Here is a 112624-nt window from a genome sequence, read left to right as displayed (position 1 = left end):
CTCGCGCGTCAACCCCGTCATGGATGCGCTCTACGCCCTGGGCGCGCGCGCGATCCTGGTGACGGCCATCCACAACGCGAGGCTGTGATGACTCTCGCCAGTCGTGTCATCCCGTGCCTCGACGTCGCCGCCGGTCGCGTCGTCAAGGGCGTCAACTTCGAGAACCTGCGGGACATGGGTGACCCTGTCGAGCTGGCACGGCACTATGCGGCACAGGGTGCTGACGAGGTCACCTTCCTCGATGTGACCGCGACGGTCGACGCCCGGGCGACCACTTACGACGTGGTGCAGCGCACCGCCGAGCAGGTCTTCGTGCCGTTGACCGTGGGCGGGGGAGTGCGCACCGTGGAAGACGTGGCCCGACTGCTCTCGGTCGGTGCCGACAAGGTGGGCGTGAACTCCGCCGCGATCTCGCGCCCAGACCTCATCGGAGAGATCGCGGACCGCTTCGGCGCCCAGGTGCTCGTCCTGTCCCTCGACGTGAAGCGCGCCCCCACCACGTCCTCCGGGTTCGTCGTCACGACGCACGGCGGTCGCACGGAGACGACGCTCGATGCACTCGACTGGGCTCGTGAAGCCGTCGATCGAGGAGCCGGGGAGCTCCTCGTGAACTCCATCGACGCCGACGGCACGCGAGACGGTTTCGATCTCGAGCTGGTGCGCCTGATGCGTGAGGTCGCGTCGGTGCCCGTGATCGCCTCGGGCGGTGCGGGGAAGGCCGCCGACTTCGCTCCGGCCATTAAAGCGGGAGCCGACGCGGTCCTGGCGGCGAGCGTGTTCCACACCGGCGCGCTCACGGTCGGCGACGTCAAGGATGCGCTCCGCGCAGAGGGAGTGGTGATCAGATGACCACCGTGGACGAGCGCATCGCGCAGGTCGACTTCAATCCGGACGGTCTCGCCCCGGTGATCGTGCAGCAGTGGGACACGCGAGAGGTCCTCATGCTCGCGTGGGTCGACGCGGAGGCCCTGCGACGCACCCTGACCTCCGGCCGCGCCACGTACTGGTCGCGTTCACGTCAGGAGTACTGGCGGAAGGGCGACACCTCGGGTCACATCCAGGTCGTGCGCGAAGCGCGGCTCGACTGCGACGGGGACGCCATCCTGCTCCTCGTGGCGCAGCACGGTCCGGCCTGCCACACGGGTACCCGTACCTGTTTCGACACGACCGATCTCGGCGCCGTGGTGGGGGAGGAGCAGTCGTGACACTCGCGAAGCGCGGTCGCTCGATCTCGGTGTCCGGCTTCCTGCTCGCCGGCGCGATCGGCATCATCTCCTCGACCCAGACCTGGTTCACGGTCGAGCGCGCGGATGCGGGAGAAGCGATCCTCGTGCCCGGCGCGTCCGCCCTCGTTCTCCTCGCCCCGCTCAGCCTTGCGGTTCTCGCCCTCGGTGCGGCGCTCTCGATCGCCGGCAAGGCGGTCCGCTTCGTCTTCGGAGTGCTGGCGGCCGTGACAGCACTGTTCCTCGGCTGGTCGACGCTCCAGCTCCTGCTCACCGAGCCGTTCGGCGCCGTCGCCGCCACCGTGACCGAGGTGACGGGTCTGGCCGGTGGCGCGGCGGTCCACGAGACGGTCTCGAGCATCGTGCCTTCCGCGTGGCCGTACATCGCGCTGGTCGGCTGGGCGATCCTGCTGGTCGCGTCCGTCGTCGTCCTCGTGACCTGGCGCGGATGGAAGACGGGCGGACGGCGGTACCGCACCGATCGCGTCGACGTCGCCCACGATGGGCCTGTGGATGCCGTCGATTCGTGGGACGAGCTGTCCCGCGGGACCGATCCGACTCGTTGACCCCGATAGACTGATTCCGAACTGCACGTCGTCCCCCGGAGGAGAACATGACCAACCCGATCGCCGATCCCGGCCACGGACATTCGCCTGCCGCCTGGACCGCCGTCGTCATCATGCTGGTCGGCGTCGCCGCCGCCACTGTCGCGTTCTGCTTCGAGCAGCCGGTCCTCGTGATGATCTCGATCGCTCTCGTTCCCATCGGCGCGATCATGGGCTGGGTGCTGGCCAAGGCCGGCTATGGCGTGAAGGGTCCGAAGTACGCTCCGAAGGCGCACTAATGGTCCTCGCCGACCTGACGGCCGGCGCTGTCGCAGACGCTGAGCGTCGCGCCTCATCGCGCCCGTTGGCCGCCGTGGAGCGCGATGCGCTCGCGCGTCCCGCCGCGAAGGACGCGCTGGCGTTCCTCGCGCCGGCCGATCGTGTGAAGATCATCGCCGAGGTCAAGCGCGCGAGCCCCTCGCGCGGCGCTCTCGCGGAGATCCCCGACCCGGCGCTCCAGGCATCTCTCTACGAAGAGGGAGGCGCCTCGGCGATCAGCGTGCTGACCGAGGAACGTCGATTCGGGGGGAGCCTCGCCGACCTCGAGGCGGTCACCGCCAGGGTCTCGCTGCCGGTGCTGCGCAAGGACTTCATCGCCACCCGCTACCAGGTCCTCGAGGCCCGTGCCGCGGGCGCCGATCTCGTCCTCCTCATCGTCGCCGGTCTCGACGCCGAAGTGCTTCGCGACCTCTTCGGGTTCATCACCGAACTCGGCATGACCCCCCTCGTCGAGACGCATTCGGCCGAGGAGCTCGAAGCCGCCATCGACCTCGGTTCTCCGCTGATCGGTGTGAACGCGCGTGATCTGAAGACACTCGAACTCGACCGCGACCTGTTCGGTCGCCTGGTGGATCGGATCCCGGACACCGCGGTGAAGATCGCGGAGTCCGCAGTGCTCACCCCCGAAGACGTCGCGCACTACCGCTCCGCCGGCGCCGACGTCGTCCTGATCGGCGAGGCTCTCGTCACCGGCGACCCCGTCGCCACTCTCACGCGTTTCCTGGAGGCATGATGAGCCTGCGCGACCAGCACGGTCCCTTCTTCGGCGAATTCGGCGGGCGCTACATGCCCGAGTCGCTCATCGCCGCGATCGACGAGTTGACCGTGGCGTACGAGGCGGCGATCATCGACCCGGATTTCCGGGCTGAGCTCGCGCACCTGCTGAGCTCGTACGCCGGGAGGCCGTCCGCGATCACCGAGGTGCCGCGGTTCGCCGAGCACGCCGGTGGGGCACGCGTCTTCCTCAAGCGGGAAGACCTCAACCACACGGGTTCGCACAAGATCAACAACGTCCTCGGACAGGCGCTGCTGACCAAGCGGCTCGGCAAGACCCGTGTGATCGCCGAGACGGGCGCTGGACAGCACGGCGTCGCGACCGCCACCGCTGCGGCGCTGTTCGGCTTGGACTGCACGATCTACATGGGTGAGGTCGACACCGAGCGTCAAGCGCTCAACGTGGCCCGCATGCGCCTGCTCGGTGCGGAGGTCGTTCCGGTGACGTCCGGTTCCCGCACGCTCAAGGACGCGATCAACGATGCCTACCGCGACTGGGTGGCGTCGGTCGAGACCACCAACTACATCTTCGGCACCGCCGCAGGACCGCACCCCTTCCCGGCGATGGTCCGCGACTTCCAGAAGATCATCGGCGAGGAGGCGCGTGCGCAACTCCTCGACGAGGTCGGACGGCTCCCCGATGCGGTCCTCGCGTGCGTGGGCGGCGGGTCGAATGCGATCGGCATGTTCGATGCGTTCCTCGACGATGAGGGCGTCGCCCTCTACGGCGTGGAGGCGGCGGGTGACGGCGTCGACACCGAGAAGCACGCGGCATCGATCGAGCGTGGGCGGCCCGGTGTGCTGCACGGCGCCAAGACCTACGTGCTCCAGGATGAGGACGGCCAGACGATCGAGTCGCACTCGATCTCCGCAGGGCTCGACTATCCCGGTGTCGGCCCGGAGCACGCCTGGCTCGCGGACATCGGCCGCGCGGAGTACATCCCGGCGACCGACGACGAAGCCATGCAGGCTCTGCGTCTGCTGAGTCGGACGGAGGGGATCATCCCCGCCATCGAATCGGCCCATGCCCTCGCCGGTGCGCTGCGCGTCGGGCGCGAGCTCGGTCCCGACGGACTCATCGCCGTGTGTCTCTCGGGTCGTGGCGACAAGGACATGGACACCGCAGCCCGCTACTTCGAGCTCTACGACCAGGCCGCTCTGGCCCACGAAGTCGCGGAGGAGAGCGCCGAGGAAGAGCTCGCATCGAAGGGGGAGCCCCAGCTATGAGCCGAGTCGAACAGGCGATCCAGCGCGCCCACGACGCCGGCCGCAGCGCGTTCGTCGGCTACCTGCCCGTCGGATTCCCCGACCTCGAGACGAGCATCCAGGCGGCCATCGCCCTCGCCGAGAACGGTGTCGACATCATCGAGCTGGGGCCGCCGTACAGCGACCCGGTGATGGACGGCGCGATCATCCAGGAGGCGACCACCACGGCTCTGGCCGCGGGCTTCCGGATGGCCGACCTCTTCACGGCGATCCGCGCCATCACGGCTGCGACCGATGTGCCGGTCCTCGTCATGACGTACTGGAACCCGGTCATGCAGTACGGCGTCGACCGCTATGCGGATGACCTGCTCGCCGCGGGCGGCGCCGGACTCATCACGCCCGACATCACGCCCGATGCCGCGGGGGAGTGGATCGCCGCGAGCGAGCGGACGGGCCTCGACCGCGTGTTCCTGGCTGCGCCCACCTCCTCCGACGAGCGGCTCGACCTCGTCGTGAAGTCGTCCACCGGGTTCGTGTACACCGTCTCGACGATGGGTATCACGGGCGAACGCGCCGAACTCGACCGCGCCGCACGCACCCTCGTCGGACGTCTGCGCGCGCACGGCGCCCGACGCGCGTGCGTGGGCATCGGCATCTCCACGGCCGAGCAGATCGCCGGGGTGTCGGAGTACGCCGACGGTGCCATCGTCGGCACAGCCCTCGTCCGTGCCCTGCGCGACGGCGGCGTCCCCGCCCTCGCCGAGGTCACCCGCAACCTGGCCGCCGGCACCTCGTCGGCGCGCCCCGATCACGAGAACTAGAATCGCACTCATGTCACTCGCGCTCCACAGCACCTTCACCGGTGTGCTCGCCAGCATCCCGAGCCCCCCGGTGTCCTACTTCGACCTCGGGCCCATACGGATCCACTTCTATGCGCTGTGCATCATCGCGGGCATCATCGCCGCGACGCTGCTGACCAACCACCGTCTCACCAAGCGCGGTGCGGAGCCGTGGGTCGTGATCGACATCTCGATCCTCGCGGTGCCCCTGGCGATCATCGGCGCCCGGATCTTCCACGTCCTCACCCACCCGAACGACTACTTCGGCGAGGGCATCAACACCTGGAACCCCTTCCAACCGGGCTCGGTGTGGGCCATCTGGGAGGGCGGTATCGCGATCTTCGGTGCGCTCATCGGTGGCGCGATCGGTGCGTATCTCGGCTGCCGCTGGACCGGCATCCGCTTCTGGACGTTCGCCGACGCTCTGGCGCCGGGGCTGCTGCTGGCGCAGGCCATGGGACGCTTCGGCAACTGGTTCAACCACGAACTCTTCGGCCTCCCCACCGACCTGCCGTGGGGGCTGGAGATCGAGTCCACGAACTCCGCGTTCCCTCCCGGTCTTCCCGAGGGCACGCTGTTCCACCCGACCTTCCTCTACGAGGTGCTGTGGAACGGGCTGGGCGTCATCGTCCTGCTCTGGCTCGGTCGCAAGCTCTTCTTCCAGTGGGGTCGCCTGTTCGCGATGTACCTCATCTGGTACAGCGCGGGACGCATCGTCTGGGAGTCGATCCGCATCGACCCGAGCGAGATCATCCTGGGGCTGCGCAGCAACGTCCTCGCGGCCATCATCGGCGTCCTCGTGGGTCTCGCGATCCTCATCGTGCAGACGCGTCGCCACCCCGGTCTCGAGCCCTCGCCGTATCAGCCGGGCCGCGAACGGACCGACGCGGACGCTGATGTACAATCGCAGAACAATCCCTCTGACTTCGTAGACGTGAGCGAGCCTCCGACCGAAGAAGTCACCGCAGGAGCCACCGCCACAAGCACTGCTCCCACGAGCGAGGACGGCTCTCGATAACGCCGCCTCGTGGCGGGAGAACCATTGCACTGAACGAGCGGGCCGACGTCGTCCCCGGGTTTCACTCGACGATCTGAGGACGGTAACTGGTGTACTTCCAGCCCCCTTACGGCGCCTCCGGCGCATACCCCCCGAAGCAGGGCATGTACAACCCGGCGTTCGAGAAGGACGCCTGCGGCCTGGCCATGGTCGCGACGCTGCGCGGCGAAGCCGGGCACGACATCATCGCGTTGGCCCTTCAGGCTCTTCGCAATCTGGAGCACCGTGGTGCCATCGGTTCCGACGCCGGAACCGGAGACGGTGCGGGCATCCTGACGCAGATGCCCGATGCGTTCCTCCGCGCTGTGGTCGGCTTCGAGCTGCCGCCGGTGGGCGAGTACGCCGCGGGGCTGGCGTTCCTGCCTCGCGATTCGAGCGAGCGTCGTCAGCAGAAGGCCGGGATCGAGAAGATCGCCCGCTCCGAAGGACTCCGCGTCCTCGGATGGCGCGATGTCCCTACCGCCAACGAGAACCTCGGCAAGCTCGCCGATGAGGCGCGTCCCGCCTTCGAGCAGCTCTTCGTGAGCGCCGGGGGAGCGACCCACGCCGATGCGCCGCTCACGGGCATCGCCCTCGACCGTGTCGCCTACCGCCTGCGCAAGCGTGCAGGTCACGAACTCGGCGCGTACTTCGTCTCGCTCTCGGCCCGCACGCTCTGCTACAAGGGCATGGTCACGACGCTGCAGCTCGAACCGTTCTACCCCGACCTGCAGGACGAGCGTTTCGCGTCCGAGCTCGCGGTGGTGCATTCCCGGTACTCCACGAACACCTTCCCGTCATGGCCGCTCGCGCAGCCGCTGCGGATGCTCGCGCACAACGGTGAGATCAACACCGTCGGCGGGAACCGCAACTGGATGCGTGCGCGCCAGTCGCAGCTGGAATCGGAGTTGCTCGGCGACATCGATCCGCTGCTGCCGATCTGCACCGACGGCGCGAGCGACTCCGCCTCTTTCGACGAGGTGCTCGAGCTGCTCACACTCACCGGACGGAGCCTGCCGCACGCCATCATGATGATGGTTCCCGAGGCTTATGAGAAGCAGACCGACATCTCGCCGGAGCTGCGTTCGTTCTACGAGTACCACTCGAACCAGATGGAGCCGTGGGACGGTCCCGCTGCCCTCATCTTCACCGACGGCACGCTCGTCGGCGCCACACTCGACCGCAACGGTCTCCGCCCGGGACGGTGGACGGAGACGACCGACGGTCTGGTCGTGATCGGCTCCGAGACCGGTGTGCTGCAGTTCGAGCCGGAGCGCATCAAGCGTCGCGGCCGACTGCAGCCCGGAAAGATGTTCCTCGTCGACACGGCACAGCGTCGCATCGTCGAGGACAGCGAGATCAAGCGCGACCTCGCCACCATGCACCCGTGGCAGGAGTGGCTGGATGCCGGCGCCGTGCGTCTCGCCGAGCTGCCGGAGCGCGAGCACATCGTGCACCCTCCGGCCTCGATCACCCGCCGTCAGCGGACCTTCGGATACACCGAGGAAGAAGTCCGCATCCTGCTCACCCCGATGGGTCAGACCGGCGTCGAGCCCCTCGGTGCCATGGGCTCCGACACGCCTATCGCGGTGCTCAGCAAGCGTCCGCGACTGCTCTTCGACTACTTCACGCAGCAGTTCGCACAGGTGACGAACCCGCCGCTCGACTCGATCCGTGAAGAGGTCGTCACGAGTCTCAAGCTGGGTCTCGGGCCCGAGAGCAATCTGCTCTCCTGGGGGCCGGAGCACACCCGCACCGTGTCGCTCGATTTCCCCGTGATCGACAACGACGAGCTCGCGAAGATCCGTCACATCGACAAGGCGATGCCCGGCCGGTCGAGTGTGACCATCCGCGGCCTCTACCACTTCGATGCGGGTCCCCAGACCCTGCAGGACCGTCTCACGGAGATGTGCGCGGAGGTTGACGAGGCGATCGAGAACGGCGCCGAGTTCATCATCCTGTCGGACCGCGACTCGAACAAGGACCTCACCCCGATCCCGTCCCTGCTGATGGTGTCGGCGATCCACCACCACCTCATCCGGCGTGAGAACCGCATGAAGGTCGGGCTCATCGTCGAGGCCGGTGACGTGCGTGAAGTGCACCACGTCGCCACGCTGATCGGTTACGGCGCATCTGCGGTGAACCCGTATCTCGCGATGGAGACGGTCGAGCACCTCGTACGCACCGGCTACATCAACGGCATCACGCCCGAGAAGGCGGTCAAGAACCTGATCTACGCCCTCGGCAAGGGCGTGCTCAAGATCATGTCGAAGATGGGCATCTCCACCGTGTCGTCCTACGCGGGCGCTCAGGTGTTCGAGGCCGTCGGCCTCAGCCAGGAGTTCATCGACGCCTACTTCACGCGCACCGAGTCCAAGCTCGGCGGCGTCGGCATCGAGGAGATCTTCGCCGAGAACCAGGCGCGTCACGACTACGCCTATCCGGAGGACGCGGCGGCGCGTGCGCACGAGCGTCTGTGGACCGGTGGCGAGTACCAGTGGCGCCGTGACGGCTCTCCGCACCTGTTCAACCCGGAGACAGTGTTCAAGCTTCAGCACTCGACCCGCACGCGTCGCTACGACATCTTCCGGGAATACACGAAGCTCGTCGATGAGCAGGCGGCAGAGCTGAAGACGCTGCGCGGGCTGTTCACGCTGCGCACCGGCACCCGCAAGCCCGTCCCGCTGGACGAGGTCGAGCCGGTGTCCGCGATCGTCAAGAGGTTCTCGACGGGGGCGATGAGCTATGGCTCGATCTCCCGGGAGGCGCACGAGACGCTCGCGATCGCCATGAACAGGATCGGCGGGAAGTCGAACACCGGTGAAGGCGGTGAGGATCCGGATCGCCTGGTCGACCCGGAACGCCGCAGCGCGATCAAGCAGGTCGCCTCCGGACGTTTCGGTGTGACCAGCCTCTATCTCACCGAGGCGGACGACATCCAGATCAAGCTCGCTCAGGGGGCCAAGCCCGGCGAGGGAGGACAGCTGCCGCCGACCAAGGTCTACCCCTGGGTCGCCCGCACCCGTCACGCAACGGCCGGTGTCGGTCTCATCTCGCCACCGCCGCACCATGACATCTACTCGATCGAAGACCTCAAGCAGCTGATCTTCGACCTGAAGCGGGCGAACCCCGAGGCGCGTATCCACACCAAGCTGGTGAGCCAGTCGGGCATCGGTGCGGTGTCGGCGGGTGTCGCCAAGGCTCTGAGCGACGTGATTCTCGTCTCCGGCCACGACGGTGGAACTGGAGCGAGCCCGTTGAACTCGCTCAAGCACGCCGGCACGCCGTGGGAGCTCGGTCTCGCCGAGACCCAGCAGACGCTCATGCTCAACGGCATGCGGGACCGTGTCGTCGTGCAGGTCGACGGTCAGCTCAAGACCGGTCGTGACGTGATCATCGGTGCGCTGCTGGGCGCGGAGGAGTTCGGTTTCGCGACGGCGCCCCTCGTGGTCAGCGGCTGCATCATGATGCGGGTCTGCCACCTCGACACCTGCCCGGTCGGCGTCGCGACCCAGAACCCGGTGCTGCGCGAGCGCTTCACAGGAAAGCCGGAGTTCGTCGTGAACTTCATGGAGTTCATCGCCGAAGAGGTGCGCGAACTCCTCGCCGAGCTGGGATACCGCTCTCTCGACGAGGTGATCGGGCGCGCCGATCTCATCGAGGTGAACGCCGCCGTGGAGCACTGGAAGGCAGAGGGTCTCGACCTGACACCCGTGCTCGAAGGCCCAGCCTTCCCGGCGGGCGAGCCGCGTCGCAGCGGCCGCGCGCAGGATCACGAACTCGAGAAGCACTTCGACGTGCAGCTCATCGACATCGCGAAGGGGGCGCTGCTCAACGGCGAACCCGTCGTGGCGGAGCTGCCCATCGCGAACACCGAGCGTGCCGTGGGGACGATGCTGGGGCATCAGGTCACGTCACGCCACGGCGCCGCAGGCCTCCCCGAGGGAACCATCGACGTCACGCTGCACGGCACCGCGGGGCAGTCGCTCGGCGCGTTCCTGCCGCCGGGCATCGTGCTCCGGCTCGAAGGCGACGCGAACGACTACGTCGGCAAGGGGCTGTCCGGTGGGGACATCACGATCCGCCCGCCTCGCGGGTCCTCCATCGCTCCGGAGGACAACGTGATCGCCGGAAACGTGATCGGCTATGGCGCGACGTCGGGGACGATGTTCATCTCCGGTGTCGTCGGCGAACGCTTCCTCGTCCGCAACTCGGGCGCGACCGCCGTCGTCGAGGGAGTGGGCGACCACGCGCTCGAGTACATGACGGGTGGTCTGGCCGTGATCCTCGGCTCGACCGGCCGCAACTTCGGCGCCGGTATGTCCGGGGGAGTGGCCTACGTGCACGCCCTCGACACCAGCAAGGTGAACGCGCAGTCGCTCGGGAGTGGAGAACTGCGGCTCGAACCACTCGATCGCGCAGATCTCGAGGTGCTGCGAAGCCTGTTGGTCGCGCACGCCGAGCGCACGGCCTCACCGCGGGCCTCCGCGCTCCTCGAGAACTTCGATGATGTCGCCGCGGAGTTCGTGAAGGTACTTCCTCGCGACTTCGCCGCGGTGCGGAGCATGCGCGAAGAAGCACTGGCCGAGGGGATCGACCCCGACGGCGACATCGTTTGGAACCGCATCCTGGAGGTGACCGGTGGCTGACCCCAAAGGCTTTCTGAAGGTGACCGAGCGGGAACTTCCCGCACGACGTCCGGTGCCTGTGCGCATCATGGACTGGAAAGAGGTCTACGAGCCGGGCGACAAGCAGGTCCTGCGTCGTCAAGCCGGACGCTGCATGGACTGCGGCGTGCCGTTCTGTCATCAGGGATGCCCGCTCGGCAACCTGATCCCCGAGTGGAACGACCTCACCTGGCGCGGTGAGGGCCGCGCGGCGATCGAGCGCCTGCACGCCACGAACAACTTCCCGGAGTTCACGGGGCGGCTGTGCCCCGCGCCCTGCGAGAGCTCGTGCGTGCTCGGCATCAACCAGCCGGCGGTCACGATCAAGCAGATCGAGGTCTCGATCATCGATGAGGCCTTCGCGAAGGGGTGGGTCGAGCCGGAGCCGCCCGAGCGCCTCACGGGAAAGACGGTCGCCGTGGTCGGATCGGGCCCCGCGGGTCTCGCTGCCGCCCAGCAGCTCACCCGCGCCGGGCACACGGTCGCGGTATTTGAGCGGGACGACCGCATCGGCGGCCTGCTGCGCTACGGCATCCCGGACTTCAAGATGGAGAAGACGCAGCTCGAATCGCGCCTTCGCCAGATGCAGGAGGAGGGCACGCGCTTCCGTGCCGGTGTGGAGATCGGCAAGGACATCTCCTGGCCCGACCTGCGTGCCCGCTACGACGCCGTCGTCATCGCGACGGGGTCCACGGTTCCGCGTGACCTCGCCATCCCCGGCCGTGACCTCGACGGCGTGCACTTCGCCATGGAGTACCTCGTCGAGTCCAATCACGCGGTCGCGGGCGACAAGGTCACCGACCAGATCAGCGCGGAGGGCAAGCACGTCATCGTCATCGGCGGTGGAGACACTGGCGCGGACTGCATCGGAACCGCGCACCGTCAGGGCGCTCTCAGCGTCACCAACCTGGCGATCGGCATGCAGCCGGGCGACGTCCGTCCGGACCACCAGCCGTGGCCGATGATGCCGACGATCTTCGAGGTGTCGTCCGCCCACGAGGAGGGCGGAGAGCGGGTGTACCTCGCGTCCACCGTCGAGTTCCTCGGAAACGACGTCGGTGAGGTGCGTGCGCTGCGCGTGGCCGAGACCGAGTACGTCGACGGCCACCGCGTCCCCAAGAGCGGCACCGAGCGAGAGATCCCCGCGGATCTGGTCCTGATCGCGATGGGCTTCACCGGACCCGAGCAGGAGGGGTACACCGAAGACACGCTTCCGCAGGTCACCGACCGTGGCGCCTTCCGCCGCGACTCGTCGTACGAGTCGACGGTTCCCGGAGTGTTCGTCGCCGGAGACGCCGGTCGCGGTCAGTCGCTCATCGTGTGGGCTATCGCCGAGGGTCGCGCCGCTGCCGCGAACGTCGATCGCTTCCTGATGGGCACCACCGTGCTTCCCGAGCCGGTGCGACCGAGTGATGTCGCGATCGGTCTCCAGCCCGCGTAGGCTGAGGCCGGCACCGTCGCCTGATTTACATCCCCCATTTCTACCCTGGAGTATCTGTTGAGACGCGCGAAAATCGTCGCCACCTTGGGCCCCGCAACTTCCACGTATGAGACGGTGCGCGCACTGATCGATGCGGGGGTGGACGTCGCGCGACTGAACCTCAGCCACGGCGACTACTCGGTCCACGAGAACAACTACGCGAACGTGCGTCGTGCCGCAGAGGATGCCGGCCGGGCCGTCGCGATCCTCGTCGACCTGCAGGGGCCGAAAATCCGCCTCGGCAAGTTCGAGGACGGGCCGTACGAGCTCGCCAAGGGCGACATCTTCAAGATCACAACCGAAGACATCATCGGCAACAAGGAGATCTGCGGAACGACCTTCAAGGGTCTCCCGCAGGACGTCAAGCCGGGCGACTTCCTGCTGATCGACGACGGCAAGGTCCGCGTCGAGGTCGTCGAGACCGACGGCGTCACGGTGACCACCAAGGTCATCGTGGCCGGCGCCGTCTCCAACAACAAGGGCATCAACCTCCCCGGTGTCGCCGTCAACGTCCCCGCTCTCAGCGAGAAGGACGAAGACGACCTGCGTTGGGGACTGCGCATCGGCGCCGATCTGATCGCGCTGTCGTTCGTGCGCAATGCCGCCGATGTGACCCGCGTTCACGAGATCATGGCGGAAGAGGGCGTCAAGGTTCCCGTCATCGCCAAGGTCGAGAAGCCGCAGGCCGTCGATGCGCTGGAAGAGATCGTCGACGCGTTCGATGCGATCATGGTCGCCCGTGGTGACCTGGGCGTCGAGCTTCCGCTCGAGGCCGTGCCGATCGTGCAGAAGCGCGCCGTCGAGATCGCTCGCCGGATGGCCAAGCCGGTGATCGTCGCGACGCAGATGCTCGAGTCGATGATCAGCAGCCCGGTTCCCACGCGTGCCGAGACCTCGGACGTCGCGAACGCCGTCCTCGACGGTGCGGATGCCGTCATGCTCTCCGGTGAGACCAGTGTCGGCGACTACCCGGTCGTGGTCGTCGAGACCATGGCACGGATCATCGCCTCCACGGAAGAGCACGGCTTGGAGCGCATCCTGCCGCTGACGACCAAGCCCCGCACGCAGGGAGGCGCGATCACGCTCGCTGCTCTCGAGGTGGCGGAGTTCGTCGAGGCGAAGTTCCTCTGCGTGTTCACGCAGTCCGGAGATTCCGCGCGTCGTCTGTCGCGTCTGCGTTCGCGCATCCCGATGATCGCGTTCACCCCGGAGCCGGGAATCCGTCGCCGCATGGCTCTGACCTGGGGCATCCGCTCCACCCTGGTCGACATGGTCCAGCACACCGACCTGATGTATCACCAGGTGGACGAGTATCTGCTCGGCAACGGTCTCGCACAAGAGGGGGACAAGGTCGTCGTGATCTCCGGTTCCCCTCCCGGAATCGTCGGATCGACAAACGACCTGCGCGTGCACAAGGTCGGCGACGCGATCCGCGGCGCGGCACCGATCTACAAGGCCGGCGTCTGACATCGCGCATTGAGGGGGCGGAGCTTCGGCTCCGCCCCCTCGATGCGCGATCCGGTAGTTTTCCCTCATGGGTCCGCATCGTCTTCTGAGGAGCACGTCATCGGCGCGCTGAGGAAGGCGGGGTGGTGGTGCGCGGACTACGCGTACGCGGGGTTCTGGCAGCTGCGCGCGATGTTCGACCGCACGGATCCTGCGTCGTTCACCTCCGGGAGCGGTGCACGGATCGTCGTCCTTCCCGGCGTCTACGAGACGTGGAAGTTCATGCAGCCGCTCGTCGCGGCGATGCATGAGCGAGGCCATCCGGTCCAGGTCGTCGACACCCTCCATCGCAATCGACGTCCGGTGGTGGAGATGGCGCAGAGCGTCGGGGACTTCCTGGAGCGCCATGACCTCACGGATGTGATCCTGGTCGCCCACAGCAAGGGCGGGCTCGCGGGCAAGCTGGTCATGACGGGACCGGCGGCCGGCCGTGTGCGCTCGATGCTGGCGATCGCGACACCGTTCGGCGGTTCGAGCTATGCCCGTTTGATGCTCTCGCGGACGCTGCGGGAGTTTGCCCCCGATGACCCGGGAATCGTGAGCCTCACACAGAGACGGTCGGTGAACGATCGGATCGTCTCGATCTACGCGGAATTCGACCCGCACATCCCGGAGGGCAGCGAACTCGTCGGTGCCAAGAACGTCCGCCTCGACACCGGGGGGCATTTCCGGATCCTCGCGCATCCCCGGGTGCTCGCCGAGCTGGCTGTCCTCGCCGAGGAGCCCTGAGGGCTCTCTTCATCAAACGGTGCCGGCGGTGGGACTCGAACCCACACGCCCTTTCGGACAAAGCATTTTGAGTGCTCCGCGTCTGCCATTCCGCCACGCCGGCTCGTGTGTCGCGTCTACGACTTTAGCGCAGCACGAGAGCCGGATTCTCCGCGCCGACCGCCTGGGGCCTGCGAACAGGGGCTCTCCACTAGGATGGTTGTGTGACAGAGCAAGAAGAGCAGGCTGAGCAGCCCACGTCATCCGCACCCCGACGCGTCGTCGTCGCTGAAGACGAGTCGCTGATCCGTCTCGACATCGTCGAGATCCTTCGCGACAACGGCTTCGATGTCGTGGGCGAGGCGGGGGATGGAGAGACCGCGGTCGCTCTGGCGACCGAGCTCCGACCGGACCTCGTCATCATGGACGTCAAGATGCCACAGCTCGACGGCATCAGCGCTGCGGAGAAGCTGCACAAGGGCAATATCGCGCCGGTCGTCCTGCTCACGGCGTTCAGCCAGAAGGAGCTCGTCGAGCGCGCGAGCGAGGCCGGTGCTCTCGCGTACGTCGTGAAGCCGTTCACCCCGAACGACCTCCTGCCCGCGATCGAGATCGCGCTGGCTCGTCACGAGCAGATCATCACGCTCGAGGCCGAGGTCGCCGACATGGTCGAGCGCTTCGAGACCCGCAAGCTCGTCGACCGGGCCAAGGGTCTGCTCAACGAGAAGATGGGCCTGAGCGAACCTGAGGCGTTCCGCTGGATCCAGAAGGCGTCGATGGACCGCCGTCTGACGATGCAGGACGTCGCCAAGGCGATCATCGAGCAGCTCGCCCCCAAGAAGTAGCGGTGAGCGCCGGCGCGATCCGGCTCGATACCGAGCACATCCTGCGGCCGGTGAGGCGGGGGGATGGGGTTGCGCTCGCCCGCGCGTATGTCGCGAATCGCGAACATCTCGCGCCGTGGGAGCCGACGCGCTCGGAGGCGTTCTTCACCGTCGCCGCGCAGGAGCAGCACGCCCAGCTCTGCGTGCAAGACGCGGACGCCGGGCGGAGTCTCCGCTTCGTCATCGAATCCGATGACGGGGAGATCCGCGGTCGGATGAACATCAACAACATCGTCCGGGGGGCGTTCTGGAGCGCTGACCTCGGCTATTGGGTCGATGCGACGCGGCTGCGTCGCGGCCTCGCGAGTCGCGCCGTCGCTCAGCTCATCGAGTATTCACGAACGCAGCTCCGCCTTCACCGGCTCCAGGCCGCCACCCTGCTGCACAACCTCGGTTCCCAACGCGTGCTGGTCGGCAACGGCTTCGAGCGCATCGGCATGGCGCCGAAGTACCTCCGCATCGCGGGGGAGTGGCAGGACCACCTGCTGTTCCAGCGACTGCTCGAGGAACCGCTCAGTTCGCGGCGGGAAGGTCCTTGATCATGTTGGTGATGCGGATCGTGGAGCAGCGGCGTCCCTGATCGTCGGTCACCACGATCTCGTGCACGGTGATGCTCCGTCCCAGGTGCACCGGTGTGCATACGCCGGTGACGACGCCCGACGTGGCCGATCGGGTGTGCGTCGCGTTGATGTCGACGCCGACGGCGAGACGACCGGTACCGGCGTGCAGGTTCGCCGCCATCGAACCGAGCGATTCGCCGAGCACCACGTACGCGCCACCGTGCATGAGGCCGACCGGCTGGGTGTTGCCTTCGACAGGCATCGTCGCGACACAGCGGTCGATGCCGAACTCGACGAACTCCATGCCCATCTTCTCGGCCAGGGCACCCATTCCGCGGGCCGTGGCCCAGTCGAGTCCCTCGCTCGTCGCGACGTCGCTCATGCATCCTCCTCAGCGGGTGTCTGTCGTCCTCGTTAGGCTGACAGGGTGACGGACTCCGCAAAGCCTACCCTCATGGTCGTCGACGGCCACTCGCTCGCCTACCGCGCTTTCTTCGCGCTCCCGGTCGACAATTTCACGACCAAGGACAATCAGCACACCAACGGCATCTACGGCTTCCTCTCGATGCTGGTGAACCTCATCAAAGCCGAGCAGCCGACGCACTTGGCGATCGCCTTCGACACCTCGCGTCACTCGTTCCGCACGGAGGAGTACTCCGAGTACAAGGCCACGCGTTCCGAGTCGCCACAGGAGTTCAAGGGTCAGATCCCGCTTCTGCAGGATTGCCTCGCCGCCATGTCGATCCCTGTCCTGACGAAGGAGGGGATCGAGGCCGACGACATCCTCGCGACGCTCGCTTCACAGGGCGCCGAGCAGGGCTTCGACGTGCTCGTCGTCTCCGGAGACCGTGACACCATCCAGCTCGTGAACGACGACGTCACGCTGCTCTACCCGTCGGTGCAGGGCGTCTCGCAACTCAAGCGCTACGACCCGACAACGGTGCAGGAGCGCTACGGTGTGCGTCCCGAGCAGTACCCCGACATCGCGGCCCTGGTCGGCGAGACCAGCGACAACCTGCCCGGTGTTCCGAAGGTCGGGGAGAAGACGGCGGTCAAGTGGCTCACGCAGTTCGGATCGCTCGATGAGCTGATCGCCCGTGCCGACGAGATCAAGGGAGTGGTCGGCGGCAACCTCCGCGACCACATCGACGATGTCCGACGCAACCGCAAGCTCAACCGTCTCCTCACCGATGTCGAGCTCCCGGTCGGGCCCTCCGACCTGGCCGTGGCACCAATCGATGCGCAGGCCGTGCGCGACATCTTCGCCCGGCTCGAGTTCCGCACCCTGCTACCGCGGGTGTTCGAGGCCGTCGGAGCCGGGGAGGTCGCCGACGACCCGGCGTCGGTCGTCGTGGTGCCCGCACCGGTCGAGACGTCACCCGCGGAGCTGGCGGCCTGGGCTGTCGCGCAGGACGGCGATGTCTCTCTGCGGATCATGACGCAGGGAGGTTCGCCCACACGGATCGGCGCCGCGACTCTCACCGACCTCCGCGAGTCGGATTGGACGGAGAGCGCCGCAGAGGCTCTGCGCGAATGGATCGAGTCCGACGCGCCGAAGGTGCTGCACGATGCGAAGCCGCAGGTGAAGGCCCTGATCCGTCAGGGAATCCGCCTCCGCGGTCTCGCCTATGACACGAGCCTGGCCGGGTGGCTCCTGCGGCCGAGCTTCCCCGACAAGACCCTGTCCGACCTGGTCGAGCGCTACCTCGGCGAGAAGCTGCCCGAGGCCGACCCGTCCCAGCTGGTGCCCGAGACCGAGGGAGCCACACCGTCGCAGGAGGCATGGTTCGCGTTGCGCGTCGCCGATGCGCTGCGTGAAGACATCCCCGAGTCGGTCGCCGCTGTCCTGGTCGACATCGAACTGCCGACCCTGCTCACACTCGCCGACATGGAGGTCGCGGGCGTCGCGGTCTCGCACGAGGTGCTCTCCACGTTCTCCGGCGAGCTCGCCGCTCGCGCCGAGGGACTCGCGCAGGAGGCGTTCTCGGTCGTCGGTCGTGAATTCAATCTCGGTTCGCCCAAGCAGCTGCAGGAGGTCTTGTTCGAAGACCTGCAGTTGCCGAAGACCCGCAAGACCAAAACCGGCTACTCCACCGACGCCGCGGTACTCGCCGACCTGCAGGAGAGCAACCCGCACCCGTTCCTCAGCCTGTTGCTGCAGCACCGTGAGGCCACCAAGCTCCGGCAGATCATCGAGTCCCTCGACACGGCGATCGGCGACGACCACCGCGTGCACACGACGTACGTGCAGACGGGGAGCCAGACCGGGCGACTGTCCAGTACCGATCCCAATCTGCAGAACATCCCGGTGCGTACGGAGGAATCGCGCCGTATCCGGAGCGCATTCGAGGTCGGCGAGGGGTACGACGCTCTCTTGACGGCCGACTATTCGCAGATCGAGATGCGCATCATGGCCCATCTGTCCGGCGACGAGGGGCTGATCGAGGCCTTCAACAGTGGCGAGGACCTGCACCGGTTCGTCGGCGCCCGCGTGTTCGGGGTCGAGCCCAGCGAGGTGTCTCCGGCGATGCGCACGAAGGTGAAGGCGATGTCCTACGGCCTCGTCTACGGACTCTCGGCGTTCGGGCTCTCGAAGCAGCTGCGCATCGAGCAGTCCGAGGCCAAGCAGCTGATGGTGGAGTACTTCGCACGATTCGGCGCGGTGCGCGACTATCTGCGTGCCTCGGTCATGAAGGCGAAAGAGGTCGGCTACACCGAGACGATCTTCGGGCGCCGTCGGCCGTTCCCTGATCTCGCGAGCCCGAACCGGGTACTGCGTGAGAACGCTGAGCGCGCTGCCCTCAACGCGCCGATCCAGGGGAGCGCCGCCGACATCATGAAGATCGCGCTGCTTCACATCCACGACGACCTTCGCTCCCAGCAGCTGTCCTCGCGCGTGCTGCTCCAGATCCATGACGAACTCGTCGTCGAGGTCGCCCCGGGGGAGTGGGACGCCACGGAGCAGATCGTGCGCGCTCGAATGGGTGATGCCGCACAGTTGTCGGTGCCGCTCGATGTTCAGGTCGGCCGCGGCCGTGACTGGAACGAAGCCGCGCACTGACCTCCGCCGCGGGAGGGGCCGGGGCTAGGCTGGCAGTTATGACTTCAGCTCCCCGCACCCCTTCCGCCATCGACGCCGTCGCCGATGAATGGGTCGACACGATCGCGGTTCTGGCACCCACTCTCGGCACCTACATCGGGCGCGACGAGGTGAACGACCGCTTCGGCGACCTGAGCCCCGCCGGTCATGAGGAGATCGCTGCGGCGACGCGTGCGACGTTGGACAAGCTCTCCGCGCTCGAGCCCGTGGACGCGATCGACGAGGTGACGAAGACCGACCTCGGTGCCGAGCTCCGGCTCGACCTCGAGCTGCACGACGCGAAGTGGCACCTGCGCGATCTCAACGTGATCGCTTCTGCCGCACAGGATGTGCGCGCGGCGTTCGACCTGATGCCCACGGCGACGGTGCAGGACTGGGACGTGATCGCGACCCGCTTCGCCGCGGTGCCCGATGCCCTTCGCGGCTACGTCGAGACCCTCAGGACGGGTATCGCGGAGGGCATCGTGCCGGCGCGCAGGCAGGTGACCGAGGTGGCGACGCAGATCGATCGCTACACCGCCGATGACGGCTTCTTCGCTGCGTTCGTCGCGAACGCAGACCCCGAGGAGGGGCAGCTGCCCGCGTCTCTCGCCCGCACTCTCGCCGACAACTCGGCCTCGGCCCGTGTCGCCTACGACGAACTGCGCCGTTTCCTCGCGGAGGAGCTCGCTCCTGCCGCAGGCGACGACGACGCAGTGGGGCGTGACCTCTATGCGCTCAACTCGCGTCGCTTCCTCGGGGCGACCATCGATCTCGACGAGACCTACGAGTGGGGGCGCGAGGAGCTCGCGCGCATGGTCGAGGAGCAGACCGCGATCGCGAACGAGATCCTCCCCGGTGCGTCCGTCGAGGAAGCGGTCGCCCACCTGGAAGCCGACCCCGCGCGCAAGCTCGTCGGCACCGACGCTCTCCAGAAGTGGATGCAGGAGACGAGCGACCGCGCGGTCGCGGAACTCGGCGTCTCGCATTTCGACATCCCCGAAGCCATTCGCACGCTCGAGTGCATGATCGCCCCCACGCAGGAGGGCGGCATCTACTACACCGGCCCGACCGACGACTTCTCACGCCCCGGTCGCATGTGGTGGTCCGTCCCCGAGGGCGTCACGGAGTTCGACACGTGGCGGGAGCTCACCACAGTCTTCCATGAGGGCGTCCCGGGTCACCATCTGCAGATCGCTCAGGCGGTGTACAACCGGGCCGAGCTCAATTCCTGGCGTCGGCTGCTCGCGGGAACCTCGGGTCATGCCGAGGGCTGGGCTCTGTACGCGGAGCGTCTGATGGAGCAGCTCGGGTACCTGGACGACCCCGCCGACCGGCTCGGCATGCTCGACGGACAGCGGATGCGGGCCGCCCGCGTCGTCCTCGACATCGGTGTGCACCTGGGCAAGCCGCGTCTCGACGGCACCGGAGTGTGGGACGCGGAGTACGCACTCGACTTCATGCGCCAGAACGTGAACATGTCGGATCAGTTCGTGCAGTTCGAGGTGAACCGCTACCTCGGCTGGCCGGGCCAGGCGCCGTCGTACAAGGTCGGTCAGCGCATCTGGGAGCAGGTGCGCGACGGAGTCCGTGCCGCCGAGGGAGATGCCTTCTCGTTCAAAGACTTCCACAAGAAGGCGCTCGACCTGGGCGGCGTCGGCCTCGACACGCTGCGCAGCGCTCTGCTCCCACGCTGACGGGAATGGGATCCGGCCCACGAGTGTTCATTCACCTGAATAGAGAGGGATGACATGGGCATCGAATTCGGACTGGACACCTTCGGCGACATCACGAGGGACGCGGGCGGGAAGCTCCTGACCGGGGCGCAGACGATCCGCAACGTCGTGGAGCAGGCTGAGCTCGCAGACACGGTCGGGGTGGACTTCTTCGGGGTGGGGGAGCACCACCGCGAAGAGTTCGCGGTGTCCGCGCCGGAGATGGTGCTCGCCGCGATCGCTGCCCGCACCGAACACATCAGCCTCGGCACGGCGGTGACGGTGCTGTCTTCGGATGATCCGGTCCGCGTGTTCGAGCGCTTCTCGACCTTGGACGCCCTCTCGAACGGCCGAGCCGAGGTCGTCCTCGGCCGCGGCTCCTTCATCGAGTCCTTTCCACTCTTCGGCTACGACCTGCGGGACTACGACGCGCTGTTCGAGCAGAAGCTCGAGCTGTTCGTCGAACTCCTCAAGGAGGAGCCCGTGACATGGTCGGGCACCATGCGCGCCTCGCTGGAGAATGCGAACGTGTTCCCCAAGACCGATAAGGGTCTTCGTACCTGGGTGGGGGTGGGTGGCAGCCCGGAGTCCGTCGTACGGGTCGCGCGCCATGGCCTGGGGCTGATGCTCGCGATCATCGGCGGGCCGGCGGCGCGGTTCAAGCCCTTCGTCGATCTGTACCACCGCTCTGTCGCGTCTTTCGGAAACACCTCGCACCCTGTCTCGGTGCATTCGCCCGGCCACATCGCCGAGACGGATGCGGAAGCCTGGGACGCCGCCTACTCCGGGTTCGAAGCGATGAACAACACCATCGGCCGGGAACGCGGATGGCCGGCGTACAGTCGCGCGCGCTTCCAGAACGACGTCGGGCCGGAGGGCGCGATCTACGCGGGCTCACCGGACCGCGTCGCCGCGAAGATCGCAGGCACGATCACGACCCTCGGTCTCGGCCGGTTCGACCTGAAGTACGCCACCGGCACCCTGTCGCATGAGTCGATGATGCGCAGCATCGAGCTGTACGGGACCGAAGTGATCCCGCGCGTGAAGCGGATCCTCGACGCGCAGGACTGACGACATCACGCGCAGGACGTCAGGCGCTCGGCTCTACGATGAAGAACATGGCCAACTCCGCCCTGCCGGGCCGCTCATCGCTGGCTGAGCGCCTGGACGTCCTGCCGTTTACACGTCGACACCTCCGCCTGCTGACAGGGTCCGGGGTCGGTTGGGCGCTGGACGCGATGGATGTCGGCCTGATCTCGTTCATCCTCGCCGCGCTCACGCAGCAGTGGGGGCTGACGAAAGGCGAGGCCGGCTGGATCGCCTCGGTCGGATTCATCGGCATGGCCGTCGGGGCCACACTCGGCGGGCTCCTCGCCGATCGTTTCGGCCGGCGGCAGGTCTTCGCCCTCACGCTGCTCGTGTACGGCATCGCGACCGGTGCCAGCGCCCTGGTCGGAGGACTGGTGGCGCTTCTGGTCCTGCGGTTCCTGGTGGGACTCGGCCTCGGCGCAGAGCTCCCGGTGGCGTCGACCTATGTGAGCGAGTTCGCACCCGCGCGGATCCGCGGCCGCCTGATCGTGGTGCTGGAGGCTTTCTGGGCGCTCGGATGGACCGCCGCCGCGGTGATCGGCTTCCTGGTCATCCCGGCTTCGGACGACGGCTGGCGCTGGGCGTTCGCGCTGGGCGCGATCCCCGCGGCGTACGCACTCTTCGTACGTTGGCGCATGCCGGAGTCACCTCGCTGGCTCGCCTCACGAGGACGCATCGCGGAGGCAGACCGCATCGTGTCGGCGTTCGAGACCGATGCCGGTGTGGACGTCGCACCCGCGATCCGGAAGGAACCCGCCTCCCGCGCGATCGCGGTCACGGCGAGGGCGCGGCTGGCGACACTCTGGAACCCGGAGTTCCGGCTGCGCACTCTGTGCCTGTGGGTGGTGTGGCTGGGGGTGAACTTCGCCTACTACGGAGCGTTCATCTGGATCCCGAGCATCCTCGTCGATGCCGGGTTCGATCTGGTGCGTTCATTCGGTTTCACGTTGATCATCACGTTGGCGCAGCTTCCGGGCTATGCGGTCGCCGCGTGGTTGATCGAGGTGTGGGGGCGCCGTGTGACGCTGTCGGTGTTCCTTCTCGGCTCGGCGGTCGCCGCCGTGGTCTTCGGCACCGCGACGACAGAGGGTGCGATCATCGCGGCGGGCATGGCGCTGTCGTTCTTCAACCTCGGTGCGTGGGGTGCGCTCTACGCCGTGACGCCGGAGATCTATCCGACGTCGCTGCGGGGGACAGGAGCGGGCTGGGCTGCCGGAGTGGGCCGTATCGCGTCGATCGTGGCTCCTCTGTCCGTTCCCGTGCTGCTGGTCGCCGGGGGAGCGCCGCTGCTGTTCGCGGTCTTCGGGGCATGCTTCCTCGGAGCTGCCGCCGCCGCCTGGGGGCTCGTCGATCGGCGCGGGCGAGCGCTCGACGATCGCTGATCCCCGTTGTCGCCGACCCGCAATAGGCTGGGGCGATGGCAGATGTGCGGTTCGTGGCGATCGGCGACTCCTTCACGGAGGGGGTCGGTGACGTCCTTCCGGATGGGCGGGAACGCGGTTGGGCGGACCTCGCAGCTCAAGGATGGGCCGATGCAGCCGGATACCCGATCCAGTATGCGAACCTCGCGATCCGGGGCAAGCTGGCCTGGCCGATCGTCGAGCAGCAGTTGGAACCGGCGCTCGCGCTGCGCCCGACCCACCTCTCCTTCAACGGCGGTGGCAACGACATGCTGCGACCGCGTACCGACGTCGAGCACATCGCCGACGCCTTCAGCCGGGTGCTGCGTCGCTGCGACGAGGAGGGCGTGACCATGATCCTGCTTTCCGGTGCGGACCCGAGCGGTCAGCTGCCGATGGGTTCCCTCGTCCAGCGCAGGGGAGACCTGCTCTCCGAGGCGGTGCTCCGACGCATCGAAGGACGCCCCGACGTCATCCGGGCGCTCAACTGGCCCGATCGCGAACTCTCTCGCGGCGCGTACTGGGCCGACGATCGTCTGCACATGAACGCGGCCGGTCATCACCGTGTCGCTGCCAGGGTGCTCCACGCGCTCGGGTTCGAGCCTCCGGAGACCTGGTGGGCGCCGAGCGATCGCATGGGTGCAGGACCATCGGGCCTCGCCTACTACCGCGAGTTCGTCGGGCCTTGGGTGCGCCGACGAGTGACGCGTACCTCGTCGGGCGACGGCCGTGCGGCGAAATACCCGGCCTGGGTCGAACGGGTCCCGTCGTGATGCCGCGGAGTGACGCGAAGTGACCGACATCGAGCTCGCGCGAATCCCCGCCGGGGTCGTGACCCTCCGCGATGCGCGACGGGGCGAGCAGCGTGAGGTGACGCTCGAGCCGTACGAGATCGGCGTGTACCCCGTGACCGAGGCGCAGCTCACCGAGGTACTGGGCATTCCGATGCGCCACCCGCGTCGCCCCGCAGCCGACCTGAGCTGGTTGCGCGCCGTCCACTTCTGCAACGCCGCCTCCGAGTGGGAAGGGTTGGACCAGGTCTATCTGTTCGACGGCGAGGAGGTCGCCTGGGACACGACGGCCGACGGCTACCGACTGCCCACCGAGGCGGAATGGGAGTTCGCGTGTCGGGCGGGGTCGACCGGGCCGCACTATGCGCCTCTGGCCGATGCGGCGTGGACGAGCGCGGACGGCGTCTCGTCTCCGCAAGATGTCGGGGGGAAGCTCCCGAACCTCCACGGTCTCTTCGACACCCTCGGCAACGTATGGGAGTGGTGCTGGGACCTCCTGGATCCTGCCCGCTACGACGACTACCGGGTGTTCCGCGGGGGCGGATTCGCTGACGATGCGTGGAGTGTCCGCGCCTCGGTCCGCCGAGGGGGAGCGCCGCGGATGCATCACGAAGACGTCGGCCTCCGGCTTGCTCGAGGGGCGTTCGACACGCTCGAACAGGCGCAGGGGTGGTCGGCTCGAGCCGACCGCGAGCGTGCTGTGCAGGACGGGCCGCTTCCGTCGGGTTGGACGCCGCGTCGACGGTGACGTCTCTCTCGCAGTCTCCGAAGTCCGCAGAGGGAAGGCTCGCTGTCCGACGGTTTTGGCGGGGAGCAGCACGGGTGGAAAGCTGGTTCCATGGCATCGGAATATTCGCTCATCGTCTCCCAGGGCCGCGTCGCCGACCGCACCGATGGGGCGCTCGCGGGTGCACGACGCGTCGGCGAGGCGGTCTCGTCACTTCTCGCTGTCGACCCGCTGATCATCGGCACGCCGACACCGAGCGAGATCGATGATTGGTCCGTCGCACTTCCCGAAGCGGAGACGACGTTGAGAGGGCTGCGCACCGCGGTGAGCGAAGCCATCGCGGATGGCACGACGCCTCTTCTGATCACCAACACCTGCGCGGCGAGCCTCGGCACGTTGCCGACGGCGGCCGCGCATCATCCCGAGGCCGTCGTGCTCTGGATCGACGCGCATGGCGACTTCAACACACCCGATACGACCGATTCCGGGTATCTGGGAGGTATGGTCCTGGCCGCTGCGTGTGGGCTCTGGAACAGCGGGCACGGGGCGGGCCTCGATCCGAGAAAGGTGGTGGTGGTCGGTGGCCGGGACATCGACACCGCTGAGGAGCAGCTGCTCGCCGATGCCGGCGTCACCGTCATCCCCCCGTCGGAGAGCACGCCCGAGCGCGTCCTCGAGTCGGTCGCGGGTCGCCCGGTGTGGATCCACGTCGATTGGGACGTCCTCGAGCCTGGCTACATCCCTGCCGCGTACCGCGTCGGGGGAGGACTGCTGCCTCACCAGATCGCCGCGATCTTCGCTGCGCTACCGCCGGACTCCGTGCGGGGGATCGAACTCGCGGAGTTCGAAGCAGGCGATGCGGAGGTGCCGGAGCGCGTCAGCGTCGAGTTGATCGTGGAGACACTCCAGCACCTGCTCCGCTGAGCGTCCCTCAGCGCCGACGTTCCGGATCGAGGCCGATGCGGATCCGAGTGCGTTTGCGTTCGATCAGGATGAAGGTCACCCCGAGGATCCACAGCGGGATGGGCATGAGGAAGGCGATCCTGAAGGCCTCCAGCGAATAGGTCTCGGGGTCCCCGCGCCCTGCAGGTCGAGCGCGAGTCCGATCAGGAAGATCGCGATCAATGCGGCGATGAAGCCACCCGCGTTCGTGACACCGGTCGCGGTGCTCAGACGATGACTCGGGTTGTGCGTCCGAGCGTGGTCGAAGGCGATCATCGAAGCGGGGCCACCGGTGGCGAGAGCGATCGCCAGCACGTAGAGGAGCCAGATCGGCGCCGCTCCGGGGAGAGCGATGACAGCGATCCACGCTGCCATCTGCACGCCGACGGCGGGGAGCACGAGCGCGAGTGAGCGGTGATTCGGGTGTCGGCGGGAGAGGTCGCCGATGATCGGCCCGAGAAACATTCCCGCAACGACATATACAGAGATGATGCCGGCGGCGTGCGCGGTGTCGAGACCCTCGCCGGCGGTGAGGAACGGCATTCCCCACAGCAGCACGAAAGCAGTACCCGCAAAGGGAGTGGTGAAGTGCGACCAGAAGGCGAGCCTGGTGCCGGGGTGAGCCCACGCCGCGCGTATGCCGACACCGGTGTCTATCGCAGACGTGACGACGCGGACCACACCCGTATCCGTGTTGACGGTGACGTCCGCGCCCTGCTCCGGGGGATGGTTGCGGATGACCAGCGCCACGAGGATCGCGAACAGCAGACCGAGTCCCGCGATGCTTCCGAACGTGATGCTCCAGGTCGTCGCGTGGAGCAGCGCCGCGAGCGGGACCAGCGCGATCAGCTGGCCGGCCTGGCCGATGATTCCGGTGAACTGCACCATCAGCGGTCCGCGCTGCGCGGGGAACCAGGTCGCGACGAGTCGAAGCACGGCGGGGAAGATCGCGGCGTCGCCGGCGCCGAGCAGCACACGCGCGAAGATCGCGATCCCGATGTTCGGAGACAGCGCCATCGTCAGCTGACCAGCCGCCATGAGCAGCATGCCGACCGTCATGATCGGTCGTGATCCGAAGCGATCGAGGAGCACCCCGACAGGAATCTGCATTCCGCCGTAGACGGCGAGCTGCACCACGGCGAACAGGGCGAGCGTCGACGCATCCGCCTGGAACCGGTCCGCCGCTTCGACGCCGACCGCGCCGAGGGACGTGCGATTCGTGATGGCGAGGACGTAGGCCGCGACACCGACCGACCAGATGATCCATGCGCGCAACCCCGGGGTCGACACGGGGGGGGGAGACCGGCGGCACGCCTCAACGCTACTCCTCTGCCACCGGGCTTCAGTGCCCTCGGAGCGTTGTCGGTGACGGTGGCTACGGTGGCGTCATGACAGGTTCACCTCTGCACCACTCACTGGACTACATCGAGCTCGTCGTCACCGATCTGGAGAAGTCGAAGGATTTCTTCCGTGAGGCCTTCGGTTGGGGCTTCCACGACTACGGCCCCGGATACGCAGGGATCGTTTCACCGCGCGACGACGGCAATGAATCCGGTGGGCTGATGCTCGCGGATGAGCCGCGGCCGGTCGGCGGTCCTCTCGTGCTCCTCTACTCCGAAGACCTCGACGCCACGCAGGCTGCGATCGAGAAGGCCGGCGGCACGATCCTCCAGGCGCCGTACGAGTTCCCCGGTGGACGACGCCTCCACTTTGCAGACCCGACGGGCAACGAGCTCGGCGTCTGGTCCACACAGTAGGAGTCCCGCCGGGGCTCTCATCTCACCGCGGCCCAGGCGCTACGAAGCGTGACGGGGACGTGCTATCCGGGGAGTTCGATCTCCCGCGCCTTTTGGAGCAACAAGCGGAACTCCGCGAGGTCAAGGTCGTCGACGGACCGGAAGGTGATCGCCGCAGCGCCGACCTTGACCTTCCCGAGCTGATGAGCGCGCGCACGCACGAGGTACTCGCCGTTCTCGGCCGCGTTCACGTAGACCGACAAGTGGCTCTTCTGCTCCGCGAGCCCCACGAGGAACCAGTCGACGCTTCCGCCCCGAGGGCGGGGCTGAGCGATCGTGCCGTAGCCCACGATCGCCTGTTCCGTGCCGCCCCACATCTTGCCTCGCCACAGCACACGGTCCACCCCAGGCAGCGCTTCACGGATGATCTCGTCCAAGCGCACGAGTTCATCGGCGCGTGACGCCGCCACCAGGAACCCATACACGTCATCTTTCACTCTGTCCACGATCGGAGCCTATCGCCGAGGTTCATTCGTCGATGCCGACTTCGGACTACGCGCTTTCGCTCGTCGGGTTGTGTAGCCCCGGACGCCCGAGGTTCTGCAGGATCGATGACACCAGTTCGTCGGTCGACACCTCGCGGCCCACTCGCGTCTCTTCGAACCAGGGGAGGGGCTGCCATCCGTCGTACCATTCGCGGAGCTCGTCCTGTCCGAAGGCGATCGCGAGCGGTCTTCCCGCATGACGCCGATCGGGGTCGTGCAGCACCTCGCGGCGAAAGTGATCCTGAGAGATGAGAGCCACCCGCCGCCCGAGGAGATTCTGCCGCAGCGAGAGGAGGAGAGACCTGATCGAGACTGCTGGCGATCCTGTGTCGCCGCTTTCCAACAGCTCGTAGTCACTTGGTGGCGTTTCGATGACGTCGTGCAACGCGGAGGCGGCTCGGTGGGCGCCCCGGTTCGGGAGGATCGGGAGCGTCCGCAGCCCCCAGCAGCAACGCGGTGCAATGGGGAGCGCGAAGGTGATGGGCGGCTTCTCCGCCTCCGCGGGGCGAACTCGTAAGATCGAGACGTGAGCACAAACGGGGCCGCGAACGTGTCAACCGCTGGCGATGAGGGCACTTCGCGGCCAGAGATCGACCTTCGGACATTGACGATCGCTCAGTTCTTTGTGGGTGGGTTCGTCTTGTTCGTCGCGGCGGTGATCGTGGGGACCGGCATGATCGCCTCAGGGGCCGGCGGCAACGAGTATGACGGAGCCATGTCGCTCATCGGAATCGTCTTCAGTGGCGTGTTGGTCGCCGCACCATCGATGGTCCTCGCAATGGTCATCGGACTGCCGATTCGACTCGTTCCGGCGCTTCGGTCTCGGTGGCTCGCGAACGGCGCGATCACGGTGGCCGGTGCGGTCGTTGGATTCATCGCTCTAATCGGAATCACCGCGGCGCTGGCCGTGAGCCCGGGGGAGGGCGGCGCGTCCGCAGCCGCGGTACTTTGGGGACTCTTGGCCATTGCTTGGGGCGTGTTTGCCCTCTCCGTTGCGCATTTCGTGTGGCCGGTCCAATGGCTACGAGGCAGGGTGAAGGCCAGCCCCTACGAGACTTAGAGGCGGTTCACGCCGAGCGGCTTCCGCTGGCTGTCGTGTGTCTCCCCTTTCAATCGCGTCGCCGCGCAGGATGACGAGACACGTGGAGTCACGGCCGGTGGGAGTCATCGAACCTATCCTCGCAGTTCCTGCCGCAGGGAGAGGAGGAGCGACCTGATCGACACAAGCTGACATAATGTGCATTATCGGATATAACTCGGACTGGAGCGTGGTGCTCGATAGGCTCACTGCGTGAACGGGAACAACGTCAACATCGACTGGGAATCTGCGCGGCTGGCGAACCAGGCGAACTGGGAAGATCGCGTGCCTGTGCACGAAGAAGCGTACGGACTCGACACGTTCGACGACCCGGCTCATCTCAGCGACGTCGTGCGCGACGATCTGGTCGCGATGAAGTCGTTCCTTCCGTCCGGTTCGCTCTCCGGGCTCGACCTGTGCCATCTGCAGTGCCACATCGGCACCGACACGGTCTCGCTGGCTCGAGCGGGCGCCACAGTCACCGGCGTCGACTTCTCGCCGTCCGCGCTCCGTGCTGCCGCCCAGCTTGCTGCACGCCTGGGTATCGACGCCACCTGGGTGGAGACCGACGTTCTCGATGCGCGTGCCGCAGTCGACGGCGTCTTCGATGTCGTCTACACGAGCATCGGGACGATCACCTGGCTCAGCGACCTGGACCGGTGGGCCGCCCAGATCGTGGCCCTGCTGCGCCCAGGCGGCATGTTCTTCATCCGAGACGGCCATCCCGCGCTCTACGCACTCGATGAGAACGCTGCTGAGCTCACCACACGCTATTCCTACTTCGCGACCGGGCATGCGCAGCAGTGGGATGACGACAGCACCTACGCCGGCGACGGACGCCTCGCTCACACGCGTACGTACGAGTGGCCGCACCCCCTGTCCGAGATCCTCGGCGCTCTGTTGCGCGCTGGTCTCCGACTCATCCACTTCGACGAAGGCCGAACGCTGCCGTGGCGCTTCAGCGACCGCATGGTGGAGGTTCCCGGCGGCTATGCCTGGCCCGATGCAGAGCGCGACAAGCTGCCGTGCACGTACACGATCATCGCCCGCCGGGACTGAGACCGCGACGAAGCGGGGCGCAACGCCGGGCGGACTATCCCCCTGCCCGACTCACGCTCCGACGTACTCCGCGAGGTGCTCCCCCGTGAGCGTCGCCTTTTGGGATACCAAATCTCTCGGGGTTCCCTCGAAGACGATCTTCCCGCCGTCGTGACCGGCGCCGGGGCCGATGTCGATGATCCAGTCCGCGTGCGCCATGACTGCTTGATGGTGTTCGATGACGATCACGGTCTTCCCCGCGTCGACGAGTCGATCCAGCAGGCCCAGGATCTTGTCGACATCCGCGAGGTGCAAACCTGTCGTGGGCTCATCGAGCACGTAGACGTCGCCCTTCTCCCCCATCTGGATCGCGAGCTTGAGACGCTGGCGTTCGCCGCCCGACAGCGTCGACAGCGGTTGCCCGAGCGACAGATATCCGAGTCCCACGTCTTCCATGCGACCGAGGATCGCCGCCGCGGCGGGCAGCTTCGCCTCGCCGTCGCCGAAGAAGAGCCGGGCCTCGGCGACCGGCAGATCGAGGACATCGGTGATGTCCTTGCCCGCGAGCTTGTACTCCAGCACGCCTGCCTGGAAGCGCTTACCTCCGCAGTCCTCGCACGGCGTCTCGATCGTGTCCATGAAACCGAGTTCGGTGATGATGACGCCCGCCCCCTTGCATGACGGACACGCGCCTTCCGAGTTCGCGCTGAACAGCGCCGGCTTCACGCCGTTCGCCTTCGCGAACGCCTTCCGGATCGGTTCGAGGAGTCCTGTGTAGGTGGCAGGATTGCTGCGGCGGGACCCCTTGATCGCGGCCTGGTCGATCGCGACGACGCCATCCTGATGGGACACCGATCCATGGATGAGTGAGCTCTTGCCCGACCCGGCGACGCCGGTCACGACGGTGAGGACTCCGGTGGGGATATCGACATCGACGTCCTGCAGATTGTTCGCCGACGCGCCGCGCACTTCGATCTTTCCCGACCCCGTTCGCACCTCGTCCTTCAACGTCGCGCGGTCTTCGAGATGATCTCCGGTCTTCGTTCCGCTCGCTTTCAGCCCCTCGACCGAGCCCTCGTAGCAGATCTCTCCGCCCGCGCTGCCGGCTCCTGGCCCCAGATCCACGACGTGATCGCCGATCGCGATGGTCTCAGGCTTGTGCTCGACGACGAGGACGGTGTTGCCCTTGTCGCGCAGTTGCAGCAGCAGGCCGTTCATCCGCTGGATGTCGTGCGGATGCAGGCCGATCGTCGGCTCGTCGAACACGTAGGTGATGTCCGTGAGCGAGGAGCCGAGGTGCCGCAGCATCTTGATGCGTTGCGCCTCTCCCCCGGACAGCGTGCCCGACGGCCGCTCGAGGCTGAGGTATCCCAGTCCCAGCGTCACGAATGCGTCCAGGTTGGCGCTGAGCGCCTGCAAGAGCGGTCCGGCGCCGGGAAGATCGAGGCCGCGCACCCACTCAGCCACGTCGGTCACCTGCATTCGGCACGCATCCGCGATGCTGACGCCCTCGATCTTCGAAGAGCGCGCACCTTCAGTGAGCCGCGTGCCGTCGCACTCCGGGCAGACCGCGAAAGTGGCGACGCGTTCGACGAAGGCTCGGATGTGCGGCTGGAGTGCGTCGAGATCCTTCGAGAGCATCGCCTTCGTGATCTTGGGGATCAGACCTTCGTAGGTCATGTTGATCCCCGAGATCTTCACCTTCGTGACCTCGCCGTAGAGGAACAGATGCCGCTGCTTGTCCGTGAACTCCGCGATCGGTTTGTCGGACGGATAGAACCCCGACTGGGAGAAGCCCTTCACCATCCAGCCGTCGGCGGTGTAGCCGGGGACCATGATGGCGCCCTCATTGAGCGACTTGGACTCGTCGACGATCTGCGTGAGATCGAGGTCCGACACCGCTCCCCTCCCCTCGCAACGCGGACACATGCCGCCCAGATAGATCGCATCCTTCACGATCTTCTTTTCGCCGCCGGGACCGGTCATGACGCCGCTGGCCTTCTGCGTCGGGATGTTGAACGAGAACGCGGTCGGTCCGCCGATGTAGGGCTGCCCGAGCTTGCTGAACAGGATGCGCAGCATCGCGTTGGCATCGGTGACCGTTCCGACGGTCGAGCGCGGATTCGCGCCGAGTCGCTCCTGATCGACGATGATCGCCGTGGTCAGCCCCTCCAGGACGTCGACGTCGGGACGCGGCACCGACGGCATGAATCCCTGCACGAAAGCGCTGTACGTCTCATCGATCATCCGGCGGGATTCCGCGGCGATCGTGTCGAAGACGAGGGAGCTCTTGCCTGAACCCGATACGCCGGTGAACACGGTGAGACGTCGCTTCGGGATCTCTACGCTGACATCCTTCAGATTGTTCTCGCGCGCGCCCTGAACGCGGATCAGGTCGTGGGTGTCGGCGGGGTGCTCGGTGGTCATCAGCGTCCTTCGTCGATTCGGTGGAGGGTTCAGGCGGCCTGGTTGATACGGAGCAGGTTGCCTGCCGGATCCCGGAAAGCACAGTCGCGGACGCCGTAAGGCTGGTCCATGGGTTCCTGCACGACGTCTGCCCCGCCTTCGACGAGCCGTTCGAAGAGCCCGTCGAGGTCGTCGCTCGCGAGGGTGAGCGCGGCATAGCTGCCCTTGGCGATCAGCTCGAGGATCGTCTGCCGCTCGGCGTCGGTGATGCCGGGGTCGGTTGCCGGTGGGTGAAGCACGATCGATGTCTCGGGCTGTCCCTCCGGTCCGACCGTGAGCCAGCGGAGACCGTCGTACCCGACGTCGTTGCGCACCTCGAAGCCGAGCGCATCTCGGTAGAACCCGAGCGCAGCTTCGGCGTCGGTGTGAGGCAGGAAGGCGTAGTGGATGCTGATGTTCATGGTTTTCACGTTAGATGGGCATCGATGCGGGGTGCTTCTTGATTCCTGATCGGTCGTGTGACCTGCTTGGCCTGGAACGAGGGAATCCCTTCGACGTGCGCTGCTCGTTCACGGTACACGCGGGGTGAGACACCGACCAGCTCGGTGAACCGGGTGCTGAACGTGCCGAGCGATGAGCAGCCGACTTCGAAGCAGACCTCGGTGACCGTGAGGTCGCCACGGCGCAGGAGTGCCATCGCCCGCTCGATCCGTCTCGTCATCAGGTACGAGTACGGCGATTCGCCGTATGCGTCCCGGAAGCACCGACTCAGGTGCCCCGCCGACATGTGCACACCCCGGGCCAGCGCCTCGACATCCAGCGGCCGGGCATACTCGCGATCGATGCGATCCCGCACTCTTCGCATCACTGTGAGCTCGCGCAAGCGCGCATCATCCGGACCCGTCACGAAGTCGATAGTGCCATGACGCCGGGTGTCCTGGTGTGACGGAATGAAACGCGAACGGCGACTCCTCCCCATTCGGGGCTGTGAGGGCGCTACCCTGAGGAAGCATCCTCACAGGATTTTCTCAGAAAGGGGTCCCCAACCATGTCTGAACCACTCGCCGAGGCGAAGTCACTGTTCAAATCGATTCGCATCTCGCTCGCCGTCGCCGGTGTTCTCGCGCTCGTCGCCGGAATCGTCCTCCTCGTCTGGCCGGTGAAGTCCGCGGTCATCGTGACGGCGATCTTCGCCTCCTACCTGGTCGTCGCCGGACTCGTCTACATCGGGCTGGGCATCTTCTCGAGCGCCAAGGGCGGATGGGCCCGCGTGGGGCACATCGTCCTCGGACTGCTCTACGTCGCGGCCGGCATCATCGCGTTCTTCAACTTGAATGCAGCTGCGGCCACGCTCGCGTTCGTGGTCGTGATCTTCATCGGCATCAGCTGGATCGTCGATGGCGTCGTGGCCCTGACGCTTCTGGGCAGCGATGGCTCGCGCGTCTGGACCGTTCTCTATGCACTCCTGAGCATCGTCGCCGGAATCATCGTCCTGTTCTCGCCGCTGATCGCCGGCTTCGCATTCTGGCTGCTGCTCGGCATCTCGCTGATCGTTCTCGGCATCATCCAGATCGTGCGTGCTTTCACGCTCGGCAAGGACGAGAAGGAGTATGTGGCCGCCGTTCAGGGAGACACGGCCAGCTGATCTCCCCCGCGAACAGAACGGCCCCGTCCTGCATCCAGCAGGACGGGGCCGTTCCGTAGGTCGGAGGTCACTCCGCGGCGAACGCGCTCACATCGCCGACCAGGCGTGTGTTGTCAGCCGGAACAGGATCGACCGTGGCCTTGGCCACCTCGGCAGCGAACTCGGAGACGTTGTAGAGCTTGCCTGCCGACTCCCGCCGCTCGGCGATCGCGCCGGGGTTCGCCCGCTCCAACAGGGTCGCAGTGATCGTTCCCTCGATCATGTCTCCGGAGACGACCGTGAAGCCGATCCCCTTCTCGGCAAGGCTCGGGATGAGCTCACGAAGCGCGTCTTCCCCGGCTCGCTTCGACAGCGCGACCGGCTCGTACTCCGGCATCGTGGGCGTGGTGCGGATGAAGTGGGCCTGGTGGCTGGTGACGAAGACCACCCGTGCACCGTCTCCGAGCAGCGGCGTCGCAGCCTCGAGCACGTTCAGCTGCGCGTCACGGTTCAACGTGAGCGCGTAGTCCTCCGCCATCCCCGACTCCATGCCACCGGACGCGTTGAGCACCAGCACGTCGAGGCGTCCGTACTCAGCGCGGACCGCCTCGAACATCTCGGCGACCGAGGCCGGATCGGTGAGATCCGCGCCGACGACGAGCGCGCGGCGACCGAGCTCGCGCAGCTGCGTGGCGAGCTTCTCCGCACGCGGCGCCTTGTTGCGGTAGTTGATGACCACATCGGCGCCGGCCTCGGCGAGGTAGCGCACGGTGTCGGCGCCGATCCCGCGTGATGAACCGGTGACAAGCGCGACCTTGCCTTCGAGGGATCCTGCGGGAAGAACGTCGGTCACGGTGACTCCTCATGATGCGTGAAAAAGCCGTGATCGCACGGCCCTCTCACACTATCAAGCGCGCGCCGGGGCACCCCGATGGGCGGGCCTCCGCGTGGTACGTTGACCAGAAAGGAGGCCGCATGGACAACTTCACGACATTCGTCACGTTCATCGACCAATGGGCCTGGATCGGCTGGCTGGTCCTGATCGCCGTCTTCCTCGTCATCGAGATGCTCTCGCTGGACTTCACGTTCCTCATGCTCGCCTTCGGCAGCGTCGTCGGTCTCGTGACCGATCTGCTGGGTGTGCCGGTGTGGGTGCAGGTGATCATCGCAGCGGCCGCTGCGGCGGTCTTCATCCTCTTCCTCCGGCCCCCGTTGCTCAAGCGTCTGCACCGCGGGGAGGATCCGACGAAATCGAACGTCGACGCCCTTCTCGACCTGCGCGGTGTGGCCCTGAGTGAGATCACCCAGATCTCCGGGCAAGTGAAGCTCGCGAACGGCGACACCTGGACCGCGCGGACTTCGACCCCCGTTCCGATTCCCTCGGGGGCGCCGATCGCCGTGAGCGTGATCAACGGCGCCACCGCCATCGTCCGACCCGTCAACGACTAGGAGTTCCCGTGGACGACGCATCGTTCATCCCCGCAGCGATCGGATGGATCCTCGCCATCGCCGTGATCATCTTCGTGGTGGTCACCGTCGCACGGGCCATCCGCATCATTCCGCAGGCGACTGCCGGCGTCGTCGAGCGCCTCGGGCGCTACCACAAGACGCTCACGCCAGGTCTGAACATCCTGGTCCCCTTCATCGACCGTCTTCGTCCGCTCATCGACATGCGCGAGCAGGTCGTCTCGTTCCCGCCGCAACCGGTGATCACCGAGGACAACCTCGTCGTCTCGATCGACACCGTCGTGTACTTCCAGGTCACCGATGCCCGCGCCGCCACCTACGAGATCGCGAACTACCTCGGTGCCGTCGAGCAGCTGACCACCACCACCCTGCGTAACGTCGTGGGTGGGCTCAACCTCGAAGAGGCACTCACCAGTCGCGACAACATCAACGGCCAGCTGCGCGTCGTGCTGGACGAGGCGACGGGCAAGTGGGGCATCCGTGTCGGACGCGTCGAGCTGAAAGCGATCGACCCGCCCATCTCGATCCAGGACTCCATGGAAAAGCAGATGCGCGCCGAGCGTGACCGTCGCGCGGCGATCCTCACCGCCGAGGGCACCAAGCAGTCGGCGATCCTCGAAGCGGAGGGCTCCCGTCAAGCCGAGATCCTCCGGGCAGAGGGCGACAAGCAGGCTGCGGTGCTCCGTGCCCAGGGTGAAGCCGAAGCGATCCAGAACGTCTTCAGCGCCATTCATCAGGGTGCGCCGGACGACAAACTGCTCGCCTACCAGTACCTGCAGATGCTCCCGAAGATCAGCGAAGGCCAGTCCAACAAGCTGTGGATCATCCCGAGCGAACTCACCGAGGCGCTCAAGGGCATCGGCAGCGCATTCACCCCGAAGCCGGGCCAGGGCCCGACCAACACACTGCCGGGCGCGTGACGCACCCGTACTTCTCGAAGGCACGGCATCCCCGAGTCCTCGCCCACCGCGGTCTGATCACCGCGGCCGGCGAGGACTCGGGCGTCTGGGAGAACTCGGCCGCAGCCATCGCCGCCGCCCATGCCGCCGGCGCCGAGTACGTCGAGACCGACTGCCAGGTGACCGCCGACGGTGACGTCGTGCTGTTCCACGATTCGACACTCGATCGCCTCCTGGGCGACAAGCGAGCCGTCCGCGACGTGCGCACGCGCGAACTGCGCGAGATGTTCGCCGACCATGGCGGGTTGCTCACCGTCTCGGAGGCACTCGATTCGTTTCCCGAGGTCCGTTTCAATGTCGACGTGAAGACGTCCGCCGCTGTCGAGCCACTCGGGCCGATCCTCGCCAACCACACTCACCGCGTGCTGGTGACGAGCTTCTCTGACTCCAATCGCCGTGGAACGGTCGCGTCCGTGCTGAAGGCGGGCGCCGCGCTCCGACCGGCCACCTCCGGGGGGAGCCGCACCATCGCCGCTCTCCGAGCACTCTCCGCACTGCACCTCTCCCCCGGTCGTGTGCTCGAAGACATCGATGCGCTTCAGATCCCGGAGCGCCACGGGAAGCTGACCGTACTCACCCCGGCCCTGCTCCGCGCCGCCCGCCGCCGCGGCGTCGAGATCCACGTCTGGACCGTGAACGACCCCATCGACATGCTCCGACTCGTTGCGGCCGGAGTGGACGGCATCGTGTCCGACCGTGCCGACATCGCACTGGCCACGCTCTCTGCGAAGTAGTCGCCGACGCGCCCCATAACCTCCGGCGCTGGGATTCGGCTGTGAATTCCGCCGCGAAGTCGCCCGCGTGGATGAAGCGCACAGGCTGGAGCGTTATACCTGACAGCGACGAGAGGACCACAAAATGGCAGATCGCAGCCTGCGCGGCATCCGGCTCGGCGCCCAGAGCCTACAGAGCGAAGAGGGCGTCGTTTTCATGGAGCGCCGCGAAACGACCTACACCTGTGACACGTGCGGACACGTCACGAACCTGATGTTCGCAGCGGACGCCGAGCCGCCCCAGACGTGGGAGTGCCGTGCGTGCGGCGCGGAAGCCCGTCTGAACGTCGACGGCGAGGCCGTGACGCTCGAAGCAAGCGATGAGAAGGCCGCACGCACCCACTGGGACATGCTGATGGAGCGCCGCACGCGAGCGGAGCTCGAGGAGCTCCTGGAAGAGCGCCTCGCCTTCATCCGCGCCCGTCGCGGTGCAGGAGAAGACCCGACGCGGGAGAAGATCGGGGCTTAACGCCCCCTGGCGCGCCACCACCCGAAGAGGAGCGCGCCGACACCGCCCCAGAGCAGCAGCTGCTGGATGACGGGGCCCAGGAGCACACCCGCTGTGAAGCCGGTACGAAGTTCGACATCGTCGAGCATCGCACCGGCCTCTCCTGCATCGAGGCTCGTGACGGTCGAACCGTCCGCGCGGATGACCTGGCTGGTGCCGACCGTCGACACGTTCACGACACTGCGACCGGTCTCGATCGCCCGCATCCGTGCGAACGCGAGCTGCTGGAGGTTCTCGTCGGTGCCGCGGAAGTCCGCGTTGTTGGTCTGGAACACCAGGACCTCTGCGCCGTCGTTCAGGCCTTCCCAGATGACGTCGTCATAGATGACGTCGAAGCAGATGGCCAGGCCGATCGTGACGCCGTCCACGTCGACGACCGGCGGGTTGGATCCGGGCGTGTACTCCCGTTGGATCAGACCGATCAGATCGGGCGCCAGCGCGTTGAAGAAGGGACGATCCGGAACGTACTCGCCGAACGGGACCGGATGTCTCTTGTCGTGCAGCTGCGTAGCCGTGCCGTCGGCCGTCCAGAGCATCGACGTGTTGAAGTAGACGTCATCGCGCCCCGTCGCCGCGTTGGCGAGCAGAGGCGCATCGATGCGGTTCGAGACGAGCGTCATCCGCCGGGCGATCGCGTCGTTCTGGAACGGATCGGCGTCCAAGGACCCTTCCGGCCACACGAGCAGGTCGACGTCTTCTCCGTACAGAGGTGCGGTGGCGTCCGTCTGCGCCTGGATCACGGCGAACGCTTCGCGCTCATCGAAGTATCCCGTCGGGCCGTTCCCCTGCACTGCCGCGATCCGCATCGAGCCCGACGGCGAGGTCGGGAAGAGCGGGGTGAACAGCAGCACGAGGATGGCCACGGTCGGTGCCGACAATCGCAGCGGCCGCCGCCACAGGCGCAGCCGCACCACCTCGACCAGCATCGCGACCAGCAGCACCATCAGGAAGCTGAGTCCGCTGACCCCGAGCCAGGAGGACACGGGGGCGAGCGGGCTCTCGGCCTGGCTCATGCCGAGCCGGGCCCATGGGAAGCCGCCGTAGGGCCAGGAGCCGACGAAGAGCTCCCTGCCGACCCAGAGAGCGGCCACGACAGCCGGAAGCCCCAGGAGGCGCCCTGCGGTACCGGGGAAGGCACGAGGCAGCCACCGGTAGGCCAGAGCGATCGGAATGAGGGCGAACGCGGTGAGTCCGCCTTCGACGACACTGAGCGCGCCCCAGGGGATGGGACCGAGATAGCGCGACGTCCACGACACCAAGAGCGCGAAGAAGAGAACCCCGTACACGAGTCCGACGAGCAGGGCGCCACCGAAGCGACGGCCGATCAGCGCGACGAGCAGAAGCCCCACGGCGGGGAAAGCGAGAACCCAGACGGCCCCCTCCGGATACGCCAGGTCCATGAGGACGGCGGCGACCCCCGCGGTGAGGACGGCCGCCCAGAGCGGGAGAAGGGCGCGCTGCGGAGCGGGGCGTTCGGGCATCGTGTCCACCCTCACATCGACGAGTAGGCCACGATGCCGCGGCGGACTCCGTCGAGAGCGCTCCGCGCGGTACGCGCCAGCGCGGCATCCTCCGCGACGATCGAGAGTTGATCCAGCAGATCGATGGTCTGCTTGGCCCAGCGCACGAAGTCTCCCGCTGCCATGTCGGCGTCGATCAGGACGCGGTCCAGCGCTCCCCCGCGCGCCCAGGCATGCATGGCACCCGCCAGACCGGCGGCGAGAGGCTCACTGCCGGGAAGATGGTGGTCCTGTTCCAGGTCGTCCAGCTCCGCCCAGAGTGTGGTGGTCTTTTCGTAGGCGGTGCGGAATGCGCCACGCGGCAGGCCGCGCTCCCCCGAATTGGCTTCATCGCGTCGCGGTTCGTACACGAGGCAGCAGGCCATGGCTGCCAGCGAAGGAGCATCCAAGCCCGCCCAGAGACCCTGTCTCAGGGACTCGGCCACCAGCAGATCCCGCTCGCCGTAGATGCGGCGCATCGTGCGTCCGGCATCCGTCAGCGTCGTGTCCGCACCATCATGCGTCACGTAGTCGAGTGTCTCCAAGACCTCGACGACGCGGTCGAACACCCGCGCGACCGTTCCGGTGCGTGTCTCGATCTGGCGCCGGATCCGGTCTGTCTGGCGCTTGAGCTTCCAATAGCGCTCCGCCCAGCGGGCATGAGCCTCGCGGTCGGGACAACGGTGGCACGGGTGGCGCTGCATCTGCGTACGCAGGGTCTGGATGCGCTTCATCCGCTTGTCCCGTGACGCCCGTGGCGCCTGGGAGTCCTGGCGGTTCTTCTTCTCGAGATCGCTCAGTTCGCGGCGGATCGCGGCGTACTCCGGGAAGCTCCCGTGCTCACAGGCCATCGCACTCTGATAACCGGCGAGCGACTCCTCGGCTTCGCGCACCTGCCGAGCGAGGCCGACGACCGCACGATCCGCCTGGAACTGCGCGAAGGACGACTCGAGGATCTGCCGCGCTCGGGGTTTGCCGAACATGTCGATCAGATTCACGGCCATGTTGTACGTCGGACGGAAGCTCGAGTTCAGGGGGTATGTGCGTCGGGACGCGAGGGCAGCGACAGCCTGGGGATCCATCCCCTCGGTCCACTGCACGACGGCGTGGCCCTCGACGTCGATGCCACGGCGTCCGGCGCGACCGGTGAGCTGTGTGTACTCCCCCGACGTGATCGCGACGCGTGCCTCGCCGTTGAATTTCTCCATCTTCTCGAGCACGACCGTACGCGCCGGCATGTTGATGCCGAGAGCCAGGGTCTCGGTCGCGAACACCACCTTGACGAGCTTGCGCTGATACAGCTCTTCCACGACCTCCTTGAAGGCGGGCAGAAGACCGGCGTGATGAGAGGCGACACCGCGTTCGAGGTTGTCCAGCCACTCCCAGTAGCCCAGGACGTCGAGGTCTTCGTCCTGGAGGGTGCGGGTGCGGTCCTCGACGATGGCCCGGATCTCAGCTCTCTCCTCCGTCGACGTCAGACGGACGCCGGAGCGACGCACCTGCTGCACGGCCGCGTCGCACCCCACGCGACTGAAGATGAAGAAGATCGCCGGGAGGAGGTTCGAGCGCTCCAGAAGGCGCACGACATCCGGACGATCCATCCGTTCGATCCGGCGCGCATTCGCGGCACGGACGGGACGGCGGCCTCCTCGGGAAGGGCGCTGCGCCTGTCGGCCCGCATGCCGGTTGCTCCGATACGCCTGCGCCTGTCGGTTGTTGTCATACGTCGACGCGGTCGATGAGCGGATGCGCATCAACTCCTGGTTCACCTGGGCCGTGGCGAGGCCGGCGCGGTCATCGAACAGGGGAAGCAGGTCGTCCCGCACGAGCACGTGCTGCTCCAACGGCACCGGCCTGATCTCGGAGACGATCACTTCGGTGTCGCCGCGCACCGTGTCGAGCCAGTCCCCGAACTCCTCGGCGTTCGAGACCGTGGCGCTCAGGGAGACCAGCCGCACCTGCGCAGGCAGGTGGATGATGACCTCTTCCCAGACAGCGCCGCGGAAACGGTCAGCGAGGTAGTGGACCTCGTCCATGATCACGTAACGGAGATCCCGGAGCGCCGTGGAGTCGGCGTAGATCATGTTGCGCAGGACTTCGGTCGTCATCACCACGATGCGCGCATTGCCGTTGATGTTGGTGTCGCCGGTGAGCAGTCCCACCTGATCGGCGCCGTAGACGTCGACCAGCTCCCGGAACTTCTGATTCGACAAGGCCTTCATGGGTGTCGTGTAGAACGCCTTGTCGGTCGGCGTCTGCATCGCGAGGTGAATCGCGAACTCGCCGACGATCGTCTTTCCTGCTCCGGTCGGTGCGGCGACGAGCACGCTGCGTCCGTTCTCGAGCGCGTGGCACCCCGCCACCTGGAAGGGATCCAGCTGGAACTTCTGCAACGCCGCGAACGCGGACGACTCCGGGTGCTCGGCCGCCTGGCGCGCCCGGGCGTACTTCTCGGAAGGTGAACTCATACCGCGTCCGGCAGGAGCCCTGACGCATCGTCGCGCTTCCGCTTTCGCCGATCGAAGATGAGGGACAGTCCGGCGGCGGCGAAGAACAGGACGATCAGGATTCCGGCGAGCATCAGCATGCTGACCACGTCGGCTGCCGGCGTCGCCAGGGCCGCGAACACGGTCGCGATGAGGATGGCCACACGCCATCCCTTCAGGATCGCCCGGCCCGACATGACCCCGGACAGATTCAGCGCCACCAGGAACACGGGGAGCACGAAGGAGACGCCGATCACGATCATCAGCTTGAAGACGAAGTCGTAGTACTCCTGCGCGTAGTAGAAGTTGGTTGCGCCGTCCGGGGTGAAGCTCCACATGAGCTCGATCACGTGCGGCATGATCATCACGCCGAGATAGCAGCCGGCGAAGAACAGCGGAACCGCCGCGACGACGAACCCGACGGTGTACTTGATCTCCTTGCGGGTCAGTCCGGGCATGATGAACGCCCAGATCTGCCAGAGCCACACAGGCGCCGAGATGAACAGACCGATGGAGAAGGCGATACGCATGCGCATGTCGAACGCCGACGTGACCGTACCGAAGTTCAACGCGCTGAAATTATCGCCGCGCTTCTCCGTGATGATACGGATCGGTTCCGTAATGAAGTGGATCACGGGGTCCGCCACGATGAACGCGATGACCATCCCGACCACGAGTGCCAGCGCCGCGTACATCAGACGCTTGCGCAGTTCGACGAGATGCGCGCCGAGCGACATCCGTCGATCCCGATCCGCCTTCCGCATCACGGACGGTTCGATGGCTGCCACGGCCGGTCAGGCGCGAGGCGGAGTCTCAGGGTCAGCGCCCGAGTCCTTGGCCGAGGTGGGGTCGGCGACGGTCGAATCTGCGCGGGTCGCGTCTTCTTCCTTCATCGCCTTCATCTCGCCCTTGAACACGCGAGCGGACTGGCCCATGCTCTTCGCGAGCGCCGGCAGCTTGGCGGCACCGAACAGAAGGAGGATCACGGCGAGCACGATAAGCAGGTGCCAGCCTTGCATTCCAGCGAACATGTCAGGATTCCCGTCGTCGGTGAGCGTTCGATTCAGTCTACAGATCAATTCTTCGCATCGGGCTGGTGATACAGCGCGAGTCCCGAGGCGGCCCACTCCCTGGTGGCCGTGCGTGCGACACCGGGATCGATGACCTCCATCGCCCCGCCGAAGCGCGCCGCGAGCCGCTTGATCCCGCGCGGGTCGGCGAGGTGCAGTTGCGTGGCCACGAAACCGTCTACCACCTCGAGCTCCCCCGTGGGGACGAATCCGGCCAGCAGCGGGGCGAGGCGTTCCGGCACGCGCACCGTGACCTCGCGCTCGTCGTCGAGACCGGCGAACGCCTCAGGTACGTGATCCCCGCCGTGGGTGATCGGGATCTGCGTCAGCTGGGGCGCGCTCACACGATCGAGATGGAACGTGCGCATCGCCTGACGCAGGTGGCACCACCCCTGCAGGTACCACTGCCCGTTGGTGATCAGGATCTGCATCGGGTCGACCGTGCGTGTGGTCGGGGCGGCGTCAGGGGCCTGGTAGGTGAAGGAGATCGCGACACCGTCGTGAAGACCACGCGCGACCGCTTCGCGGACCTCGTCGACCGCGCTCGGCGCGACGACGACATCTGCGGGCGCATCGGCGGCGCCACGGGACAACTTCGAGATGAGACCCGCGACGAGTCCGGAATCCGACACCGCGGGCACGGCCGCGACCATCTGGAGGCCTGCGAGCAGGGCCGCGGCTTCACGAGCGGTGAACCGAGGCACTCGCCGCAGCGCGACGTCGTTCGTGATCTCGATCACGTCCTCGAGATCGAGCAGGTCCCAGTTGATGTCGAACATCTCCTGCGGCTGCTGCCAGTACCCGGACTCCCCGGGAAGCCCGATGACGGTGAGCTTCTCTACCATCCCGCGCATCTCCTGCGGCGTGACGCCGAACTCCTCCGCTGCTTCCGCGAGCGAGACCTGGCCGTGTTCGAGGAGATAGGGGACGAGCGTCAGATAGAGCCGCACCCGTTCGGCGGCGAGAAGCGGCTTGGGCTTCGGATTCATCCTGCGTCCTCCGCATCAGCATGCGCATCGACGACTGCTTCGAGCCGGGAGATCACCGCATCGCGGAGCGGGGCGGGCTCGACCACGCGGACCTCTGGGCCGTAGGACGCCAGCTCATCCGCGAGGATGTGCAGATCGACGAAGGGAACATGGATCCCCTGCGTCGCCGGAACCGCGCGTCGTCCGAGGCGGAGCGCGGCTTCGGTGCCGGGCGTGACCTCGAGCAATGCCGAGTTCTCCGACGCGACGCGTTCGAGCCCGGCGAGAGCCCTCTCCCCCGCGCCGTCGCGCAGATTCGCCTCGAAGCCCGTCGAACTCACCTTGACGTCTCCGACGATCCGGCCCAGCAGGAACGTCCGGTCTTCATCGACATCGACATCGATCCCGAACACATGCCACCGAGCCTCGTAGTCGACGAGGGCGAGCGGACGAATGCGTCGTCGCCGCGGCGCCTCCTCGCCGGGCTTCAGGTAGTCGAATGTGACGACACGACAGCGCTCGATCGCATCCTGGAGAGGAGCGAACGCCGCGTCACGCGCCGTGATGCGTGGGGCGAAGCCGATGATCGGCTCGTCACCGTCGATCCCGAGAGCGCGGATCTTGCGCACGCCGGACTGTGCATCCCCGGAAACGGACTCCGCGCTCCAGACGCTGCCGGCGAGACGCAGCACTGCCAGTTCCGCCGGAGAGAACACGATGTCACTCGGAAGGTCGTATTCTGCCTGCGGAATACGGTAGCGGGCCTCACGGAGATCGTTCGGATCAGCGGCGTCACCGATCGTCTCGATCGGCACGCCGAGCGTCCGCAACTCGTCCTTGTCGCGTTCGAACATCTTCTCGAGCGCATCGGAACGCGTGCCCGCTTCCGCTCGTTGGCGGTAGCCGGAGACGTTGTCGAGGATCTGCTGCTTCGTCAGCCCGATCTCCGTGGCCATCAGCGCCACGACGAGATTCGTCAGGCGCTCCTCCGCGGGGATACGGGCGGCCATCACTGCGTCGGCGCCGCCACTGCGCCCAGGATGTCGACGACGATCGCGGTGGCGGGAGCGCTCTCTGTTGCGGGGAACACGACGAGGAGCTGCGAACCGACGGTGGCGCCCACCATCTGCTCGGCGGCGACGCTCACGCTCGCGTCCTTGCCCCACGAGGACGTGGTCACGGTCTTCTCATCCCAGTCGACGCCCATGACGTTGGAGACCACGATGTCGCCCTCCTCGACCTTCGGACCATCGCCCTTGATCAGCGTCTGCGTGACGATCTCGGTCGGCGCCGGAACGTCGGGGACGATGATGCCGGGTGTGCCGTCGGGAGCCCGCACGACGCTGGGAAGGCCGCGCGCGTCATTGAACTGCAACGCACCGGACGCCTTCGACGGCATGACATCGAGCACATCGATGACCGCGACGATGTTCTCCCCTTCGTCGAGTCCGAACGCCTGGACGTTCTGGGCCCCGAAGTCCTCCGGAGTCAGGACGGCGAGGACACGGCTACCACCGGTGGCGCACTCCAGCACGTCTGCAAGACCCGCGGAACGCTGAGCCCAGTAGTCGATGCTGTGCACGCGGCTCGGGTCGCCGTTGAACTCGGACTTGTACAGAGCCTTGCCGCTGTCTCCGCCGAAGAAGGCGATATCGAGCACCACGGGCTGGAAGTCCGATCCGAGTGCCAGACCGTCCCCGACGGTGACGTCGGCGAACGAGGTCTCGTCCGTCTTGACCGGGCCGAAGACGTCGACGTCGGGAACCGAGCCGAGGTCACCGCTCACGTCGGCGATGTTCAAGACCTTGTCGTCGGTGCCACGATCACAGGCGGCAGCACTGTCGGGCGACGCGACGGTGCAGCCGGTCAGGGCGAGGACGGCAAGGCTGAGGGAGGCCAGAACGGCGGACGTTTTACGCACGCGCTCCAGTCTATTCCGTCGGGTGCGAGGAATCGCGCGAAGCGGCCGCCAGGCGCGCCCCCTCTGCCGCCTTCTCGGCCTCCCGCGCGCGCTTGCGCAGATTCTTGTCGCTGATCTCGCGGTCGCCGACGGCTCCCGGTGTCCAGGCCTCCACGTCCTCGTCGCCGTAGCTGCTCTTGGACGCACGGCGCTTGACCGAAGGAGCGATCGCTCCCGGGGCGAGTCGGCGCGCGGTGAGGAGGAAGCCGGTGTGGGCGACCATCCGGTGGTCGGGGCGCACCGCGAGTCCCTCGACGTGCCATCCGCGGACCATCGTCTCCGACGCGTCCGGGTCGGTGAAGAGCCCGGTGCCCCTGATGTACTCCGCGACTCGCGAGAGCTGCGTCGCCGTCGCCACGTAGCAGAGGACCACTCCACCCGGGGTGAGCGCGTCGGCGACGGCGTCCATGCACTCCCACGGCGCGAGCATGTCGAGCACGACGCGGTCGACGGATGCCGCCGGCACCTCGGTCGGCAGGGCTTCGACGAGGTCTCCCACGACGACACGCCAGGTGTCCGGGTTCTCACCGAAGAAGGTCTCGACGTTCGCGCGCGCGACATCGGCGAAGTCCTCGCGGCGCTCGAACGAGATCAGTTTCCCTGCCGGACCCACCGCGCGCAGCAGCGACAACGACAGCGCACCGGAACCGACACCTGCTTCGACCACGGTCGCCCCAGGGAAGATGTCCGCTTGCATGACGATCTGGGCGGCGTCCTTCGGGTACACGATCGCCGCGCCGCGCGGCATCGACATCGCGAAGTCACGCAGCAGAGGCCGGAGCGCCAGATAGTCGTGCCCGGAGCTGTTCGCCACGACGGAACCGTCCGGAAGCCCGATCAGGTCACGGTGGCGCAGAACACCCTGATGCGTGTGGAGCTCTCCGTCCTCGCGGAGCGTCACGGTGTGCAGGCGTCCCTTGGGTCCCGTGAGCTGGACACGATCGCCCGCGCGGAACGGGCCGCTCGGCCGCGGCGCGGCGGTATCGGTCATCGGATCGCTCCCGTCGCGGCGCTGTGGCTGTCGAACAGGTCGGTGAGATCGTCGGCGCCACGTCCGGCGAGTGTCGCCCACAGATCGTGCGCACCGAGTCCGTCCAGCGGCACGATGTGCGGCACCGCCAGCGTCACTGCGCCCGAGGCAAGCCCCGCTCGCACCCCGGTGGGCGAGTCTTCGATGACGATGGCCTCGGCGATGTCGACGTCCAGGAGTGCCGCCCCCTGCAGATACGGCTCCGGATGCGGTTTCGGGTTCTCCACGTCATCACCGGCGACGACGATGTCGAACGCCTCGAAGTCGATCAATTCCACGACGTCCAGTGCCATCCGGCGCAGTGACATGGTCACCAGACCGGTGGGGATTCCCGCGTCCCGGAGATCACGGAGCAGTTCGCGCGCGCCAGGCCGGAACGGGACACCCTGAGTGCGAAGCGACTGCTGCACGACGTCGGTCAGGTGCGAGACGATCGCCTCGGCTTCCATCGCCACACCCGCGTTCTGCAGGATCACGGCGCTGTCGATCAGACCGCTGCCGACGAGTCGCAATGCGTCTTCGTGGCTCCATGATCCGCCGAAGGACTCGACCAGCGCCGTCTCGGCGGCCATCCAATACGGTTCGGTGTCGACGAGTGTTCCGTCCATGTCCCACAGGACTGCGCTGGGCTTTCTGCTCACCGAACCCATGCTAGCCGGGGTGCCACCCGCATCCCGCCGTCGCGGACTAGCCTGGAAGGATCACATCTGCGAACTCGAAGGGAGCCCTCGATGGATGTTCTCGGTCCGCGCATCGTCATCGCCGCCTTCGACGGCTGGAACGATGCGGGTGAAGCCGCCAGCGCTGCGATAGAGGCACTGCGCACATCGACGGAGTACGACCTCGTGCACTCGGTCGACCCCGAGCTCTACTTCGACTACCAGTACACGCGACCGTCGACTCGCATGGATGCCGAGGGCCGCCGCCAGCTCACCTGGCCGGAAGCCGGACTCTGGCGCCCACGGAACCCCGCGCCCGGCCCGGAATTCTGGCTGCTCACGGGAGCCGAACCGGCACGTACCTGGCAGGCGTTCGCCTCGGAGTTCATCGACGTCGCTCTGCGCGACGACATCACGGGATTCGTCACCCTCGGTGCGATGCTCTCGGATGTTCCGCATACCCGGCCGATCTCGATCTTCGCGTCCAGTCAGAACGAGCAGGTCCGTGAGGCGCACGGACTCGATCGCTCGCTCTATGAGGGACCGGTCGGGATCCTCACCGTGTTCGAGCACTTCGCCGAGAACGCGGGAATCCCCACGGCAAGCCTCTGGGCCAGCGTCCCCCACTACGTTGCCTCGGCGACGCCTTCACCGAAGGTGACGCTCGCTCTCCTGGATCGGCTGGAGGAGCTCACGGGCGTCGACGTCGACCGCCAGGCGCTCCGCACCGAGGCCGCCGCCTGGGAAGCCTCGATCGATGCGGCAGCGGCCGATGACGAGGACATGGCCGAGTACATCCGCCAGCTCGAGCGCACCCGAGACACCTGGGACTCCCCCGAAGCCTCCGGCGACGCGATCGCGCAGGCTTTCGAGCGCTACCTCCGTCGCCGCGACGACGGACCGGGCGACCGCAAGCGCTGACGCCGGATCAGGCCGCGATCACCCCGGTCCCGAGCAGCACGAGCAATACCGTGCCCAGCAGGATCCGGTAGATCACGAACGGCAGGAAGCTGCGCTTCGAGATCCAGCTCATGAAGAACGCGATCACCCCGAGCGCGACCACGAAGGCGATGCCGGTGGCCGCGAGAGTGTCCCCGAACGAGAAGAACGACGGCTCGTCCCAGCTCTTGAAGACCTGGTAGAAACCGCTGCCGAAGACGGCGGGAATCGCCAGGAGGAAGGCATAGCGCGCGGCAGCAGCGCGCTCGTAGCCCAGGAACAGCCCCATGGTGATGGTGCCACCCGAGCGAGAGACCCCGGGGATCAGCGCCAATGCCTGAGCGAATCCGAAGGCGACGCCGTGGGGGTAGGTCAGATCGTTGAGCTTGCGACGCTTCGCACCGATGTGGTCGGCGACGCCGAGCAGGATTCCGAAAACGATGAGCATGATCGCGACGATCCACATCGACCGCAGGACGGTTTCGATCTGGTCCTGGAAGAGCAGACCCAGGACGACGATCGGGATGCTGCCGATGATGATCATCCACCCCATGCGGGCATCCGGATCGTTGCGCGGGGCCTTGCCGACGAGGGATCGGAACCACTGCGTGATGATGCGGACGATATCGCGCCAGAAGAACACGACGACAGCCGCCTCGGTGCCGATCTGGGTGATGGCGGTGAAGGCCGCGCCCGGGTCCTCCCCTGACGGAAGGAAGGTTCCGAGGATACGGAGGTGGGCGCTGGAGGAGATCGGGAGGAACTCGGTGAGTCCCTGGACGATGCCCAGGATCAGTGCTTCGAACAGGTGCATGGAGGGGCTTTCGGTGTCATCGCGGCACGGAGCGGCCGGCGCTCAGTACGTGCGCAGCAGATCGGCCAGCACACGCTGGCCGAAGACAAGCGATTCTACGGGCACTCGTTCATCGACTCCGTGGAACATCCCTGTGAAGTCGAGATCGGTGGGGAGCTTCAGCGGTGCGAATCCGTACCCCGTGATCCCGAGGTAGGCCAGTGCCTTGTTGTCGGTGCCCGCACCCAGGAGGTACGGGATCACCGGGATGCCCGGGTCGTGACGCCCGATGCTCGCGACCATCGCCTCGACCAGTTCGCCTTCGAACGGGGTCTCCATGCCGATGTCTCGCACGACCGTCTCGATCTCGATGTCGTCCCCCACGATGCTCTGAAGCTCGGCGAGCACGTCGTCCTCGGTCCCGGGGATCACGCGGACATCGATGAGCGCCTCCGCGCGCTCGGGAATCACGTTGTGCTTGTATCCCGCGCTGAGGACCGTGGGGTTCGTGGTGGTCCGGAACGAGGAACGCAGGAACGCCTCGGCAGGTCCCGCGGCTTCCGCGAGGGCGTCGGGGTCGTCCACGCTGCGTCCGCTCAGCGCGCTGAGCCCTTCGAGCAGCGCCGTCGTGGTCGGCGTCAGGCGGATCGGCCACCGGGTGCGACCGATCGCCGCCACCGCCTCGGCGAGCTTCGTGACCGCGTTGTCGTCGTGCAGGCGACTCCCGTGTCCCGCGCGACCCTTCGCGACCAGACGGATCCAGATCAGGGCCTTCTCGCCGACTTGCAGCAGGTACGCCCGACGGTCGTCCACCGTGATCGAGTAGCCACCGACTTCGCTGATCGCCGCCGTCGCCCCGGCGAACCACTCGGGTCGGTTCTGCACGACGAGCGCCGACCCTTCGACACCGCCGTTCTCTTCGTCAGCGAAGAAAGCCAGCACCAGATCGCGCTCCGGGCGCTCTCCGGCGCGGAGGATGTCGGCGACTGCGGTGAGGATCATCGCGTTCATGTTCTTCATGTCGACGGCGCCGCGCCCCCACAGCATGCCGTCCTGCACGATGCCGGCGAAGGGGTCGACACTCCAGTCCTCGGCCATTGCCGGCACGACGTCGAGGTGCCCATGGACGACCAGTGCAGGCTTGTCGCGGTCGCGCCCGGGCACCCGCGCCATCACGTTGGTGCGCCGCGCAACGGGTTCGTAGTACTCGACCTCGAGCCCCAACGCTTCCAGGTAGGACCCGACGTACTCCGCGGCCTCGCGTTCGCCCTTCGCGTTCCCTCCGCCGAAGTTGGATGTGTCGAAGCGGATCAGGTCGCTCGCGACGCGCGCGACCTCCGGAAGAGACGGATCGGTCATGGCTCCAGGCTATCGAAACCACGCGCCACGCCCGGGCGTATGGTTCGGTTCGAGTGCCCGCTGAGGACGTGGTAATGTCATTCTTCGGTCGGCAACGATCATCCAACACCTGCGCGGGTGGCGGAATGGTAGACGCGCTACGTTGAGGTCGTAGTGCCCGTAAGGGCGTGGGGGTTCAAGTCCCCCTCCGCGCACAGACAGCCCCGGAGCATGACTGGTTCGCCAGGAATGCTCCGGGGCTTCTTCGTTCCCGTTCCGGTTCGATCGTGGTCGCTACCTGGTCGGCGATCCGATCGCGGGATACTCGATCGGAGACCGCACCCCGGGCATCATCCGTGACGAGGACGGCGCTCTGACGATCACGATCTCCTCGCCTGGATCGGTCAGACTGCCCCGACGCCGAAGAGCACGCCGAGCACATAGGTGATCGCTGCCGCTCCGAAGCCGATCGCGAGCTGACGGAGTGCGCGCCGCAAGGGCGGTCCGCCCGAGAGCACCCCGACCATGGCGCCGGTGCTCAGCAGCGCGATGCCGACCAGCACCAGTGCGACGACGATCGCGTTCGTCCCCTCCAGCCCGAAGATCCACGGCAGCACGGGGATGATCGCGCCGGAGGCGAACAGCAGGAAGCTCGAGACCGCCGCAGTCCAATCGCTGCCGACGATCTCATGGTCGTCCGCGCGCTGGGCGTTGATCGGGCCGGTCGCGGCTCCGCGTACCCCGGCCTGCGCGGCGGTGACGATACGCCGAGCGCGAGCCAGCGACTCCTCCTGTTCCATGCCGCGCGCGCGATAGACGAGCGCCAGTTCGTTCTCGTCGATGTCGAGGTCTCCCGCGGACGCCGTGGCATCGTCGTTGGCGGCGGTGGCTGCGAGCAACTCGCGCTGCGACCGCACGGACACGAACTCTCCCGCGCCCATCGACAGGGCACCGGCGAGGAGGCCGGCGATGCCGCTGAACAGGACGAATCCCGAGCTGACCCCGGTCGCGCCGATACCGAGCACGAGAGCGAGATTGCTCACGAGGCCGTCGTTGGCACCGAAGACGGCAGCGCGGAACGAGCCGGAGAGGCGCCGTCGACCTCGAGCCGCGAGTCCACGGACGACCTCATAGTGGACCTTCTCGTCGGCACGCATCGCCGGGGTCGCATACTGCTCGGAGTCATACGGCGAACGCGCTTCGGCGTTCTGCGCGAGGGCCAGCACGAAGATCGATCCGAACCGACCGGCCATCCAGCCGAGCATCCTCGACCGGACACCCGCCCGGGGGAGCTTCTCGGGCTCCGCTCCGAGCAGATCGAGCCAGTGCTGCTCGTGTCGACGTTCCGCATCAGCGAGGCTGAGCAGGATCTCCCGCTCCTCCCCCGTGCGTCGGGCTGCGAGCTTCTGGTAGACGGAGCCCTCAGCGCGCTCCTCGACGAGATAGCGGGCCCAGCGCCGACGGTCGGCGGGGGTCGGGGTGTCGGCAGCGGGCGCTGTCATGGATCCTCCAGAACGGGCAATGCCCGGGCGCGGGCAACCGTTCCACGCTATCCGGACCGCCCCGCCGACACCTCGCTCAGACGCGGATTGACAGCATTTCGGGGATCCGAATCGGGCGGCACGAGGTCGCGTCCGACACGCACCGATCGCTCAGCTCAGGAGCGCACGCGCTTGCGCAGGACCTCGATGCGCGACTGCAGTTGCGTCACCGTGGCTTGTGCGACCGCGGGGCCGCCGCAGATCCGCCGAAGTTCGGCATGGACCGCGCCGTGCGGTTCGCCCTTCTGCCGGGCGTACAGGCCGACGAGGCTGTTCAACAGCTGTCGCTGCTCCTTCAGCGTGCGGTGAAGCGGCGGGGGCAGCGTCGTCGTCTCGGCGGGGCCCGCGGAGGCCTCCCGAGCCTCCCGCAACCGGGATTGCCGCGATTGTCGCTGCATGAGCAGCTCATGCACGTGCTCGGGTTCGAGGAGCCCGGGGAATCCGATGAACTCCTCTTCCTCCGGCGTACCCGGCTCGGCCAGCTGACCGAACTCCTGGCCCTCGAACACGACCCGATCGAAGTGGGCGACCGAGGAGAGCGCCTGATAGCTGAACTCCTGTGTCAGCGCGTCAGACGTCTCCTCTTCCCGGTTCGCACTCTCGAGCAACGAATCATCGAGACCGTCTTCCTCTTTCGACTGACGGTCGAGCGCGTGATCGCGCTGTTTGTCCATCTCGTTCGCCAGGCCCATGAGCACAGGCACCTGCGGCAGGAACACACTGGCGGCCTCACCGCGACGGCGGGCTCGCACGAACCGACCGATGGCCTGCGCGAAGAACAGAGGCGTCGAGGAGGAGGTGGCGTACACGCCGACAGCGAGCCGCGGCACATCGACGCCTTCCGAGACCATGCGCACGGCGACCATCCACCGGTCCGTGCTCGCGCTGAACTTCTCGATGCGTTCGGAGGCCGTGGCGTCGTCGGAGAGCACGATCGTCGGCTGTTGACGTGTGATGCTGTGGAGGATCTTCGCGTAGGCGCGCGCGACCGTCTGATCCGTGGCGAGGACGAGCCCGCCGGCATCGGGAACGTGGTGGCGGATCTCGGTGAGGCGTCGGTCCGCTGCGGACAGCACCGCGGGCATCCAGTCGCCCTCGGGATCGAGTGCCGTGCGCCAGGCCTGCGACGTCACGTCCTTCGTGTTGTCCTGACCGAGGTGCGTCTCGAGCTCGTCGCCCGTGGTCGTGCGCCAGCGCATCTTTCCGGCATACATGTGGAACAGCACCGGCCGCACGACGCCGTCCGCCAACGCCCGCCCGTAGCCGTAGTTGTAGTCGGTGCGTGAGACGCGCGCACCGGACTCGTCGGGGTGGTACTCGACGAACGGGATCGGTGCCGTATCGCTTCGGAACGGGGTCCCCGACAACAGCAGACGCCGCTTCGCGGGGCCGTACGCATCGCGGATGGCGTCTCCCCAGCTCAACGCATCCCCGCCGTGATGCACCTCGTCGAGGATCACGAGGGTCTTCGCGTCTTCCGTCAGATGCCGATGCACGGAGGACTTCGCCGCGACCTGCGCGTAGGTCACGACGGCACCGTGATAGTGCCGCGCCGGTGCCCAGTCGCTGTTGCGGAACCGAGGATCGAGGCGGATGTGCACCCGCGACGCGGCATCCGCCCACTGCGTCTTGAGGTGTTCCGTCGGCGCGACGACGATGATCCGATTGACCTCGCCCATGCGCATCAGCTCGACCGCGAGAGTCAAGGCGAAGGTGGTCTTGCCGGCACCGGGTGTGGCCGCGACGAGGAAGTCCCGTTGGTCGTCGCGGAAGTACTGGTCCAGCGCTTCCTGCTGCCAGGCACGCAGCTTGCTCGCGGTTCCCCATGGGGCACGCTGAGGAAAGGACGGAGAGAGCATCGACTCCACGATAATCGTTGCCGACGACACTGCGTCACCCGCCGCACTCCCCCGCGCGCGCCCCGCCCATCGGTCGGTCCCTCGGGGTAGGATCTGTCACTGCGCTGCGGCCACCGCCGCTCCGCGGAACGTTCGCGAAGGAGAGCTGGATGACCGACCAGGATTCGACTCGGACCCCCTATGTACCCAACGAGACGGCGCATCCGTGGCGCCGGTTCGTGGCACTCGGCGACTCGTTCACCGAGGGGATCGGCGACCCCGATCCGGCACATCCGGGAAGCCACCGCGGCTGGGCTGACCGCGTCGCCGAAGTCCTCGCCGCGCAGGTGGACGACTTCGCCTATGCGAACCTCGCGGTGCGCGGCAAGCTGATCGCGCAGATCGTCGCCGACCAGGTCGAGCCCGCGGTGGCGCTGCGCCCGGACCTCGTGTCCATCTGCGCCGGCGGCAACGACGTGATCCGCCCGGGCACCGATCCGGATGCGATCGCCAGCCAACTCGACGACGCCGTCGCCCGCCTCGCTTCGACGGGGGCGGCAGTGCTGCTCTTCACCGGAATCGACACCGGCTTCACGCCGGTCTTCCGCGCCTTCCGAGGGAAGGTCGCGATCTACAACGAGAACGTCCGTGCGATCGCCGAGCGCCACGACTGCATCGTCGCCGACCAGTGGGCGCTCAAGGTCGTGCAGGACATGCGCTTCTTCGACGACGACCGCCTCCACTACAACGCACTCGGCCACCACGAAGTCGCCCGGATGGTGCTGCGCGCCCTCAACGTCCCGAACGATCTCGAGTCCATGCAGCCCGAGCCCTTCCCGCTGCGGACCTGGCGGGAGGCGCGGTCGGAAGACCTCGGCTGGGCACGGGAGCATCTGGTCCCGTGGGTGCTCCGTCGGCTGCGGCACCAGTCATCCGGCGACAACATCGCCGCCAAGCGGCCCGAGCCCTCGCCGGTCGTGCTGCCCGAAAGGGACTGAGCTTCAGCGCTGCATCGCCCAGAGCGCGACCGCGGCCGCCGATGCCACGTTCAGCGAGTCCACTCCCCCGCTCATCGGGATCGTGACGATGTGATCGGCCGCGTCGAGCGCCGTCCGGGAGAGACCGTCCCCCTCGGAGCCCATCACGAGTGCGACGCGCTCCGGCCGTGCGGCTGCGTACGCATCGAGCGACACGGCATCATCGCGCAAGGCGAGCGCGGCGATGTCGAACCCGGCGGCGTGGAGGTCCTCGACCGCGGAGCCCCAGTCGACGATGCGTGTCCACGGCACCTGGAACACCGTTCCCATGCTGACTCGGACGCTCCGCCGGTACAGCGGATCCGCGCCACCCGGCGACACCAGGACGGCATCGGCGCCCAGTCCGGCCGCCGCCCGGAAGGCCGCCCCCACGTTCGTGTGATCGCCGATGTTCTCCAGGATGAGGACGAGCGTCGCCCCTTCCAGCACCGTGCGAACGGACGGCAGCTCCGGGCGGTGCATCGACGCGATCGTCCCGCGATGCACGGCGAAGCCGGTGACGGCCTCGGCGACCTCGTCGGGGACGACGTACACCGGCACGTCGAAGGCACCGACGATCGCACGGATGTCCTCCACCCGGCGCTCCTGCACCAGGACGGAGCGCGGAAGGTGTCCGGCGGCGATCGCCCGGGCGATGACCTTCGTCGATTCCGCGATGTACAGCCCGCCCGCCGGTTCATTCAGTGCTCTGAGAGCCGTGTCCGTGAGCCCGCGGTAGTCGTCGAGGCGTGGATCGTGGACGTCGGTCACCGGGAACAGTTGCACGACTCCCACTCTGCCACCGCCGCGCTCGACGCGCGCAAGGGGCGTCTCGCGCGATCCCCCGTCGACGCCACACCGTAGACTCGCTCGAGGAGGTCCCCGTGAGCGTGTCGAACACCGCCGAGCTGTCGGCCACCGTCGCCTACGCCGCAGAGCTGCTGCACGGCAAGCGCATCGCCCTCTTGACCGGAGCAGGCATCTCCACCGACTCGGGCATCCCCGCCTACCGCGGCGAGGGAGCCCGAACGCGTAGCGACCCGATGACGATCCAGACCTATCTCGGCGACGAAGCGGCGCGGCGACGCTACTGGGTGGGCGGGCATCTGGGCTGGCGTGCCTTCGCCAGTGCCGCCCCCAACCCCGGGCACACAGCTCTTGCTCGACTCGAAGCCGCCGGCAAAGTGTCCGGGGTCATCACCCAGAACGTCGACGGACTGCATCTGCGTGCCGGAAGCTCCCACGTGATCGAGGTGCACGGCACGATGCGCCGGGTGCTCTGCCTGCACTGCGGCCAGGTCTTCGATCGCCGCGACATCGCCGTGCAGATCGAGGAACGCAATCCCTGGATCACCGTCCCCGAGAACATCGCTCTCGCGCCCGACGGCGACGTGCTCCCCGAGAGCACGGACGGCTTCATCGTCCCGGTGTGCACGGTGTGCGACGGGATGCTGAAGCCGGATGTGGTCTTCTTCGGCGAGTACGTGCCGCAGGACCGCTTCCGCGCGGCCGAGTCGCTGCTCCGCTCCAGCTCCGCCCTGATCGTCGCCGGCTCGTCGCTCGTGGTCAACTCAGGGGTGCGCCTCGTCGAACGCGCCCGCCGCCGCAGCATCCCCCTCATCATCGTCAACCGGGAGCCGACGCGTGCGGACACCTGGGCCGATCTCACCATCGCCGCAGGTACCAGCGACGTGCTCCCCGCACTCCAGGAGCTCCTCACGTGACCTACCTCACGCTCGTCCGCCATGGCCAGACCGACTGGAACCTCGCACGGCGCATCCAGGGATCGACCGACATCCCGCTGAACGAGACCGGTCGGGAAGACGCACGTTGGGCTGCGGAGAAGCTCGCGGGGACGACCCATCACGCCGTGTACTCGAGTCCGCTGCTTCGGGCCAGGGAGACGGCGGAGATCATCGCGGACAGGCTCGGACTGGAGCTCGCCGCCGTCGTCCCGGACATCCGTGAGCGTGAATTCGGCGACGGCGAAGGGCTGCTCGTCGAGGACTACATCCGCACCTACGGAGACTGGCACGCCGAGGTGCCGGGTGCGGAGACGCTGCACGAGGTGGGTGTGCGCGCCATCGCCGCGCTCCACGCGATCGACCGCGAAGCGCGGCGCCGTTCGGCTCCGCAGGCGGAGTCCGTTCTGGTCGTCGCGCACGGCGGCGTGATCCGCGCGGTGATCGACCACGTCTCCGGTGGCACGCTCCCCCGTGAGGGCGATGTCCTGCGCAACGGCTCCGTACACCGCTTCGTCGCGGCCCCCGGGTACCTGCGCCTGCTGGAGGAGTCACCGGTCCTCTGAGCTGATCCTCGCGCGCGCTGTCAGCGTGCGCGGGAGACGACGGAGCGCGCGTGGCGAAGCACGGGTTCGTCGATCATGCGTCCTTCGAATCGGAACACACCGCGTTCGCTCTCGGCGGCTGCGAGCACCGCACGCGCCCAGTCGATGCTCGTGTCATCGGGCCGGTAGGCGGCACGGATGAGCTCGACCTGACTCGGGTGGATGCAGGCGGTCGCGCGGAAACCGGAGGCGGCGGCATCCCGCGCCTCCCGCTGAAGGCCGTCCGAATCGTCGAGATCGATGTGCACGGCGTCGATGGCCGCCTTGCCGTGTGCGCCCGCCTCGAGGAGAACACGCGCGCGAGCGTACCGGGCGATGTCGCGATAGCCTCCGTCGGCGTTCCGTGACGAGGTCCCTCCGAGCGAGGCGACGAGGTCCTCGGCGCCCCACATCATCGCGGACACCGTCGGGTGCGCGGCGATGCGGTCCGCCGCGTGGACGCCACGGGCGGTCTCGCAGAGGGCGATCAGCGAGTAGCGCTCATCGAATGCCGCCAGGCTCTCCGCGCTCTCCGTCTTCGCGACCATCACGGTGCGGAAGTCGGTCTGCGCCAGCGCCGAGAGGTCGGCCATGAAGGCATCAGTGTCCGGGGCGTTGACCCGCACGATCACGCGGTGAGGATCGATGTCGGCGGCGATCACGTTCCGGCGCGCGGCATCCTTCGCATCCGGGAGCACGGCATCCTCGAGGTCGAGGATGACGGCATCGGCTCGCTCAGAGGCCTTCTGGAAGCGCTCAGGGCGATCGGCGGGGCAGAACAGCAAAGCGGGCCCGAGGTCGAAATTCACGCCGTGGCTCCTTCCGGAAGGCAGTGCACGAGCACAGAGCGCACGGCGGTGGCGACGACCGTCCCATCCTGGTTGCGTCCGGTGTGCGCGATCTTCACGATGCCCTGCCCCGGTCGCGATGAGGACAGCCGCTTCTCCACGATGACGCTCTCGGTATAGAGCGTGTCGCCGGCGAACAGCGGATGCGGGAATGCCACGTCACCGAAGCCGAGTTGTGCCACGAGGGTCCCCTGCGTCAACTGGGCGACCGACGAGCCCACCATCGTCGACAGGGTCCACATCGAGTTCATCAGCCGCGCGTGGAACGGATCCTGCGCATCGGCGAACGCCGCGTCGAGATGGAGCGCCTGCGTGTTCATGGTCAGTGTCGTGAAGAGAACGTTGTCGGCCTCGGTCGCCGTGCGCCCCGGACGGTGCAGGTAACGGGCGTCGATCTCGAACTCCTCGTAGTACAGCCCCCGCTGGAGGATGTCGTGCGTGGTCATACCGGCCACGCTACCCGGCGAGCCCGAGACCCCGTGCGATCACGAGGAGCTGTACTTCGGTGGTGCCCTCACCGATCTCGAGGATCTTCGAGTCGCGGTAGTGACGCGCCACGGGGAACTCGTTCATGAACCCGTTCCCTCCGAAGATCTGGGTCGCATCCCTGGCATTGTCCATCGCAGCTTCGCCGCCGACGAGCTTGGCGATCGCCGCCGCTTCGGCAAAGGGTTTGCCCGCATCCCGCAGCCTGGCGGCGTGGTGCCAGGCGAGTCGGGCGGTATGCACCCGCGCACGCATCCGTGCCAGTGTGAACTGCGCGTTCTGCCGAGTACTCAGCGCGGCGCCGAAGATGGTGCGGCTCTGGGCGTACTCGACAGCGGCCTCCAGACACCCCTCGGCTGCACCGGTCGACAGCGCAGCGATCGCGATGCGCCCTTCGTCGAGGATGCTGAGGAAGCTGCGGAAGCCCGTTCCCCGCTCACCCAGCAGGTTCGATGCGGGCACCCGGACACCGTCGAAGGTCAGTGGATGCGTATCGGACGCGTTCCAGCCCACCTTGTCGTACGGTGCCTCGACCGTGAACCCCGGCGTGCCGTTGGGGACGATGATCGTGGAGATCTCCTTGCGACCGCTCTCGTTCCCCGTGACGGCGGTGACGGTCACGAAGCGCGTGATGGGCGTGCCCGAGTTGGTGATGAACTGCTTCGAGCCGTCGATGACCCATTCGTCACCGTCGAGTCGGGCCGTGGTCCTGGTGGCACCGGCATCGCTTCCCGCTTCCGGCTCGGTGAGACCGAAACCCGCCAACGCTCGTCCTGCGAGAAGATCCGGCAGCAGCTCGCGGCGCTGCTCCTCGGTGCCGAAGCGGAAGATCGGCATCGCGCCCAGGCTGACACCTGCCTCGAGCGTGATCGCGATCGACTGATCCACGCGACCGAGTGCCTCGATCGCGATGCCGAGCGCCATGTAGTCGCCGCCCTGGCCGCCGTACTCCTCCGGGAACGGCAGTCCGAACAATCCGAGATCGCCCATCTGCGCCACGACATCCATCGACAGCGTGTGCGAGCGGTCGGCCTCGTAGGCCTGCGGCGCGACGACGGTGTCGGCGAACTCCCGCACCATGGCAGCGAGCTCGCGCTCCTCCTCGGACAGATCTTCCATGTTCAGCTCTCCTCCGTCGTCACACGGGCGACCGGTTGGTCGCGCCGTACCTGGTCGCCGACCGCGACCAGCAGATGCACCACCCCGTCGTGGGGTGCGAGCACAGAATGTTCCATCTTCATCGCCTCGATCGAGACGAGTGCATCACCGGCGGACACCGGATCCCCGTCCGCGACGTGCACCGCGACGACGCTGCCCGGCATCGGGGCGCGTCCTTCCGGTTCCGTCGCCGCAACCCCCGCGTCACGCGCGGACAGTCGTCGCAGCATCCGCTGCTTCCGGTCGAGGGGCCGGAGGCGCACGGTGCGGCCGCCCGCGGCGACCCACACGGCTCCATCGCCATCCACGGCGGCACGGATCGCTTCGCGCGACCCGGTGGGAGACGTCTCCGTGAGCGCGATCTCGTCGTCGGCGTCCGTGAGTGCGACGAACGGTGCGCCTGCCACCTCTGCGGCCCCCAAGCGCCACCCCGGAAGCTCACGCCACAGGGGGCTCGTCCGCACCGGCTCGGAGTGCCCGGCTACCGCCTCCTGCGCCGCGGCGAGCTGCGCCGACGAAGGCCTCTCCGCGTCGAACGGAAGCAGGGTGTCGATGAGACCCGTGTCGAGGTCGCCGGCGAGGACACGCTCGTCCTGACAGAGGGCCCGGAGGAACGCGATGTTCGTCTCGACGCCCAGCACGACCGTGCGTGCGAGCGCCTCGTCGAGACGAGCAAGTGCAGTGGCACGGTCATCTGCGAACGCGATCACCTTCGCGATCATCGGGTCGTAGAAGCCCGTCACCGCGCTTCCTGTCTCGATCGCCGCGTCGACGCGGACGCCGATGGGGGGCTCGAAGAGCAGAACCGTCCCGGTCGAGGGGAGGAATCCGCGCTCCGGCGACTCCGCGTACACGCGGGCCTCCACGGCGTGACCACGCAGGCGCGGTGCGATCGCGAGCGGAAGCCCATCCGCGGCACGGAGTTGAAGAGCGACGAGATCGAGCCCGGTGACCTCCTCGGTCACCGGGTGCTCCACCTGCAGCCGGGTGTTCATCTCGATGAAGAACACCTCATCGGGAGCATCGGCGTCGATGAGGAACTCGACGGTGCCCGCGCCGACGTACTCGACACTCTCAGCCGCGAGGACGGCCGCCGCGAGCAGCTGTTCCCGGGTATGTGCGGGGAGCCCGGCGGACGGTGCCTCCTCGATGACCTTCTGGTGCCGTCGCTGCAGCGTGCATTCCCGTTCGCCTAGCGCGACGACCGTCCCGTGCGCATCTCCGAAGACCTGAACCTCGATGTGCCGAGGGCGCCTGATCAGGCGTTCGAGGATCAGAGCATCGTCCCCGAACGCCGCGGCCGCCACACGTCGTGCGGAGGCGAGCGCGCCTGGAAGCCCCTTCGCGTCGGCGACGACCTCCATACCTTTGCCGCCGCCGCCGGCGCTGGGCTTCACCAGCAGCGGGTACCCGACGCGCTCCGCCTCCTCGGCGATCTCGAGATCGGACAGGCCCTTGGCATCGAAGCCGGGGACCACGGGAACGCCGTGGCGCAGGACATGGTCACGAGCGCGCGCTTTGTCCCCCATGATCTGCAGAGCCTTCACCGAGGGGCCGATGAAGACGATGCCGCTCTCCGCGCAGGCCTCCGCGAGTCCGACGCTCTCGGAGAGGAACCCGTAGCCGGGGTGGATGGCCTGGGCGCCGGTGCTGCGGGCGGCTGCGATCACGGCATCGATGTCGAGGTACGACTCCGCCGCCGGTGCAGGACCGATCCGCACGGCAACGTCCGCCTCGCGCACGTGCGGTGCCGAGGCATCGGCGTCGCTGTACACCGCGACGCTGCGGATGCCGAGGGCGCGGAGGGTGCGGATCACGCGCCTGGCGATCTCGCCGCGGTTGGCGACGAGGACGGTGTGGAAGGAGATCTCGGGTGACGACGACATGGCACTCACATCCGGAAGACGCCGAAGCGCGGTTCGGGCAGCGGACTACGGGCGACGACATCGAGGGCGAGGCCCAGAAGGTCGCGGGTCTGAGCGGGATCGACGATGCCGTCGTCCCACAGTCGAGCAGTCGCGTAGTACGGCTCTCCCTGATGCTCATACTGTTCGCGGATCGGCGACTCGAAGGCGGCGCGCTCGGCACTGCTCCAGCTCTCGCCGCGCGCAGAGAGCTGGTCTTCCTTGACGGTGGCGAGAACCGAAGCCGCTTGCGTCCCGCCCATCACGGAGATGCGGCTGGCCGGCCAGGTCCAGAGGAAGCGGGGTGAGTACGCCCGTCCGCACATCGAGTAGTTGCCTGCCCCGAAGGATCCGCCGATGATGACCGTGAGCTTCGGCACCCTCGTGCTCGCGACAGCTGTCACCATCTTCGCGCCGTCCTTGGCGATACCACCGGCCTCGGCATCGGAACCGACCATGAATCCCGTGATGTTCTGCAGGAAGAGCAGAGGGATGCCGCGCTGGTCGCACAGCTCGATGAAGTGCGCTCCCTTGAGCGCGGACTCGCTGAACAGCACCCCGTTGTTCGCGACGACACCGACGGGATGTCCGTGGAGTCGGGCGAAGCCGGTGATCAGAGTCGTGCCGTACTCGGGCTTGAACTCGAGGAAGGTGTCGCCGTCGACCAGCCGCGCGATGACCTCGTGCACGTCGTAGGCGGCATTCACATCGACCGGAACCGCGTCGTAGAGACTGGATGGATCCGACGGCGGGCGGCTGGTGGCGACTTCCCACGCGGGTGCTGCGGGCGGGGGAAGCGTGGCGACGATGTCACGAAGGATCTCGAGTGCGTGCTCATCGTCTTCGGCGAGATGGTCGACCACGCCGCTGCGTCGTGCGTGCAACTCACCGCCGCCGAGCTCCTCCGCGGTCACGACCTCGCCGATCGCGGCCTTCACGAGCGGTGGCCCGCCGAGGAAGATGGTGCCCTGCCCCTTCACGATCACCGTCTCGTCACTCATCGCGGGCACGTACGCGCCACCCGCCGTGCAGGAGCCGAGCACGGCGGCGAGCTGCGGGATACCTTCCGCGGACATGCGCGCCTGGTTGAAGAAGATCCGGCCGAAATGCTCCCGGTCCGGGAACACCTCGTCCTGCTTCGGCAGGAATGCCCCTCCCGAGTCGACCAGGTAGAGGCACGGCAGACGGTTCTCGAGCGCGATCTCCTGCGCCCGCAGGTGCTTCTTGACGGTGAGGGGGAAGTAGGTGCCTCCCTTCACCGTCGCGTCGTTGCAGACGACCATCACGTGACGGCCGTGGACGAGACCGATGCCGGCGATCACACCTGCTCCCGGGGCCTCTCCCCCGTACAGACCGTCGGCCGCGAGCGGGGCCACCTCCAGGAACGGGCTGCCTTCGTCGAGGACCCGTGCGACACGGTCGCGCGGGAGGAGCTTCCCCCGGGAGACATGGCGTTCTCGGGACGCCTCCGGTCCCCCGAGCGCGGCCGTCGCGAGGCGTTCTCGCAGCTCCCGCGCGAGTGACTCCTGAGTTGCGGGCATCGTGATGTCCTCCTCGACCCACGTCCGCGCGGGCGAGAGCCCTGGCGCGGTGCATGCACTTTCGGTTAGTGTTCACTAACCCGTTGCTTCAGGTTAGCGAGGATTAACTGAGATGACAAGCCCGGTCACCGCCCGAGACCGCGCCAAGGCCGAACGGTCCGATGCGATCCTGCACGCCGCCGCACGACTCTTCGCCGCGCGCGGGTACAGCGGCGTGAGCCTGGAGGACATCGGCGCAGCCGTCGGCGTCTCCGGTCCCGCCGTCTACCGCCACTTCGCGGGGAAGCAAGCCCTGCTGGGCGCTGTGCTCGTCAAGGTCAGCGAAGACCTCATCCGAGGGGGTCAGCGCGTCGCCGAGGAAGCTCCGACCGCCGATGAGCGGATGCGCGCGTTGATCCGCTTCCACGTCGACTTCGCTCTGGGCAACGCCGAGGTCATCCAGGTGCAGGATCGTGACCTGGCCTATCTGAGCGACTCCGACCGCGCCGATGTCCGCCGATTGCAGCGCTCCTACATCGAGCTCTGGATGTCGGCGCTGTCGCCGTTGCACGCGGCTGCCGAGGGCGGGGTCGACCAAGACGAACTGCGCCTCCGTGTCCAGGCGTGTTTCGGACTCATCAACTCCACCCCTCACAGCACGCGCGCCGCTGCCAGGCAGCGCTCCGCCACCGCGACCGTGCTGGTCGCGATGGCGGAGGCCGCTCTGCGCGCGACTACCTGAGGAGCATCGCTCTTCCCGGTTCCTCGAGGATGTCGGCGACGTCCTTGAGGAACCGCGCTCCTTCCGCGCCGTCCACCAAGCGGTGGTCGAACGAGAGGCTGAGCGTCATGAGGTCACGAAGCGCGATCTCGCCGCGGTGCTCCCATGGCTGTCGCCGAACAGCACCGATCGCCAGGATCCCGGACTGCCCCGGCGGAAGGATGGGAGTGCCTGCATCGACTCCGAAGACGCCGATGTTCGAGATCGAGAACGTGCCGCCCGCGAGCTCGGCGGGCGATGTCTTTCCCGCGCGCGCGACCTCGGCCAGCGACTTCACCGCATCCGCCAGGCCGAGCAGCGTGAGCTGTTCCGCGTCCCTGATCATCGGGACGATGAGGCCTCGATCCGTCGCGGCGGCGATCCCGAGGTCCACGTAGTTGTGCTGGACGATCTCGCCGGCAGCCTCATCCCACCGGGAGTTCAGACCAGGAGTGCGCCCCAGCGCGAGGCAGACCGCCTTCGCCACGACGGTCAGCGGGCCGATGCGGTGCTCGGCGAGCGAACGGTCTTCGCGGAGACGGGCGAGGAGTTCCATCGTCCCGGTCACGTCGACCGTGTGGAAGACGGTGACGTGCGGCGCCGTGAACGCGCTCTGCACCATCGCCGCAGCCGTGTGTCTGCGCACACCGCGGATCGGGATGCGCGTCTCGCGCTGTTCGTCGCCGAGAGCTGCGGCACTGGACGGCACGGTCGATCCGCTCACCGCGTCTTCCTCGCCCCCTGTCCCCACGGCGCCGACCCGCTCCGCATAGGCGTCGACGTCCGCGCGGGTGACGACGCGGTCGCCCACCTCGGCGGCGACGAGCACCAGATCGATCCCGAGACGTTTCGCATGGGCGCGCACCGGTGGTGTCGATCGCGGCCGCTCGATCGGGGCCTCGACGGCGGCGGACGAGGTGGCATCATGCGGCGCCGCCTCGAGGACCGCCGTGTCGACCGCAGTCGCGGTGACGCCGACTCGCCGAGCACGTCGCGCTGGACGTCCCGCAGACGTGGGTGCCGCTCCATAACCGACGAGGTTGGGCTGGGCCTTCTCCCCCGATGCGGCGGCCGGAGTCGGCCCGCTCTCGTCGCCGACCACGTCGAAGTCGATCAGGGGTGCTCCGACGGCGACGGTCTCGCCGGCCTCGGCGTGGAGCGTCGCCACCGTTCCGGCATAGGGAGAGGGAAGTTCCACGATCGCTTTCGCGGTCTCGACCTCGGCAAGCGTCTGGTTGAGCGTGACCGTGTCGCCGGGAGAGACCAGCCAGGACACCACTTCGGCCTCGGTGAGCCCTTCCCCGAGATCGGGAAGGCGGAACTCGGCGTTCATGCGTCTGCTCCCGTCAAGCTGTTCGGCCGATCCAGCACGCGATCGACCGCGTCGAGCAGGCGATCGAGGTCGGGCAGGTGGTATTTCTCGAGCTTCGCCGGCGGATACGGGATGTCGTGTCCGGTGACGCGCAGCGGCGCCGACTCGAGGTATTCGAAGCAGCGCTCGGTGATGCTGGCGATCACCTCGGCCGCGACGCCGGCCTCGCGGGAGGCCTCGTGTGCAACGACGACTCGTCCGGTCTTCCGTACGGAGGCGGCGACCGAGTCGTAATCGACCGGCGAGAGCGAGCGCAGGTCGATGACTTCCAGGGAGATGCCCTCGTCTTCCGCAGCCTCGGCAGCCTGGAGCGCGGTCGACACCATGGCTCCGTACGTGATGAGCGTTGCGTCCGTGCCGGCGCGGACGACACGCGCCAATCCCATCGGAGGTGCGTCGGCGAGGGGTGCGTCGAGGTCGACCTCTCCCTTGTGGTGGTAGAGCCGCTTCGGCTCGAAGAAGATCACGGGATCATCCGAGGCGATCGCCTGCCGCAGGCTGCGGTACGCGTCCTCGGGATTCGAGACCGCGATCACGCGCAATCCGGCGGTGTGGACGAAGTACGCTTCCGGAGACTCGGAGTGATGCTCCGCCGCACCGATGCCTCCAGCCCACGGGATCCGGATGGTGATGGGCATCTTGACGCGCCCTTGCGTGCGGTAGTGCAGCTTCGCGACCTGCGCCACGATCTGATCGAAGGCCGGATAGACGAAGCCGTCGAACTGGATCTCGACCACCGGTCGGTAGCCGCGGAATGCGAGCCCGACCGCTGTACCGACGATGCCGGACTCCGCCAGCGGGGTGTCGATCACGCGCGCGGCGCCGAACTCGTCCAGGAGCCCATCGGTGATGCGGAACACCCCACCGAGCTTGCCGATGTCCTCGCCGAGGAGAACGACCTTGTCGTCGTCGCGCATCGCCTGGCGGAGTCCTGCGCCGAGGGCCTTTCCGAGCGTGAGTTCGGTCATGCTCAGACCTCGCCTTCGAAGGTCGCGAGGTACGCCGCGTACTCGTCGCGCTGGCGCTCGAGCCCGGTGTGCGGATCGGCGTAGACCCCATCGAACACGGCCAGCGGCGGGCGCGTCACCATGTTCAGGCACGCCGCCCGCATCTCCGACGCGATGACGTCGGCGGCCGCCTGAGTCTCGGCGAGATCCTCGTCCGTCAGGTCTCCGGTGGCGCGCAGGTGTGCCTCCAGCCGCGCGATCGGATCGCGGCGGCGCCACGACTCGAGTTCGTCCTGGTCGCGGTAACGCGTCGGATCGTCGGCCGTCGTGTGCGGACCCATGCGGTACGTGACCGCCTCGATGTAGGCCGGCCCCTTGCCGGAGCGCGCGTGATCGAGCGCCCAGCGCATGGCCGCCATGCAGGCGAGGACATCGTTTCCGTCGACGCGGACGCTGGGGATGCCGAACCCCGGCGCCCGCCCGGCGATCGGATATTGGGACTGCACCGCAACCGGCTCCGAGATGGCCCAGTGGTTGTTCTGGCAGACGAAGACGACCGGTGCCTGGTAGGACGCGGCGAAGATCATCGCCTCGTTCACATCGCCCTGGCTGGTCGCGCCGTCTCCGAAGTACGTCACCGCGACTTCGTCGGCACCGTCGTGCTGAATGCCCAGGGCGTAACCGACCGCGTGAAGCGTCTGCGCGCCGATGATGATCTGCAACGGAGCAACGCCGAGTGCAGCGGGGTCGTAGGCTGCCCCCTCTTCACCGCGCCACATGCGCACGTAGTCGCCGGGCTCTGCGCCGCGCGCGTAGATGACGCCGGTCTCCCGGTAGCTGGGGAACACGAAGTCGTCCTTCGCGATCGCCCGGGCAGTACCGATCTGCGTGGCCTCCTGGCCTTGGCAGGGAGCCCAGAGACCGAGCTGCCCCTGCCGCTGGAGCGCCACGCCTTCGGCATCGATCCGGCGGAGGATGACCATGTCGCGGAGCAGGGAGCGCAGCTGTTCGGCATCGACGTCCGAGACGAACGGGTCCAACCGAGGGTTCGAGACACGGCTTCCGTCCGGGGCCAAGATGCGCTCGGAGAGCTCCAGGTCCTGGGCGGTGTCTGCGATGGGGGTGATCTGCGGTGACATCATCGTCCTCCTCGTCCTCGGCGGCCCTCGTGAGGCTCCGCGCGGTGATGCCGGCGTCATCACCGGCATGGTCCGAGAGTACGTCTGCTGAACACCTCGCTCAAGCATTCGAACCCCGCTTGAGCATGTTGCTCAATTTGCGTCGGGGCTGTGCTGCTAAGGTTTGGCACTATGCCAGGACTGGACCGTATCGATCTCGAACTCCTCGCTGCTCTCGCCGACGACCCGAGGACGACGATCGTGGCGTTGGCGGAGAATCTGGGGCTGTCACGCAACACGATCCAGGCGCGGATGGCGCGGTTGGAGCAGAGCGGGATCTTCCTCTCCTACGAGCGGTCCTTCTCCCCCGACGTCCTGGGCTTCCCGCTTCAGGCGTTCGTCAGCATCGGCGTGCGACAAACGGAACTCCCCCGCATCATCAACGAACTGGCCCGGATCCCCGAGGTCGTCCAGGCGCACGGACTGAGCGGGTCGATCGATCTGCTCGCGCGGGTCGCATGCCGCGATGCACGCCATCTCTTCGACACCGACGCCCGCATCCTGTCGATCGAGGGGGTGGAACGCACCGAGACGTCGCTCGCGATGGGCGAGGTCATCCCGTTCCGCGTCGCGGGCCTCATCGGCCTCGCACGACGGGAATCCTGAGGAAGCGACGCACCGCACCCGCCGCTTCGGCAGGCGTCTCGTAGTGGATGAGATGGCCGACGTGAGCGATCTCGACCAATTCGGCATCCCGGAAGGTCTTCGCCAGCTTCCGCTCGGCCTCGATCGGGGTGATGTCGTCGCGCTCCGCAGCCACGAGCAGGGTCGGGACATCGATCTCGGGCGCGAACTCCCGGACGTCGTGCGAGACGCTCGCGACGAAGGCGTCGCGCAGCACGTCGCGGTCTGAGAAGCGCGAGAAGTAGGTGTCGTGCTGGTCGTGGATGAACCGGCGCAGCGCGGGATCCTTCGTCTTCGCCATCGTGATGCTCATCACCCGGACGATGACGCGGTTGCGCAGCAGCGCGGTTCCGAGCCGCTCCGGAAGACGGGCACCGAGCGCGTAGTAGAGCACGGCAAGGCGCGTCATCAGACCTTTGGGGCCTTCCAGCGCCGGAGCACCGATCGGGTTCAGCAGGATCAGCCGTGGGGTGCCCAGACCTCGCGCGACGGCCGCTGCCGTCACGATCGAACCGAACGAGTGCCCGAGGATCACGGCACCCGGCGCCACCGCGGACGCGAAGTCCGTGAGCCAACCGGCGTACTCGTCCAGGTCGTGCCGCCGCCCGGGCAACGGTGCCGACTCGCCGAAACCGGGGAGGTCAGGGGCGATCACACGCACTTCGGGAAGGTAGGCCAACACCGGTTCGAGGCCGTGGTGCTCGCCGCGGAAGCCGTGCACGGCGATGACGGTGGTCTCAGCATCCTCGGGCCCGTACACCCAGTACGCGGTCATCGCACCCCGCACCTCGACCTCGTGTCGCTGCACGGGGAGGCGACGCAGGCGGTCTGCATACGGGGAAGGCACGGTCATGATCCGAGTCTACGAGCCGACATGCGTCTGCCCGACCCGGAAACGATCAGACACGGTGCTATACGCTCCTGGTGATGTGCTGCCGAGTGGGATCGCAGCGCGAGGAACAAGGAGCACGGCCATGCAGTTCACATCCACCGACATCGCACAGGTGGAGTCCACGTGGCACCAGTTCGTCCCCTCGTCGTCGCTGCAGAACGCCGACCCTCGCCACTTCCGCTTCGACTGGCATTCCGAAACCCTCGACAGCGTCGCCGTCGTGAACTACCGACTCGCCGCACAGATCCACTCCCTCGCCGAACCGCAGGACCAGTTGCTGGTGTGCCGTGTCGACGCACCCGACGCCAGAGTCTGGTCCGCTCGCCACTCGCTCGACCCGGGGCGACCGTGGATCTCGGACGGCACCCGCGTCGAGGCGAGATGGGATCGCGCTGCACGAGTCCGCGCGTTCGTCGTCGATCGCGCCGCCGCGGAGACCCGCGCTGCGCAGATCACGGGGGTCGACGGACGAAAGCTGCGCACCACGGGATTCGCTCCCCCCTCCGCCGTCGCCGCGCAGCGCTGGGAGAGGGCTTTCTCCTATGTCGAGGGAGTCCTCGACGACGACGCCGCAGAGCCGCTCCTGATCGCCGAGCTCGAACGACACGTCCTGATGATGACCCTCGCCACCTTCCCGACGACGTTCTCCGAGTATCTCGATCGCCCGGCCCAGCGCGCCGCGGCACCGGCAGCCGTCCGGAGGGCGCTCGCGTACATCGACGAGAACGCGCATCGTGCGATCACCATCGACGATGTCGCCGCGGCGTCGTTCATCTCGACGAGGGGCCTGCAGTACGCATTCCGTCGGGCTCTCGACATCACTCCTGCGGAAGCGCTGCGTCGCGCACGCCTCGACGGCGCCCGGCGTGATCTCCACGCGGGCAACGGTCGCTCCGTCACGGAGATCTCCCGTCGCTGGGGCTTCAGCAACTCCTCGCGGTTCAGTGCCGCCTACCGAGAGGTGTACGGCAACACACCGTCGCTCACGGGACCGTGACACGGGGCGAACAATCTTTTCGTATCCGACGGCGAGTCGATCTCCCGCCCCCGTCGCTTCGCCGCCGTGTGGTTAGAGTTCAAGTACCCGGAGCACCCTCCCGGTCTGTCGCGCACACCGTCGAGGAGTCCCCATGATCCAGATCCGCTCTGACGTCGTAGCCTCCGCCCGCTGATGGGCAGTCTCTACTACGGCGACGCCCAGACTCCGATCCAGATCGACGACCGCGCGCTCGCGCACCTGAAGGTCGTCATCGCGACCAAACTCCGCCGCAACGAGAGCTTCACCCTCTCGTGGCGACACCCGGAAGGGGATGCACCCGGACGCTCGACCCTGTGGCTGCACCCCTCGATCCCGCTCCGGTTCGTGTTCCAGGAGCCCGAGTCCCCGGAACTGAGCCGGAAGTGGATCGAAGACCTCGCTCACTCCGCCAGCTCCAGTGGAGGGATCCTCCTCGTGGAGGAGCACCTCGAGAGCGGCTCTGCCGACTGACGGTCCCGGATGGCTCGACCACCCGGAACCGCCAGTCCACCCTCAGACCGCCTCGTCGCCACTCGAACTGACGGAGCGGCGAGTGGTCGGTTCCCCGGTCGCAGGGTCGACGAACGTGCGTGAGACGGTCTCGGTCCGACGACGACGGGCGAGGAGGATGATTCCGATCAGGAATATGACGACTCCGGCGCCCATGAGGATGTATCCGACCATGTCGAGGTCGACCCATTGGATGTCGACGTTCACCGCGAAGACGAGGATTGCTCCGATCACGAAGAGCGCGATTCCGCTGCCGATGCTCATGGTTTCTCCCGTTCTGCGACGCGATGCCGCTCCGTCGAAGAATGGCGTGGCAGAGTCACGCGCGGGAGGGGCTTGACAGCGGCGGATCGGCCCGGGCGCGCCCGTGTTCGTCTCACGAACGCAGGTAGCTCGCCTCGGGAGCGAAGAGTAGGGCGGGCGGGACTTGAACCCGCGATCGTTGGGTTATGAGCCCACTGCCTTAACCAGCTTGGCCACCGCCCCTTACGCACCTCAGCCTATCGTTCGGCGAGGTCACGCAGAGGTCACACAGAGGTCGCTGCGGAGTGCGTCTGCGAGTGCCCCAGATAGACGTCGGCATTGCTGATCAGGCCTGCACGCTCCTCCTCGCTGAGCGCACGGCGGACCTTCGCAGGCACACCGGCCACCAGTGAGCCCGCGGGGACCTCCGTCCCACCCAGGACGACCGCGCCGCCGGCGATCAAGCACCCCTCACCGATCACCGCACCACTGAGGATCACCGCCCCCATGCCGACGAGCGATCCATCGCCGATCGTGCAGCCGTGCACCACGGCATTGTGTCCGATCGACACCTTCGTACCGACGATGACCGGGTGTCCTCCGTCCACATGGACGGAGACGTTGTCCTGCACGTTCGACCCCGGGCCGATGACGATCTCCGCCGAATCGCCACGGAGCACGGCGTTGTACCAGACGCTGGATCCTGCAGCGAGCGAGACGTCTCCGATGATGCGCGCCCCCGCGGCGACGAATGCCGTGGAATCGACCGACGGCGCGCTGTTCGGCAGGGCGAGGAGGGAGGCTTCCACGGCGATGGTCATGAGGCGAGACTACCCTCAGATCCGCGGAATGACAGGGAAGTGAGCCGAGCCTCAGCTTGCTTGCGGAATGTCTGAGCCTGAGTAGCGTTGTCTTCATCAGGTAAGAGAACCGTTCCAGGAGGAGCACAGGATGAGCAAGGCACAGACCGTTTCCACCACCGCCATCGACCCGACCGTGGCTGCGGGGGCGGCCCAGTTCCTCTCCCCCGTCGTCCTCGGCCTCCAGGCCCTGACCGTCAACGGCAAGCAGGCCCACTGGCACGTCCGCGGCGCGAACTTCGTCGGCGTCCACGAGCTGCTGGACACCATCGTCGCCCACGCCGGTGACTTCGCCGACACCGCCGCCGAGCGGATCGTGGCCCTGGGTCTTCCGATCGACGCCCGTGTGAGCGCCGTCGCCGACAAGGCGGGAGCCACCTCGGTTCCGGCGGGCTTCACGCAGTCCGACGAGCTGATCCGTGCGGTCATCTCCGACATCGATGCGATCCTCGTCGATGTCAAGGCCGCCGTCGAAGGCCTCGACGAGGTCGACCTCACGAGCCAGGACGTCGCGATCGAGATCCAGCGCGGCCTCGAGAAGGACCGCTGGTTCCTTCTCTCGCACATCGCCGCCTGACCCGTCATCCCGAAGGGCCGGTCCTCCGTCATCGGAGGGCCGGCCCTTTCGGCGTTCGACTTCGGACTATCCGAAATGGGTGACGTTTCCCGCCAGCAGGGTCGCGCTGATCGGCATCCGCCGCAGCATGTCGCCGCTCGCCGTGAGCGGATCCGCACCGCACACGACGATGTCCGCCGGCTCGCCGGGGCGCAGCGCGGTCCGAACACTCGCATCGATGGCCTGCTCGACACCGAGCCGCTCCTCGGGGTGCCAGGGCGCGCGGTCATCGTCCGTGCGGGAGACGGCCGCGGAGATCGCATGCCAGGGATCGAGAGCCGCTACCGGCGCGTCCGAGCCGAACCGCAGCTCCGCCCCGGCCGCGTGCAGCGAGGCGAGCGGATATCCGATCGCCGTCTGCTCAGCCCAATGCCGCTCCACCAGATCCCGGTCATCGACCGCATGCTGCGGCTGGAGGCTGGCGATCACGCCGAGGCGCGCGAACCGCGCCAGGTCCGCGTGACGGACCAACTGCACGTGTTCGATGGAACCGACAGCCCCGGTCGTCGTGAAGGCATCCAGGGCGTTGGTGATGGCACGATCGCCGATGGCGTGCACGGCGACAGCCAATCCCGCCCCCGTCGCACGTGTCAGCAGGGAGACCAGCTGCTCGGCCGGCACGGTCAGCATCCCGAAGTTGTCGGGATCACCGGGATAGGGGTGCGAGCACGCAGCTGTGCGCGTACCCAGCGAGCCGTCGGTGATCATCTTCAAAGATCCGACATGCACGAGCCCACGCCCGCGTTCGGGGACGTTGACATCCTCACGGACGTCACCGGTACGGAGGCCGGCCTCGATGGCCCGATCGAGGTCGAAGGGATAGACGGCGAACTCGACGCGATGGGAGGCGAATCCGTTCCGAACTCGGCGAGGCCACGCCTCCGCGCCCCACGCCATGTCGAAGTCGACGAGTCCGGTGACGCCCCGAGAGGCCGCCTGCCGTCCCGCACGCTCCATCGCCTGATCGCCGTGCTCGGCCTCAACGGCGTTGAGGCGTCGGGAGATCTCGAACGCCTCCGTCTCCCGGAGCATCCCATCGGCACTCCGGAAGCCCTCCCGGGCCAAGGCCGCGCTGTTCAGCCACACGCTGTGGACGTCGGCATTGATGAGATATGTCGGCACCGCGCCGGTCTCGGCATCGAGGACTTCCTGCGTCGGCCGATCGGGCCACAGGGCATCACGGAAGCCGGTCCCCACACGGCGGCCGTCCGCCAGCGGTACGACATCGCGCATCGCCCGCGCCGCCTCGACAGCCGACCGGGCGTGTCCGAGCGGTTCCCGCTCCGACGTCAACGCCCATTGAACGGTGTGGACGTGGTTGTCCCACAGACCCGGCAACGTCCATGCGCCTTCGACATCGATGACCGTTCCCCCCGCACGCAAGGCTCCGGTCGGCGCGATGTCGACGATGCGCCCGTCGGCGATGTGGATGTCGACCGGTTCATCGTCGATCAGGAACTCGCGCCCCGGACCCGCGATCCGCGCGGCTCGGACGGTGCTGATCGCGGTTCCACGTTCGGTCACTGCGCTCCTCCGCGGCGTGCGTCCTGCGCGCGCCGCATCTCCGCGGCCAGAGCCGGGTTCGAGTAGGGCCCCTCCGCGTCGAGCGCGGCGATCACCGTCTCGATGGTCTCCGGAGGCTTGTTCTGGCTGAGCTTCCGCTTCGCGACGACGCGTGTCGGCACGAGCCGGAAGCCCACCGTTCCCGCGGCGAGACGTTCCACGAAAGCGGCGTCGTTCGGCCGCTCCCACATCAGCCTCGGGTCCGGCATGCGTGACTCGAATCGAGCGACCAGGCGATCGAGCACCCTGAGATTCTCCTCGGCATCGAGGATCTCGGGAACGCCTTCGAGGTGGACGGCCGTGTAGTTCCACGTGGGAACCGCCGGCACATCGCCGTACCACCCCGGTGACACGTATCCGTGCGGCCCTTGGAAGACGACGAGCAGCTCACGCTCCCCCATGCCGTGGATGAGATCGTCCGGCCGTCCGACATGCCCGACGATCGTCAAGTCATCGCGCCCCTCGTCGAGGAGCACCGCATAGTGGGAAGCGACGAGTCCGCCCTCACCCGCGCTCATGATCGTGGCCCACGGATGGGCGTCGATCACACGGCGGATCTCGTCGACATCCGCCAGGGTGAAGCTGGGGTTCTGTCGCATGCCAATAGCCTAGAGCCGCGACATCGAGCCACTCGCCGCGTCAGCGTCGACGGCGCCCGACCACAGGGATCGCCTGCGTCTTCCACTCCTCCCACCCCGGAGTACCGGCCATGAAGGCATCGATCTGCGCGCGATCCGCGCGCAGCTTCGGATCGTTGTCGAGGTACTTCTTGGTCTCCCTCGCCACCAGGCCGGAGAGGAGCAGGAGACCGATCAGGTTGGGCAGCGCCATCAGGCCGTTCATCGCGTCCGAGAAGGCCCACACGACGCCGAGCTGCACGGTGCACCCGATGAACACGACGAGCGAGAAGATGATCCGGAAGGGCATGACGGCACGTCGGCCGATGAGTCGCTCGACGTTGCGCTCTCCGTAATAGGACCATCCCAGGATGGTCGAGCCGGCGAACATCACCAGCCCCAGCGTCACGATGATGTGTCCCCAGTCCCCGGGGAGTCCGTGGGAGAACGCCGCCCCGGTCATGAGAGCGGGACTCAGCTGCTCGCCCGTCTCAGGGTCGATCTCCTTCCACGTGCCGGTCGAGATGATGACCAGACCGGTGCACGTGACGACGATGATCGTGTCGATGAACGTCTGCGTCATCGACACGAGACCCTGCCGCACCGGGTGGCTGGTCTTCGCGGCCGCCGCGGCGATCGCCGCGGATCCCATTCCGGACTCGTTCGAGAAGATGCCGCGTGCGACACCGAACTGTACGGCGATGATGATCGCGGACCCCGCGAAGCCGCCCACAGCGCTGGTGCCGGTGAACGCCTCGGAGAAGATCTGGGCGAACGCGGCAGGGATCGCCCCCACGTTCGCGATGAGGATGTAGAGGGCGCCGAGCACGTAGAAGATGATCATGATCGGCACCAGGCCTGCCGTCACACGCCCGATGGACTTGATACCGCCCACCAGGACCACCAGGGCGAACGCGGTGAGGACGATGCCCGTCACCCAGGTCGGCACGTCGAAACTCGCCTGGAGGTTCTGCGCGATCGAGTTGCCCTGCGTCATGTTGCCGATGCCGAAGCAGGCGATCACCGCGAACACGGCGAAGGAGAGCGCCAGGACCTTGCCGAAGGGACCCCGGATGCCGCGCTCGAGGTAGTACTGGGGCCCACCGGACTTCTCCCCCGCGTCGTCGGTCTTGCGGAAGCGCACGCCGAGGAACGCCTCGGAGTACTTCGACGCCATGCCGAGCAGCCCGGTGATCCACATCCAGAAGAGAGCGCCAGGACCGCCGATGCCGATCGCCGTCGCGACGCCGACGATGTTCCCCGTGCCGACCGTGGCGGCGAGGGCGGTCGTGAGGGCCTGGAACTGGGAGATGTCCCCATCGGCGCCGGGGTCGTTGCGCGTGAAGAGTCCGAGTCGCAGCGCCGAGCCGAGCCGGACGAACTGCAGGCCTCCCAATCGGATGGTGAGATACAGACCCGTGCCCAGCAGCAACGGGATGAGGAAGAACGGTCCCCAGATGAATCCGCTCACGGTCTCGAGAACTGTCTGGAGGTTGGTGAGATCCATGTCGGCTCCTGTCGGTGTCGGCGTATTCGACGCTGTCACCATATTCACAGGAAGCAGACCGGAGCGGACCCCCACCCGCGTGTCCGGGGAACCGACCTCACGCCTGGCAGCGCGGGCACCAGAAGAGCTTGCGCGCGCCGATCTCCTCGAGAGCGATCTCGGTACCGCAGATCCGGCAGGGAAGCCCCGCCCGGTGGTACACCCAGTGCCGATCGTCGCGGTTGGCCATCGCCGCCCGGTAGTCCTCGCCGGTGAGACCGTCCATGGTCATCATCTGCCCGGTCTCGACGCCGATGGCGAGCAGACGCACCCAGTCGTGCCAGAGCGCCCGGACGATCTCCTCCGGAACGTCTCGCCCCGGCGTGTGCGGATTCAACCGCTGACGATAGAGCATCTCGGCACGGTAGACGTTGCCGATACCGCTCACGACCGACTGGTCCATCAGCAGCAGCGCGATGACCGTCGACTTCTTCCGCACGGCACGAACGAAACGCTCCTCGTTCTCCACCGGATCGCCGACCAGCGGGTCGGGACCGAGCTTCGCGATCGTGGCGAGCATCTCTTCGGGCGACTGCAGCACGCAGGCGGTCGGTCCGCGCAGGTCCGCGGCGGTGATGTCCGTCATGAGGCGCAGACGCACCTGCCCGACGACCGGAGGCGGCCATTCCAGCCCCTCGTCCGCGAGCCCCTTGGTCTGCTCCGACATGCGCACGTGGACCCGCGTGCGACGAGGTGCTCCGATCGACGCCAGCGAGTTCTCCCCCGCGTCGTCCAGGATCGGTTCATCCAGGACGGTTCCCCGCTGGTTCGTCTGCCCCATCCGACCGTTCGCCGACGCGATGGTCGGGTCGACGAGGATCTCGCCCGCGAAGTCCCAGGCCCCGTAGAGACCGAGGTGCACCCGTAGCCAGATGTCCCCCTCCGCCTCCAGGAACATCTGCTTCCCGACGGCCTGCACGCTCACCGCCGCCCGCCCGTCGAGGACCGCGGCTCCTTCGGCGAATCGTCCCTGCGGGCTCGATGCACTCAGCGTCTTGCCGACGAAATTCCGATCGAACTGCCGCGCGATCCGGTGGACGGAATGCCCCTCGGGCATGTCAGGCCCGGGGGTCCGGGAGAAGCGAGCCGTCGCGCTCGAAGTCCGCGATCTGACCGATGCGACGGACATGGCGCTCGTCACCGGAGAACGGCGTCTCGATGAACCGGTCGATGAACGACGTGACCTCCTCGTAGGAGTGCTGCCGCGCACCGATCGAGATCACGTTGGCGTCGTTGTGCTCCCGGGCGAGCTCCGCGGTCGACAGATTCCACACGAGGGCCGCGCGGATTCCACCGACCTTGTTCGCAGCGATCTGCTCCCCGTTCCCGGAGCCGCCGAACACCACGCCGAGCGCCTCGACACCCGCACGCTGATCGGCGACGACCGCCTGCGCGGCGCGGATGCAGAATGCCGGGTAGTCGTCGACGGCGTCGTACTCGATCGGCCCGTGATCGACGACCTCATGGCCCGCAGCGCGCAGATGATCCTGGAGCTGGGTGGAGAAGTCGAGGCCCGCGTGGTCGGTGGCGATGTGGATGCGCATGGCTCCCATCCTAGAAGTGCCGGATCGCGATCGGGATGTCAGGGAACGAGGCCTGCGGCTGCCGGCTTGAAGCCCGCGCGCACGTTCTCGCAGCAGCCGGGACGGCACACGTCGAACGCTCCGGGAAGCGACGTCACGTGGGGTCGGTCCTCGTTGGGACGGCCCTGAAGACGCTCCTCGATCAGGTCGACGATGCCCGCGACGAAGGCAGGTGACACACCCGGGGTGGGAGTGCGGGTGAACGACAGACCCGCTTCCTCCGCGGCTTCGGCCGCCTCGGTGTCGAGGTCCCAGAGGACCTCCATGTGATCGCTCATGAAGCCGACGGGGACCACCGCGACGGCTTTGCGCCCGCGGCTCGGCAGCTCGGCGATGACGTCGCACACATCGGGCTCGAGCCACGGCTGCGAGGCGGGCCCGGACCGCGACTGGTACACGAGCTCCCACGACACGTCCTCCGCACCGGGTACGGTCCGGCGGACGCGGTCCATCACCCAGGCGGCCACGGCGAGGTGCTGCGCGGCGTAGGCGCCGCCCTCACCCCACTCGATGTCGCGGGCTCCGGAGCGTTCCGCGTCGGCCGTCGGGATGCTGTGGGTCGAGAACAGGATCTGGATGTCGGTGGCCGCGACGCCCTCGGCGAGGAAACCCTCGACCGCATCGCGCACTCCGGTCTCGAAGGCCTCGACGAAGCCCGGGTGATCGTAGAACGGACGGATCTTGTCGATCGTGACCGTCTCTCCCAGACCCGTCTCCTCCAGCACGCGGGCGAAGTCCTCGCGGTACTGGCGGCAGCTGGAGAAGGAGCTGTAGGCGCTCGTCGCGAAGGCGAGCAGGGAGTTGTGTCCGTTGACGGAGGCTTCGCTCACAACCTCCTCGAGATACGGAGCCCAGTTCCGGTTGCCCCAGTAGACCGGGAGATCGATGCCGCGCTCGACGAGGGCCTTCTGGAGAGCCTCCTTGAGCACGCGGTTCTGCCCGTTGATCGGGCTCACTCCACCGAAATGACGGTAGTGGTGCGCGACCTCTTCGAGCCGCTCGTCGGGGATGCCCCTTCCCCGGGTCACATTCCGCAGGAACGGGATCACGTCCTCCTGCCCTTCGGGCCCCCCGAACCCCGCGAGGAGGATCGCGTCATAGGCCACGGGCGTGGTCACGTACGGTGCACCACCGGCGGCACCGGGCGAGGCAAAGGGAACAGCATTCGGCTCGATCGCAGTCACGACTCCATCCTTTCACCTCCGCCGCGTAGGAGCGTCCACCTCGATGCGGGTGGACATTCGCCGCTCTGGCGTAGGCTGTCATGGTTGCCGTCGGCGCCAACTGCGCCAAGCCCCGGTGACATCCCCTCACCCCTGGGAGTACAGCTGTGCCTGGAGAGAACCTCACCCGTATCGAAGCGCAGGAGCGCCGCGACGTCATCGACACGCAGTCCTATGAAGTCGCCCTCGATCTGACAAAGGGCGCCGAGGTCTTCGGCTCTCGCAGTGTCGTGCGCTTCACCGCGACGCCCGAGAGCTTCACCTTCATCGATCTCATCGCCCGGGATGTGCGCGAGATCTCCCTCAACGGCGAGCAGCTCGACCCGAGCGAGGTCTTCGCCGACTCCCGCATCACGCTCACGGGGCTCCAGGCGGAGAACGTCCTCGTGGTCGATGCCGATTGCCTCTACACGAACACCGGGGAGGGTCTGCACCGCTTCGTCGATCCCGTCGACGGCGAGGTCTACCTCTACTCGCAGTTCGAGGTCCCCGATTCACGTCGTGTGTTCGCGGTCTTCGAGCAGCCCGACCTCAAGGCGACCTTCCAGTTCACCGTCACCGCTCCGGCGGCGTGGAAGGTCATCTCCAACTCCCCCACGCCGGAAGCCATCGTGCACGACGACGACGTCACCGCGACCTGGGGCTTCGAGCCGACCCCCCGGATCTCGTCCTACATCACCGCCCTCGTCGCCGGGCCGTACGAGTCGACCTTCTCGGAGCTCACGAGTGCGTCCGGCCGCGTCATCCCGCTGGGCGTGTACGGCCGCAAGAGCCTGTGGCAGCATCTCGACGCCGACTACATCTTCGACAAGACCCGCGAGGGCTTCGCCTACTTCGAATCGAAGTTCGGCGTCCCGTACCCGTTCGCCAAGTACGACCAGCTGTTCGTGCCGGAGTTCAACGCCGGCGCGATGGAGAACGCGGGAGCGGTCACGTTCACCGAGACCTACGTGTTCCGCAGCAAGGTGACCGACGCCGTCAAGGAGCGCCGGGTCGTCACGATCCTCCACGAACTCGCGCACATGTGGTTCGGGGACCTCGTCACCATGAAGTGGTGGAACGACCTCTGGCTCAACGAGTCCTTCGCCGAATGGGCCTCGACCATCGCGACGGCCGAGGCCACCGAGTGGACCGAGGCATGGACGACATTCAACGCCATGGAGAAGACCTGGGCGTACCGCCAGGACCAGCTTCCTTCGACGCACCCGATCGTCGCCGAGATCAACGACCTGGAAGACGTGCAGGTCAACTTCGACGGCATCACCTACGCCAAGGGCGGCTCCGTCCTCAAGCAGCTCGCCGCCTGGGTGGGCATCGAGGCCTTCTTTGCCGGGGTATCCCAGTACTTCCAGAAGCACTCCTGGGGCAACACCGAGCTGAGCGACCTGCTATCGGAGCTCGAAGCCACGAGCGGCCGCGACCTGAGCACGTGGTCGAAGAAGTGGCTCGAGACCGCCGGCGTCAACACGCTCGAGCCGGTCATCGCCGAGGGTGACGACGGCACGATCTCGCGCTTCGCCATCACCCAGACCGCGCCCGCGGACTACCCGACGATCCGTCCTCACCGCCTCGGTATCGGCTTCTACACGCTGACCGACGGCTCGCTCACCCGCACGCATCACCTCGAGGTCGATGTCGACGGGGACCGCACCGAAGTGCCCGAGTTGCACGGCCTCGCCCGACCGGACCTCGTCCTCCTGAACGACAACGACCTCGCTTACGCGAAGATCCGTCTCGACGAGAAGTCGCTCGCGACGGCGATCGCGCACCTGGCGGACATCCACGACCCCCTCGCACGTTCGCTCGTGTGGGGTGCCGCCTGGGACCAGACCCGCGACGCCGAGACCGGTGCATCGGAGTACATCGACCTCGTGCTCGGCAACATCGGCCGCGAGACCGAGTCGACCACCGTGCGCACCACGCTCGCTCAGCTCCGCTCCGCCGCGACGCTGTACGTCGCGCCCGCTGATCGCGAGGCTGCCCGCCTCAAGGTCGCCGACGGCCTGTGGAGCCTCGCAGAGGCAGCGGAGCCCGGCAGCGACAGTCAGCTGCAGTTCGTCACCGCGTTCGCGAACGCCCTGGTCACCCCGGAGCACGCAGGCATCGTCGGACGACTGCGATCCGGAGAGGACACCCTGCCCGGATTGGAGGTCGACGCCGACCTGAACTGGCAGCTCCTCGTCGGCCTCGCCACGATCGGTGCCACGGATGCCGCGACGATCGATGCCGCCCTCGCTTCGGACAACACGGCCAAGGGCGGAGAGTTCGCCGCGCAGGCACGCGCTTCCCTTCCCGACTCGGCGTCCAAGAAGGCGGCGTGGGCATCGCTGATCGAGCGTGACGACGCTCCGAACACGATCGTCCGCTCTGCGGCGCTCGGGTTCACGCATCCGGCAGGTACGGCGGTGCTCGCCGAGTTCGTCCCCGCGTACTTCGACATGCTGCTTCCGGTGTGGGAGTCGCGCAGCTATCAGATCGCGCAGTACCTGATCGTCGGACTCTTCCCGACGGCGCTGGCCGATATCGCGCTACGCGACGCGACCCGCGCCTGGCTGTCCGCCCACCAGGACGCGGCGCCGGCGCTCCGCCGACTCGTGCTCGAGAACCTGGCGGATGTGGAGCGCGCGCTGGCCGCGCAGGCGCGCGACGCCGAGGACTGATCCCCGACGCATCTGAAACGGAGACCATCCGTCCTGCACTCGGCGTGTCCCTCACCGACACGGCGACAGGGGGACGGATGGTCTCCGTTTTCGTCTGGCGCCCGCACCCAGCCCGCGCAGAGACCCGATCGCTAGGATCGTGACTGATGATCCTCCCCTTCGCCGACACCGACTCACCCGCGGAGACGCCCCTCCCCGATGGAGTGGAAGCGTTGCTCGCCTGGCTGACGCAGGTCGGCAAGAACGCGCTCACCGTCGCACTCATCATCGGCAGCTGCATCGTGATCGGCCTGGTGCTCCGTCTCATCATCCGACGGGTCGTGCGTCGCATCGTCGACAGCGCCAAGAACAAGGCCTCGGTCGACGACACGCAAGCACTCGAGCGCTCGCCGCTCGCAGACATGCGGCTGGTGCAGCGCACCAGGACACTCGGCACGATCCTGCAGAACATCGTCAACGTGATGCTGGTCGTCATCGCGATCGTGCTCATCGTCAATGCACTGAACTCGTCGCTCCTCGGCTCCCTGACGCTCCTCACGGCCGCCGTCGGTGCCGGATTGGGCTTCGGCGCCCAGAACATCGTGAAAGACGTGCTCAACGGCATGTTCATCGTGGCCGAAGACCAGATCGGCATCGGTGACGTGGTCGACCTCGGCCTGGCGAGCGGGGTCGTGGAGTACGTCAGCGTGCGCATCACCCAAGTGCGCGACGTCAACGGCACCCTCTGGTACGTGCGAAACGGAGAGGTCACCCGCATCGGGAACATGTCTCAGGGCTGGGCGCGATCGATCATCGACATCGGTGTTCCTGCAGACTCCGACCTCGACCTGGTCGAACACACCATGTTGGAGACGGCACAGGGGCTCGCGAAAGACCCGAAGTGGCGCACCCGCATCATCGAGAAGCCGGAGCTCTGGGGCCTCGAATCCATCGACGGCGACGCGCTCGTCGTCCGCATCGTGATCAAGGCCCGAGCCAATGCGAAGGACGATGTGGCGCAAGAACTGCGCCGCCGCCTGCGCGCGGCCCTCCTCGAGAAGGAGATCAGCGTCCCGCGGATGGCCGACGTCGTCCCCACCGGCCTCGACGGCGCACGCCGGGTGCGAGGCGCGAATCCGCCCAAGACGCGCCCGAACGCCGTCACCGGCGTTCCCGTCATCCCCGATCGCGGGATCTGGCGGCGCAAGAAGCCCACCGACGACGGGAGTACCCCGAAGTGACGTTCTACGACGAGGTCGGCGGTCACGAGACCTTCCGCAGGATCGTCTCCGTGTTCTACCGCGAGGTCGCACTCGATCCCGTGCTGAAGCCGATGTACCCCGAGGAGGATCTGGGGCCCGCAGAGGATCGGCTCCGCCTCTTCCTCGAGCAGTACTGGGGCGGACCGACGACCTATGGGGAGACCCGCGGGCATCCCCGGCTCCGGATGCGCCACATGCCGTTCCACATCGACCCGGACGCCCGGGATCGTTGGCTTCGTCATATGAGGACCGCCGTCGACGAGGCGCAGTTGTCCCCCCTGCACGAATCGACGCTGTGGGACTACCTGGAGCGCGCCGCCTATGCCATGGTGAACACATTCGAGCCGTCGGGCATCGGCGCCGCAGCTGGCGACCGTCCCACGCTCGAGACCCGCTCACGTCAGGAATCAACGGAGAACTCATGACGACAACGCCCCTGTCCACGGATGTCCTGGTGATCGGATGGGGGTTGTCCGGCCTCGTCGCCGCCGCAGAGGCGCTGGATGCGGGGCGGCGTGTCATCCTGATCGATCAGGAGCCGCGCACCAATCTGGGCGGTCAGGCCTGGTGGTCTTTCGGCGGCCTGTTCTTCATCGACTCCCCCGAGCAGAGGCGTCTCGGTATCAAGGACTCGCTCGAGCTCGCGACGCAGGACTGGTTCGGCAATGCGGCCTTCGACCGCCCGGAGGATGAATGGCCACGGCGCTGGGCCGAGGCATACCTGCAGTTCGCGGCCGGTGAGAAGCGCTCCTGGCTGCGTGAACGCGGCGTCGGCTTCTTCCCGGTCGTGGGGTGGGCGGAACGGGGCGGATACGGCGCGATCGGCCCGGGCAACTCCGTGCCACGGTTCCACATCACGTGGGGAACCGGACCCGGAATCGTGGCACCGTTCGCCGCTGCCGTGGAGCAGGGCGAACGTGAGGGGCGCCTGACCGTGCTTCCTCGACACCGCGTGTCGGAACTGATCGTGACGGACGGCACGGTGACGGGTGCGCGCGGCAGCATCCTCGCATCGAGCGGTGCGGAGCGGGGTGAGCCGACCACCCGCGAGGTCATCAGGGAGTTCGAGATCTCAGCGGGTGCCACGATCGTCTCCTCGGGCGGCATCGGTGGCAACCACGACCTCGTCCGCGCCGCGTGGCCGTCGAGGCTCGGCGCGCCGCCCGCGCACATGCTCTCCGGCGTGCCGGCCTACGTCGATGGATCGATGCACGGCGTGAGCGAAGCGGCGGGCGCGCGGCTGATCAACGGTGACCGGATGTGGCACTACGTCGAAGGCATCACGAACTGGGACCCGGTGTGGCCCTCTCACGGCATCCGCATCCTCCCGGGGCCCTCGTCGCTCTGGTTGGATGCCACCGGACGACGTCTGCCGGTTCCGCTGTACCCGGGTTTCGACACCTTGGGCACCCTCGAGCATCTGCGCTCGACAGGGCACGACCACTCCTGGTTCGTCACGTCGCGGCAGATCGTCGAGAAGGAGTTCGCGCTGTCCGGGAGCGAGCAGAACCCCGACCTGACAGGCAAGGATGTCGGGCTGCTGCTCCGTTCACGGCTCGCGAAGGGTCCGTCAGGTCCCGTGCAGTCGTTCCTCGACGAGGGCGAGGACTTCATCGTCGAGAACGATCTCGAATCACTCCTGGAGCAGATGCAGCGCCATCCCGGCGGAGAGCTGCTCGACATCGACGCCGTGCGCACGGAGGTGGTCGCCCGGGATCGTGAGGTGGAGAACGACTTCACCAAGGACGCGCAGATCGCGATGCTGCGGTCCATGCGGAACTATCGCGGCGACAAGCTCATCCGCACCGCCGCACCTCATCGACTGCAAGAGCGCAGCGCCGGCCCGCTCATCGCGGTGAAGCTGCACGTCCTCACGCGGAAGTCGCTCGGCGGCATCAACACCGATCTCGACGGTCGCGCATTGAACGCTCAGGGCGCACCGATCCCCGGGTTGTTCGCCGCAGGCGAGGCGAGTGGCTTCGGCGGAGGCGGGGTCCATGGCTATCGTGCACTCGAAGGCACGTTCCTGGGCGGCTGTCTCTTCAGCGGTCGTGCAGCCGGACGTGCGGCCGCAGCCGGGAGCTGATCCTCGGGTCTGCCGCGCGTGTCGCCGTCGACGTCTCAGCCTGCGGAGCCCGTGTCGCGGACGCCCGTGAGTCCGGAGGCGATCGGCCCTCGCACCAGGACATGACCGCGGCGGAAGGACAGCCGGGTCCACCGACCGGACCGGGTGACGGGCACCTGTTCGTCCCCGGAGATGAAACCCATGGCGTCGGCGGCGAAGGCGATGCCACGCGGCAGTCCGCCCAGCTCCTCATCCGGTTCCCCCCAGATCGCTGCGCGAAGCGCCCGGACGGCTTCCTCGCCCGATCCTGCACCCGCGCCCCGAGCCACCGCGGAGATCCCCCACTGCGCGCGCTGCGCAATCGTCGAGGCCGGGAGCGCGGAGGCCTGCTCCCATCCGGAGCGGGGCGGTGCGACGCCGGCCCACGCGGGCGATAGTCCCGTGTCCGGGAACGCGAGCTGGGCCTGCTCGTCCGTCGTGGTGAGCTGATCCACGACGACATCGCAGCGGAGTTCAGGGTCAGCATGCACGATACGCATGGCGAGGATCGTCGGAGTCTGGTCGAAGAGACCGTGCGGCGCCAGCGCCGCGGTGGTCAGAGCGAGGACGCCGTTCGCTGCCTGCAGCCGCACCCCGTCGTCCGTGATCCGGGTCGCTCGACCGACGAAAGTGAGGACATCCTTCGCGGTGTCCGGGTCGGCGAGGAGGAGGTGATGCGGCACGCGTTCTAAACTACCAACGGAGCGGCGTGTGCGGTCGCGGGGAAGGAACATATGAGCGCGGAGGACCATGCCGTCCGGACCGTCGAGCGGCTGCGTGAGATCCTCGATCTCGATGCGACGCAGGCACGGACCACGGAGGACATCTTCACGGGTTCGTCGCATCCCATGCCGAGCGGACGCATCTACGGCGGTCAAGTCCTCGCGCAAGCGCTCCTCGCCGCCGAACGCACACTTCCCGAAGACCGGGCTGTGCACTCGATGCACGGCTATTTCCTGCGCCCCGGCGACGCGAGTCAGGGAATCACGATCGCCGTCGATCGGATCCACGACGGCCGTTCCTTCTCGACCCGGAGGGCGCAGGCCTATCAGAACGGTGTGCCGATCTTCTCGATGATCGCGTCGTTCCAAGACGGTGATCCCGGTGTGGAGCACGCCCAGCCGATGCCGGAGGGCATCCCTTCCCCGGAGGAGCTCACGCCGGACGAGGAGCGCGTTCACGGCCTTCCCGAGGGCACCACGCGCATGTTGAGCGAACGCGCTGCCGACATCCGGCACGTCGACTCTCCCCTGTATCTGCCGAGTGATGACCAGCGTGTCGCGCGCCAGGAGGTGTGGATGCGTCTGCGTGCACCACTCCCCGACGATCAGCGCCTGCACCGTGCCGCGCTCGCCTACCTCAGCGACATGACGATCCAGGAGTCGATCCTCCGCGCACACGGCGTGTACTGGGCGTTGCCCGGGTTGAAGGTCGCGAGCCTGGACCACGCGATGTGGTGGCACCGTCCCGCCCGTGTGGATGAGTGGCTGCTGTATGTCCAGGAGTCCCCGAACGCCCGCGGTGGCCGCGGGCTCGCCACCGGACGGATCTACACACGCGATGGTTCTCTTGCGGCGAGCGTCGCGCAGGAGATCATGATTCGCGTCCCTGAAGACGCCTCCTGACGCCGCGCCGGTCTCGCGCCGTTCCGCAGCCTCAGCGGTGGGAGTACTCGATAGGTGCACCCACGTAGGGCTCCCAGGCGTCACGCATCTCCGGGGTGAGCCGGGTCGGGCGCCCGGTCTGCGCATCGACGAGCACGATGATCGCGGTCGACCGCGCGTAGATCTGTCGGGGCGCGGCGGTGGGGTCGTTGTGCACTTCGTAGCAGACTTCGACGCTGGAGCCGCCGAGCTTGCCGAACCACATCTGGACTTCGAGAGGTCGGCGCTGATACGGCACCGGTGCGAGATACTCGATCTCCTGGCGGGCGATGAGGGTCAGGATGCCCTCTTCAATGCCGGAATCGAGCACCGCGGTGGACGGCGCCTCTTCGCCGGGACCCGCCCGCCAGAATGCCCGCACGCGAGCCTCCTCGAGCAGCTTCAGCATCGAGGTGTTGTTCACGTGGTTGAAGGCGTCCAGATCCCCCCAGCGAAGGTGGATCGGAATGTGCAGGCGGGTCCCCGGCGACGTAGACATCGCGGTCTCAGTCGCGCGTCAGCTTGCGGTGCGTCGACCGGTGCGGCTTCGCGGCGTCCGGTCCGAGGCGCTCGATCTTGTTCTCCTCGTAGGCCTCGAAGTTGCCCTCGAACCAGTACCACTGGTCGGGCTTCTCGTCGGTGCCCTCGTACGCCAGGATGTGCGTCGCGATGCGGTCGAGGAACCACCGGTCGTGAGTGATCACCACGGCGCATCCGGGGAACTCGAGCAGAGCGTTCTCGAGCGAGCTCAGCGTCTCGACGTCGAGGTCGTTGGTCGGCTCGTCGAGCAGCAGCAGGTTGCCACCCTCCTTGAGCGTCAGAGCGAGGTTCAGACGGTTGCGCTCACCGCCGGAGAGAACGCCGGCCTTCTTCTGCTGATCGGGCCCCTTGAAGCCGAACTTCGAGACGTAGGCACGCGAAGGGATCTCCGTCTTGCCGACGGTGATGAAGTCCAGGCCGTCGGAAACGACCTCCCACAGCGTCTTGTTCGGATCGATGTTGGCGCGAGACTGGTCGACGTAGCTGATCTTGACCGTCTCACCGATCTTCAGGTCACCACCGTCGAGCGGCTCGAGTCCCACGATCGTCTTGAAGAGCGTGGTCTTTCCCACACCGTTCGGTCCGATCACGCCGACGATGCCGTTCGGCGGAAGGCTGAAGCTCAGCCCGTCGATGAGTGAACGCCCGTCGAATCCCTTCTTGAGGTTCTTCGCCTCGATGACGACCGTGCCGAGACGCGGACCCGCCGGGATCTGGATCTCCTCGAAGTCGAGCTTTCTGGTGCGCTCCGCCTCCGAGGCCATCTCCTCGTAGCGAGCCAGGCGAGCCTTCGACTTGGTCTGACGGCCCTTGGCGCTGGACCGCACCCACTCCAGCTCCTCCTTGAGGCGCTTGGCGAGCTTCGCGTCCTTCTTGCCCTGGATCTCGAGGCGCTCGCCCTTCTTCTCCAGGTAAGTCGAGTAGTTTCCCTCGTAGCCGATGAGACGACCGCGGTCGACCTCGGCGATCCACTCGGCGACGTGGTCCAGGAAGTACCGGTCGTGGGTGATCGCGATCACCGCGCCCTTGTACGCCTGCAGGTGCTGCTCGAGCCAGAGCACGCTCTCGGCATCGAGGTGGTTCGTGGGCTCGTCGAGGAGCAGGAGGTCGGGCTTCTGCAGGAGCAGCTTCGCCAGCGCGACACGGCGCTTCTCACCACCGGAGAGCGGGGCGATCGCGGCGTCGGCGGGAGGAGTGCGCAGCGCATCCATAGCCTGATCGAGCTGGGAGTCGAGGTCCCACCCGTCGGCGGCATCGATCTCTTCCTGCAAGGTGCCCATCTCGGCGAGGAGGGCATCGAAGTCGGCGTCGGGCTCGGCCATCAGCGCGGAGATCTCGTTGAACCGGTCGAGCTTCGCCTTGATGGCGATCCCGTCCTGGATGTTCTCGATCACCGTCTTCGACTCGTCGAGTTCCGGCTCCTGCATCAGAATGCCCACCGAATAACCCGGGGAGAGCTTCGCCTCACCGTTCGAGGGGGTGTCGAGACCGGCCATGATCTTGAGGATCGTGGACTTTCCGGCGCCGTTCGGACCCACCATGCCGATCTTTGCTCCGGGCAGGAACGCCATGGTCACGTCGTCGAGGATGAGCTTCTCGCCCACCGCCTTGCGCGCACGCACCATCGAGTAGATGTACTCAGCCACCGAAAACCGCTCCTTCTGTTGGCGTCGAAGATCGACACCCCAGCCTACCGGCCCCTCGGCCCGTCACCAGTCGATCGGGCGCGTGGTGCCTACGAGACACCGCCCCTCGGCGAGTTGCGGCATCACGGTCGCGACGACCTGACCCGTGGACGGTCCGACCTGTCCGACCAGGCAGGCTTCATCACCCCACCGCACGGAGAACTGAAGGCTCTCCGCCGGATTGCCTACCGTCGTCTGGTCCTGAGTCACCTGCATGGCGTCGCGATCGAAGCCGGCCTCGACCAGGGCATCCACGTATGCGCGGCCGGAACCACGCTGATCGGTCGCCCATACGCGCTCAGCGACCGCCGTGAAGACAGGAAGGTTCTCTTCTGCCGTGCCATCGGGAACCAGTGCCGGTTCGGGAACGGGCGTGGGGCCCGCCGACACCTGAGCCGTCGGAGAGGCGGAAGGCTCAGGTGTCGGCGCGCAACCGGCGAACAGGAGGACGGCAGCGACCGAAGCCACCACGCCGGCCGTGCGCGCCGGGGAGAAGACCGTTCGACGAATCACGTGCCGAGTCTACGGCTCCTGTCGAAGCGCCTCGGTACGTCACGGAGATCCCGCGTCGCCGTGGGAATCGCGTGCGAGCTCACCGCACCGCTTCCATCGTGGCGCTCGACTCCGTCCAGGAGAGACCGAGCGGAGTCGTCTCCTCGCCGCGGACGGACTCGTCGTCTCGAAGGTCTTCGGCCGGCGACATGGACCGGTCGCTGTGGACAGCGTGCAGGCCCGGCTCCGCAGTCGGGCGGGCGCGCGGTCGATACGCCGTCGTCCCCCAACGCAGATCGTGTCCGATCGCATCGGCCTCGATATCGACACTCGTGCCATGCTTGCCGTTGCTCTCCCACTCGCGGATCTTCAATCGTCCGGTGACGATCACGCTGTCACCGGTGCGCAGTGAGGCCCTCACGTTCTCACCGAGCTGCCGGAACGCCGCGACGGAGAACCAGTTCGTCCCGGAATCCGTCCACTCCTGCGTCGCCGGGTCGAACCGCCGGTGGGTGCTCGCGAGACGGAAGTTCGTCACGGGTATACCGCCGCCCGTCTGCCCCTGCGTCGGATCTGTGGCGACTCTTCCCACGATGGTCAGCGTGTCGATCATGTCCTGTCCTTCCGGTGACCGGACGCGTGTCGTCCGGGTCTCCAGCCTGCATCCGCGACCACGACTCGATAGCTCGGAATCACGCGAAACGTGCACCGATCGCGTCCCGGGCCTGTCAGTGCAGAAAGGGCCGATCAGGCCGCGTGTCGGAGCGGAGACCGAATGTCGGAGGTCGGTCATATCTTCGAAGGAGCGAAAGGAGTTCCGATGTCCGACAACCTGATCACTGCCCTCCCCGACGTTCCGTACGCAACGCCTCGGCTCTCTTCCAGCCGTGAGCACCTCGTGCGTGCCGCAGATCACCTCTGGCGCGTGCAGGATCGGAGGGAGCACGTCCTCGGGCATCTCAGGCTCACGGCCGATCCGCTCGGGCTCCGGTATCGCGCCGAGCGCCTGCACCTGGCCACGGGCTCTTTTCGCGTCGTCGGCGAGTTCTGGAACGTGGACGACGCCGTTGCTGCGCTGCGCCACTCGTGAGACACGGACCACACCTGCCGACAGCTCAGGCTGACGCAGTCGAAGTGCCCCCGGCAGGATTCGAACCTGCGACCAAGAGATTAGAAGGCTCCTGCTCTATCCCCTGAGCTACGGAGGCGCACGCGTATAGAGTACCGCGGTCGTGCGGCCTTGCACGAAGCCCGCCACGTCAGCGATGTCGGGCCCGTCGATAGGATGGCCGCATGGTAACTGCGTCCGAGAACGACCGTCTCGTATGGATCGACTGCGAGATGACGGGACTCGATCTGGCGGTCGATGAGCTCGTCGAGATAGCCGTCGTCATCACCGACTTCGAGCTCAACCCTGTCGATCCCGGCTTCCAGGTGGTGATTCGCCCCAGCGCGGACGCTCTCGCGCACATGAACGACTTCGTCACGAAGATGCACGAGACCTCGGGCCTGATCAATGAGATCGCCGGCGGTGTCTCCGTGGAGGAGGCCGAATCGCAGACCCTCGCCTACATCAAGCGCTTCGTGCCGCTGGAGCGCAAAGCGCCGCTCGCCGGCAACACGATCGGGACAGACCGGATGTTCCTCGCCAAGTACATGCCACAGGTCGACCAGTGGTTGCACTACCGGAACGTCGACGTGTCCAGCGTCAAAGAGCTCTCGCGACGCTGGTACCCGCGTGTGTTCTTCCAAGCGCCGACGAAAGACGGCGGGCACCGTGCGCTCGCTGACATCCTGGAGTCGATCCGAGAGCTCCGTTACTACCGCGAAGCGGTCTTCGTCGATGAGCCGGGGCCGTCCAGCGACGAAGCACGAGAGATCTCGACCCGCACGGTGTCAGAGTTCACTCCGAACATGTAATAGACTCGTATGGTTGCCCGCTCCGGTGGGCGCATGGTGGGTATAGCTCAGCTGGTAGAGCGCTGGCTTGTGGTGCCGGATGTCGCGGGTTCGAGTCCCGTTACTCACCCTGATGTGGTGAGGTTCAAACCCTCGACGAGAGTCTCCACTCTCGCGAAGGTCTGAACCTCACCACTTTTCTTTTTCCCAGAGCACGCCGCGGCTGCCCAGTTCAGCGCGTTCGCCTGCTCCTCTGCGTTGCACAGCGACCCGAACGGCCGCTCGTACTCAACCCGAGTCTCACGATCCTCATCGATGAAGATCCTCGTGAAGAACGCCTGGTTGCAGAGCCTGCGGTTCGCGTCATCGCAACGCTGGTAGATGCCAGCCACGTTCGCGAGCAGCCCCAGCGAGTCGTCGACGTTCGCGCGCGCCGACGCATACTCCTCGTGGTGCGCGGCGATCCGGTTCTCGATGTTCTCCAGGCTCGCGCTGATGCGATCCTGCTCGATCTTCAACAGATCGAGCGGCACCGCCCCCGCATAGTGCGCCTGCAACACCTTCACTCGTTCGTCTTCCAAGCGATCCCTCTCGGTCGCAAGCCGATTGAGTTCCTTCGATTCGGACGCCATGAGCTGGTCGAACTCGGCATGCAGCATGCCCGCAAGGCTCTGCCGCATCTCGCCAGTGACTTGGATCGTCTCGTAGTAACGCTCAATGAGATGCTCGACATCCTCGATCAGCATGGCCTGCCTCGTGCAGGCATTCTTGCCGGAGTGTCTGCCCGAGCAGACGAAGTACGGATAGACCTTGCCGTGCCGGTTGCGCGCGTTCGTGATGATGAGCCGCTCACCGCACTGCCCGCAATACACCGTCCCCTTCAAATAGTGGTCGTGCACCTGGGTCGCGTCGGCTGCGGACTTGTGCGCATCCAGCACCGTCTGCACCTGATACCAGACCTCTTTCGCCACAATCGGGGTGTGCGTTCCCTGGTACGTGGCACCTCCGTAGCGCACGTCGCCCTTGTAGTACGGGTTCGTCAGAATGCGATGCATCGTCGACAACGCGATCGGTTTCGACGGCCGCTTCGGCGTCGGCGGACTCGTCAGTCCCCGCGCGACGAGTTCGCGATGCAACTGCGTCGTCGTCCACTGCCCCGACGCGTACACCTGGAACGCCCACGTCACGAGGTCAGCCCGTTCCGTATCGACGACAACCGTGCGGATCTCTCGCCCCCGCTCGTCACGGATGCCCACGTTCGTGTACCCGATCGGGGCACGGTTCGGGGTGCCGCCCTGCGCAGCCTTCTGCGAGAGGCCCTTCACGGTTTCGGTGGCGAGGTTGCGAGAGTAGAACTCCGCGATCGACGACATGATGCCGTGCAGCAGCATCCCCGACGGGGTCTCATCAATGTTCTCACTCGCCGACACCAGCATCACCCCGGCATCACGGAGCGCGAGGTGGATGGTGACGTCGTCGGCTCGGTTGCGTGCGAGGCGGTCGACCTTGTGCACGATGCAGTAGTTCACCTGATGCTCGGCGACGTACTTGATCATCCGCATCAGCTCCGGCCGGTCGGCTTTACGCGCCGACTCACCGGCGTCGACGAACTCTTCGATCACGGTTGCACCGAGTTGCTCAGCCTTGCGACGATTGGCTTGCCGCTGCGCGGGGATCGAGTACCCCTCGTCAGTGCCGCCCTTCTCGGCCTGTTCCTTGGTCGAGACGCGCAGGTAGGTGACGGCAACCGCGCCGCCAGAAGGCATCGAGGGATGCACGAGATCATCGACCGCTTGCCGATCGATCGTAGAGGTCGTCATGGCTCTTCTCCGCGTTAGTGGTCCAGAACGTCCACCGCGGAGTTGTCAACTGCGAATGTTGATCGTGAGAAGAGCCCGAAGGCTGTAGGACTAGGCCAGACGGCAACGTTATAAGTGCTCCGCACCGAGGTACAGAGGTTTGGGACCACAACATCCACCTCAACGGCGGACACCCATATTCTACGACGAGGTACTGGCACTCGCCAGGGAAGTTCGTCTGCCGGTGCTCGCCGCGCGGGCCTCCCCCGCGTCTTGGAGGGCGAAGCGAATGAGCAACTGCGTGAGCATCTGAGCGTCGGGCTGCGGCCGATGCTCACCGCGCACCGACAGACTCCGCTCCACGCGGCTACGACGTTCGGTCTTCTTCTCGTACGAGCGAGCCATCATTCCCTCACCTCGCCCGTATCGGGGTCGATGCTCGCGAAGAACGCGTCCTCGGCGGCCTGGCGTGCTGCAACCTGGTCGAGCACGAACTGCACGAAGTCGGCGTCACGCTCGGTGATGACCTGCTCGACGATCTCTTGCTCGCGCTTCTCGCCCGGCCACGGGACACGTCGTGTCGGTCGATCCCGATCTCGACGTGTTCCACAGGCTGCGACCCAGTCGCGGAGCCTGCCGCGTGCGTCGGCGAAGTCGCGGTGCCATCCGAGTGGGGCGGAGCCGTCTTGGTCGGGGTCGTAGGCGCAGAGCCAGTGCAGGTGGAGCGCCGACAGTTCCCACAGGAGTTCGGGGTGGCGGTGCCACAGTGGCGGAACCTCTGAGGCGGGAAGCCCGTACTCCAGGCGCAGCCAGTTCACCCAGCGGTTGAGTTCGAGGAGTTCCTGCTCAAGGTCATGGGCGGTGAGAAGGTTCCAGTTCACTGGGTGCGGTGGCACGGCCGCGGGTTCTGGCTCGAAGGTGGTCTCGGGGACGTCGTCGAAGGCGTCGCCCGGTACGTCGCGGTCATTCATGATCTCGCTCCTGCGGTGTCTCAGCGGCCGAGGGTCGGAGCTTCAGTGCTCGGCCGCTGTCGAGGGGCGTCGAACGCTCGGCTCTGCTCCCTGGACGGCGCTTCGTGTGCCGCGGCGCGGGAGCTGCGGTCGACGCTGTACTGCGTGCGGGCCGTATCGTGGCCGATCTTCTTGGCGACGAACTCTTCGCCTTCGACGTTCTGGCCGTCGCGCTCGTAGGCGTACTCGTGGGAGTAGCCCTCAGCGACGAAGCTGTCGCCCTTCGCGAAACGCTCGTACGCTCGTTCGGCGGTGGCGCGATACATGACGAGGTTGTGGAAGCTCGGTTCGAGCTTGGTGAACGTGCCGTCGTCTTCTCGGCGGAAGTTCTCTTGACCGAAGCGGGCGTAGAAGCGTGCTTCGCCTCGATCGGTTTCGGTGAGCTGCGGGTCGCTGGCGATGAAGCCGGAGATCGACTGCTGCGTTCGGATAGTCATGGGACCGTTCTCCTGTCTGATGAGGAGCAGCCGACTCAGCTACTCGTACCAAACAGGTGCACTGGAGCACCCGCGTTGACGGCGCTCTACTCTGCGGTCGGCCGTCGTTGCAGCAACGCCTCGATCTCGGCGCGATCGCGCAGCAGCCCTGCGGCGTCCGGCCTCTTCGGCCACGGGTGCAGATCGGTCACGATCGGCGGTGCGGAACGCAGCAGCACGACGCCGGTACCGAAGGGCAGGGTGCGAATGCGGTCGGGCGGCATGATCGCTACGCGCCGCACCGATCGCTGGTTCGTGCGTGACCCGTAGTCGCCGAGGGTCACGGAGTCGGTGAACTCGTCTCGCTCGCCGATGAGGGTGGAGAGGTCTTGGAGATCGCGGGAGTTGGAAGCTCCGCCGAGGACGATCTTGGCGATGCTCGCGTCCCAGATCGCGGCAGCTTGATCCTCGCTCCACTTGTCCCGCGCCTGCGCGAGAGACTGCAACACGGACATCGTCGTAATCCCAGTACCGCCGCCCTCGGCCATGAGCGTCGGCAGGGACGGGAGCGGTGCGAGGTTGCCGATCTCGTCGAGCGCGAGCAGCAACGGCGGGTCGAGCCGTGCGCCCGGTGACCGTGCCGCCATGCGTCGGGCGGTCTCGACGAGATCCTCCACGAACGCCGCCACCAAGGCGGCGCTGTTGCCTGCCCCGGCGCCTGTGGCGAGCAGGTACAGGGTGCCCTTGTCGCGGATGAACGCTTCGGGGTCGAACGACTCGTCGTCACCAGGGCTCACGGCGTCGAGCACGCGCGGATCAGCCAGTGCCGCAAGCGCCAGCGAAACGCCCTGCCAGATGGAGTCGCGGGTGCGCGGGTCGGCGTCGATCATCGCTTCCAGCGACTCCGCCCACCCCGTTGCGGCGCACTCTGACGCGTTCAGGATTGCGACGGCATCAGCCGCGGCAGAGGGATCGAGGGTCCACCGGAACAGCTCTGCAGGTGTGCGGTGGTCGAGGGCTGCGGCGTGCAGCATTGCCTGGAGCGCGACTCTGGTCTTGCCTTCCCAGAATCCGCCACCATCGACGCCTCCGTCGGCGAGCCCCGTGGCTGCGGCAAGCCCCGCCGCACGGATCATGGCGGTGAGCGGATCATCGCAACCGCGGATCGGAGACCACCGGAGGCCGACCGGGACGCCCTCGGCGAGGCGCTGCGGGTCGAACACCATCACTGGGCCGAGGCGCATTCGAGCGCGCAGAGTTGCAGTGAGGTTGTCAGGACGGGTTGAGGTGGTGACGACCGCGCCTGGCGCGTCGAGGATTGCCGGGATCACCACGTGCAAGCCCTTACCCGAGCGCGGCGGGCCAACGAGCAGGATCGAGTCTTCGACGCTTGCCCACACGTCTTTGCCGTGCGACTGCCCGACCCGGTAACCGACGTCGGCTGGTGCTGGACGTTCGAGCGACGGGCGGAGCGTGCCAGCCCGGCGGAGCAGCGCACGGGCCGATGCCGTGGTCTGAACTTCGTGCGAGGTTGCCGTGCCAGCAAGCTTGCGTGGATCGGTATCGACCTTGCGTGAGTGATGCCTCCACAGCACCCAGGCCCACATTGTGACGGCGACAAGTGCGCTGAGCATGAGGCCCGCGACCACCCAGTAGGCGATCGAGTTGAGCCCGTTGATGCCGAGCGTCGCACCAGGATCACCCAGGTTGAAGAGCACGCCGACGCCACCGGTGATCCCTGCACCTGGCTGGTCGAGGCCGCTGAAGAACGCGGTGACAGACCCCGCAGCGCGGAGCACAAGTGCGACGCCGAAGACTCCAATGAGCGCGATCATCATGATGTTGGTCAGCTCGTCGCCCAACGACCCGGTCTGTCGCCTTTGTGCGTTCATGGCAGTCGCTCGGTCACGATGCGACCCGAGATGTGCCCGATGAGCATCACCTCCGTGGCATGATCCAGTAACTGGCTGAGGTCAATCACAGCTCGTGCCTCCCCGGTCGCGTTCCCTTCTGCTGAAGTCACCGGGATCGCGACCGTGATGTCTTCGCCAGGAATGAAGCCGTTGCCGCTGATCTCCAGCAGCAGCGGTGGCGTACGGCGTCGCGCACGCCGGGACTGCGTACCTGCGGGCGGCACCAGCTCGGCTTCCTGCTCGCCGTGCTTCAGGCGCTTGGCTTGGATGATGTCGGTGAAGACGGTCCCGTCGCTCTCATGCACTTCGATGCGAACGGTGCGCTTGCGCCCGAGAGTGAGCGCATCGAGCAGCGCACCGAACTGCGCCCGCGACCAGCTCTCGGCCGGGGCGGGCGGCGCGAACTCAATCCCGTCGAGCGTTGCGATCACCGCGCCAATCTCACCGACGGCGATGATCGCGAGGGGAATCGAGACGGGAGAAGCCTCGGGCTTGTCGGAGGGATCGTGATGGGAACTCATGCCAGAGAGGTGCGCACCTTTCGCCCGCCCTCCGGAGTTCAACCCGTCATCCGACCCGTCGTGTCGAACAGCTCCAGCTCCGCTGGGTGCAGCTGGTGTTGGCAAACGAATGAGCGGTCCTTGATTCGCCAGAGTCCCTGGCCAACCCCGAGACCTGGGAGGAGCTTCTGCTCTGTGCCGGTGAGGCCGAGGGCGTGTGCGGTGACGCCGAGTTGGTCGGATTCTTGCCGGTAGATGATCCTGGTCTCCGCGTTCGCGAGCAGACTGTTCGCGAGGGACCGCATCGCAGATCCTTGATCGCCGACGTTTTCGAGGTCGGTGAGTTTGTGGAAGATCAGCATGTTCGCGATGCCGTAGTGGCGAGCGAGTCGCCAGTGCGCGTCCATCCGCTTGAGAAGCGCGGGATGCGACATGAGACGCCACGCTTCGTCGTAGATGCACCAGCGTTGCCCGCCGTTCGGATCGAGCAGTGCTGATTCCATCCACGCCGACGAGCAGGTCATCAACACGGAGATCAGCGTCGAGTTCTCTGCGACCCGCGACAGGTCGAGCGAGATCATCGGCAGCGTCGGGTCGAACTCCACCGTTGATGGTCCATCGAAGAGCCCGGCGAGGTCTCCCGCGACCAGTCGTCGGAGGGCGTGCCCCACCAGTCGACCGTCTTCGGCGAGACGGCCGTCGGCATCGGCTGGGCTGCTCGGGTTCAGGATGTGGTCGACAATCATGGGCAGGATCGGCACCGCGTTCGTACGCACGGTCTCTGTGAGCGCGTTGTCGATCGCCGTGTGCTCCAGCGGCGACAGCGACCTTTCGAGCACCGTCTCGGCAAGAGCACCGATGAGGTCCCGGCGGCGGGATGCAATGGTGATGGCCCATGTTGCGTCGCTCATTCCCGATGGCCGGTAACCCTCGTCGAGCGGATTCAGGCGGGTCGACAGCCCGTGACCGAGCACGATCGCGCGCCCGCCGACGGCTTCTGCGACGGCAGTGTGCTCGCCCTTCGGATCGCCGGGCACATATACGCGGCGTCCGAACGGGAGCGAGCGCGTGTAGAGGCTCTTCGCGAGGGATGATTTGCCGGAGCCGACGATGCCCGCGAGCACGAGGTTGGGCGCGGTGATGAGACCTCGTGAGTACAGCACCCACGGGTCGTAAACGAAGGATCCACCGGAGTAAAGGTCTTGACCGACGAAGACCCCGTCAGCGCCAAGCCCACCTTCGGCAAGGAACGGGTAGGCGCCCGCGAGCTCCGCCGAAGTGTCTTGATGTCGCGGCAGCTTGAACCGTCCCGGGGACCGCAGCTGCGCGGAGCCAGGCTCACCGGCAGTCGGAAGGTAGCGCGTGGCCCGGCGCTCAGCCTGACCCGCCGCATACTTCTCGTGCGCCGCCAGCCGTTCGGACCGGTGCTGTTCGAGCTGAATCTGCTTCGCTGCGACCCTGCGTTGCTTGCTCAGCCGACGCTTCTCGTGAGCAGGCGTAACCAGCACCGAGGTGTGGAGCCGTTCTGCATCGTCGCGTTTCACAGCCCGATACCTCTCGCTCGCTTCACCGCGGCAACGCCCGGATGCTCGAACCACGATGATCGCGACGCTGGCTGCAACTTGCGCACAGACGCGCTGCCCAGATCCTCGTCTACGAGGGCATCAACAGGGTTGACCTCGCGAAGTCGGTACAGACCGACGTGACCGAAGGAGTGGCTGTAGGTCATGTCGTAGTTGCCGTTTCGAACTTCCTGCTCCAGCGGACCCGTGGGAGGCGCGTCGTAGACGTGCCCGTTCTCCATCGCGGCCTGGGTGGTCTCGTCTCCGAAATCCCAGTTCTTCAGGTATCCCAACGCAGCATCGACGCCTTCGTCGTCGATCAGCTTCAGCACTTCGTCGGCATCTTCGCCTTGCAGGAAGCAGACGCTGACCCAGCGCTGTTCGGCTGCCGTTCGTTGGACCGGCAGGGCTCGCCAGGCGATGCGCCCAGCTGCAGACATCGCAGCATCCATCCGGTCTTCTGCCTGGTCGATCAGGTTCGCCGTTTGTCGCAGTTCGTTGGCCGCAACAAGCGCCGCTTCCGATCCGATCGCATGGTCGCCGCCGTCGTCAAACGCGCGTGGCCGATTCACCTCGTGGGCGGTGGCGAGCTGGTCAACGACTTGGTGCAGCGACCGCATCACGGATAGGAGATCTCCGAGCACGCCGTACATGTCCTGCGGATTCTCGAACCCCCGGGTCGCGTGCGCGAGGCCGCGCAGCGCTTCGGAGGCTTCACCGGCGTCGGCGCCGGGATCGTAGAACGTAGGCATGAGGCCCTCCCTTGTTGAGACAGCGGTTCTGACATCCTTCAGGTGCGCACGGCCCTCCCCTGTCGGGTGGCCGCTCGATACGATGTAGCGCATGGGAAGTATTCCTGGTCACTACGAGTGGGACGATGACGATCTGACGCCTGGCCGGAAGAAGGAGGGAGGCCTCCACCAAAACCTCTTCGATGACGAGGGGAAACTCAAAGGCAGTGCGCGCTTCGTCCCGTCTGACATAGACCCTTCTGAGCCCCTGGTGGTTACGGAGAAGGTCTATGTGCCCGTCGAAGAACGTCGGAAGAGCAAAGAGCAGGAAGAGCTTGAAAAAGCAATCGCGGATCTACTCACAGTGCTCCTCCTTGTAGGGATCGAGAAGGCCAAGCCACACGTTGAGCAATGGTGGCAAGAGTCGTTTCGCCCCTTTGTTGGCAGACAATGGAGAAAAGTTCGTCGTGCCAAGCCGCCAGCGAGCGCGATCGACACCGTCGCGCCAGACGTGATCGAAGAGCCCGAGGCGGCTGCCACATCAGATTTGGTTCACGACGATCTCGTGCGACAGAAGATGTCGAGCGCAGAAGCTCAAGCGCGAATGCTGGCAGCGATCGCCGCTCAAGCCTTCAGCGACGAGCAGATGCGGCTGGTCAATAACGCCGAAATCGTCGACGAAGGCAACATAGAGTCCGTGCGCGAAGCCATCGCTCAGATGCCACCAGAAATCGTTGCTGAACTTGTCAAGAGGATGGTCACGAGTCCGTCGATGTTTGAGGAAGACTCGCTTGCGGAACTCGCAAGTGTTCTCGCCCGCAATACGGCTCATATGAAGCATGAGTTGAAGTCAAAGCCAGCAGGTGACCAGGCCGCGTAGTATCTCGGCCGTCTTCGTATGGCCTCTCAAATCGTTCGGCACAGCGGCAGCGCGGCGGCGGTGAACGCCTGAGCCTGCTGGCCGACGAGCAGGCGCGTCTCACAGGAGGCTTGGATCGCAGCCTGTTCGATCGCAGCGACCGCGGCGTCGAGTTCGTCGGCGCTCGCCGCGGAGACACTGATCAGTCCGGTGTAGCGAAGCACTCCGTGGCCAGCGGTGAGGTCAGCTTCTTGCTGGAGCACGTCATTGAACTCGGCGGTCTGTGAGGCGTCCTCGATCTGCCCGATCCGCTGACGCTGCGCGGCATCCGAGATGTACTCGGTCTTCTTCTTGCGGATGTCGCGGGCGGCCTGGTCCGAGCGCATCGGTGTGCACAGCATCGAGAATGAGCGCTGGATCCCTGTCGAGAGCAACACCGGTGCGAGGAATCCTGGGTAGACCATCGAGCGCGGCCACTCGCTGATCCACAGCACCGCGTGATGTGCCGAGTCAGTGCGCAGCCCCGACCACGACTCGTTCACTGCGACAGGTCCCGCGGTCGCAAGCGACTGACCCAGCTCGCCGTGCCGCTCCAGACTGGCGGCGACAGCTGGTGACTCTGTCACTCTGATTTGGCCCAGGGGTGACGGTCTGATCTGGCCCATGTTGCGACGCGCCGGGGTGTTCATGTCGGTTTGATTTGGCCCACCCCCGTCAGCGTGGTCCTCAGTCGTAGTCATTGCGAGTGAGGAGGGCCAGTTGGGGTCCAGGGTGGAGTTGTTTGCGGAGATCCGGCGCGCGGCGCGAGTCGAGGGCCTGTCGGTAAACGCGTTGGCGAAACGGTTCCGGGTACATCGTCGAACGATCCGTCAGGCGTTGGCGTCACCGGTTCCACCGGAGCGGAAGGTCCCGGAGCGGCGGGCGCCGAAGCTCGAGTTGTTCAAGCCGCTGCTGGATGGGTGGTTGCGGGAGAACCTGACCGCGCCGAAGAAGCAGCGGATGACGGCGACCAGGATGCACGCCCGCCTGCTCGACGAGCACGACGCGGATGTCTCGTATGCCGCGGTCCGTGACTATGTTGCGAAACGTCGGCGGGAGATCCTGGTCGAGGCGGGCCGGGTTCCGGAGGTGTTCGTCCCGCAGCTGCACGCGCCCGGGGCGGAGGCCGAGGTCGATTTCGGCGAGGTCTGGGTGATCCTGGCCGGGGTGAAGACGAAGTGCCACATGTTCACGTTCCGTCTCTCTCATTCCGGGAAGGCAATCCACCGGGTCTATTCGACGCAGTCGCAGGAAGCGTTCCTGGAGGGGCATATCGACGCGTTCGATGAGATCGGCGGCGTCCCGGCCCTGCACATCAAATACGACAACTTGACCTCGGCGGTCACCGCCGTCCTGCACGGTCGTGACCGGGCGCGGGTGGAGAACGACCGGTGGGTGCTGTTCCGCTCGCACTACGGGTTCGACGCGTTCTACTGCCAGCCCGGCATCGATGGTGCGCACGAGAAGGGCGGTGTCGAGGGTGAGGTCGGCCGGTTCCGCCGCACCTGGCTGTCCCCGATGCCCGAGGTCGACACGCTCGCCGAGCTGAACGACATGATCCGCCGCTGGGATGCCCGCGACGAGGATCGTCGCATCAACCAGCGACGCACGACCGTCGGCGACGATTTCGCCGCCGAGAGGCCCCTGCTGCGACCGTTGCCGGTCGAACGGTTCGATCCCGGACTGGTGCTGCACCCGCGGGTCGACCGGTCGAGCCTGGTCACTGTTCGGATGGCGAAGTACTCCGTCCCAGCCCGGCTGATCGGACGCCAGGTGAGAGTCTCGCTGCGCGCGTCGGAGGTCGTCATCTTCGAGGGCCGTGAGGAGGCGGCCCGGCATGAGCGGGTCGTCGCCCGCGGCGGGGAATCGATCCAGTTGGATCACTATCTCGAGGTCCTGCGCCACAAGCCCGGCGCACTGCCCGGATCCACCGCTCTGGCCGCCGCCCGGCAGGCCGGGGTCTTCACCGCAGCGCACGAGGCGTTCTGGCAGGAGACGCGGAAAGTCAACGGCGACGCCGCGGGCACGAGGGAGCTGATCGAGGTGTTGCTCCTGCACCGGAGCATGCGCGCTGCGGATGTGATCGCGGGGATCAGGGCCGCGCTCTCGGTTGGCGCGGTCACCGCGGACGTTGTCGCGGTCGAGGCCCGCCTGCACGCGGGCGGGGCCACGTTGCACCGACATCCTGTTGCTCACGACAACGACGTCGAGCAACGCGTTGTCAGCCTCACCCAACGCCGGCTCCGTGACCCGGCCGCGGTAATCGCGGACCTCCCGCCGGATCGGCGTCCGTTGCCGACCGTTACGCAATACGACGAGCTGCTGCGACGCCGCGTCCAGGCCACCGATGAAAGAGAAGGAACCACGAACACATGAGCACCCGAACCGCCGTGACCACGACCCTGCGCCGCCAGCGCGGAATGACCGAGGAAGCCGCCGCGGCCGCCGTCGACCAAGCCTGCCGGCGGCTCCGCCTGCCGACGATCCGGGCCGTGATGGATGAAGCTATCCGCGTCGCCGAGCACGAGCAGCTCTCCTACCAAGGATTCCTCGCCGAACTGCTGCTTGCGGAATGCGATGACCGGGACCGCCGCTCCACCGTTCGCCGCGTCACATCCGCCGGGTTCCCCAGACAGAAATGGCTCGGAGACTTCGACTACGACGCGAACCCGAACATCAACGCCGCCACGATCCACACCCTCGCGACCGGCGACTGGGTCCGCCGCGGTGACCCGCTCTGCCTCATCGGGGACTCCGGCACCGGGAAGAGCCACCTCCTCATCGGGCTCGGCACCGCCGCCGCTGAGAAAGGCTACCGGGTGAAATACACCCTCGCGACGAAACTCGTCAACGAGCTCGTCGAAGCCGCCGACGAGAAACAACTTGCCCGCACCATCGCCCGCTACGGCCGCGTCGACCTGCTCTGCATCGACGAACTCGGCTACATGGAACTCGACCGCCGCGGAGCCGAACTCCTCTTCCAGGTCCTCACCGAGCCGGAGGAGAAGAACTCCGTCGCGATCGCGTCGAACCAGTCCTTCTCTGGCTGGACGGACACGTTCACCGACCCGCGCCTCTGCGCCGCGATCATCGACCGGCTCACGTTCAACGGCACCATCATCGAGACCGGCACCACCAGCTACCGGCTCGCCCACACCCGCGCCACCGCATCTCCGAGCACCGACAGGTGATCGATCGACCAGCCCCACCACCAGCGCTCCAGCGTCGGCGCGAGAGGAGAATATGGAGATGACCATCGAGATCCTGCACATCGAGGAATGCCCCAGCTGGGAGACCGCGGAAGCCCACACACGAGAAGCATTGGACGCGCTCGGGCGGGCCGACATCCCCGTCACCACGCGACTGCTACGCACTCCGGACGAAGCAGCCGAAACCCCGTTCGCCGGCTCCCCGACGATCACCCTCAACGGGGTCGACATCTTCCCCTCCGACGGTCGCACTACTGACCTCGCCTGCCGCGTCTACGCCACCCCGCACGGACTCAAAGGCACACCCACCACCGAGCAGATCACCAGCGTGCTCCGCCCGCTCATCTGACCTCGAGCCGCGCCCGACCAGACTCCGCCTTGGGCCAGATCAGACCGTCACCCCTGGGCCACTTCAAGTTGACATAGCCAAGCTGGGTCGTACGCCGAACGCAGGATTACTGCGATCTGCCCGCATCCGAGCCACGCCGACGGAGCGAGATCTGCCGACCTGAGCGCGGCGACGAGCGTCGCCATCTCCTGCCGCAGCACAGCGGCCCCGCCGCGTACCCCGCCGCCCGCGGTGCGAATCTGCCGCGCGGCAGCACGCATGTCGAGCGAGAGCGAAAGGGTGGTGGCGTGTCGTTCACCAGCGGGGCCTGCCCGGTCGATGAGTTCGGCGTAGGTGGTTGAGGCCCAGGTGCCGTCGCGGGAGCCGTGCGCGGCCCACCATTCGACGAGGCCGGTACCGGAGTCGGGCAGCGTGCGCTCCAGCACCTGCAGCATCGAAATGCGCCCAGACCTGCAGACAGTGGCGAGCACACGCCCCCAGGAGGCGACGCGGCGCTCCTGCTCACCGGGGTCGAGCAGCACGAACGCGGGATGCGTCACCGAGAGGACCGCGGTCAGTGTGGCAGCGGCGGGGTCGTGGATCATCCCGGCTCCAGTCGCTGGATCGTCGTACTCACGTAGCCGAGCCATGTCCCCGGGCAGCGCGAGTGTTCCCACAGGTCGCGGGGCGACGATGCGGCGACGATAGAGCATTTGCCCGCCGGTGGTCTTCCACATCCACCAGAACGCAACCGGGATCCACTCGACGATCGGGCGCCGCGCGATGGGCACCCAGGCGAGAACGGCAGCAAACACCACAACGGGTGCGGCGAAGGCGATGAGGATGCCGCCTCCTGCGTAGAACGCCCACACGATCGACCCGACACCGATACTGAGCGTGACCAACTGCGATACGGAAAGTCCGAGGAGGACACCGCGGCGAGTGAGCCGGGAGAACTTCACCGGAGTGAGTTCACCGTCGGTTCGAGACGGTGTGCGTGACGACATTTCGGATCATCCCTTCGGCGTGCGCGGGGTCGGTTGCGCGGGCTTCGGCGGTGCGGGGTCAGCAGACGGCGGTCGCGGCTGAGGGGCAGAACGTGCAGGCGGATCAGCCTGCGGAGGCGCGGACGTAGCGGTCTGTTCCGCGCCGCCAGCGGCGGTCTCGGCTTGGCTCCCCATAGCACCACCGAGCTTCGGTCCCGCGGTTGCCGCAGCTTTTGCGACCTCGGCAGCGATGACCACGGCCGCAGCAGGTCCGGCGACCGCGGCTCCGGCACCGGCTCCGCCCGCGGATGCTCCACCCGATACACCCGCCGTCGTTCCGGCCGTGGCCGCCCCGCCCGTCCCTGCCGCCGCGGGGCTTCCTCCTCCAGCGGTGGGTATCAATCCTGCGCCGCCCGAGGGGTCACCTCTGCCGGATCCGCCGCCATCAAGCACCTTCTTCACGCCGTCGCTCTGCGGTTTCGTGGGCACTGGGACGGGTCGGTTGACGGCGTTCTTGGCGTCTTGTTCGGAGCCCATCGCGTGGTACTGGTCGAAGCCGAGGAACGAGATGAACCGGTACACCATGTACGGGGCGAACGCGGCGATGAACAGCAGCACGATGCCGCTGATCGGCTCAGTGACGGCGGCGAGATCGACTGCGATGGGCGTGGAGATCTGCGTGATTGCGATGAGGAAGATGACGACCAGGACGAGTTTCGAGACGATCAACGCGATCACGAATGCTGCCCACTTCCCGATCCAGCCCCGAGTGACATCCCATGCAGCTCCGGCGAATGCGATCGGCGCGAGCACGATCGCGACCAGCAGCAGCGCCTTGCGGATGAGGAGTGAGAACCAGACGATGGCGACGGCACAGATCATGAGACCGGCGAGGAAGATCGTGACGATCGCCCCCACACCGGGAGCTGCGATGTTGATGGTGCCGAGCCCCGCCGCGAGCAGCATGATCTTGTCGCCCATGGTCTCCGTGGTTTCGCCTGCGGCTTGCAGGATGCCGATGCAGAGCTGATCGACGATCTCAAGAGTTGTCGCGGTGAGTGTGATCACGACGAATGATCCGAGGATCGCCTTCGCGGCGCCCAGCGCGGCGCGTGAGAGCGCGGAGGGCTCCCTGCGGATGAGCCCGAGGATGAGTTGGAAGCAAAAGAACAGCAGCACGACGAATACGCCGATGCCGAACAGCAAGTTGTAGACGTCGAGGTAGCCCTCTGTGGTGACGTCGACGAGCGTCGTCGAGTCGAAGACCTGCCACATTCCTTCGAGCAGCCATCCGGCGGCTTGCCCCATCGTGGAGGCGAGCCAGTCGAACGGTGCCGAGATGAGAGACGCGGCGGCTTCACCGGCGGTTTCGCAGACGGTCGAGATGATCGGGATGTCGCAGACACTCATCACGTGCCACCTTCGGGTCGTTGATGTGTGTGCGTCAGACCTGCTGGCCGACGCCCCAGAAGAAGTTGATGAGCGTCACTGCCGCACCGCACAGCACCGCGGCGCCACAGGAGACGAGTACGCCGACTTTGCCGCGCGACGCCAGGTGCGGGTTGGATGAGTTCGATCCGAATCCCCACACGATCGCGGACACGATGAGCGCAAGGACGCTCAGGATCAGCCCGACCGTCATGACGGCGCCGACGATGGTGCGCAGCTGCGCGATCCCAGGCAGACCGGAGTCATTCGGTGTGATGTCGATCTCCATCGGTACCCAGGCGGGAAGGTGTGCTGGAACTTCCAGCAGTGTTGAGGCGAGTTCGAACACGGCATGCTCCTTGCGATTTGCCCGCCATGAGGACGGAAGCGAAACAGAGTCGCCAGCAAGGTGCGCAGCTTTTCCCGGCAAAGCGCCTGAACTACAGCTGCTCGCCAAGGCTGATCAGCCAGTTGATCCAGGCGACGCCGCATCCGGCGAGTGCAGCTGCTCCGACCGCGACGAAGACGCCGCCGCGACCTTTCGCGGACATGCTGGGGTTGCCGGTCGAGGTGGCGATGGCCCAGATGATCGCGCAGATGATGATCATGAGGACGGCCACGATCAGGATGATCGTCAGCAGCGCGCCGATGACGACCTTGAGGTCGCCGATGCCTCCGAGGCTGTCGAAGTCAGGGAACACGTTCATCAGTTGCCTCCTGCTTCGCAGCTGGATGGGCCGGTCGTCGCCTCGGGCAGGTTCGCAGCGTTGCGGTCGTTCAGCCAGGCTGCGGGGTCAATCGCGGTGCCATTGGTGCCGCCAGGGCGAACTTCGAAGTGCAGGTGCGCTCCGGTCGAGTAGCCAGATGAACCGACATCGCCGATGTGCTGGCCCGCTACGACGTGCTCGCCCGCGGTGACATGGATGCCGGTCTGCCACATGTGCGCGTACGCGGTCGCGACCGTCTCGCCACCCAGCTGATGTTCGATGACGATGAGTCCTCCCCAGCCGCCGCTGAACTCGGCCACGGTGCCGACACCATCGGCGGCGGCAAGGATCGGTGTCCCATCAGGGGCAGCGAAGTCCAAGCCATGATGCGTCGTCTGCTCACCGGAGATCGGGTCGATACGCGGCCCGAAGTCATCCGACTGCACCCAGGTGCCTTCGGGTAGCGGGAACACCACTTTCGACGCCGTGTTCGATGCGTTTGATGGCGAAGCGGTGGGAGAAGCCGACGACGCCGAAGCACCACCAGTCGTGAGCGTGACGAGGATCTCCTCGGCGACCGGCGCGTAATTGTCGTACCGTTCAGGGTAGGCCGAGACTTCGACGGCCTGTGCGACTTCGCCGAGCTCCAACGACTCCCAGCCGGGAATGTCGAGCAGCCCTCGCGGTGACGGATAGTTCGGCCCCGTCGGCCCGCCGAAGAACGCCGCAACCTGGTACTCCGGATCCATCAGCTCGGCGACCGTTCCCCAACCAGATTGCGGGCGCATCTGGAACAGGCCGAGCGAGTCGTTGTCTGACCCGCCGCCATCGTTTGGGTAGTCGCCGGATTCTGGGTAGGTCCCCGTGTTCGCGAGCATCCGCAGCGTCGACTCGGTCAGCGCCGCCATCAGCGAGATCTTCAACGCATCCCGGTTGACGCCGTCGATCTTCGAGCCGACGGTGATGATGGTCGCCGCGTGTGTGAGCTGCCGCTTGTTCAGAGTGATTGTGTACCCGTCCGCCGTGGTGACTTGCAACGAATCGGGGACGTTCCGCACGCTGATCCCACTGTCGCTGACGGTGCAGGCGGCGAGCACGGCGGGGTTCATCACGAGCCCGATGCTGACGAGGCCGAGCGTCGGTGCGAGGAACATCAAGGCGAGGGCGCCGATGGCGAGTTTCTTCAACACGATGGCCTCCTACCTGAGTGGGCTGCCGATGTGTGAGAGTCGCAGGAGGTAGCAGGGGTCACCGTCGGGTGGGCAGGCGAAGAACATGGTGAAGGCGACCGGTTCGGTGAGAACTTGCGGCTCGTCGTTCCAAATGCCGTCGCGGTGTCGTACGCCGTCGATCGTGTATGCAATCGCGCCGGGTGGGAGCTGGCCGGGCCGGGCTTGTGCGACTGCTTCGCTCCACGCTTCGGGTACAGCGATGTTGTCGATCGTCAGGTGCTGGGTTGTGGAGTATTGGCGCAGCTGCACCCATGCGTCCCGGCTGGGCAGATATGTCGCGATGTCGGCGGCGAGCCCGGCCTGCTCAGTGCCCGAGGGATCGCCGACATCGAGGATCGCTGAGGTGTAGTCGAGTGGCATCAGTCCAGCTCCGGTGTCCCAGGTGAAGAGTGCCGCAGCGACGCGGCGCGCGAAGGTCTCCGGGTCGGTTGTGGGCAGGATCCTCGGCACTTGCGGCCGCGAAGGGGTCTCGGGCCGCGGCGATGCCGTGGATGACGGTGCAGGATCGCGATGAACTGGTGCCGTTCCGCTGTCGGAGCCGATGAGGAGCCCATAGCCGCCGACCGCAACAAGGGCAAGCAGGATCACTCCGCTGACGATGATTGCGATGAGTTTGCGGCGCGTCCTGGGATCAGCTGAAGTTCTCATACCTAGCAGGTGCGCTGCGCGACCCGTGCGCTCGCCGCCACCTTAGATAGCGCGCAGTCGCGGCGGAGCTTCGTTCTCAGCGTGCAGTTGGTCGAGTGCTTCGCGCAGGTGCTCGGCGAACTGGCTCCATTGCTCGATGGCGGCGAAGAACATGTCAGCTTCAGCTTCGGTGAGCTTCGCTGCTATCGCTACGGGATTGGTGCTTGCGCAGAGCCCTCCGAGTTCGGTCCAGGTGATGACGAACGCTCGTATCGTCATCGGCTCGATGGCGGCTGGTACGTCCGCACCCGGGGTGCGTCGTTTCGGCTTCTTGCCCGCTTTGATCTGGGCGAGTTTCTCTTCTGCAAGCCGATGCAGCAGCACGTCGCGATCGGCGGTCGCTGCGGCAGCTAGTTCTCGAGTTCGCTCCCAGCGCGGGTGCGCCGGTGCGCCGTCGCGAATCTCGTTGAGAAACCCCTGCGCGGCTTTCCGCAGGTCGTCTGACTGGGCTGAGTCCTCGGCAGTTCGTTGGATGAGGTTGATCTCTTCGAGCCGCGTGTACGACGAGGTGCCCGTGATCATCTCTGCCGCCTGACGACGGGCCGAACCCAACGGTGTCTCCAACGGTCCTGCCGATTCGGCATGACCGTTCCACCTGGGCTGATTTTCCGTCGACAACTGCGTCGTTGCCTTCCGCTGTGCCGCTTCCTCCGCGAGCAGCGACTTCATCTCCCGATACAGCTCCGCTGCTTCCAACTGCGTGAGCGGCTTGTGCAGCCCGTTGTCGTCTTGCTCCGCGAGCATGTACCCGAGCGAGGTCGAGATCCCGGATCGCACCCACACTCGAACCTCGGTCCAGCCGAGCTGCTTGATGGCTGCCAGGCGCCGCGCGCCACACACGAGTACGCCGTCGGGTGTGACAGTGATCGGTTGCAGGAGGCCTTGTCGATCAATCGACTGCGCGAGGGCCGCGATGTCGCCGAGATCGTTGCGATGGCGATGCCCAACATGGATCGACTCGACAGTTCGGGTGACGGCACCATTCCCGTGCCTCTCTTCCATGGCAGGTCACCTCCGCCGCCCCGGAGCCGCGAGTGCGATCTGGAAGACGAGATCCTCGTCGTGCAGCAGCGACTGCAGCGTCTCACCGAGCAGCAGCCGGAGCAGCACTCCACGCCCCGCCGCGGTGGCTTGCAACGCAGGATGGGTATTTCCGAGGATCGTCCGCAGCAGCGCAGACCAAGAGTGTGCGGGCAAGTCCAGCAGCACGAGCGCATGCTTGTCGCGGCGCAGCGACTCGTAGGCGCTCGCCCGACTCCCGGCTCGTTCAGTAGCCTCGCAGACCCGATCGATCGCCAGCCGTGCAACATCCTCGGGCCAGTCGAGCAGCGTAAACAGCCGCACCGCATCGGCGATCGCGGCGCGAGCTGACGACGCCGAAGAGAGTTCGCTGTGAACGTCATCGACCTCCGGTTCGTCGTCGATGTCGACATTGTCGGTGACGCGGAACGCCGGGTGGTAGTCCGACAGCGGGTTCTCGCGATCGGAGATGCGTTCGGGATCGTGCAGTGCGGAGAACTGCGGACGGCGTGCCTGATTCGTCGAGCAGAGCAGCCCTTGCCCGCGTTCCTCAGCGATGCAGGTGACTTGCACGCCGCGGGTGACGACCGCCCAGGGATCCTTCGCATGGCGAGTCGCCGTTGCGCGCATGACCTCGAATGCAGCGCTCGACGCCTCCCACGGGTCGAGACCGTGCTTGCGCGCGAGCGCCGCGTACTTGTTCGCCGTGAAGGCCATGAGATCCGCAGCGATCGGGTCGTGCTTCCACGCGCTTGACCCCTGCTGGTGCAGGCGAGTGAGCACTCGGCGCAGGCCTTCACCCGTGCTGAAGTCTTCGGCGGTATCGGAGACTTGCGATGTCGATGTGTTGCGCATGGTGGGACACCTCCTGGCAAGCAGGTGCGCACTCGCTCCCACGACCGGAGTGACCGTGTTCGCGCGCATCGCCAACCTCCTGGACTTCCGGCGGTCAGCGCATGCCGACCGCGCCCCGCTCGGCACCGCGCTCGGCGCTCCCGCGGCCAAACGCTGACAACGGCGGAAGTTGGCGGGCGCGGTCGCGAATCGTGTGCAGGCGCTCCGTGGTTGCACCTCGCGTTCTGCGAGCGAGTTCCTTCTGGAAGTCGATCCCGGCACCGGCGACCCGGGAACCTCCGCGCGCGATGATGTCGGTGGGCCGCACCCACTCCACCCCGCGTGCTCGCGCGGCAGCAGGATCCGACGGGTACCCATGGCGGTGACGGCCGATCGAGGCGGCTTCAATCGCCTCCGGCGTACCTTCGGTCCCTGCGACGTCACCGGCAAGGCCATCGCGACGACGGTCGGATTCTTCAGCACTCATGATCATGGCTCCTCTTCTGGTTGCGGCTTGCCAGGTAGGTGGGAGGTCGCTGTCGAAGTCGTTTCGATGGCTGGCGCAGAGGCATCCTCGCCGGAGGTGAGCCAGCGACCGATCGTCGAGGGATGCACGTTGAGTTCGCGCGCGATCTGCTTGTTCGTCCATCCGACGCCACGTAACGCGGCGGCCAGATCGCGACGATCAGGCGGCACCAGTGCCTCGGTGCCCAGTTCGGTTGCAGGATCGGTCTCAGCCTCGGTGTGTGTGGCGGTGGCGGATGCTGCGCTGGTGAGAATGACCGTGAGGTGTGTGATCGCGAGCAGCACCACCGGCGGCACAGCGGCGACGGCACCGGCGAGAACGCTGGGAACGTCTGCGTCGGCCGCGATCACCGCGTGGATCGCATTCGCGGTGACCGACACAACGGCACCGCCGATCAGGAGAGCCCAGGGATACCAAGCGGAGCGGTTGCCAGCGAGCGCGACGACTGCGACTGTGGCGACGACGATGATCCCGTCGATGATCAACGGCCACGCCCAGGCTTGCCCTACTCCGATGCCGGAGCGCCTGGCGAGGTCGGCGAGAGAAGTGAACGAAAGCCAGAAGGCACCAGCGGCGATGAACACCGTGCCCGCCACCGCGGTGACGACAGCCCAGCGGCGACTCGTCGAGATGGCATTCATGCCAGCACCCGTGATTGTGAGTTGCGAGGTGGTGCTCGGTCTGGTTGCGGAAGTGACGAGACCCGCGCCGCGCTCGATGGTGCGCCCTGCACGGCGCGGTAGGCCGAGCGCACTGTTGTCGAGATCTCTCGGTCGGTGAGTCCGGCCGAGCCGCCCGCCACGGTGAGCGCATCGAGTGCAGCGCCAGCGGGAACATCATGTTCGGCCATCTTGCAGGCTGCCCAGAACAGGCCGTGGTTTCGTTCGCCCTCTTCACGCCGAGCAACCCATGCAGCAAGGCGCTCCACTTCGAACGGGTGATCAATCCCCGATTCGTTCCGGTGCATCGCGGGTTTCGGGGAGAGGAAGTCACGGAGGCGTTCGGCGTCGAGCATGAGGAGTTGCCCGGAGTTGACCCGCCCGACCGCGTAGGCGCATCGTTCACCGGCGACTGTGCGGGTAGAAGGCGGGACGACGATGTAGCCGCCGTCGCCGCGGAAGTCGATACCGGCGCGCGCCGCTTGCCACGACCGCTGCTGATCCGACGGCGACGCGTGGAAGTAGAGGTGTAGACCGCCGGATGGTGACCGCACTGCAATCTCCCACCCGGCGACAAGCCCGGCGACGTGCGCCCGGTTGAGCGCGTCATAACCGTTGACCTGGCCATGCACATCAACGTCGACGACCACGACACCCGACGCCTTGCCGGTCGGGATGCCGAGATTCGCGCGAGGGTGCGCACCCCACCACGACCTCAACTGCGCGGGATCGGCCGACGCATCATGGAACCCGCGCCGAGTCAGCGGCCGCTTGCTCTCAGCGGCGACCGGAAACACGGGCACGCCCGCAGCAGCCAACACGAGCGCGGTCTGCTTCGGTGCCGCCGTGCCCGGCATCCGCGCCATGACCGATGAGAAGGCGCTGTGCGCGGCAGTCATGCGATGCTCCGCACCTCAGTACGAGCGGGATCGTGCCGCGAGGATGCCGTGGCGCCCACGGCGGACGCGATCCTGCGTTCGGGAGGCTGCCGCTCCGCGCTCGCGCGGGACGGGACATCTCGTTGCAGCCCCGGCGGGGTACCGGTGCCGAGCTGGTCGGTGTCGAGCGGATCGAGAATCTTCAGCGCGATCGCACGCACCCGCTCGCCGGTGGCCTTGACCACCTCGGAGGGCTCTTTCCCGTCGACCTGCGCCGCCCAGGTGGTGACATACGGGATCGTGTAATTGCTGGTGTCCATGCCGTGCGCGGCACCGATCATGAGTGCGACCGACTCGGCCTCGACTTCGCCAATGCCGCGATGCAGGCGCACGTCGGCGCTCTCGGGGTCATGCATGAGCACATGCCCCAGCTCGTGCGCGAGCGTCTTCACCCGCGCCGCG

Annotated in this window: 111 protein-coding genes, 5 tRNA genes and 3 pseudogenes (2 of these 119 cut by a window edge); 52 read left to right on the top strand and 67 right to left on the bottom strand. The window is 66.9% G+C overall.

What is annotated here, in order from left to right; translation table 11 throughout:
• The 13 genes from hisG to FGL91_RS14090 all read left to right on the top strand — a co-directional run.
• Positions 1-88, top strand: the end of a protein-coding gene (hisG, locus tag FGL91_RS14150; RefSeq protein WP_047519543.1) for an ATP phosphoribosyltransferase. 755 nt of this gene lie to the left of the window's left edge; the window shows 88 of its 843 coding nt (coding positions 756-843); its start codon lies beyond the left edge, outside the window; its stop codon occupies positions 86-88.
• Positions 88-849 (top strand): imidazole glycerol phosphate synthase subunit HisF, encoded by a 762-nt coding sequence (gene hisF, locus FGL91_RS14145; protein ID WP_153244129.1) that lies wholly within the window; start codon positions 88-90, stop codon positions 847-849. Before hisG ends, hisF begins: the two co-directional genes overlap by 1 nt.
• Positions 846-1205, top strand: a complete 360-nt coding sequence (gene hisI / locus FGL91_RS14140; protein ID WP_131491036.1) for a phosphoribosyl-AMP cyclohydrolase — start codon at positions 846-848, stop codon at positions 1203-1205. The genes hisF and hisI overlap by 4 nt, the downstream gene beginning before the upstream one ends.
• On the top strand, positions 1202-1789 hold the full coding sequence (locus tag FGL91_RS14135; RefSeq protein ID WP_131491035.1) for a Trp biosynthesis-associated membrane protein: 588 nt from the start codon (positions 1202-1204) through the stop codon (positions 1787-1789). The genes hisI and FGL91_RS14135 overlap by 4 nt, the downstream gene beginning before the upstream one ends.
• A 47-nt stretch (positions 1790-1836) precedes the next feature.
• A complete protein-coding gene (locus FGL91_RS14130; RefSeq protein WP_047519551.1) occupies positions 1837-2067 on the top strand; it encodes an HGxxPAAW family protein in 231 nt (76 codons plus the stop codon).
• Positions 2067-2840 carry an indole-3-glycerol phosphate synthase TrpC gene (trpC, locus tag FGL91_RS14125; RefSeq protein ID WP_047519553.1) on the top strand — a complete coding sequence of 258 codons (774 nt, stop codon included), beginning with the start codon at positions 2067-2069 and terminating at the stop codon, positions 2838-2840. The genes FGL91_RS14130 and trpC overlap by 1 nt, the downstream gene beginning before the upstream one ends.
• Entirely contained in the window at positions 2840-4108 is a 1269-nt protein-coding gene (trpB, locus tag FGL91_RS14120) for a tryptophan synthase subunit beta (protein ID WP_131491108.1), read from the top strand. Before trpC ends, trpB begins: the two co-directional genes overlap by 1 nt.
• Positions 4105-4908: a tryptophan synthase subunit alpha gene (trpA, locus tag FGL91_RS14115; protein WP_153244128.1), complete on the top strand. Its 804-nt coding sequence runs from the start codon at positions 4105-4107 to the stop codon at positions 4906-4908. Before trpB ends, trpA begins: the two co-directional genes overlap by 4 nt.
• 10 nt (positions 4909-4918) lie before the next feature.
• A complete protein-coding gene (gene lgt, locus FGL91_RS14110) occupies positions 4919-5944 on the top strand; it encodes a prolipoprotein diacylglyceryl transferase (RefSeq protein ID WP_047519559.1) in 1026 nt (341 codons plus the stop codon).
• A gap of 143 nt (positions 5945-6087) precedes the next feature.
• Positions 6088-10611, top strand: a complete 4524-nt coding sequence (gene gltB / locus FGL91_RS14105; RefSeq protein WP_153244749.1) for a glutamate synthase large subunit — start codon at positions 6088-6090, stop codon at positions 10609-10611.
• Complete coding sequence (locus FGL91_RS14100; RefSeq protein WP_153244127.1) at positions 10604-12070, top strand: glutamate synthase subunit beta; 1467 nt, start codon at positions 10604-10606, stop codon at positions 12068-12070. Before gltB ends, FGL91_RS14100 begins: the two co-directional genes overlap by 8 nt.
• Positions 12071-12127: 57 nt before the next feature.
• Positions 12128-13576 carry a pyruvate kinase gene (pyk, locus tag FGL91_RS14095; protein WP_131491032.1) on the top strand — a complete coding sequence of 483 codons (1449 nt, stop codon included), beginning with the start codon at positions 12128-12130 and terminating at the stop codon, positions 13574-13576.
• A gap of 42 nt (positions 13577-13618) precedes the next feature.
• Positions 13619-14344: an esterase/lipase family protein gene (locus FGL91_RS14090; RefSeq protein WP_153244126.1), complete on the top strand. Its 726-nt coding sequence runs from the start codon at positions 13619-13621 to the stop codon at positions 14342-14344.
• A 20-nt stretch (positions 14345-14364) separates the two neighbouring features.
• Here FGL91_RS14090 and FGL91_RS14085 read toward each other — a convergent pair.
• A tRNA-Leu gene (locus FGL91_RS14085) sits at positions 14365-14447 on the bottom strand.
• Positions 14448-14547: 100 nt separating this feature from the next.
• On the opposite strand from FGL91_RS14085, the gene FGL91_RS14080 reads away from it, so the two are divergent.
• Both FGL91_RS14080 and FGL91_RS14075 read left to right on the top strand, forming a co-directional pair.
• Positions 14548-15168 carry an ANTAR domain-containing response regulator gene (locus tag FGL91_RS14080; protein WP_017830602.1) on the top strand — a complete coding sequence of 207 codons (621 nt, stop codon included), beginning with the start codon at positions 14548-14550 and terminating at the stop codon, positions 15166-15168.
• Positions 15169-15170: 2 nt separating this feature from the next.
• Positions 15171-15746 carry a GNAT family N-acetyltransferase gene (locus FGL91_RS14075; protein WP_153244125.1) on the top strand — a complete coding sequence of 192 codons (576 nt, stop codon included), beginning with the start codon at positions 15171-15173 and terminating at the stop codon, positions 15744-15746.
• Here the strand turns inward: FGL91_RS14075 and FGL91_RS14070 are convergent.
• Entirely contained in the window at positions 15721-16149 is a 429-nt protein-coding gene (locus FGL91_RS14070) for a hotdog fold thioesterase (protein ID WP_153244124.1), read from the bottom strand. The genes FGL91_RS14075 and FGL91_RS14070 overlap by 26 nt on opposite strands.
• A 45-nt stretch (positions 16150-16194) precedes the next feature.
• On the opposite strand from FGL91_RS14070, the gene polA reads away from it, so the two are divergent.
• The 7 genes from polA (at position 16195) to FGL91_RS14035 (ending at position 25492) form a co-directional block, all read left to right on the top strand.
• Entirely contained in the window at positions 16195-18828 is a 2634-nt protein-coding gene (gene polA, locus FGL91_RS14065; protein WP_194239229.1) for a DNA polymerase I, read from the top strand.
• Between the two features lie 38 nt (positions 18829-18866).
• Positions 18867-20543 carry a DUF885 domain-containing protein gene (locus tag FGL91_RS14060; RefSeq protein WP_153244123.1) on the top strand — a complete coding sequence of 559 codons (1677 nt, stop codon included), beginning with the start codon at positions 18867-18869 and terminating at the stop codon, positions 20541-20543.
• 54 nt (positions 20544-20597) lie between these two features.
• Positions 20598-21632: an LLM class flavin-dependent oxidoreductase gene (locus FGL91_RS14055; protein WP_153244122.1), complete on the top strand. Its 1035-nt coding sequence runs from the start codon at positions 20598-20600 to the stop codon at positions 21630-21632.
• Between the two features lie 47 nt (positions 21633-21679).
• Positions 21680-23032 (top strand): MFS transporter, encoded by a 1353-nt coding sequence (locus FGL91_RS14050; RefSeq protein WP_153244121.1) that lies wholly within the window; start codon positions 21680-21682, stop codon positions 23030-23032.
• 35 nt (positions 23033-23067) lie between these two features.
• Positions 23068-23823 carry an SGNH/GDSL hydrolase family protein gene (locus FGL91_RS14045; protein WP_194239228.1) on the top strand — a complete coding sequence of 252 codons (756 nt, stop codon included), beginning with the start codon at positions 23068-23070 and terminating at the stop codon, positions 23821-23823.
• Positions 23824-23842: 19 nt separating this feature from the next.
• Entirely contained in the window at positions 23843-24589 is a 747-nt protein-coding gene (locus tag FGL91_RS14040) for a formylglycine-generating enzyme family protein (RefSeq protein WP_131491026.1), read from the top strand.
• Between the two features lie 90 nt (positions 24590-24679).
• Positions 24680-25492: an arginase family protein gene (locus FGL91_RS14035; protein WP_131491025.1), complete on the top strand. Its 813-nt coding sequence runs from the start codon at positions 24680-24682 to the stop codon at positions 25490-25492.
• Positions 25493-25499: 7 nt separating this feature from the next.
• Here the strand turns inward: FGL91_RS14035 and FGL91_RS14030 are convergent.
• A pseudogene (locus tag FGL91_RS14030) lies at positions 25500-26773 on the bottom strand (MFS transporter).
• A 125-nt stretch (positions 26774-26898) separates the two neighbouring features.
• Between FGL91_RS14030 and FGL91_RS14025 the strand changes: the two are divergent.
• A complete protein-coding gene (locus FGL91_RS14025) occupies positions 26899-27267 on the top strand; it encodes a VOC family protein (protein ID WP_047519583.1) in 369 nt (122 codons plus the stop codon).
• A gap of 62 nt (positions 27268-27329) precedes the next feature.
• Here FGL91_RS14025 and FGL91_RS14020 read toward each other — a convergent pair whose 3' ends face one another.
• Both FGL91_RS14020 and FGL91_RS14015 read right to left on the bottom strand, forming a co-directional pair.
• Complete coding sequence (locus FGL91_RS14020) at positions 27330-27752, bottom strand: DUF1801 domain-containing protein (RefSeq protein ID WP_165875368.1); 423 nt, start codon at positions 27750-27752, stop codon at positions 27330-27332.
• Between the two features lie 46 nt (positions 27753-27798).
• The gene (locus FGL91_RS14015; protein ID WP_194239227.1) at positions 27799-28050 is read right to left on the bottom strand and encodes a hypothetical protein; all 252 of its coding nucleotides are present in this window, start codon (positions 28048-28050) and stop codon (positions 27799-27801) included.
• A gap of 267 nt (positions 28051-28317) precedes the next feature.
• Here FGL91_RS14015 and FGL91_RS14010 point away from each other — a divergent pair, with 267 nt between their 5' ends.
• Positions 28318-28851: a hypothetical protein gene (locus FGL91_RS14010; RefSeq protein ID WP_153244120.1), complete on the top strand. Its 534-nt coding sequence runs from the start codon at positions 28318-28320 to the stop codon at positions 28849-28851.
• 231 nt (positions 28852-29082) lie between these two features.
• On the top strand, positions 29083-29928 hold the full coding sequence (locus tag FGL91_RS14005; RefSeq protein ID WP_153244119.1) for a class I SAM-dependent methyltransferase: 846 nt from the start codon (positions 29083-29085) through the stop codon (positions 29926-29928).
• A 51-nt stretch (positions 29929-29979) separates the two neighbouring features.
• Here the strand turns inward: FGL91_RS14005 and FGL91_RS14000 are convergent, their stop codons facing one another.
• The 3 genes from FGL91_RS14000 to FGL91_RS13990 are packed head-to-tail and all read right to left on the bottom strand — an operon-like array spanning position 29980 to position 33178.
• A complete protein-coding gene (locus FGL91_RS14000) occupies positions 29980-32334 on the bottom strand; it encodes an ATP-binding cassette domain-containing protein (protein WP_153244118.1) in 2355 nt (784 codons plus the stop codon).
• Positions 32335-32363: 29 nt separating this feature from the next.
• The gene (locus tag FGL91_RS13995) at positions 32364-32774 is read right to left on the bottom strand and encodes a VOC family protein (protein ID WP_153244117.1); all 411 of its coding nucleotides are present in this window, start codon (positions 32772-32774) and stop codon (positions 32364-32366) included.
• Positions 32775-32779: 5 nt separating this feature from the next.
• A complete protein-coding gene (locus tag FGL91_RS13990; RefSeq protein WP_131491104.1) occupies positions 32780-33178 on the bottom strand; it encodes a helix-turn-helix transcriptional regulator in 399 nt (132 codons plus the stop codon).
• 183 nt (positions 33179-33361) lie between these two features.
• On the opposite strand from FGL91_RS13990, the gene FGL91_RS13985 reads away from it, so the two are divergent.
• Positions 33362-33958 carry an HdeD family acid-resistance protein gene (locus FGL91_RS13985; protein WP_153244116.1) on the top strand — a complete coding sequence of 199 codons (597 nt, stop codon included), beginning with the start codon at positions 33362-33364 and terminating at the stop codon, positions 33956-33958.
• A gap of 67 nt (positions 33959-34025) precedes the next feature.
• On the opposite strand, the gene FGL91_RS13980 is transcribed toward FGL91_RS13985, so the two are convergent.
• A complete protein-coding gene (locus FGL91_RS13980) occupies positions 34026-34790 on the bottom strand; it encodes an SDR family oxidoreductase (protein WP_047519594.1) in 765 nt (254 codons plus the stop codon).
• A gap of 122 nt (positions 34791-34912) precedes the next feature.
• Between FGL91_RS13980 and FGL91_RS13975 the strand changes: the two genes are divergently transcribed.
• From FGL91_RS13975 to FGL91_RS13960, 4 genes are all read left to right on the top strand, one after another.
• The gene (locus FGL91_RS13975; protein ID WP_047519596.1) at positions 34913-35386 is read left to right on the top strand and encodes an NfeD family protein; all 474 of its coding nucleotides are present in this window, start codon (positions 34913-34915) and stop codon (positions 35384-35386) included.
• 8 nt (positions 35387-35394) lie between these two features.
• Positions 35395-36324 carry an SPFH domain-containing protein gene (locus FGL91_RS13970; RefSeq protein WP_052193254.1) on the top strand — a complete coding sequence of 310 codons (930 nt, stop codon included), beginning with the start codon at positions 35395-35397 and terminating at the stop codon, positions 36322-36324.
• A complete protein-coding gene (locus FGL91_RS13965) occupies positions 36321-37097 on the top strand; it encodes a glycerophosphodiester phosphodiesterase family protein (RefSeq protein WP_131491018.1) in 777 nt (258 codons plus the stop codon). The genes FGL91_RS13970 and FGL91_RS13965 overlap by 4 nt, the downstream gene beginning before the upstream one ends.
• Positions 37098-37221: 124 nt before the next feature.
• Positions 37222-37605, top strand: coding sequence for an RNA polymerase-binding protein RbpA (locus FGL91_RS13960; RefSeq protein WP_047519600.1), 384 nt, complete (start codon positions 37222-37224; stop codon positions 37603-37605).
• On the opposite strand, the gene lnt is transcribed toward FGL91_RS13960, so the two are convergent.
• Genes lnt through FGL91_RS13915 form a run of 9 tightly spaced genes read right to left on the bottom strand, consistent with a single transcriptional unit; the run spans position 37602 to position 47298 of the window.
• Positions 37602-39125, bottom strand: a complete 1524-nt coding sequence (gene lnt, locus FGL91_RS13955; protein WP_153244115.1) for an apolipoprotein N-acyltransferase — start codon at positions 39123-39125, stop codon at positions 37602-37604. The two genes, FGL91_RS13960 and lnt, sit on opposite strands and share 4 nt — an antisense overlap.
• Positions 39126-39136: 11 nt before the next feature.
• On the bottom strand, positions 39137-41611 hold the full coding sequence (locus FGL91_RS13950; RefSeq protein ID WP_153244114.1) for a DEAD/DEAH box helicase: 2475 nt from the start codon (positions 41609-41611) through the stop codon (positions 39137-39139).
• Positions 41608-42366, bottom strand: a complete 759-nt coding sequence (gene tatC, locus FGL91_RS13945) for a twin-arginine translocase subunit TatC (protein ID WP_131491103.1) — start codon at positions 42364-42366, stop codon at positions 41608-41610. The genes FGL91_RS13950 and tatC overlap by 4 nt, the downstream gene beginning before the upstream one ends.
• A gap of 57 nt (positions 42367-42423) precedes the next feature.
• A complete protein-coding gene (gene tatA / locus FGL91_RS13940; RefSeq protein ID WP_047519604.1) occupies positions 42424-42660 on the bottom strand; it encodes a twin-arginine translocase TatA/TatE family subunit in 237 nt (78 codons plus the stop codon).
• A 44-nt stretch (positions 42661-42704) separates the two neighbouring features.
• Positions 42705-43688: a helix-turn-helix transcriptional regulator gene (locus FGL91_RS13935; protein ID WP_131491014.1), complete on the bottom strand. Its 984-nt coding sequence runs from the start codon at positions 43686-43688 to the stop codon at positions 42705-42707.
• Positions 43685-44677 carry a helix-turn-helix transcriptional regulator gene (locus FGL91_RS13930; RefSeq protein ID WP_153244113.1) on the bottom strand — a complete coding sequence of 331 codons (993 nt, stop codon included), beginning with the start codon at positions 44675-44677 and terminating at the stop codon, positions 43685-43687. The genes FGL91_RS13935 and FGL91_RS13930 overlap by 4 nt, the downstream gene beginning before the upstream one ends.
• Complete coding sequence (locus FGL91_RS13925) at positions 44677-45588, bottom strand: hypothetical protein (RefSeq protein WP_153244112.1); 912 nt, start codon at positions 45586-45588, stop codon at positions 44677-44679. The genes FGL91_RS13930 and FGL91_RS13925 overlap by 1 nt, the downstream gene beginning before the upstream one ends.
• Before the next feature lie 10 nt (positions 45589-45598).
• Complete coding sequence (locus FGL91_RS13920) at positions 45599-46618, bottom strand: tRNA (adenine-N1)-methyltransferase (protein ID WP_131491011.1); 1020 nt, start codon at positions 46616-46618, stop codon at positions 45599-45601.
• Entirely contained in the window at positions 46615-47298 is a 684-nt protein-coding gene (locus FGL91_RS13915; protein ID WP_256536394.1) for an HAD family hydrolase, read from the bottom strand. The genes FGL91_RS13920 and FGL91_RS13915 overlap by 4 nt, the downstream gene beginning before the upstream one ends.
• A 90-nt stretch (positions 47299-47388) precedes the next feature.
• Between FGL91_RS13915 and FGL91_RS13910 the strand changes: the two genes are divergently transcribed.
• On the top strand, positions 47389-48237 hold the full coding sequence (locus tag FGL91_RS13910; RefSeq protein ID WP_131491010.1) for a PAC2 family protein: 849 nt from the start codon (positions 47389-47391) through the stop codon (positions 48235-48237).
• A 7-nt stretch (positions 48238-48244) separates the two neighbouring features.
• Here the strand turns inward: FGL91_RS13910 and FGL91_RS13905 are convergent, their stop codons facing one another.
• Positions 48245-49069: an undecaprenyl-diphosphate phosphatase gene (locus FGL91_RS13905; protein WP_131491009.1), complete on the bottom strand. Its 825-nt coding sequence runs from the start codon at positions 49067-49069 to the stop codon at positions 48245-48247.
• Between the two features lie 42 nt (positions 49070-49111).
• Positions 49112-50407 carry a M20/M25/M40 family metallo-hydrolase gene (locus FGL91_RS13900; RefSeq protein WP_131491008.1) on the bottom strand — a complete coding sequence of 432 codons (1296 nt, stop codon included), beginning with the start codon at positions 50405-50407 and terminating at the stop codon, positions 49112-49114.
• 111 nt (positions 50408-50518) lie between these two features.
• Between FGL91_RS13900 and FGL91_RS13895 the strand changes: the two genes are divergently transcribed.
• A tRNA-Leu gene (locus FGL91_RS13895) sits at positions 50519-50601 on the top strand.
• A 189-nt stretch (positions 50602-50790) separates the two neighbouring features.
• Here FGL91_RS13895 and FGL91_RS13890 read toward each other — a convergent pair.
• Complete coding sequence (locus FGL91_RS13890; RefSeq protein WP_047519620.1) at positions 50791-51888, bottom strand: VIT1/CCC1 transporter family protein; 1098 nt, start codon at positions 51886-51888, stop codon at positions 50791-50793.
• 155 nt (positions 51889-52043) lie between these two features.
• Positions 52044-53786, bottom strand: a complete 1743-nt coding sequence (locus FGL91_RS13885; RefSeq protein WP_052193259.1) for a DEAD/DEAH box helicase — start codon at positions 53784-53786, stop codon at positions 52044-52046.
• Positions 53787-53935: 149 nt separating this feature from the next.
• Between FGL91_RS13885 and FGL91_RS13880 the strand changes: the two genes are divergently transcribed.
• On the top strand, positions 53936-54763 hold the full coding sequence (locus FGL91_RS13880) for an SGNH/GDSL hydrolase family protein (RefSeq protein ID WP_131491006.1): 828 nt from the start codon (positions 53936-53938) through the stop codon (positions 54761-54763).
• 3 nt (positions 54764-54766) lie between these two features.
• Here the strand turns inward: FGL91_RS13880 and FGL91_RS13875 are convergent, their stop codons facing one another.
• Positions 54767-55567, bottom strand: coding sequence for a TrmH family RNA methyltransferase (locus tag FGL91_RS13875; RefSeq protein ID WP_131491005.1), 801 nt, complete (start codon positions 55565-55567; stop codon positions 54767-54769).
• Positions 55568-55665: 98 nt separating this feature from the next.
• Here FGL91_RS13875 and FGL91_RS13870 point away from each other — a divergent pair, with 98 nt between their 5' ends.
• Positions 55666-56505 (top strand): Sir2 family NAD-dependent protein deacetylase, encoded by an 840-nt coding sequence (locus FGL91_RS13870; protein ID WP_131491004.1) that lies wholly within the window; start codon positions 55666-55668, stop codon positions 56503-56505.
• A complete protein-coding gene (locus FGL91_RS13865) occupies positions 56502-57089 on the top strand; it encodes a histidine phosphatase family protein (protein ID WP_047519628.1) in 588 nt (195 codons plus the stop codon). Before FGL91_RS13870 ends, FGL91_RS13865 begins: the two co-directional genes overlap by 4 nt.
• 20 nt (positions 57090-57109) lie before the next feature.
• Here FGL91_RS13865 and FGL91_RS13860 read toward each other — a convergent pair whose 3' ends face one another.
• The 5 genes from FGL91_RS13860 to FGL91_RS13840 are packed head-to-tail and all read right to left on the bottom strand — an operon-like array spanning position 57110 to position 63044.
• A complete protein-coding gene (locus tag FGL91_RS13860) occupies positions 57110-57916 on the bottom strand; it encodes an HpcH/HpaI aldolase/citrate lyase family protein (protein ID WP_131491002.1) in 807 nt (268 codons plus the stop codon).
• A complete protein-coding gene (locus FGL91_RS13855) occupies positions 57913-58401 on the bottom strand; it encodes a MaoC family dehydratase (RefSeq protein WP_047519727.1) in 489 nt (162 codons plus the stop codon). The genes FGL91_RS13860 and FGL91_RS13855 overlap by 4 nt, the downstream gene beginning before the upstream one ends.
• A gap of 10 nt (positions 58402-58411) precedes the next feature.
• Entirely contained in the window at positions 58412-59560 is a 1149-nt protein-coding gene (locus FGL91_RS13850; protein WP_153244111.1) for an acyl-CoA dehydrogenase family protein, read from the bottom strand.
• Between the two features lie 2 nt (positions 59561-59562).
• Positions 59563-61485, bottom strand: a complete 1923-nt coding sequence (locus tag FGL91_RS13845) for an acetyl/propionyl/methylcrotonyl-CoA carboxylase subunit alpha (RefSeq protein ID WP_153244110.1) — start codon at positions 61483-61485, stop codon at positions 59563-59565.
• 5 nt (positions 61486-61490) lie between these two features.
• A complete protein-coding gene (locus FGL91_RS13840) occupies positions 61491-63044 on the bottom strand; it encodes a carboxyl transferase domain-containing protein (protein ID WP_153244109.1) in 1554 nt (517 codons plus the stop codon).
• Positions 63045-63156: 112 nt separating this feature from the next.
• On the opposite strand from FGL91_RS13840, the gene FGL91_RS13835 reads away from it, so the two are divergent.
• A complete protein-coding gene (locus tag FGL91_RS13835; RefSeq protein WP_131490998.1) occupies positions 63157-63765 on the top strand; it encodes a TetR/AcrR family transcriptional regulator in 609 nt (202 codons plus the stop codon).
• On the opposite strand, the gene FGL91_RS13830 is transcribed toward FGL91_RS13835, so the two are convergent.
• Genes FGL91_RS13830 through pdhA form a run of 3 tightly spaced genes read right to left on the bottom strand, consistent with a single transcriptional unit; the run spans position 63758 to position 67241 of the window.
• Positions 63758-65116 carry a dihydrolipoamide acetyltransferase family protein gene (locus FGL91_RS13830; protein ID WP_153244108.1) on the bottom strand — a complete coding sequence of 453 codons (1359 nt, stop codon included), beginning with the start codon at positions 65114-65116 and terminating at the stop codon, positions 63758-63760. The genes FGL91_RS13835 and FGL91_RS13830 overlap by 8 nt on opposite strands.
• The gene (locus FGL91_RS13825; protein WP_131490996.1) at positions 65113-66123 is read right to left on the bottom strand and encodes an alpha-ketoacid dehydrogenase subunit beta; all 1011 of its coding nucleotides are present in this window, start codon (positions 66121-66123) and stop codon (positions 65113-65115) included. The genes FGL91_RS13830 and FGL91_RS13825 overlap by 4 nt, the downstream gene beginning before the upstream one ends.
• Before the next feature lie 2 nt (positions 66124-66125).
• Entirely contained in the window at positions 66126-67241 is a 1116-nt protein-coding gene (gene pdhA / locus FGL91_RS13820; protein WP_153244746.1) for a pyruvate dehydrogenase (acetyl-transferring) E1 component subunit alpha, read from the bottom strand.
• A 171-nt stretch (positions 67242-67412) separates the two neighbouring features.
• On the opposite strand from pdhA, the gene FGL91_RS13815 reads away from it, so the two are divergent.
• Positions 67413-67886: an Lrp/AsnC family transcriptional regulator gene (locus FGL91_RS13815; protein ID WP_028501915.1), complete on the top strand. Its 474-nt coding sequence runs from the start codon at positions 67413-67415 to the stop codon at positions 67884-67886.
• On the opposite strand, the gene FGL91_RS13810 is transcribed toward FGL91_RS13815, so the two are convergent.
• Complete coding sequence (locus FGL91_RS13810) at positions 67858-68757, bottom strand: alpha/beta fold hydrolase (RefSeq protein WP_153244107.1); 900 nt, start codon at positions 68755-68757, stop codon at positions 67858-67860. The two genes, FGL91_RS13815 and FGL91_RS13810, sit on opposite strands and share 29 nt — an antisense overlap.
• 121 nt (positions 68758-68878) lie before the next feature.
• Here FGL91_RS13810 and FGL91_RS13805 point away from each other — a divergent pair, with 121 nt between their 5' ends.
• A complete protein-coding gene (locus FGL91_RS13805) occupies positions 68879-69793 on the top strand; it encodes a helix-turn-helix transcriptional regulator (RefSeq protein WP_153244106.1) in 915 nt (304 codons plus the stop codon).
• A gap of 174 nt (positions 69794-69967) precedes the next feature.
• On the top strand, positions 69968-70285 hold the full coding sequence (locus FGL91_RS13800) for a hypothetical protein (protein WP_153244105.1): 318 nt from the start codon (positions 69968-69970) through the stop codon (positions 70283-70285).
• A 42-nt stretch (positions 70286-70327) separates the two neighbouring features.
• Here the strand turns inward: FGL91_RS13800 and FGL91_RS13795 are convergent, their stop codons facing one another.
• The 3 genes from FGL91_RS13795 to FGL91_RS13785 form a co-directional block, all read right to left on the bottom strand.
• A complete protein-coding gene (locus FGL91_RS13795; RefSeq protein WP_153244104.1) occupies positions 70328-70588 on the bottom strand; it encodes a DUF6458 family protein in 261 nt (86 codons plus the stop codon).
• Between the two features lie 148 nt (positions 70589-70736).
• Positions 70737-70810 (bottom strand) — tRNA-Ile (locus FGL91_RS13790).
• 41 nt (positions 70811-70851) lie between these two features.
• Positions 70852-71388, bottom strand: coding sequence for a gamma carbonic anhydrase family protein (locus FGL91_RS13785; protein WP_153244103.1), 537 nt, complete (start codon positions 71386-71388; stop codon positions 70852-70854).
• Positions 71389-71518: 130 nt separating this feature from the next.
• On the opposite strand from FGL91_RS13785, the gene FGL91_RS13780 reads away from it, so the two are divergent.
• A complete protein-coding gene (locus FGL91_RS13780) occupies positions 71519-72004 on the top strand; it encodes a Dps family protein (RefSeq protein ID WP_047519653.1) in 486 nt (161 codons plus the stop codon).
• Positions 72005-72070: 66 nt separating this feature from the next.
• Here the strand turns inward: FGL91_RS13780 and FGL91_RS13775 are convergent, their stop codons facing one another.
• The 6 genes from FGL91_RS13775 to FGL91_RS13750 all read right to left on the bottom strand — a co-directional run bounded on the left by FGL91_RS13775 (position 72071) and on the right by FGL91_RS13750 (position 78536).
• Positions 72071-73567 (bottom strand): amidohydrolase, encoded by a 1497-nt coding sequence (locus tag FGL91_RS13775; RefSeq protein ID WP_153244102.1) that lies wholly within the window; start codon positions 73565-73567, stop codon positions 72071-72073.
• Complete coding sequence (locus tag FGL91_RS13770; protein ID WP_153244101.1) at positions 73564-74205, bottom strand: FMN-binding negative transcriptional regulator; 642 nt, start codon at positions 74203-74205, stop codon at positions 73564-73566. The genes FGL91_RS13775 and FGL91_RS13770 overlap by 4 nt, the downstream gene beginning before the upstream one ends.
• Before the next feature lie 40 nt (positions 74206-74245).
• Positions 74246-75730 (bottom strand): alanine/glycine:cation symporter family protein, encoded by a 1485-nt coding sequence (locus FGL91_RS13765; protein WP_047519659.1) that lies wholly within the window; start codon positions 75728-75730, stop codon positions 74246-74248.
• 97 nt (positions 75731-75827) lie between these two features.
• Positions 75828-76826: an Fpg/Nei family DNA glycosylase gene (locus FGL91_RS13760; RefSeq protein WP_153244100.1), complete on the bottom strand. Its 999-nt coding sequence runs from the start codon at positions 76824-76826 to the stop codon at positions 75828-75830.
• A gap of 1 nt (position 76827) precedes the next feature.
• Entirely contained in the window at positions 76828-77313 is a 486-nt protein-coding gene (locus tag FGL91_RS13755) for a ribose-5-phosphate isomerase (RefSeq protein ID WP_153244099.1), read from the bottom strand.
• Positions 77314-77351: 38 nt separating this feature from the next.
• Positions 77352-78536, bottom strand: coding sequence for a ferrochelatase (locus FGL91_RS13750; protein WP_131490987.1), 1185 nt, complete (start codon positions 78534-78536; stop codon positions 77352-77354).
• Positions 78537-78682: 146 nt separating this feature from the next.
• Between FGL91_RS13750 and pepN the strand changes: the two genes are divergently transcribed.
• From pepN to FGL91_RS13730, 4 genes are all read left to right on the top strand, one after another.
• Entirely contained in the window at positions 78683-81235 is a 2553-nt protein-coding gene (pepN, locus tag FGL91_RS13745) for an aminopeptidase N (protein WP_153244098.1), read from the top strand.
• Between the two features lie 146 nt (positions 81236-81381).
• Complete coding sequence (locus FGL91_RS13740; protein ID WP_153244097.1) at positions 81382-82455, top strand: mechanosensitive ion channel family protein; 1074 nt, start codon at positions 81382-81384, stop codon at positions 82453-82455.
• Positions 82410-82901 carry a globin gene (locus tag FGL91_RS13735; protein WP_227992075.1) on the top strand — a complete coding sequence of 164 codons (492 nt, stop codon included), beginning with the start codon at positions 82410-82412 and terminating at the stop codon, positions 82899-82901. Before FGL91_RS13740 ends, FGL91_RS13735 begins: the two co-directional genes overlap by 46 nt.
• Positions 82898-84562, top strand: coding sequence for an FAD-binding dehydrogenase (locus tag FGL91_RS13730; RefSeq protein ID WP_153244096.1), 1665 nt, complete (start codon positions 82898-82900; stop codon positions 84560-84562). Before FGL91_RS13735 ends, FGL91_RS13730 begins: the two co-directional genes overlap by 4 nt.
• 35 nt (positions 84563-84597) lie before the next feature.
• Here FGL91_RS13730 and FGL91_RS13725 read toward each other — a convergent pair whose 3' ends face one another.
• Positions 84598-85263: a hypothetical protein gene (locus FGL91_RS13725; RefSeq protein WP_047523317.1), complete on the bottom strand. Its 666-nt coding sequence runs from the start codon at positions 85261-85263 to the stop codon at positions 84598-84600.
• Between the two features lie 51 nt (positions 85264-85314).
• Here FGL91_RS13725 and FGL91_RS13720 point away from each other — a divergent pair, with 51 nt between their 5' ends.
• Entirely contained in the window at positions 85315-86205 is an 891-nt protein-coding gene (locus FGL91_RS13720) for an acyl-CoA thioesterase (protein WP_153244095.1), read from the top strand.
• Between the two features lie 31 nt (positions 86206-86236).
• Here the strand turns inward: FGL91_RS13720 and FGL91_RS13715 are convergent, their stop codons facing one another.
• The 4 genes from FGL91_RS13715 to FGL91_RS13700 all read right to left on the bottom strand — a co-directional run bounded on the left by FGL91_RS13715 (position 86237) and on the right by FGL91_RS13700 (position 89553).
• A complete protein-coding gene (locus FGL91_RS13715; protein WP_153244094.1) occupies positions 86237-86722 on the bottom strand; it encodes an acyl-CoA thioesterase in 486 nt (161 codons plus the stop codon).
• A 7-nt stretch (positions 86723-86729) separates the two neighbouring features.
• Entirely contained in the window at positions 86730-88409 is a 1680-nt protein-coding gene (gene ettA / locus FGL91_RS13710; RefSeq protein WP_047523319.1) for an energy-dependent translational throttle protein EttA, read from the bottom strand.
• A 63-nt stretch (positions 88410-88472) separates the two neighbouring features.
• A complete protein-coding gene (locus FGL91_RS18945; RefSeq protein ID WP_194239225.1) occupies positions 88473-88961 on the bottom strand; it encodes a DUF6993 domain-containing protein in 489 nt (162 codons plus the stop codon).
• Positions 88962-89040: 79 nt separating this feature from the next.
• The gene (locus FGL91_RS13700; RefSeq protein WP_153244093.1) at positions 89041-89553 is read right to left on the bottom strand and encodes a single-stranded DNA-binding protein; all 513 of its coding nucleotides are present in this window, start codon (positions 89551-89553) and stop codon (positions 89041-89043) included.
• A gap of 207 nt (positions 89554-89760) precedes the next feature.
• Between FGL91_RS13700 and FGL91_RS13695 the strand changes: the two genes are divergently transcribed.
• Positions 89761-90030 carry a hypothetical protein gene (locus FGL91_RS13695; protein WP_131490978.1) on the top strand — a complete coding sequence of 90 codons (270 nt, stop codon included), beginning with the start codon at positions 89761-89763 and terminating at the stop codon, positions 90028-90030.
• A gap of 45 nt (positions 90031-90075) precedes the next feature.
• Here the strand turns inward: FGL91_RS13695 and FGL91_RS13690 are convergent.
• Positions 90076-90148: transfer RNA gene (locus FGL91_RS13690), tRNA-Arg, on the bottom strand.
• A gap of 85 nt (positions 90149-90233) precedes the next feature.
• Here FGL91_RS13690 and orn point away from each other — a divergent pair.
• Both orn and FGL91_RS13680 read left to right on the top strand, forming a co-directional pair.
• Positions 90234-90860 (top strand): oligoribonuclease, encoded by a 627-nt coding sequence (gene orn / locus FGL91_RS13685; RefSeq protein WP_131490977.1) that lies wholly within the window; start codon positions 90234-90236, stop codon positions 90858-90860.
• A 36-nt stretch (positions 90861-90896) separates the two neighbouring features.
• Positions 90897-90969: transfer RNA gene (locus FGL91_RS13680), tRNA-His, on the top strand.
• Here FGL91_RS13680 and FGL91_RS13675 read toward each other — a convergent pair.
• From FGL91_RS13675 to FGL91_RS13645, 7 genes are all read right to left on the bottom strand, one after another.
• Positions 90965-92659, bottom strand: coding sequence for a recombinase family protein (locus FGL91_RS13675; protein ID WP_153244092.1), 1695 nt, complete (start codon positions 92657-92659; stop codon positions 90965-90967). The genes FGL91_RS13680 and FGL91_RS13675 overlap by 5 nt on opposite strands.
• A 383-nt stretch (positions 92660-93042) precedes the next feature.
• Positions 93043-93609 carry a hypothetical protein gene (locus FGL91_RS13670; RefSeq protein WP_153244091.1) on the bottom strand — a complete coding sequence of 189 codons (567 nt, stop codon included), beginning with the start codon at positions 93607-93609 and terminating at the stop codon, positions 93043-93045.
• Between the two features lie 20 nt (positions 93610-93629).
• Positions 93630-94085, bottom strand: coding sequence for a single-stranded DNA-binding protein (locus FGL91_RS13665; RefSeq protein ID WP_153244090.1), 456 nt, complete (start codon positions 94083-94085; stop codon positions 93630-93632).
• Positions 94086-94171: 86 nt separating this feature from the next.
• Complete coding sequence (locus FGL91_RS13660) at positions 94172-95956, bottom strand: type IV secretory system conjugative DNA transfer family protein (protein ID WP_153244089.1); 1785 nt, start codon at positions 95954-95956, stop codon at positions 94172-94174.
• Positions 95953-96498, bottom strand: coding sequence for a hypothetical protein (locus FGL91_RS13655; RefSeq protein WP_153244088.1), 546 nt, complete (start codon positions 96496-96498; stop codon positions 95953-95955). The genes FGL91_RS13660 and FGL91_RS13655 overlap by 4 nt, the downstream gene beginning before the upstream one ends.
• A gap of 38 nt (positions 96499-96536) precedes the next feature.
• Entirely contained in the window at positions 96537-98021 is a 1485-nt protein-coding gene (locus tag FGL91_RS13650) for an ATP-binding protein (RefSeq protein WP_153244087.1), read from the bottom strand.
• On the bottom strand, positions 98018-98791 hold the full coding sequence (locus FGL91_RS13645; protein ID WP_153244086.1) for a hypothetical protein: 774 nt from the start codon (positions 98789-98791) through the stop codon (positions 98018-98020). Before FGL91_RS13645 ends, FGL91_RS13650 begins: the two co-directional genes overlap by 4 nt.
• Before the next feature lie 91 nt (positions 98792-98882).
• Here FGL91_RS13645 and FGL91_RS13640 point away from each other — a divergent pair, with 91 nt between their 5' ends.
• A complete protein-coding gene (locus FGL91_RS13640; RefSeq protein ID WP_153244085.1) occupies positions 98883-99650 on the top strand; it encodes a hypothetical protein in 768 nt (255 codons plus the stop codon).
• Positions 99651-99676: 26 nt separating this feature from the next.
• Here FGL91_RS13640 and FGL91_RS13635 read toward each other — a convergent pair whose 3' ends face one another.
• Positions 99677-100318, bottom strand: coding sequence for an SCO6880 family protein (locus FGL91_RS13635; RefSeq protein WP_322619397.1), 642 nt, complete (start codon positions 100316-100318; stop codon positions 99677-99679).
• Positions 100319-100388: 70 nt separating this feature from the next.
• Between FGL91_RS13635 and istA the strand changes: the two genes are divergently transcribed.
• Genes istA through FGL91_RS13620 form a run of 3 tightly spaced genes read left to right on the top strand, consistent with a single transcriptional unit; the run spans position 100389 to position 103226 of the window.
• Positions 100389-102044, top strand: coding sequence for an IS21 family transposase (gene istA / locus FGL91_RS13630; protein ID WP_153244084.1), 1656 nt, complete (start codon positions 100389-100391; stop codon positions 102042-102044).
• Positions 102041-102859: an IS21-like element helper ATPase IstB gene (istB, locus tag FGL91_RS13625; RefSeq protein ID WP_153244083.1), complete on the top strand. Its 819-nt coding sequence runs from the start codon at positions 102041-102043 to the stop codon at positions 102857-102859. The genes istA and istB overlap by 4 nt, the downstream gene beginning before the upstream one ends.
• Positions 102860-102917: 58 nt before the next feature.
• On the top strand, positions 102918-103226 hold the full coding sequence (locus FGL91_RS13620) for a hypothetical protein (RefSeq protein ID WP_153244082.1): 309 nt from the start codon (positions 102918-102920) through the stop codon (positions 103224-103226).
• 62 nt (positions 103227-103288) lie between these two features.
• Here the strand turns inward: FGL91_RS13620 and FGL91_RS13615 are convergent.
• The 12 genes and pseudogenes from FGL91_RS13615 to FGL91_RS13560 all read right to left on the bottom strand — a co-directional run.
• Positions 103289-104212, bottom strand: a pseudogene (locus FGL91_RS13615) (SCO6880 family protein); the annotation flags it as partial.
• Positions 104213-104218: 6 nt separating this feature from the next.
• A complete protein-coding gene (locus FGL91_RS13610; RefSeq protein WP_153244081.1) occupies positions 104219-105601 on the bottom strand; it encodes a conjugal transfer protein TrbL in 1383 nt (460 codons plus the stop codon).
• Between the two features lie 34 nt (positions 105602-105635).
• Positions 105636-105908: a DUF6112 family protein gene (locus FGL91_RS13605; RefSeq protein WP_087132797.1), complete on the bottom strand. Its 273-nt coding sequence runs from the start codon at positions 105906-105908 to the stop codon at positions 105636-105638.
• 151 nt (positions 105909-106059) lie between these two features.
• Positions 106060-106326: a DUF6112 family protein gene (locus FGL91_RS13600; RefSeq protein WP_153244080.1), complete on the bottom strand. Its 267-nt coding sequence runs from the start codon at positions 106324-106326 to the stop codon at positions 106060-106062.
• 14 nt (positions 106327-106340) lie between these two features.
• Positions 106341-107516, bottom strand: a pseudogene (locus FGL91_RS13595) (M23 family metallopeptidase); the annotation flags it as partial.
• A gap of 9 nt (positions 107517-107525) precedes the next feature.
• On the bottom strand, positions 107526-108146 hold the full coding sequence (locus FGL91_RS13590) for a hypothetical protein (protein WP_322619395.1): 621 nt from the start codon (positions 108144-108146) through the stop codon (positions 107526-107528).
• Between the two features lie 102 nt (positions 108147-108248).
• Entirely contained in the window at positions 108249-109247 is a 999-nt protein-coding gene (locus tag FGL91_RS13585) for a ParB N-terminal domain-containing protein (RefSeq protein ID WP_153244077.1), read from the bottom strand.
• 6 nt (positions 109248-109253) lie between these two features.
• Positions 109254-110120 carry a hypothetical protein gene (locus tag FGL91_RS13580; RefSeq protein ID WP_153244076.1) on the bottom strand — a complete coding sequence of 289 codons (867 nt, stop codon included), beginning with the start codon at positions 110118-110120 and terminating at the stop codon, positions 109254-109256.
• 94 nt (positions 110121-110214) lie between these two features.
• Complete coding sequence (locus tag FGL91_RS13575) at positions 110215-110586, bottom strand: hypothetical protein (protein ID WP_153244075.1); 372 nt, start codon at positions 110584-110586, stop codon at positions 110215-110217.
• A gap of 2 nt (positions 110587-110588) precedes the next feature.
• A complete protein-coding gene (locus tag FGL91_RS13570) occupies positions 110589-111266 on the bottom strand; it encodes a DUF2637 domain-containing protein (protein ID WP_153244074.1) in 678 nt (225 codons plus the stop codon).
• Complete coding sequence (locus FGL91_RS13565; protein WP_153244073.1) at positions 111263-112183, bottom strand: bifunctional DNA primase/polymerase; 921 nt, start codon at positions 112181-112183, stop codon at positions 111263-111265. Before FGL91_RS13565 ends, FGL91_RS13570 begins: the two co-directional genes overlap by 4 nt.
• Positions 112180-112624, bottom strand: the 3' portion of a protein-coding gene (locus FGL91_RS13560; RefSeq protein WP_227991630.1) for an ArdC-like ssDNA-binding domain-containing protein. It continues 656 nt past the right edge of the window; only the last 445 of its 1101 coding nucleotides appear in the window; the start codon falls outside the window, past its right edge; the stop codon is at positions 112180-112182. Before FGL91_RS13560 ends, FGL91_RS13565 begins: the two co-directional genes overlap by 4 nt.

Source organism: Microbacterium sp. CBA3102 (genome assembly GCF_007954505.1).
Taxonomy (GTDB): domain Bacteria; phylum Actinomycetota; class Actinomycetes; order Actinomycetales; family Microbacteriaceae; genus Microbacterium; species Microbacterium aurugineum.
The sequence above is the reverse complement of the archived record's forward strand: the minus strand, read 5'-3'. Positions and strand labels throughout refer to the sequence as shown.

Excerpts from the sequence above, each read along its gene's own strand:
- hisF (WP_153244129.1), top strand. The coding sequence starts at position 88 with ATGACTCTCGCCAGTCGTGTCATCCCGTGCCTCGACGTCGCCGCCGGT.
- hisI (WP_131491036.1), top strand. The coding sequence starts at position 846 with ATGACCACCGTGGACGAGCGCATCGCGCAGGTCGACTTCAATCCGGAC.
- FGL91_RS14130 (WP_047519551.1), top strand. The coding sequence starts at position 1,837 with ATGACCAACCCGATCGCCGATCCCGGCCACGGACATTCGCCTGCCGCC.
- trpC (WP_047519553.1), top strand. The coding sequence starts at position 2,067 with ATGGTCCTCGCCGACCTGACGGCCGGCGCTGTCGCAGACGCTGAGCGT.
- trpB (WP_131491108.1), top strand. The coding sequence starts at position 2,840 with ATGAGCCTGCGCGACCAGCACGGTCCCTTCTTCGGCGAATTCGGCGGG.
- trpA (WP_153244128.1), top strand. The coding sequence starts at position 4,105 with ATGAGCCGAGTCGAACAGGCGATCCAGCGCGCCCACGACGCCGGCCGC.
- lgt (WP_047519559.1), top strand. The coding sequence starts at position 4,919 with ATGTCACTCGCGCTCCACAGCACCTTCACCGGTGTGCTCGCCAGCATC.
- gltB (WP_153244749.1), top strand. The coding sequence starts at position 6,088 with ATGTACAACCCGGCGTTCGAGAAGGACGCCTGCGGCCTGGCCATGGTC.
- FGL91_RS14090 (WP_153244126.1), top strand. The coding sequence starts at position 13,619 with ATGCGCGATCCGGTAGTTTTCCCTCATGGGTCCGCATCGTCTTCTGAG.
- FGL91_RS14070 (WP_153244124.1), bottom strand. The coding sequence starts at position 16,149 with ATGAGCGACGTCGCGACGAGCGAGGGACTCGACTGGGCCACGGCCCGC.
- FGL91_RS14060 (WP_153244123.1), top strand. The coding sequence starts at position 18,867 with ATGACTTCAGCTCCCCGCACCCCTTCCGCCATCGACGCCGTCGCCGAT.
- FGL91_RS14055 (WP_153244122.1), top strand. The coding sequence starts at position 20,598 with ATGGGCATCGAATTCGGACTGGACACCTTCGGCGACATCACGAGGGAC.
- FGL91_RS14050 (WP_153244121.1), top strand. The coding sequence starts at position 21,680 with ATGGCCAACTCCGCCCTGCCGGGCCGCTCATCGCTGGCTGAGCGCCTG.
- FGL91_RS14045 (WP_194239228.1), top strand. The coding sequence starts at position 23,068 with ATGGCAGATGTGCGGTTCGTGGCGATCGGCGACTCCTTCACGGAGGGG.
- FGL91_RS14035 (WP_131491025.1), top strand. The coding sequence starts at position 24,680 with ATGGCATCGGAATATTCGCTCATCGTCTCCCAGGGCCGCGTCGCCGAC.
- FGL91_RS14025 (WP_047519583.1), top strand. The coding sequence starts at position 26,899 with ATGACAGGTTCACCTCTGCACCACTCACTGGACTACATCGAGCTCGTC.
- FGL91_RS14000 (WP_153244118.1), bottom strand. The coding sequence starts at position 32,334 with ATGACCACCGAGCACCCCGCCGACACCCACGACCTGATCCGCGTTCAG.
- FGL91_RS13995 (WP_153244117.1), bottom strand. The coding sequence starts at position 32,774 with ATGAACATCAGCATCCACTACGCCTTCCTGCCTCACACCGACGCCGAA.
- FGL91_RS13990 (WP_131491104.1), bottom strand. The coding sequence starts at position 33,178 with ATGCGAAGAGTGCGGGATCGCATCGATCGCGAGTATGCCCGGCCGCTG.
- FGL91_RS13985 (WP_153244116.1), top strand. The coding sequence starts at position 33,362 with ATGTCTGAACCACTCGCCGAGGCGAAGTCACTGTTCAAATCGATTCGC.
- FGL91_RS13975 (WP_047519596.1), top strand. The coding sequence starts at position 34,913 with ATGGACAACTTCACGACATTCGTCACGTTCATCGACCAATGGGCCTGG.
- FGL91_RS13960 (WP_047519600.1), top strand. The coding sequence starts at position 37,222 with ATGGCAGATCGCAGCCTGCGCGGCATCCGGCTCGGCGCCCAGAGCCTA.
- lnt (WP_153244115.1), bottom strand. The coding sequence starts at position 39,125 with ATGCCCGAACGCCCCGCTCCGCAGCGCGCCCTTCTCCCGCTCTGGGCG.
- FGL91_RS13950 (WP_153244114.1), bottom strand. The coding sequence starts at position 41,611 with ATGAGTTCACCTTCCGAGAAGTACGCCCGGGCGCGCCAGGCGGCCGAG.
- tatC (WP_131491103.1), bottom strand. The coding sequence starts at position 42,366 with ATGTCGCTCGGCGCGCATCTCGTCGAACTGCGCAAGCGTCTGATGTAC.
- tatA (WP_047519604.1), bottom strand. The coding sequence starts at position 42,660 with ATGTTCGCTGGAATGCAAGGCTGGCACCTGCTTATCGTGCTCGCCGTG.
- FGL91_RS13935 (WP_131491014.1), bottom strand. The coding sequence starts at position 43,688 with ATGAATCCGAAGCCCAAGCCGCTTCTCGCCGCCGAACGGGTGCGGCTC.
- FGL91_RS13930 (WP_153244113.1), bottom strand. The coding sequence starts at position 44,677 with ATGGCCGCCCGTATCCCCGCGGAGGAGCGCCTGACGAATCTCGTCGTG.
- FGL91_RS13920 (WP_131491011.1), bottom strand. The coding sequence starts at position 46,618 with ATGACCGATACCGCCGCGCCGCGGCCGAGCGGCCCGTTCCGCGCGGGC.
- FGL91_RS13910 (WP_131491010.1), top strand. The coding sequence starts at position 47,389 with ATGGATGTTCTCGGTCCGCGCATCGTCATCGCCGCCTTCGACGGCTGG.
- FGL91_RS13905 (WP_131491009.1), bottom strand. The coding sequence starts at position 49,069 with ATGCACCTGTTCGAAGCACTGATCCTGGGCATCGTCCAGGGACTCACC.
- FGL91_RS13900 (WP_131491008.1), bottom strand. The coding sequence starts at position 50,407 with ATGACCGATCCGTCTCTTCCGGAGGTCGCGCGCGTCGCGAGCGACCTG.
- FGL91_RS13890 (WP_047519620.1), bottom strand. The coding sequence starts at position 51,888 with ATGACAGCGCCCGCTGCCGACACCCCGACCCCCGCCGACCGTCGGCGC.
- FGL91_RS13885 (WP_052193259.1), bottom strand. The coding sequence starts at position 53,786 with ATGCTCTCTCCGTCCTTTCCTCAGCGTGCCCCATGGGGAACCGCGAGC.
- FGL91_RS13880 (WP_131491006.1), top strand. The coding sequence starts at position 53,936 with ATGACCGACCAGGATTCGACTCGGACCCCCTATGTACCCAACGAGACG.
- FGL91_RS13855 (WP_047519727.1), bottom strand. The coding sequence starts at position 58,401 with ATGACCACGCACGACATCCTCCAGCGGGGGCTGTACTACGAGGAGTTC.
- FGL91_RS13850 (WP_153244111.1), bottom strand. The coding sequence starts at position 59,560 with ATGGAAGATCTGTCCGAGGAGGAGCGCGAGCTCGCTGCCATGGTGCGG.
- FGL91_RS13845 (WP_153244110.1), bottom strand. The coding sequence starts at position 61,485 with ATGTCGTCGTCACCCGAGATCTCCTTCCACACCGTCCTCGTCGCCAAC.
- FGL91_RS13840 (WP_153244109.1), bottom strand. The coding sequence starts at position 63,044 with ATGCCCGCAACTCAGGAGTCACTCGCGCGGGAGCTGCGAGAACGCCTC.
- FGL91_RS13835 (WP_131490998.1), top strand. The coding sequence starts at position 63,157 with ATGACAAGCCCGGTCACCGCCCGAGACCGCGCCAAGGCCGAACGGTCC.
- FGL91_RS13830 (WP_153244108.1), bottom strand. The coding sequence starts at position 65,116 with ATGAACGCCGAGTTCCGCCTTCCCGATCTCGGGGAAGGGCTCACCGAG.
- FGL91_RS13825 (WP_131490996.1), bottom strand. The coding sequence starts at position 66,123 with ATGACCGAACTCACGCTCGGAAAGGCCCTCGGCGCAGGACTCCGCCAG.
- pdhA (WP_153244746.1), bottom strand. The coding sequence starts at position 67,241 with ATGTCACCGCAGATCACCCCCATCGCAGACACCGCCCAGGACCTGGAG.
- FGL91_RS13815 (WP_028501915.1), top strand. The coding sequence starts at position 67,413 with ATGCCAGGACTGGACCGTATCGATCTCGAACTCCTCGCTGCTCTCGCC.
- FGL91_RS13810 (WP_153244107.1), bottom strand. The coding sequence starts at position 68,757 with ATGACCGTGCCTTCCCCGTATGCAGACCGCCTGCGTCGCCTCCCCGTG.
- FGL91_RS13805 (WP_153244106.1), top strand. The coding sequence starts at position 68,879 with ATGCAGTTCACATCCACCGACATCGCACAGGTGGAGTCCACGTGGCAC.
- FGL91_RS13800 (WP_153244105.1), top strand. The coding sequence starts at position 69,968 with ATGGGCAGTCTCTACTACGGCGACGCCCAGACTCCGATCCAGATCGAC.
- FGL91_RS13795 (WP_153244104.1), bottom strand. The coding sequence starts at position 70,588 with ATGAGCATCGGCAGCGGAATCGCGCTCTTCGTGATCGGAGCAATCCTC.
- FGL91_RS13785 (WP_153244103.1), bottom strand. The coding sequence starts at position 71,388 with ATGACCATCGCCGTGGAAGCCTCCCTCCTCGCCCTGCCGAACAGCGCG.
- FGL91_RS13780 (WP_047519653.1), top strand. The coding sequence starts at position 71,519 with ATGAGCAAGGCACAGACCGTTTCCACCACCGCCATCGACCCGACCGTG.
- FGL91_RS13770 (WP_153244101.1), bottom strand. The coding sequence starts at position 74,205 with ATGCGACAGAACCCCAGCTTCACCCTGGCGGATGTCGACGAGATCCGC.
- FGL91_RS13765 (WP_047519659.1), bottom strand. The coding sequence starts at position 75,730 with ATGGATCTCACCAACCTCCAGACAGTTCTCGAGACCGTGAGCGGATTC.
- FGL91_RS13760 (WP_153244100.1), bottom strand. The coding sequence starts at position 76,826 with ATGCCCGAGGGGCATTCCGTCCACCGGATCGCGCGGCAGTTCGATCGG.
- FGL91_RS13755 (WP_153244099.1), bottom strand. The coding sequence starts at position 77,313 with ATGCGCATCCACATCGCCACCGACCACGCGGGCCTCGACTTCTCCACC.
- FGL91_RS13740 (WP_153244097.1), top strand. The coding sequence starts at position 81,382 with ATGATCCTCCCCTTCGCCGACACCGACTCACCCGCGGAGACGCCCCTC.
- FGL91_RS13730 (WP_153244096.1), top strand. The coding sequence starts at position 82,898 with ATGACGACAACGCCCCTGTCCACGGATGTCCTGGTGATCGGATGGGGG.
- FGL91_RS13720 (WP_153244095.1), top strand. The coding sequence starts at position 85,315 with ATGAGCGCGGAGGACCATGCCGTCCGGACCGTCGAGCGGCTGCGTGAG.
- FGL91_RS13715 (WP_153244094.1), bottom strand. The coding sequence starts at position 86,722 with ATGTCTACGTCGCCGGGGACCCGCCTGCACATTCCGATCCACCTTCGC.
- FGL91_RS13700 (WP_153244093.1), bottom strand. The coding sequence starts at position 89,553 with ATGATCGACACGCTGACCATCGTGGGAAGAGTCGCCACAGATCCGACG.
- FGL91_RS13695 (WP_131490978.1), top strand. The coding sequence starts at position 89,761 with ATGTCCGACAACCTGATCACTGCCCTCCCCGACGTTCCGTACGCAACG.
- orn (WP_131490977.1), top strand. The coding sequence starts at position 90,234 with ATGGTAACTGCGTCCGAGAACGACCGTCTCGTATGGATCGACTGCGAG.
- FGL91_RS13675 (WP_153244092.1), bottom strand. The coding sequence starts at position 92,659 with ATGACGACCTCTACGATCGATCGGCAAGCGGTCGATGATCTCGTGCAT.
- FGL91_RS13670 (WP_153244091.1), bottom strand. The coding sequence starts at position 93,609 with ATGAATGACCGCGACGTACCGGGCGACGCCTTCGACGACGTCCCCGAG.
- FGL91_RS13665 (WP_153244090.1), bottom strand. The coding sequence starts at position 94,085 with ATGACTATCCGAACGCAGCAGTCGATCTCCGGCTTCATCGCCAGCGAC.
- FGL91_RS13660 (WP_153244089.1), bottom strand. The coding sequence starts at position 95,956 with ATGAACGCACAAAGGCGACAGACCGGGTCGTTGGGCGACGAGCTGACC.
- FGL91_RS13655 (WP_153244088.1), bottom strand. The coding sequence starts at position 96,498 with ATGAGTTCCCATCACGATCCCTCCGACAAGCCCGAGGCTTCTCCCGTC.
- FGL91_RS13645 (WP_153244086.1), bottom strand. The coding sequence starts at position 98,791 with ATGCCTACGTTCTACGATCCCGGCGCCGACGCCGGTGAAGCCTCCGAA.
- FGL91_RS13640 (WP_153244085.1), top strand. The coding sequence starts at position 98,883 with ATGGGAAGTATTCCTGGTCACTACGAGTGGGACGATGACGATCTGACG.
- FGL91_RS13635 (WP_322619397.1), bottom strand. The coding sequence starts at position 100,318 with ATGAACACCCCGGCGCGTCGCAACATGGGCCAGATCAGACCGTCACCC.
- istB (WP_153244083.1), top strand. The coding sequence starts at position 102,041 with ATGAGCACCCGAACCGCCGTGACCACGACCCTGCGCCGCCAGCGCGGA.
- FGL91_RS13620 (WP_153244082.1), top strand. The coding sequence starts at position 102,918 with ATGACCATCGAGATCCTGCACATCGAGGAATGCCCCAGCTGGGAGACC.
- FGL91_RS13610 (WP_153244081.1), bottom strand. The coding sequence starts at position 105,601 with ATGAGTGTCTGCGACATCCCGATCATCTCGACCGTCTGCGAAACCGCC.
- FGL91_RS13605 (WP_087132797.1), bottom strand. The coding sequence starts at position 105,908 with ATGGAGATCGACATCACACCGAATGACTCCGGTCTGCCTGGGATCGCG.
- FGL91_RS13600 (WP_153244080.1), bottom strand. The coding sequence starts at position 106,326 with ATGAACGTGTTCCCTGACTTCGACAGCCTCGGAGGCATCGGCGACCTC.
- FGL91_RS13585 (WP_153244077.1), bottom strand. The coding sequence starts at position 109,247 with ATGGAAGAGAGGCACGGGAATGGTGCCGTCACCCGAACTGTCGAGTCG.
- FGL91_RS13580 (WP_153244076.1), bottom strand. The coding sequence starts at position 110,120 with ATGCGCAACACATCGACATCGCAAGTCTCCGATACCGCCGAAGACTTC.
- FGL91_RS13575 (WP_153244075.1), bottom strand. The coding sequence starts at position 110,586 with ATGAGTGCTGAAGAATCCGACCGTCGTCGCGATGGCCTTGCCGGTGAC.
- FGL91_RS13570 (WP_153244074.1), bottom strand. The coding sequence starts at position 111,266 with ATGAATGCCATCTCGACGAGTCGCCGCTGGGCTGTCGTCACCGCGGTG.
- FGL91_RS13565 (WP_153244073.1), bottom strand. The coding sequence starts at position 112,183 with ATGACTGCCGCGCACAGCGCCTTCTCATCGGTCATGGCGCGGATGCCG.